The following is a 115,343-nucleotide window of genomic DNA, read 5'->3' on the forward strand; positions in this document are numbered from 1 at the left end:
TACAAACGTGTGCAATTTTCGTCTAGTTTGGAGTGCACACGTTCTTCTCTTATCCTATTAGGAGTGTAGGTTAAACTATTGAAATACCAACACTATCTATTTTCCGTCGCCCCGATGATGGATTGGACCGGGGCATCTTAAAAAACTAAAGCGCAATCAGTAGTTAAGCATGGTCACCGTAGCGCGTGCTGTACCAAATGCTGTACTGAGCTCGAGCAAAAGCCCCGCAAGCGAGCGATCTCGCGTCTTCGCGTTCGTCTATGCTGCTTTAATCGTGGCTCCGGCCGATAGGCCGCCGGCGTGCGCCATCATGCGAGCTGACGCGCCGCGCGGAAAGGTCGTGCGTCGCATCTACAAAAGACAGCACGGCAATCCAATCTCCCGCTGCCCCTGTCGCTATTCTCATGATCCGAAGAGGCGACGATGCAGCGAGCCTCAGCACGTCCCTGCCCGGATAGTGTCGTGTCTTGCGTTCGCATCGCCTCAACGGAGGCAAAGAGCTGGTCCATCCCTCACGCAGAGAAAATAGTTGGGCCCATAGCTTCCATGAGATCGACATAAAGCCCAATATCGAGGTGTCTAATGCTAAAGGGATTTTCCGTTCCTCTTACGCCACAGGGATTGTCGCCTCTCGTAAGCCTTCCCCCGTGGCACTATTCCAGCGACTGTATCGTCGTCGAGTACTGGGCTGATTCTGAAGCCGTGACGGCTCTTCTCCCGCCAGGTGTCTCGTCTGACGCGAAGTCGAATGGGCGTTCATTTGTCTGGTTTCTGGATTGGCAATTCACCGGCTCAAACGACGAACATACGGACCCCGCCCGGTATCAATACCGGGAAGCGTTTGTTCTGGTCGAAGCTGTCTTCGACGGCAAGCCGATCAATTATTGTCCCTACATCTTCGTCGACAATGACGCGGCGATCGCGCGCGGCTGGGCGCAGGGCTTTCCGAAGAAACTGGGGAGCGTCTTCCAGACCCGAAGTTTCTCCGCGCCGAGTGCTGCAGCTGCTCCGCTGGTGAAGGGCAGCCGCTTCGGTGGGAGCCTCGCCGCTCATGGCGAACGGTTGATAACGACACGTATTCAGCTCGAGGAAAAAGTCGAGAATCCGGCGGCCATATTCAATCGCCCAACGGTCATGCGCCGCTATTTTCCGCAGCTCTCGGCGGGCTTGCAGGAAAAGCCCGCGGTCGATGAACTGACGATGTCGCTCACCGATGATCTTGCGGTTGTAGACGTGTGGGCAGGTTCGGCCGAACTCAAGATCCCGGAAGTCAGGGGTGAGGACCTGCACTCGCTGGCGCCGAAACGCATCGGACGCGGCTACCGGCTTGGAATGTCGTATTCGGTAACGGATCTGCGCATCCTGAAGAACAACGTGCGCTAGCTTCCGGTCAGATCCCGAGTGACCGGGTCGAAGCGCCTTCGCTGAAACCCGTAAGGAAATCTCCCATGTCCGTCGATGCGAAGTACCACACGGCTGCGACAGCAAGCGGCGGCGGTCGCGACGGAAGGACCGCGCTGGCCGACGGCACGATGTCCTTTGACCTCGTCATTCCAAAAGAGCTGGGAGGCCCCGGCGGCGCCGGCGCCAATCCCGAAAAACTCTTCGCGCTGGGCTATTCCGCCTGTTTCCTCTCAGCCATGCGAACAGCATCGGCGAGGACGAAGATCAAACGTCCGGAAGGCTCGACTGTAACGGCGACCATCGGAATTGGCCCGCGATCCGAAGGCGGCTTTGGCATTACGGCTGCGCTTGATGTTTTTCTACCTGGCCTGCTGGAAGCGGATGCGAAGACGTTGGTCGAGGCCACTCACGAGATCTGCCCCTATTCGAACGCGATCAAGGCCAGTGTGGATGTCAAGATAACGACACGCTCCTGATCGCGATGCGGCAACCCTCAGCCGTCATGGCGCCATGAAAGAACATCCTCGATGTCCAGATTTGAAGATCGGTTCCGGGTTCCGTTTGACCGAACTGGGGATGAAGCGCTGCGGAAAATTCAAAAGCCGCACCGGCAGAATTGTCAGTGTCAGCCCCACGGGCTCCTCGGTTCGGGTTGTAATGGAAGGCCGGAAGCAGCCGCTGACGCTTCATGAGAGCTATGTCGAGCCGGTTTCAGAACAGACGTATTCGGCGCGATTTTAAAGTTGCTGGATTCTCATATCTTCAAATTCGTCGTGGCAGGCGGAACTGAAGCCACGTAATAAATCGATGGTGCCGTTGATGGCCATTTCCCGAAGTTCGAAGAAACTTTTGTCTGGCTCCAGGTAAGTATCCAGAATTTTTCGAGTGACATGTTCGGCGCTGTCGATGACTTGCGCGGACGACATAACCCTCATCCTGTTCAGCTTCGAGTAGAGGCCGACAAGACCGGGGATATCCGCTTCATTGCGTTGGAGCGCATCAATGTAGCACCTCGAAGCTTCTTCGATGAAGTCCTTGTAAAGGATCTGTCGGCGGTTCTTTTCATGATTGAGCCACTGGGCGCGGAGCTGGCTTCGGTGATTGACCCAATTGGCAATGCCGCTGGTTAGGCCGCCGACGGCTGCTCCGGTCAAGGCGGCGAGCGCGGAGATAATGGAGGCTTCCATTGGCGGTCTCTACCAGAAACGCGGCGCGGCAAATGGCGCCCGCACGCCACAGCGGCGTCGTGGTCAGTCCTTGAGCAACAAGTCAGGAGTCGCTCGGCTGACATCACTACACCCGGTCAGAATCATTGCGACCCTGAGCTCCTCTCTGAGGATGTCCAACATGTCTCGCACGCCTGCTTCGCCTGCCGCTCCCAATGCATAGGCCCACGCGCGTCCGACGAAGCAGGCCTTGGCACCAAGCGCCAGCGCTTTCAACACGTCCAGGCCCGAGCGAATGCCGCCATCCATAAACACAGGAACTTTGCCTTGAACCGCATCGACAATTTTCGGCAACGCGCGAATGGTGGATGTCACGCTATCGAGCTGCCTGCCACCGTGGTTTGACACCAAAATCCCGTCGATATTCGTCTGTACGGCGCGCCTGGCATCTTCAGGGTCTAGAATGCCTTTCAAAATAATCTTTCCAGGAAAGATCGACCGGATCCACTCGATGTCTTTCCAGGTGGTCGATGCATCGAAATTGTCGTGAACAAATTTTCCGTACGGGACGCCTTTGGGCATCGCTTCAGCCACCGTACCGAACTTCAACGGCCAGCCTTTAGTGACGATATCGAGGGCCCAGCGGGGATGCGTCGCGCCCTGGGCCACGAACCCCAGCATCCCTAGAAGCGTCGGGTCCTTCTCCATCCCGTCATGCACCTCGCTGTAACGCCGCCCGGGAGTCGCGAGATCGACCGTGAATACCAGCACCTTCGAGCCTGCGGAAACCGATCGTTCGATCACGCTCTTCACGAAGCCGCGGTCCTTGAGCATGTAGAGCTGAAACCAAGGCGGAACGCCGGTCGTTTTCGCGACCTCGTTCACGTCGCAAACGCCCATGGTCGACAGCGTAAACGGAATCCCAGCCGCCTTCGCCGCATTGGCCGCTTTGACTTCGCCGCGGCTTGAGTACATTCCGGCCATACCGACCGGCCCGAGGACGATTGGCAGCGACATTGCCTGACCCCACAAGTCGGTCGACAAGTTGAGATGCGATTCGTCCACCAGCACACGTTGGCGCAACAGCGTGGCCTGTAACTCCGCGATATTTGCGCGCAGCGTGTTTTCCTGGAAAGAGCCGCCGCTGATGTAGTCATACAAGAATGGCGGAAGCCTGGATTCGCATTTTTTGCGATAGTCTTCGATGTTCGCGATGATCATTCTGGTCCTCTCAAAGGCATCAATTGCGCTGGGCGGTCCAGTAACCCGAGCAGCGTGCGGTCCCCGAATATCCACGCCAAGTGCCGCGTCCCGTATTGTTAGAGAGCTTGCCGCTGCCGTTAGCGTACTTGTCCTGAACAGTGACGGAGGCGCGCACCGCGCCGGATGGCGCCACTTGGCCTTTGAACCTGATCAGATTCGGATGCGTGACGATTCCGTCGTTGATGTTGACGGTAAAGTCATAGCTCGCGTCGCACGTTCCGCGTTGCGTCACGAACCGAAGATCCCAGGACCCATCATAGAGCGGCCGCGCCTCGGCGATCGAGGCAAGACCAACGAGACTACCCGCGATAGCCAAGGGCATCAGAAATTTCAGCATCTTCGTTCCCCCAACTAGCTAGCGGATACGCCACCGATATACTGTGAAAGCTGATGCGGGAGCTTGTTCAAAACTGCTTCAATTGTTCCAGCCGTCGCGCTCCGAACGGGCGGGATAGTGGTTGCGCCAACGATCCGCCGGCCTGATCATTCGCTCGATCGCTTTTGTCGCAACCCGGACAGGCAGTATTCGCCAATCTGCGGCATGGAACGACAAGATCGGAATCCCGCCCGGCTTTAGTTTTTTTTCGGGGCAATTTCGGCGTCTTGTTCGGTGTCTTGGCGAATGGCCGCCGTTGCAGAGGGTTTTCTGATGCTCAAGGGTTTTACAGTCCCGCGGTCGCCTCGTGGGACCGCGGCCTTAACACCCCCGCCGCCGTGGCATTACGCAGCCGATGTCCTGGCCGTGGAGTTCTGGAGCGATCCGGAAGTGTCAGCCAGTATGCTTCCCAAGGAAGTTGAGCTGGATGCGCGAAGCAATGGACGCTCTGTCGCGATTTTCGCCGACTGCCAATTTACGGCAAGCGATGAAGAATACCTCGATCCCGTGCGCTACCAAAGCCGTGAGTTCCTCGTTCTCCTTGACGCCAGGTGGCGCGGTTCGCAGATAGCGTGGTGTCCATACGCTTACACCGACAACGACGCAGCGATTATGATGGGCTGGGTCCAGGGCTATCCAAGAAAGCTTGGCGCCGTCCATCAGACCCGGGCCTTTGCCGCGCAAAATGCGGCATCGCCACCTCTCGCGGACAACAGTCGATTTGCCGGCTGTGTATCGGCCCACGGGCAACGGCTGGCGGAGGGGCGTGTGACATTGCACGAAGAGGTGGATCGGATCGATGGTCTGTTCGACCGGCCTGTCGTGACGCGGCGATATTTCCCGCGGCTCAGCGCAGGCGCCCACGACAAGCCGGTCGTGGATGAACTGGTCCTGTGCATCATGGACAATATCCTGATCACCGACGGATGGATCGGTTCGGCGGAACTGATCTTCCCCGAAGTGCACGGCGAAGATCTCGACATGCTCGGCCCGATCAAGGTTGGACGCGGCTATCGATTCGCGTTCTCCTTTTCGGTTTCCAGCAACGAGATATTGGCGGATCTGGCGGTCTAGCTCCCCGCTGAACCTGGCCACGCGTCGCTCCCGGCCGGCACCGCATGAATAGACAAGCCGACGCAAGCCGGTGAAATCAATCGTTGCCGGTCTTGGTAGACTTTTCCGCAAATGAGCGAGATGCGCAGGAATTAAAAATGCTAAGGGGCTTTACCGTTCCCAAGTCGCCATTCGGCCAGGCAGCACTGGCCGCACCTCCGCCCTGGCACTATTCGGGCGATGTCGTGGGAGTCGAGTTCTGGACGGATCCGGATGTCGCCGCGGCGACGTTGCCGCGCGGCCTTTCGCCCGATCCAACGTCGAACGGTCACGCCGTGATGATGTTCCTGGATTGGCAATTCACCGGTCAAGATGACGAATTTCTCGATCCGGCCCGTTACCAATATCGCGAAGCATTCGTGCTGCTCGATGCGGTGTATCGCGGTACGTCCGTCATGTGGTGCCCTTACATCTATGTCGATAACGATGCCGCGTTGGCGCGCGGGTGGACACAAGGCTTCCCCAAGAAGATGGGCAGCATATTCCAGACGCGCAGCTTTGCTGCGGCGGGTGCTGCGGCGGCCCCGGTCGTGCCGGGCGGCCGATTTGGTGCGAGCCTTTCCGCGCACGGCGAGCGGCTCGCGGAAGCCCGCATCACCTTGCGAAAACCGCTCGACAATGGATTGTCGCTTCTCAGCCGGCCGACGGTTCTGTTGCGATACTTTCCGCGGCTCGCCACCGGATTCCAGGACAAGCCAGCAGTCGACGAACTGGTGATGTCGATCACCGACGATCTCACTGTCGTCAATGCCTGGGTGGGCGAGGGTGAGATTTATCTTCCCGAGGCGAAAGGTGAAGAGCTGCACGCGCTGGCACCTACACGCATCGAATCCGGCTTCCGCTGTTCGCTCGCTTATTCCGTCACCGATCTCAGGATCCTCGAGGATCACGCGCATAAATGACAAACGGCGTAGCCGCCTCCCCGCTGCGCCGGGGAGGGCCTCCGCGGACCCTCAGCCCCTCGGTCCGTGGAGGTCCTCTACGAGGGACATTTTCAAGGAGAATGATCGTGAGCAAAGGCGCTTCGGATTATCTTGTCGAGGCTCTCGAAAAAGCGGGAGTCAGGCGCGTCTACGGTGTCGTCGGCGATTCCCTCAACGGATTTACCGATGCGATGCGGCGCAGAAAATCGATCGACTGGATTCACATGCGGCACGAAGAGGCCGCGGCTTTCGCGGCTGGCGCAGAGGCTCATCTGACCGGTAACCTTGCGGTGTGCGCAGGCAGTTGCGGCCCCGGTAACCTGCATCTGATCAATGGTCTGTTCGATTGCCAGCGTAATGGCGTACCCGTGCTGGCGATCGCAGCTCACATTCCCAGCAGCGAAATCGGTATCGACTATTTTCAGGCGACGCATCCGGAAAGTCTCTTCAAGGATTGCAGTCACTACGTTGAGCTCGTCTCCAATCCCGGGCAACTGCCGCAGATTCTCAAACGCGCCATTCGTGTCGCCGTCGCCAAACGCGGCGTGGCCGTCGTCGTGTTACCGGGCGACGTCGCCCTTATGAAGATCGATGCCGAGGTGCCCGAGTGGATTTTGCCGGCCGCGCCTGTCTTGCGGCCGGACGCCGTCGACATGGATCGCCTGGCGCATTTCCTCAACGGAGCTTCGCGGGTGACCTTGTTCTGCGGAGCCGGATGCGCGGGCGCACATGACGAGGTCGTCGAGTTGGCGCGAAAGCTAAAGGCGCCGATTGTGCACGCTTTCCGCGGCAAGGAGTTCATCGAATACGACAACCCTTACGATGTCGGAATGACCGGTCTCGTCGGCTTTGCGTCAGGCTACGCGGCCATGAAGGACTGCGACGCCCTCCTGATGCTCGGTACGGATTTCCCCTATCGAGCATTTTATCCCGAAAAGGCAAAAATCGCCCAGATTGACGTGCGGCCTGAAGCGCTCGGCAATCGCTGTTCGCTCCATCTCGGCCTGCTCGGTACAGTAAAGGACACGATCGAGGCGGTTTTGCCCGCGATCAAGGAAAAGACTGATTCAAGCCACCTCAAACGCGCGCTGACCCACTACAAGGAAACCCGCAGCGAACTCGATGCGCTAGCGGAGAGCGGTCCGAACAGCAACGTCATCCATCCCCAATATGTCACGCGGCTTGTCAGTGAACTGGCGGCTGACGACGCGATATTCACGTGCGATGTGGGAACGCCGATCATATGGACCGCGCGCTACCTCAAGGTCAACGGCAGGAGGCGCATCGTCGGCTCGTTCAATCATGGATCGATGGCGAACGCCATGTTGCAGGCGATCGGTGCCCAAAGTGCTTTTCCGTATCGCCAGGTCATTTCGATGTCGGGTGACGGCGGATTCAGCATGATGATGGGAGATTTTATCACGCTGAGCCAGATGGGGCTTCCAGTGAAGGTTATCGTCCTCAACAACGGCACGCTCGGCTTTGTCGAAATGGAGATGAAGGCGAACGGCTTCCTCGACACCGGCTGCGATCTCAAGAATCCGAACTTCGCGCGAATGGCCGAGGCGATGGGTGTTCGTGGCATCCGTGTCGAGAAGCCCCAGGAGTTGAATGGAGCCATCAAGGCCGCGCTTGAACACAAGGGACCTGTATTGGTCGACGTCGTCAGCGCCCGTCAGGAACTCGCCATGCCGCCAAAGACAACTCTGGATCAGGCCTATCATTTCGGGATGTACATGATGAAGGCCGTTCTCGACGGCAGGGCGACACAATTGATCGACCTCGCAAAGGTCAATCTCACGCGCTAAGCGACGCCGGCGACGAATGAAGACATTACCCGGATTGTGCTTTTGCTCTTTCGGAGGCGAAGGCGAACGTCTGTTTTCGCCCATCCGCCCTTGCGGCGGCCGACATTCGCGTGCGCATTATCGCTCCGTTGATACGGCTCTCGCTGTGCGAGTGCCGCTCCGGTTGCATATAGCGTCGTCTGTAAGTGTTTGAAAATACTATTATTTGGATATTTTCTTACCCCGATTAATAATTCAGAACATAACTTAACAAGCCATAACGGGCGGTCTGGGGCATCCTTCGCTTGAGCGGAGGATGCGCTATGGACGAACCTCAAGCGATACCGGATACCTCGCCGAGCGGACTGCCGTTCGGCTATTTGGCGAACAGCCTGGCGCAGCTTCTTGAAGTGGCGAGGCGTGAGCTGGAGCATGATCGCGAGGCGGCGAAGGCATCGCTTGCCGCTGCTTCCACCATCCTGCAATCCGAAATTGAACGCCACTCAGGCGCGAAACAATCGGGAGCGGCCGGGCTTACGGGCTGGCAGATCGCCCGGGTGCGGGTCTTCATCGCCAAGAATTTGCATCGCACGATTCACACCCGTGATCTGAGCGCGGTTGCGCGGCGAAGCCCGGCTCATTTTTCAAGGTCGTTCAAGCTGACATTTGGCGAACCGCCGCACGCCTACGTGGTCAAGAGGCGCCTGGAGAAGGCTTGCAACCTTATGGTAACCACACAGGCTTCGCTCAGCGAAATAGCCCTCAGCGCCGGATTTTCCGATCAGGCGCACCTTTGCAAGTTGTTCAGGCATGCCTTTGGCCAAAGCCCGGCCAATTGGCGACGCGAACGAGAGATGCAATAAGATAGACTAAATCCGGAAAGCCGGCACGGGCCAGAAATATCGTATGGGTGACGAGAATCGGAAAGTTCTGAGCTTCGGTCCGTTCGAGCTTTCGATTGACAGCAGGCGTCTGACGAACGGCACGACGACCGTATCCCTCGGCGCGCGTGCCATGGACATCCTTATTTCTCTTGTCGAACAGCCAGGCGCGGTTGTCGGCAAACGCGATTTGCTCGAGCGTGTCTGGCCCAACCAAAGGGCCGACGAGGTTAGCCTTCGTGTCCACATCTCGGCGTTGCGAAGGGCGCTCGCTCAAGGCGATCCCTCGAGGCGTTATATCGCAAACGTGCCGGGGCGCGGCTACGGCTTTATCGTTCCGATCGCGACGTCTTTTCTGCAGACGGGCGAATCTGAGCCGGCGCGTCATGCGTTGTTGCCCGCCCGTCTGGAGCGCATGGTTGGTCGCAACGAGACCGTTGCGACGATCAAAGCAAAGCTTGCCGAGCAGAAGTTCGTTACGATCGTCGGGCCCGGAGGCATCGGGAAGACGACCGTGGCAGTCGCAGTCGCTCATGAGATGCGCTCCGTCTTTGACGGTGAAGTTCGTTTCGTGGATTTAAGTCCGCTGGATAACGACTCTCTCGTCGCGCCTGCCGTGGCGAGCGCATTCGGGCTTGCGATCCAAACGACTGACGTGCTTCCGCTTTTGATCGACCGTTTGGCTGGAACTTCCACGCTCCTTGTGCTCGACAGTTGCGAACATCTTATCGACGGCGCTTCCGCTCTCGCGGAAAAGCTGTTCGGCCAGGTTACGATGCTGAACCTGCTCGTAACCAGCCGGGAAGCATTGCGCGCCGAGGGGGAAAACGTTCACGAACTCTCAGCGCTCGCGTACCCTGCGGAAGATCAGACCATCCTGGCCTCGGATGCGCTGAAATACCCCGCCGTCCAATTGCTGGTCGACCGCGTCAAAGCCCTGCAACGGCAATTCGATTTGCGCGATGCAGATGCGCCGGTCGCCGCTGGAATCTGCCGGCGGCTGGACGGCGTTGCTCTGGCAATCGAATTGGCCGCGGGCAGGGTGGATGTTTATGGCCTCGACAAAACGGCAAGCTTGCTCGACGGCCACATGAATCTGTCGTGGGCTGGACGCCGGACGGCGATGCCGAGGCATCAGACGTTAAACGCGACGCTGGAATGGAGTTACGACCTTCTCGATAGGGACCAAAGGCGCGTCCTCAACAGGCTTAGTGTATTCTCGGGCGGGTTCACCTTCGAGGCGGCGATCGCCGTCGTTGCCGATGACGCGGTCGACGAAGCGAAGGTGGCCGATTGTCTTTGGGAACTGCGATCGAAATCGATGATTGCCGTCTACGGGCAAAACGCACGGCTGCGCCTGCTCGACACCACCCGCGCCTTTGCCGCGCAGCGGCTGGCCGAAGGGGGAGAGCAGGGCCTCTTCCGCCGCCGTCATGCGCTTTATTTCAGCGACCTGTTCAGACAGGGAGCCTCGATGGACGTGTCAGGCTGGCCGAAGGCGCTCGCGGTCGAGGTTGGCAATCTCAGGGCTGCCATGAACTGGGCATTTTCCAGCGAGGGCGACGCCAAAGTTGGCGTTGATCTTGCGGCGGCCTCGGCGAGCACGTGGACCGGGATGGCCTTGCTGACCGAATGCCGGCAGTGGATGGCAAAAGCCATTGGCTGCCTTGACGTCATGACCTCGCCTTCGCGGCAAGAGATGATCATTCAATCCGCGCTTGCCAGCAGCATGATGTTCACGCTTGGCATGACCGAGGAGTCATACGCGGGCTGGGCCAAGGCGAGGCTCATCGCCGAGGATCTCGGCGATGTCGAATATCAGCTTGCCTCATTGCTTGTCCTGTGGGCTCACAGGATCAGGCTTCCACGATATGCTGAAGCAATCGAATTGGCGGAAAGCTGCGGCGAAGTCGCCGAAGCGTCGGGTGATCGCGGCGCCATCGCGACCGCAAGCTATATGCGCGGAGTGACCTATCACCACACCGGACGACTATCGCAGGCCGAAACCATGTTTGAGGCCTCGCTCCATCACGATGTTGAAGCCGCGCGACATGCCATCATTGACCAATTCGGATACGATCGAAAAACGGACGCATTGGCTGTTTTGGCAAACGTGGTTTGGCTGCGAGGGGCGCCCGAGCAGGCGCAGCGGCTTGGCCGGATGTCGATCGCCGAGGCTCGCCAACTCGATCAGGCTGTGCCGCTTTGCGTGGCGCTCACCTGGGCGGCCTTCACTGCGTATCTGACGAATCCGGATGACGGCGAAACCGATGCTCTTGCCAACGAACTTGTCGAACATGCCGGAAAACATTCGGTAGATAGCTATTACGGCTTCGGCCTTGCGATGCAGGCGCTTCGTAGGGTCAGGCAAGGAGAGGTCGATGCGGCCAACGATTTACTTTACTCGGGATTGGAGAAACTGTCCGCGGCGCGTTACGGTGTTTTTCATCCGATTTTGCAGGCAGAGTTTGCGCGATGTTTGTCGGTTCTTGGCCATAGCCGGCGGGCGGCCAGCGTCTTCGAGCGCGCGGAAATCAACATCGAGGACGAAAAACAACTTTTTGTCCCCGAATTGATTAGGATCAGGGGCGAGTTGGCTTTGCGAGGCGCCGAAGGGCTGGAGGCTTGCAAGCCATACTTTCGCCGCACGCTCGAGATGTCGGAAAGGCGAGGAAGCCTGTCGTGGACGCTGAGAACGGCGACGAGCCTCGCCATCGCCGAGACGTCGGATGCCGGAAGGGAAGAGGCGAAGTCGATCCTGCGAGCCGCGCTTGCGAAGTTCCGCGACGAATCCGACACGTTCGACCTGAGACTGGCCCATCGCGTGCTGGATGGATCGTACTGGCGCGACCACGAGGCCGAGCATTGACAGACTCTTGTCGTTTCGACGGCGACGTCGGCGGAAGCACACTGTTTGCTCATTCCGTGATGACGAGGCCCAGAGTCTGCGCGCGCGAAACTGCCTGAGACCGCCGTTCGACACCGAGTTTGGCGAAGACGCTCTTGAGATGGGACTTGACTGTCTCCGGGCCGATGTCGAGGCGCCGGGCGATTTCCTTGTTTGATAATCCGTGCGCGATCAGTTGCAGAATGTCGGTTTCGCGGGGGCTCAAGGCGCCGAGAAGCTGTGGTCTTGAAGCCGGTGCAAGTCGATCCTGTCGCGCGCGATCGGCACCTGTCATAAGCCGGTCGACGTAGGACATCAGATCCGCTTCGAGATTCCCGCTGGCCTGGGTCGTCCGGAGCATTTGGTCAATGATGGGCCCTTCGTCCAGGACGGTCTGGTAAAGGCCGGCCGAAGCACATACGGTCAGAACGCGGCGAAAACGGCTCGTCGCCTCCGCTGCCTTGCCTGCACTGAACTGAAGTGCTGCGAGATGAATCGCGCTTCGAATCGAGAAGTAATGATGCTGCGCCGCTTCGGTTTCGCGTTGTAGAGCTTGCAAGATCGAGATGGCATCGCCGGGACGGTCCTGCTGCCCCAACAAATGAGCGCGCGACAACTTGTGATACCATTCAATTTCCGACCAGGCGCAAGGCCTCACGGCCGCATACCTTCGCGCAAGGCGGTCCAGCCGATCGACGCACGCGGCGGCCTCATCGAGCCGGCCATCGCTCAAGTGAAGGCGCGCTTGCTCGCTTATGGCGCTGGCTGACAGCCTGCCCCAACCTCGTGCGACGCCCTGATTTTCCGCTTGCTCCAGCACCGTACGGGCACGCTCGAAGTTCATCCGGGCGGCAGCGACCCTGGCGAGGACAAAATAAGCGCTTAGCACGCATTCATGCATCGTCCCGGAGATGATCAGCGGCACCCTGTCGATAATCCAGCTCTCCGCTTCATCGATCTGACCGTCCTCATACCTTAGTCTTGCGATCAGACTTGCCGGCAAAGCCGCCGCAACCGAATTCGGCCCGACGCCTTGTTCGGCGATACGCAAGCCCTCGCGGTACTGCGCGTCGGCCGCCGATAGACGTATCTGCCGTTCCTCGGCCAGCCCTTGAAGGCAGCGTCGATATACAGACGCAAATGCATTCCTGCGATCCTCTTCGACCGAATATGGGATCCATGGCGTCGCATAGAACTGCTTGAGGTCGCCCGCTTTCATATGGCAGTAACGAACGACATTCGAGGCGACGTTCGCCGCCCACGGATCGGAAGAGTTGTTCACGCAGTCCTGCGCCAAGGGTAGCGCGCGTTCGGTGTCGTCCATCAACCCGATGGTAAGGGCGCGAACAGCCCGGCATTCCGACAGCAGCTCACTTCGTCGCGGATCACTTGCGTCGACATCCTCCTGAATTTCGGTTGCGAGTTGCAGGGCCTCTTCAAAGCGCAGTGCCAGCGCGAGCCCCCAGGCGATCGCCATTCTCACTTCGGGTTGGCTTCGCATGAGTTCGCCGGGAAACAGACGCCGCCATTCGAGCAGGGTAAACAGATCGCCCCTCGTGATCAAAGCCATGGCGCAATTCTTGATCCAGCCGATCGCTCGATCGGAATCGCCGGCCGCGATCGCGTGTTGAACCGCTTCGGTCCACAATTCCTGCGAGGCGTACCAAAGGGAGGCGCGCCTGTGCAACTCCGGGATGTCGATATCGCCGTCCGCCTCCAGCCGTTGTCGCAAGTACTCGGCGAGCAGTGTGTGGCAACGATGCCAGACGCCGTCATTGCCGAGCGGCGTGAGCAGCATCTGGCGCTGCGCAAGCCCTGCCAGGATTGCGCGGCTCGAACTCGTGCCGGTTACGGCCTCGCATAATGGATCGGACAGCCGATCGAGAACGGCTGTTCGCAGCATGAAGTCGACCAATTCGGCCGGCAACGCATCCAGCATCTCCGACAGATAGGCGGCGATCGGACGCTGTGAACCCGAGAGGCTGTGCACATAGTCCTTCAGGCCGGGCCCGGACTCAGAGGCTATGGACACGATAATTCGCAGAGCCGCTGGCCATCCTTCGGTCTTGCGCTGCAAGAGCTGGACCTCGGGGAGTCCCAGCACCCCTGGTCTGGTGCGGTCGAGAAATGCCAGCGTCTCCTGCGTATCAAACCGCAGGGCCGCGGCATCGATTTCAATCAGCTGGTTCTGGGCTCGCAACGTCGCGAGCGGCAGGGGCGGTTCTGTACGCGTCGTCAGCACCACATGGCAGTGGGACGGCGCGTGCTTCAGAAAATACGCGACCGTTTGATGGATGCGCGGAGTGCTGAGCCAGTGGTAGTCCTCAAAAAAGAAGTATACGTCTTCTTCCACCTCTGTCAGGTCGTTGATCAGGCTGGATAGAACCGCCGGCGGGTCGATCAGGTTATTCTCAAGGATCAGCTCGATCGCGCCTGCACCGACATCCGGACAGGCGCGGTGCACGGCCTGCGATAAATAGAACAGAAACCGTGTGGCTTCGTCGTCATCCGAGTCGATCGTGAGCCATGCAACCGCACAGCCCTCTTGCTCGAGCTGTTCAGCCCAGGCAGCCGCCAGCGAGGTTTTGCCGAATCCCGCCGGCGCTTTGATGACCCCAAGCTGCTTGGCCGGGAGCCCGGATAGCATGGCCAGCAGCCGCGGACGAGGGACGAGGCCGCCAGGCCGTGCAGGCACGATCTTGGTCGCCAGGAACGGCAAGCGTCCTTCGCCGGCGAGAGCGCCTATTCCAGCTCCAGTCGCGTTGTGGCTTGAACTGGGCTCGATCAAGGCGACCCCCCTTCACGTGTCGGTCTTCCCCCCATTCGGGGGATACCCTCAATAGCCGAAGTGTACGATCACAGCTAGCGAGAAGGAAGGGTGGGGATCGGTGGAAACAGTCTCGCAGGGTGGAGTCATCGGGCGCCAAGCTCTGGTGGCGCAGTTGCACACGAGAACCACAACAGGCCAATATCGATCGTTGGGCGCGATCTCACCTTTCGTCCCGACGTGTGGGTATTGCGGGAAACAAAAAAAATCCGCGTTGGAAACCATGGCGGGCGATGACGTTCACAGAAAACTGAAGTTTGGCCCTTTCGAGCTTTCGAGCGGCGAGAGAGTCCTTCAGCGCGATGGTGCCATGCTTCCGCTTGGCAGCCGGGCGCTCGATATCTTGATCTATCTCGCTCAGCGGCCCGGCGAAGTCGTATCAAAAAAAGAGCTCATCGATCACGTCTGGCCCGACGTGGTGGTCGAGGAGGGAAGTCTCCGCGTCCATATTTCCGCGATCCGGAAAGCGCTTGGGGACGGCAAAATCGGAAACCGGTACATCGCGAATGTCCAGGGCAGGGGTTATTCGTTTGTCGGCTCCGTGAATGGGCATGTCGAGCGGAAGGCCGATAATCCGGACGGTCGTCACGAGGGCATCCTGCCCGCGCGTTCTCGCAGAATGGTCGGGCGCGATCTAGTACTGAACGACGTTCAAGAGAGCCTTCGCAAACATCGGTTCGTCACCCTGCTTGGTCCGGGCGGCATCGGGAAGACCACGATCGCCGTGGCCGCCGGCTACGCCCTCGCTACGGAATTCGGCGGAGCCGTCTATTTCGTCGACCTCGGAAGTCTTGCTGACCCCGACCTTGTCGTTCGCGCGATCGGGACGTCCGTGGGACTTACGCTCGAATCGAACGAAGCGAGCCTGGAACTCGTCGATCTCATTCGATCGAGAAAGCTTCTGATCATTCTCGATAACTGCGAGCATGTGATACAAGCAGCCGCGTCGATCGCCGAGCAGCTCTTTCAGGGGGTTGGACAAGTACATCTTCTCGCTACGAGCCGCGAGTTGCTGAAGGTCGAAGGCGAACATTGCAGTCGCGTCGAGCCGCTGGATTTTCCGCCGATCGAATCGGGGCAAACGGCTGAAGTCGTGGCCCGGTATCCTGCCGTGCAGCTCTTCGTCGAGCGCGTGGCGGCGAGAGGTGGCAATTTCGTTCTCACAGACCGTGAAGCGCCGTTTGTTGCCGATATGTGCCGCAGGCTGGACGGACTGCCGCTGGCGATCGAATTGGCTGCCGGCCCTGTGGCTGCGTTGGGCATGAGGAGCACGCTTGCGGATTTGGCCTCCCGGCTGGAGTGGCTGAAGCGTGGCCATCGCACAGCGATCCCAAGGCACCAGACGCTCAAGGCGACGCTGGACTGGAGCTACGATCTGCTGTCGGGTGTCGAGAGAATTGTGCTCAGACGAATTAGCCGATTTGTCGGACAATTCAGCCTCGAAGGAGCAAGACATGTCGCGGGCGATCCGGGCTCCGACGATGCAGCGATCTTTGACGCCATCGCAGGCCTGATCGAAAAGTCGTTGATTGCGACCCGGCTCGAACAGGGCGAGCCACAATACCGATTGCTGGACACGACGCGGGCATACGCGCTCGAAAAACTAGAGGAGGATGGTGAGCTTGATCCAATCTCCCTGCGGCACGCCGAATACGTGATGCAGCAGATCGACGGGCAAAGAGAGACACTATCGGCTCTGCCAATGGCCGATCGAGTTGCGACCTATTCCCGGCAGCTCAGCAATGTCCGCATGGCGTTGGAATGGAGCTTCGGATCAGGCGGCAATGACGAAATCGCGACGAGACTCGCAGCCGCGTCAACACCGCTGCTCTTCGAACTGTCACTGTTGGCGGAATGCCGGGTCTGGGCGGAACGAGCGCTGGCCCGTCTCGGGGAACAGCACCAAAACTCCCGCCGGAAGATGGAACTCTCGACATCGCTGTCCCTGGCGCTGATGCATTCTGAAGGAAGTAGCGAGCTGGTTCGCAACGCTTTGGCGCAAGCTCTGGACGTCGCGGTCATGCAAGGCGATCTTGCTTACGAGCTACAGCTCCTGAGTGGGCTCTTCATGCATTACCGCGGCAACATCGAGGTCGGCGCCGCGCTCGCTATCGCTGCTCGCAGCAAAGAGGTGGCGCTGAAAACCAGCGACCGCGATGATATGGCGCTCGCCGAATGGATGTTGGGCGCAAGCCATCATCTGGCTGGAAATCACCTTGTCGCATTGCGCCATTTCCAGGCCGGACTGTGTCACACGGAGGCAGGCGCAGGATTCCGCGCGGGCCGAGACCTGTTTCATCACAGTAGCCTTTTACTCGTCGGGATGGCTCGTTCCCTGTTGTTTAGGGGGCAGCTGGAAGAGTCGGCTGACTATGCGAAGCGTGCCATCGAAGAGGGAGAAAAATCCAATCATTCAGCGACGCTGTGTCGATCACTAAGCCTGGTCATTTCCGTCTATCTTGCGCTTGCGGACTCTCGCCGGTCGGAACAGTACATCGCGCAGCTGGCTGAGCTCGCTACCGCCTACGCACTGAAACCCTACCGGACCGTGGCGATGGGCTTGCGAGGTCAATGGCTGCTTCTTCAAAATAATTCTAGTGAAGGCGTTTCATTGTTAAAGCGCGCTTTGGAAGAGCTGTACAGTCAGCGCCACGAAGTGCTCAATATGGACTTTATCTGCGACCTCGGCGCCGGCCTTGTCGCCATGGGCGAGCACGAGGAGGCGCTGGCGCTCACCGTGGACGCGATTGAAGTGCAGCGTCGCGGTGAAAGGCTTCTCTACCTGCCTGCGTTGCTAAGGATGCGAGGGCTCATTCTGGCCTCCCGATCGGCCAGGGATTATTCCGATGCCGAAGAAAGCCTGCTGTCGGCAATCGATTGGGCGAGGCGCCAGTCAGCCACTCTGCTTGAACTGGCGGCTGCGGCCGATCTTGCGGAGCTTTTGCAAAAGCAGGGGCGCGCGCCCGAAGCATACGAATATTTAAACGCGGCGTTTAATCGAATGCCGGCTCGAATTGTATCTCCCGTTCACGCGCGAGCCCGGAAAATCCTCGATCGGCTCCAGGCCGACATGAAGCCTATCGGTTAGGCACATCGGCCGTGCGCCGTGTGCGCAACCGCGTACAAATCCTCGCATTCCCCTACAAGCCCGCTTCCGCGGCGTGGCGCATGTTGCGGCACAGCAGCTGAAAGAGGTCGCCGTCATGAGCAAGAAGGTCGCAGAGATCATCGTTGAGACGCTGCAGAGCGCTGGCGTCAAGCATTGTTATGGCGTCGTGGGCGATACTCTCAACCTGATTGCCCACAGCATCTCCAAAAGCGGCATCGAATGGGTGAGCATGCGCCACGAAGAGGCGGGCGCCTTCGCCGCCCATGGCGAAGCCCTGATAACCGGAAACCTCACCGCGTGCGCCGGAAGCTGCGGCCCCGGCAGTCTGCACTTCATCAACGGCATCGTCGAGGCAAACCGCAATCGCGCGCCCGTCATCTTGATCGCGAGCCAGATCGTTCGCGACGAATTGGGCTTCGAGTTTCCCCAGGAGGTCGACTTCAAGGCGATATATGGCAGCATCAGCGTCTATTGCGACATGATCCTGACGCCCGAACAGGCCCGACGCAAGACCGTCATGGCCTGCCAGTCGGCTATCGCAAAGCAGGGAGTGGCCGTCCTTATCGTTCCGGTCGATATCTCGCATTCCGACGTCAAGGATGACCTGCCATACGCCGTCCATACTAGCCAGCCGATCGTACGCCCCACCGATTCCGATCTGGATCAGATCGCGGCCATCATCAATACCGGTGAAAAGATCGCCATCTATGGGGGCGCAGGTTGCCGTGGCGCGCATGACGAGATTCTTCGTGCGGCCGAGATCCTCAAGGCGCCGATCGCCCATACCAGCCGGGGCAAGGACTCGCTCTCATACGACAATCCGTACAATGTCGGCATGACCGGGCTTATCGGAAACGAGGCCGCTTATCATGCCGTTCGGGAATGCGACACCCTGTTGCTGCTTGGTGCGAATTTCGCATGGCGGCAATTCTATCCCGACCATGCGAAGATCGTGCAGATCGACATCGAGCCCACTCATCTGGGTCGCCGCCATCCGATCACCCGGGGTGTGGTCGGCGACATCAAGGCTACTCTCGAAGCATTGATCCCCCGGCTGCACAAGAAAACCGATACTAGTTTCCGCGATCACTTCGTCCAGCGCTACCGCGACCTCATGGCCGACCAGATGGAGAAGGCCGCGCCGAAGCGACGCGATACCATTTCCGGCATCTACCTGACCGAAGTCATTGATCGCATGGCGGCCGACGATGCCCTCGTTGCGGGAGATGACGGAACGGCGACCGTCTGGATGCACCGTTATTTCAAGGCCACCGCCAAGCGGCGCTTCTACGCCAGCCTCCTGCACGGAACGATGGCGGCTGCGATGCCGACTGCGCTCGGTCTGCAAAAGGCTCAGCCCGGCCGCCAGGTTATCGCTCTCTCGGGCGATGGCGGGATCGGGATGCTGCTCGGAGATCTCTTGACGGCGGTTCAGCACAAGCTGCCGATCAAGGTGGCGGTGTTCAACAATGGCAAGCTCGGCTTCATCGATATCGAACAGAAATCGGAAGGGCTGGTGCCGCTCTACACTCATCTGCAGAATCCTGATTTCGGCGCGGTCGCAAAGGCGATGGGCCTGTGGGGCCGTACCGTCGCCAAGGCGGACGAACTCGAGGCAGCCGTCGGCGAGTGGCTCGCTCAGCCTGGCCCCGCTTTGCTCGATGTGAATGTTGAACCCATGACATTAGTGATGCCGCCGATGATCGAGCTTGGACCGGCCTACGGGATGGTGCTTTATTCGGCGCGGGCTGTACTCGGCGGACAGGCCCACGATCTGATCGAAATGATCAAGGAAAACATCTGACCGATCGTGCCGGGCGCAATCCCGGCACGGCTGGAGGTTCTTCCGTAACGACAGATGCGTTTTGTCGCGTCAGCAAACAGGCGACATAAAAAAGGGATCGGGCAACATGCCGCTTTATACGGTCACGACGCCGGATGGATTGCTTTCGGCCCAGCAACGAGACGCGATCGCGGCCGAACTCGTTCGGATCCATACGGCGGCAATGCACGTGCCCGCGTATTTCGTCCATTCGATATTCCCGACCTACCCTCGAAGCCATGCCTATGTCGCGGCGGAACGCTCACCCGTCAGTTCGATCGTGGGCGTGATCCGCGCCGGCCATACGCCGGAAGAGAAATCCCGGCTCGTTCAATCGCTCTGGACCATGTTCAAGGAAAAGACGGGGGTATCCGATCGCGATCTTTCCATCGCGCTACAGGAAGTATCCGCGAGCCAGGCGATGGAAAACGGAGTGATCATGCCGGAAGTCGGGCACGAGAAGTAAGCGCGAGGAGGTTGGCCCGTGCTCTCGGCCGGGCTGGTCCGCCAGTCGCGGGTTATCTTACGGGGGAGAGCCTTGATATAAATTCCATATTCAACTCGCCTTCATACGTTTCCGCGCCGACCTTCAAAGCTTCCGCGACGCGCGCTTGCGTCACCTCGCTGGCGACACTCAAATCCGACTCATGGGCTTCCACCAGAAGGCCTTCCGCCAGGGAACCGAACGCTCCCCGATCGACGGCGGTCTTGACGTGAGCGATGGTATGCGCAGGAAACGAGGCGATGCGGTGGGCCAGTCTCTCGACAAAAGGAGTCAACTCCTCCGCCGGCAAGGCTCGATTGATATAGCCGTAACGTTCTGCCAGTTCTGCCGAGAAATCATCGCAACCCAGGAGCACCTCCAGGGCACGTCCCCGCCCGATGAGCCGCGGCAATCTTTGCGTCGAGCCACCGCCGGGAACGAGCCCAACCGCGACCTCCGGTTGGCCGAAGATCGCTTTGCCCACGGCGGCAAAACACAGGTCCATGGCCAGCGCGATCTCATTGCCTCCGCCCCGGGCTCGCCCCTCGACCTTGGCGATGGTCACCTTGGGCATGTTCCGAAATCTTTCGCCGATCATCTGCGTAAGACGAAAGCCGCGCGTATGTGACACCGTTTTGGAGGCGGCTCCAACTCGACCCAATCCAGAGTGGGCTATAAAGAAATCCGGAAGCGCGCTCTGCAAGACCACAACACGGACGCTCTCGTCGGTCTCGAGTTCCTTGCTGAGCCTGTCAAACTCCGCCGATAGAATTTCATCAAGAAGGTTGATCGGCGGGTGATTGGTGCTGATAAATGCTATTCCGGAATCGAAATCGAACCGGAAACATTTGTAGTCAGAATATCGCATGGGCGTGGCTCCGTTTCAGGAATCGTTTCGGTGAGGCCCCGTTGCTGGATGATTCAGAGCCCCACCTCATGTCTCGCGCTGGACCGGGTTGCTCAAGACGCCGATCCCCTCGATCTCCACTTCGAAGACGTCGCCCGGCTTCATGAAAACCGGCGGCTTGCGCGCGGCCCCAACGCCACCGGGCGTTCCGGTGATGATCACATCACCCGGTTCCAGGCTGATCGCGACGCTGATCAATTCGACCAGGGTTGCGACATCGAAGATGAGCCGGTCGGTAGACGTATCTTGCATCACGCGGCCATTCAAACGGCCTTGAATGCGCAACCCGTGAGCCCCGGGCGGTAAGGCATCCGCCGTCACCAGCCAGGGGCCGAACGACCCCGTGCCATCGAAATTCTTGCCCATCGTCCATTGCGGTGTGCGTAGTTGAAAATCGCGGATCGTCGCATCGTTGAACAGGGAGTAGCCCGCAACATGATCGAGGGCCTTGTCGCGGCTGATGCGACGGCCTCCATTGCCGATCACCACGGCAAGCTCGGCCTCATAATCCAGTGTGGGCGATTCGGGTGGGAAAAGGATCGGTTCGCCATGAGCGATCAGGCTCGTTGCAAACCGCGCGAAAATTTCGGGATAGACCGGCTTCTTGAGCCCGCTTTCCTCGAGGTGATCATCGTAGTTGAGACCGACGCAGATGATTTTAGGTGGCTTGGGCACCGGAGGCAGTATCCGGACCGCGTTCAGGTCGATTACATGCGTGCGAAGAAGGTCCCTGCCGGCGCGCAGCAGATCTGTACCTTGCGCAATAAGATCGGGAAGAGTGCCCGGGAATCCGCGTTCGCCCTCGGTAAGGCCGTGCCAGCCTGAGCCGTCATCCGCCGCGATTCCGTGGACACTTCCCTTCTCGAATTGGACAATGCGCATTGGTTTCTCCTTCGATGGCCTCGGCGCGCGAGATCGTTCCAACCGTGCCGCGATTTCTTGCTCGCTTCAGTCGGATCGGACCCGCTTTCGCAGCTTCGTGACATCGGCAGCGGATATCGGCGCGCTGCGATTGCCCCAGCTGCTTCGGATGAAGTTCACGACGTCGGCGACCTCCTGGTCGTTCAGCCGCCACGCGAAGGACGGCATTGCGAATTGCGCCGGCGTGGCGTTTGTCTTTGGCGTGAGCGAGCCCTCGAGAACGATCGAAGCCAGCGATATCGGCTCGGGCGCTATCACCACGGGATTTCCGGCGAGTTGCGGAAACACGCGCTGGTACCCCAGCCCGTCGGGCCGATGGCAGGCCGCGCAATTGTCGAGATAGAGCAGCGCGCCTGGTTTGCTGGTGTCGCCCTCTTGCAATGCGTGGTGAGCAGTCCCGTCATACGTGAAAGTCTGCGTGCCGTTGTCGACGATCGATTTGAGGTACTTGGCCGCTGCAAACGCGTCGTCATCCGTCATAAATCGCGTGCTGTGGACGATGACGTCCGTCATGGAGCCGAATGCAATGCCGTGGTTATTGGCGCCGGTTTTGAGAAATTCGGCGACGTCCTGGACGCTCCAGTCGGCCAGTGAGCCGGGCCCACTCGTTCGCAGGCTGGGCGCAAAGTAATTTTCAATCACGGCGCCGGAAAGGTAGGCGGCTCCGTCCGTTCGGGTCTGCGCACGCACCTGCATAGTCAAGGTACGCGGCGTGTGGCACTCCCCGCAATGTCCGAGACCGTCGGCGAAATACGCTCCGCTCGCCTCGACCGGATCGAGGGAGCCAGGCTTGAACGGCGCGGGCGGCGACGAAAACAACAGCCGCCAGAACGTCAGCGGCCAGCGCATCGATAGCGGAAACGGAATCTCATTCTCGATGTTCGCCGTCGCCGATGGGGTGACGCCGGATTTGAAGTAGGCATAAAGCGCCGCGACATCTTCCGGCTTCGTGTTCGCATAGGAAGGATAGGGCATCGCCGGATAGAGGGTGTGACCCCTGGAAACGCCGAAACGCAGTGCGCGGTCGAAGTCAGTCAGCGTGAAACTGCCAATACCATATGTCGGGTCCGGCGTGATGTTGGTCGTGTAGATCGCGCCGATCGGCGTGACCATCCGCAATCCGCCCGTGAAGAGCGGGCGTCCGGGGACCGTATGGCAAGCCGCGCAATCGCCGAGCCTTGCAAGATATTCGCCTCGTGCAATGAGCGATGGTGTCGCCTCGGGCGCAGCGAGAGGTTTTTCGCCGGCCGCCTTGTCAAGGATCGTCGATATCGCAATGACACCAAGAAATCCGGCGACACCGCCGATCAAAACGATCCTGCCGAGAAGTTTCCAGCTCATGACGGAACCAGCGGTCCTGGCGATTTGAGATAGCTGTCGCGGATGGCGGCTGCCGAAAAATAGGCAAGACCCGCCAGAAGGCCTGTCGGGTTGTAACCGATGTTTTGCGGGAAGGCGGATGCGCCGAAGACGAAGAGGTTCGAGAGGTCCCAGCTCTGGGAATACCGGTTGATCACGCTGTTGCGCGGGTTCGAGCCCATGATCGCGCCGCCGGTCGTATGCGTAGACTGATAGATCCGCACATCGTAATGATTGCCGGGTTTGAAGCTAATCGTCGCATGCTTCTCAGGCTTCATGACGCGAGCGATCTCCTCCATCTTCGCAGCACTGTAGGCCGCCATCTTGTATTCGTTGTCGTGCCAGTCGAAGGTCAGACGGAGTAACGGCAGCCTGTGAGAATCCTTGTAAGTGGGATCCAGCGACAGGTAGCTGTCGCGATAGGACATGACCGAACCCTGCGTTCCGAGTGGTGCCGAATGACGATAGTGTTTTCGTATCGCTGACTTCCATCCGGATCCCCAGCGCGGCGCGTCGGGCGGAATCATCATCTGATCGATCGGGCGCCCGCCTGTGGCGCCAGCGTAAATCAGGGAGCCCCCGACGAAACCCAGCCCGCCATGGTCAAAATGATCGGAATTGAATTCATCGATGACACGCTGGCCCGCGGCACCGGCGCCAATGAAGGGATTGATCTCTACGTCTTCGCTGAAATACAAGGCCGTTTCGCTGCACATCTGGTAGGCGTAATTCTTTCCGACCACGCCGTTGCCCGTCGATGGGTCGTACGGTTCGCCAATGCCTGAGAGCAGGAGCAAACGGACATTGTGCATCTGGAAGGCGCTCAGGATCACGAGATCCGCGGGCTGTTCTACTTCCTGCCCCTCGCCGTCGACGTAGAAGACTCCCGTGGCCTTCTTGCCGGTGCTGTCGCGCAGGATGCGGGTCACATAAGCATTCGTCCTCACCTCGAGATTCGACCGCTCCGCGAGGATCGGCAGAATCGTCGTTTGCGGCGAGGCTTTTGAATAAAGGAAACAGCCGAAGCGCTCGCAGAAGCCACAGAGATTGCATGGCCCCAGGCGGACGCCATACGGATTTGTAAAAGGAATCGAGCTGTTGGCGGCCGGTGTCGGAAACGATTTGTAACCAAGCTTGGCCGTGGCGATTTCGAAACGTCGCGCCACTTCGATCGCCGGGAGAGGCGGCGTCGGAAATTCATCGCTTCGTTTTCCTTCGAAGGGATTTCCGCCACGCTTGATCTCTCCGCGCAAGTTGCCGGCGACGCCAGAGACGCCGCACACCTTTTCGAAATGATCGAAATGCGGTTCGAGTTCTTCGAACGAAACGGGATAGTCCTGGATCGTCATCTCGTCCGGGATGACGTCCTTGCCGTAACGCTCTTCGAGACGGCTTCTGAGGCGAAGATCCTCGGGCGATGCGCGCCACAACTGGCCGTTCCAGTGTACGCCCGCGCCGCCAACGCCGTTGCCAAGGACAAACGATCCGTAGCGTCGATAGGGAACGGCGACATCGTTGGTGTTGTGCCGAACGGTGACGGTCTCTTTTGCCAGAGGCTGCCATAGTTCACCGCGGATGGCGTGTTTGAGTTCATCGACGATCCGCGGATATTCGAAGTCCGGCGAGGTATCGCGGGCTGGCCCCCGTTCCAGCGCGACGACGGAAAGACCGGCGTCTGTCAGCGTTTTGGCCATGATGGCACCCGTCCAGCCGTAACCAATGATGACCGCGTCGACGGGGCGTGCTCGCTTTGCCATCAGCGCCTCGTGCCCTGGATGGCGACAGGGCCGAGCGGGTAGGGCGATCCCGGCCGGTTGATCCAGTCGGTGAAGTCGGCGCGGGCTCCTGGAAATCCGATCCATTTCCACGCGGCCATGCCGCGGTTTCCGCCGTACAAGGGATCGGCGAGATATCCTTCACGCGTATTTTCGAGCAACTGGGCGAAGAAATTCGCCGCCGGGATCCTCTCAAAAGAGATTTTTCCCTTTTCCATTTGCGCCAGAAATTCGTTCTGCTCGTCCGGTGTCAGGTCGGCAAATGACTTGCCGTGGATGCCAAGGCTGCTCTTGTTCGCATCCGCGATGCCGACACGGTAGATCTCGCGAGGTGCGTACTGAAGCTGGTATCCCAGCGTTGGCGCCACATCGGGATGGAAAGGCCCCTGCATGTAGAAATATGCGCCGTGGCCGTAAGGCGCTTCCATCTGCCGGTCGATGAATTCCGGCACGCCAGTCTCGATTCCACCGGGGCCATTCCCATCGCCTGGAATGAGGCGGGCCACAGCGGCATTGATGAATCGCCATTCGTCTGGAGAGAAGAACGACGGTGCGAAATCGACGTTCCTGGTCTCGGTCACCGCTGCGATCGACGTTGTGGAAGCCGCTGGGAGAATGGCGGCTGGCGCCAGCCCGAGGATCAGTTTTCGTCTGTTCAACATGAGCGAATTACTCGGTGCGAAATGCTGAGGAGCGTCACAGCTCGCATCGTTGCGAACTTCACTACGGCGGCGTGCCTGGTTGAAGATTACGCCGACATCAGAGATCTGATTGAATGAAGCTGCTTGGAGTTGTCTTGGTTTGCCGTCGCGCCGCGTCAGACGGCGCACCGTCGTTTCGTACAAGACTGCACCGGTTTATGTGGCCTAGAGCGACGAGGGGTTTGCACCAACCGGAGCGCGTTTGGCCGGCCCCCGGCGGCCGCAGCGGTCCACAACCGGGGATGGGTTGGCTGAACGACGCTTCGCTCAATGGAGGCGAAAATGCGAACGAGAGTTTTGACAATTGCTGCCGTTTTGCTTTCCGTTGGCTCCGCAGGCCGAACAGAGACAGCTGACGCGCGCAGCGTAAGGACGGCGACGCGTGCTCTTCATCCGATCAATCAACAGCTTCGGGACAGCGTTGGTTGGTCGCCTGGGCGTCAGCGAGCGTCCGCGCCCGTGGCCGCCGACAACAAATCCTGTGACAGATTCTGGTGCTACTGAAACCGACGTAACGGGCTTATCCAACCGGCGAAAAAAATGAATGTCGCATCCAAGTTGTGGCAGGTTCTTACAATCCATTTGAGCCCCTAATTGTCCAGAATTTCGCGAGCATGGACATGCCAGCCCCGGATACGCAAATCGAAAGCACGCCCAAGGCGCCAGAAACTGGCGGCAAGGAGAATACGGTGGCAAGCGCTCCCTCCGCACGCACTCCTTCTATCATCGTCGCTGTCGTTGTGGCGGTCGTCGCCGCGCTATCGGTTTTCTATCTGTTGCGGCCGGAACCCCTGCTGGTACAGGGCGAAGCGGATGCAACGCGGCTGGACATCGCCGCGCGGGTCGACGGACGGGTCAAGGACATACCTGTCGAGCGCGGCCAGAACGTCCCTGCAAACGCTGTTCTCGTCAGCATCGATAATCCGGAGACCGTCGCCAAGCTCGAGCAAATGAAAGCAGCAAAGGCTGTTGCCGAGGCACAGCTTGCCAACGTCCTCGTCGGGACACGGGCGGAAACCATTGCCGCGCGGAAGGCGGAGCTGGAGCGCGCGCAGGCCGCTCTGGTGCTCGCGCAGAAGACCTTCGAGCGAACCCGCATTTTGACCGAGCAGGGCAATTCGCCGCAATCCCGCCTCGACCAGATGACGGATTCGCTGCACGAAAACGAACGGGCCGTCGACCAGGCCAATTCGGCGTACGAGCAAGCTGTCAACGGTTACACGAAGGAAGAAAGGGCGATCGCAAAAGCCAACGTCGAAAAGGCGAACGCCGACGTCCAGAGCGTTCAGTCGATCATCGATCAGTTGGTGGTTTATGCTCCGGTCGCCTCGCAGATCTACCAGCGCAATGTAGAACCCGGCGAATACGTGTCTCCGGGCGTGCCGCTGATAACCCTGATCGATCTGGCCGACGTCTGGATCCACTTCGATCTTCGTGAAGATCTACTGAAGACCATCAAAGTCGGCGATCGATTCGACGTTCGCATTCCGGCTCTCGATGACCGCAGCATCACGGTCGAGGTCAAGCTCATTGCGACCAAGGGCGAATATGCGAGCTGGCGTGCCACGCGCGCGACCGGCGACTTCGACTTGCGGACATTTTCGATCCGCGCTTACCCGGTTCAGCCGGTACCGGACCTGAGGCCGGGGATGAGCGCCTATCTCGACTGGCGGTCCAGACAATGAGGCCGGCGCCACAGCCAGGATTTCTGGCGGTCGCACGGCGCGAATGCCAATGGCTGTTTCACGACCGGGTGGCGCTGCTTCTGATCTTCGCCGTGCCGCTGTTCGCGTTCGTGGTTCTGACAACCGTTTTCAGCCATCCGGTCATCCGCGGGCTCGGCGTGAGCATTGTGGACGAAGATCGATCCGATACGTCGCGCGCCCTGGTGGAATATGTTGCGGCGTCTCCGAGCCTGCATATCGTCGACCGTTCCGGCACGTTATCGACGGCCGCGCAGGATATCAGGTCCGGCAAGGCGATCTCGGCAATTTATATTCCGCCGGACTTCGAACGTGACCTGGAGGCCGGACGCCGCCCGCAGGTCGTAGGCTTCTACAACCAGCAATTCCTGACGGCGGCCGGCATTGCATCCTCAGGCCTTAGCGATACGCTTTCGGCGGCAGCCTCGGCCGTGGCTCCCGCGCATGCCGCCGCTCCCGCGGCCGTCTCCGTCGGAACGCTGACCGGGGAGACCATCGCGCTCGTCAATCCGCAGAAAAACTACGCGCAATTCCTGCTGCGCGCGCTGCTGCCGATGATCATTCACGTGGTGATCACGCTGGCCGCCGGTTATTCCGTCGGCTCCGAATTCCGCCGCCGCGACGCGCGGGCCTGGCTTCAAAGCGCCGGCGGCGATCCGGTCGTCGCACTGGTCGGCAAGCTTGCGCCATTGTTTGCGATCTTCTTCCTGATCATGCTGGCTGAGGCGCTGTTTCTTGAGGGTGTTCTGAAAATCCCCTTCAGGGGCGACCTGCCGTTGATGGTGGCCGCCGGCTCGCTGCTGATTGTTGCCCATCTGGCGCTGGGCGCGCTGCTACAGCTTCTGGCCGGCGACCTGGCATCGGGATTAGGACTTGCAGGCCTGTTCGTCTCGCCTGCATTCGGCTACGCCGGCGTCGGCTTTCCAACCATCGGCATGAACGCGTTTGCGCAAGGCTGGAGCGCTATACTGCCGCTGCGCTGGTACATGGCGGTGTTGCTGGGACAAGCGGCGCGGGGATTGCCGGTCTCCGAATCCGCCGTTCCCTTCGCGGCGCTCGCAGGCCTGACTGTGCTCTTTACCGGGCTTGCGCTGCTGCGGATGGCAAGCCTCAAGCGTAAAGGCCGGTTTGAAATCGTCCCATCTCCCGAGCAAGCCGAGATCACCGGAACATCGCGAGGCATCGGCGGCGCGTTCAAAGCGGAGTGGCGGCGTGTGCTCGGGACAAGAAGCGCCTTCTCGCTGCTGATCCTGGCTCCCCTGATTTACGGTATTTATTATCCGCAACCTTACCTGAACCAGATCCTTCGCAAGCTCCCCGTCGCCGTCGTCGATAACGATCTGAGCGAGATCAGCCGGCAGATCGTCGAGGCGCTGGATGCAAGTGGAGCATTGAACGTCGTGGTTCGCGCCCATACACTTGCCGAGGCGCGCACCGCAATCGATCGCGGAAAGGTTTTTGCCGCCGTCGAAATACCGCCCGACACCGAACGCGACGTGCTCAAGGGTATTACCGCTCACATTCCGATCCATGCGGATGCCACCTATCTTTTCATATTCCGCTCGACCGCAAGCGGTGTGGCCGCTGCCGTCGGCGCGTTGACGTCCGACCTCGTTTCGCGAGGTGCGCGTTCGGACGGGAGCCTCGTCAAGGCGAAATTGGCGAGCTTGAGCCCGGCCGATGTCCTGCTGCAGCCGATCTTCAATCCGGTGGGCGGCTATGCGAGCTATGTCGTGCCTGCCGCGTTTTTGCTGATCCTCCAGCAAACACTGCTGATTGGTGCTGCGATGCTGACCGGTGGCGCGCTGGCCAAGGCCGACGGCGCGTTTGCCAGCGTATTGGGCCGAGGCGTCGCCCACCTCACGATCTATCTTCCGGCGCTCGCGCTTTATCTCATCGTATTGCCGCGCATCTACGGTTTCTCGACGCTCGGCCATCTTCCGCAAGTCTTCGCACTCGGAACGGTCTTTTTGCTGGCGACGAGCTTTATGGGACAGGCGATTGGCGCCTGGTTCAAGCATCCGGAGAACGCGACCATTCTCCTGCTTGCGACCAGCCTGCCTCAGTTCTTTACCGCCGGCTTCGCATGGCCGCGCGAGGCAATCCCGGACGCGGCCACAGCGTTCGGCCGGATATTTCCCGCGGACTCCGCGATCGATGGCCTCGTGCGCATCAACCAGCTGGGTGCCGGCATCTGGGAGGTTGCGCATGACTGGTTCGCACTCTGGTGTCTGACATTGGCCTATTTCGCGCTTGCCGTGATCTCGGCAATCGTCGTCAAGAGAGGCCAGGTAAATGCCCATGGCTAGACGTGCCGCCATCATTGCGATCGCGCTTGTGTTGGTCGCGGGCGTCTTTATCTATTCCACGCGTCATTCCGGATCGGCGGCCGCGATCGTTGGCGTCGTACGCTCCACCGAAGTGAGGGTCGAGCCGGAAGTGAACGGCCAGCTCGTGTCGATGGCGGTCAAGAAGGGCGCGCATGTGCGAACCGGCGATATCCTGGCGAGGCTTTCCGCGGTCGAGTTGACTGCGGAAGCGGATCAGGCGAGCGCCGCCCTTGGATCCGCAACCGCTAACCGCAACAACGTCTATGTAGGCGTCCGTCGCGAGCAGGTCGACTCGCTGAAAGCCCAGATAGCAAAGGCGAACGCCCGCCTTGAATATGTCCAGGCACAGTTGACAAGGACCAGCACGCTGGCGCGTCAGAGCTTCGAGTCCCAGCAAGCGCTTGATCAGGCCGAAAATGATGCTGCAAGCGCGCGTGCGGATGTCGCGGAAGCCCAGGCGAACTATGATGCGGCTGTGGCGGGCCCAACCCGGGAGGAGCGCGCAATCGCGGATGCGCAAGTGCAGGCCGCGGCCGCGTCGGTGGCCGTGCTGGAGCGCCGTCTTGAAAAGATGACCTTGCGTGCGCCGACCGACGGCGTGATCAGCGTCGTTGCCGCGGAGGTCGGCGAAAATGTTCGTGCCGGCCAACCGATTTTGATGGTCGAAGCGACGGGCAAGCAATGGCTGTCGTTCAATGTACGTGAGGACCGTCTCGACGGTCTCACGGTTGGAAAAACCGTGGACGTGGTGCGAAGCACGGGTGGGGCGATCAAAAGCGCCGTCACCGGATTGCGCCCGCTCGGAACGTTCGCAACCTGGCAGGCCGAGCGCGTGATTGGGGACCATGACCGCAATACGTTGCGGATACGCCTCGACCCGCTGGCGCAATCGGCAGACCTCGAGCCCGGCATGACTGTTTGGGTTGAGCGTTAGCGAAAAAGCTCTGCGCGCGCGTTGCCTGCGTTGCCGGCAAAATTGCGCGGCGCGAACGTGACTGCGATCGTCGTTTGCTGTCGGCGGTTTTTAGCAGGAATCACCCAAGGCGAGCAGCCGCATTCAAGCGTTTCCAGAGCCAAGAGGGCACTACGAGATATGCGCGCCGACGGACGGTCTGGCGCGCGCACGGTTGGTACTTTCTTGATGAAGCCGGAGCATCGCCATGGACGCCAAAACCGTTGATAGCCGGTTTATCGAAAGCCCCGCCGACCGCGCCGCGACGTCTTCGGTTGCACAAGGCCGACGCGCCTTTGAATTTTTGGCGCTGGCGAAGCCGCGCATCATGGCCCTTGCCGTCTTCACCGCGATCGTCGGAATGAGCCTCGCTCCCGATCGGCTAGATCCGCTCGCAGCTCTTGCGGCGGTTCTTGCGATTGCCGCGGGGGCAGCTAGTGCCGGCACGCTCAACATGTGGTACGACGCCGATATCGATGCTGTCATGAGCCGCACCGCGGTGCGGCCGATTCCTCGCGGCCTGGTGTCCCCCCTCGAGGCGTTTGTGTTTGGGCTCGTGCTCGGCGCTTTCGCAGTCACCGTGTTGGCTTTGGCGACCAACCGCACGGCAGCCGCGTTGTTGGCAGGCACGATCTTCTTTTACGTCGTCGTATATACGGCGTGGCTGAAGCGAACGACGCCACAGAACATCGTCATCGGTGGGGCTGCCGGAGCGCTGCCGCCTGTGATCGGATGGACCGCGGCGACGGGAGACGTCGGGCTCGCGCCGCTGACGCTGTTTCTCATGATCTTCCTTTGGACGCCGCCTCACTTCTGGGCTCTCGCGCTGAATCGCGCCAGCGACTACGCGCGCGCAGGCGTGCCGATGTTGCCGGTTGTCGCAGGGCGTGCCGCGACAGCGCGTCAGATCCTGATCTATAGCGCCCTGCTGGTTCTCGCTTCGGAGCTGCCCTGGGCGCTGGGTTTCGCCGGCACGATATATGGTGCGACCGCCGTGGTCTGCGGCGCGGTTTTCCTGCTGCTCGCAGGCCGGATCAAGAGAAGCTCCGGGGTCGATCGCAAGGCCGCGCACAGGCTGTTCGTGTTTTCAATTTTCTATTTGTTCGCGCTGTTTGCGGCCCTTCTGATTGGCCATGGAAATGGTCCGTCCGCGACGACGCGTTCGTCGCATGTCGGCCGGACCGTCGGATCGGCGCTTGCCGAATTCCCGCCCGGCGCCGTTCGCACCGCGAGCAACTTCACCAACCTCAGCACAAGCGAGGTCTGACATGCGATATGTTTGGCTGACTGTCGTTTTGGCCTGCGCCGCGATACTCGGCGGCTGCAACGAAGGCGTACTCGACCCGAAGGGCCCTATCGCCATCGCCAACCGGCAAATTCTGCTCAACTCGCTCGGCATCATGCTGGCGATCGTGATCCCGGTGATCGTGGCCACACTTGGCGTTGCTTTCTGGTTCCGGGCATCGAATGTTCGGGCGCGCTATCGGCCGGATTTCGAATATTCAGGCCGTCTCGAGATGCTCGTCTGGTCGATCCCCGCCATGACGGTGTTCCTGGTTGGCGGCGTCGCGTGGGTGGGCTCGCACGATGTGAGCCCTCGCAAACCGATCGATTCCTCTGTCAAGCCACTGCGAGTCCAGGTCACCTCGCTCGATTGGAAGTGGCTCTTCATCTATCCCGATCAGGGTATCGCGAGCGTTAACCGGCTCACCATTCCAGTCGGCACTCCGATCAGTCTGGAACTGACCTCCTCAAGCGTGATGAACAGCTTCTTCGTGCCGCAACTCGGCAGCCAGATCTACACGATGGCCGGAATGGTCACCCGTCTTAACCTGCTGGCCGACGAGCCTGGCACGTATCGTGGGTTTTCCGCTCAGTTCAGCGGCGATGGCTTCGCCGATATGCATTTCAATGCCGAGGCCGTCACCAGCGAGACGTTTTCCCAATGGGTGAATATGGCACGCAGCGCCGGTCCAGAGCTCAATGCGACGACATACGCGGACCTCGTCAAACCGAGCGAAGCCGTGGCGCCGTTCACCTATCGCTCGGTCGCGCCCGGCCTGTTCGACACTATCACTATCTCCCAAATGCAGGCGGCCGACGCTATGTACCGCAGATCTTTGACATTCATGAGGGCAGAAAGATGAGCCTGCTTGGTAAGCTGGACTGGAGCGCGATTCCCTTCGACCAGCCGATCATCATGGGTGCATCCGGCGGCATGGTGCTGGGCATCGGGGGTGTGCTCGCGTGGGTCGTACTCAAGGGACACGTGCCCTATCTCTGGCGAGAGTGGATCACCTCCGTCGACCATAAGCGTATCGGCATCATGTACATCATACTGGCGCTGCTCATGTTGCTGCGCGGATTTGCGGATGCCATCATGATGCGGAGCCAGCAGGCAATAGCGGCAGGCGGCTCACACGGTTACCTGCCGCCCGAGCATTTCGACCAGGTCTTTTCGGCGCATGGCACGATCATGATCTTTTTCATGGCGATGCCGTTTGTGATCGGAATGATGAATTTCGTCGTGCCGTTGCAACTCGGCGTTCGCGACATGGCGTTTCCAACCTTGAACTCGGTTGCTCTCGGGCTGACCGCGTCGGGAATTCTCCTGACCAATATCTCGTTGGCCGTCGGCGAGTTCTCGAAAGCCGGCTGGGTTGCCTACCCGCCGTTGAGCGAGCTGCAATACTCGCCTGGCGTCGGCGTCGACTACTATCTCTGGGCGCTTCAGATCTCCGGCGTCGGTACGTTGATGACCGGAATAAATTTCGTGGCGACGATCCTGAAAACTCGCGCGCCGGGAATGACCTATATGCGCATGCCGGTTTTTTGCTGGACCTCGCTTGCCGCAAACCTTCTCATCGTCGCGGCCTTCCCGGTCCTGACCGCGACCATGTCGATGCTGCTGCTCGATCGCTACCTCGGTTTTCATTTCTTCACGACCGACGGCCAGGGCAACGCGATGATGTACGTCAACCTGTTCTGGGTTTGGGGGCATCCGGAGGTCTACATCCTCGTGTTGCCAGCGTTCGGCGTCTTCTCTGAGGTTGTCTCGACCTTCTCCGGAAAGCCGCTGTTCGGCTATCGCTCCATGGTCGCCGCCACGATGGTGATTTGCGTGCTGTCGTTCGTCGTCTGGCTGCATCACTTTTTCACCATGGGCGCCAGCGCCAACGTCAACGGTTTCTTCGGGGTAATGACGATGATCATCGCAGTGCCGACGGGCGTCAAAGTCTTCAACTGGCTGTTCACGATGTATGGCGGTCGCATCCGCTTCACCGTTCCGATCCTGTGGTCGATAGGCTTCATGGTTACGTTCGTGATCGGCGGCATGACCGGCGTGTTGATGGCCGTGCCTCCAGCCGACTTCGCCCTGCACAACAGCCTGTTCCTGATCGCGCATTTCCATAACGTTATCATCGGCGGCACTGTGTTCGGCCTGATGGCGGGTTACAATTACTGGTTCCCGAAGGCCTTCGGCTTCAAGCTCGACGAAAGCTGGGGCAGGTTGTCGTTCTGGTGTTGGTTGATCGGCTTCTACATCGCCTTCATGCCGCTCTACTTGCTGGGCCTGATGGGCATGACGCGCCGCATGCAGCATTACGATGTTGCCAGTTGGCAGCCGTGGTTGGTGGTGGCGGCGATTGGCGTCGTCGTCATTCTCGTGGGCATCGTCAGCCAAATCATCCAGCTCGTCGTCTCAATCCGCGATCGCGAGAAACTGAGAGTCACGGCGGACCCATGGAACGGCCGTACGCTGGAATGGGCGGCCGCGTCGCCGCCGCCACCCTGGAATTTTGCCGTGCTGCCCCAGGTCACAAGCATCGACGCATTTTGGAGCTCCAAGCAAGAGCGCCGCGGGCAACAGGCCGCGTCACCGAAGGAGAAAAAATTCGAGCCGATCGAAATACCTAAGAGCAGCGCAACCGGATTCGTCACGGCGTTTTTCGCGGTCATATTCGGCTTCGCGATGATCTGGCACATCTGGTGGATGGCCGGCGTGGCAATCGTCGGCGCTTTCCTGACCATGCTTGTCTTTGCGTTTCGCGGCGAAGAGGAGATCGAAATTCCGGTGGAGCAGATCGCCCGGCTTGAGATGGTCAACCCGTCTGAGGTCGCATGATGAGCACCATTGTCGTTGACGGCCATACTTACCGGGAAGATACGTACGAGAGCGTTCCCGCTACGAAGAGAGTCGTCGTTGGCTACGGCTTCTGGATCTTCCTCTTAAGCGACATCGTGATGTTTTCGGCGTTCTTTGCCGCCTACGCGGTGCTATCGCACGCGACGGCGGGCGGGCCAACCGGCATGCAATTGTTCAGTCAGCGTAGCGTCGCAATTGAAACCGCCTGCCTCCTGGCTTCGAGCTACACATGCGGGTTGATGCAGTTGGCCGTCACGGCGCGCCGGTACGCCATCACTTACGGGATGGCTATCCTGACGTTCGTGCTCGGGGCGATGTTCCTGGCGCTGGAGCTGCGGGAATTTTCCAGCATGATTGCGCTGGGAGCAGGGCCGCAGCGCAGCGCGTTTCTTTCGTCATTTTTCACCCTCGTTGGCTGTCATGGGTTGCATGTGACAGCCGGCCTGATCTGGCTGGCGGTCATGATGGCGCAGGTCGCGATCAGGGGCCTTTATGACGCAACCGTCGAGCGTCGCCTGCTTTGCTTTTCCCTGTTCTGGCATGCGCTCGATATTGTCTGGGTGTGGCTGTTCACAGTCGTTTACCTGAAGGGAGTCCTTTCATGAGCGACACGTATGATGATTACGATCGCGCACCCGGGGACGCATCGGCGCTTCCCGATATCGAACAGGGCAGGACGTCCGGCGCGCTGGTCTACACGATCGGATTCGCTCTCGCGGTCGGCCTCACGGCGTTATCGTTCTGGGTCGCCAACACATCATTGCTTTGGGTGGGCGGCGTCACGATCGGTTTGACAGTTCTCGCGATCGCGCAAATGGGTATACACTTGGTGTTTTTCCTGCACGTCACTTCGGGGCCCGACAACACCAACAACGTGATGGCGCTCGCGTTCGGCGTACTGATCGTCTTCCTGGTCGTCGTCGGATCGCTTTTGATCATGGCGGATTTGAACGACAGCATGATGCCGGGTCCGGAGTTGATGAATCTGCACATGCAGCGCTGAGAATTCGACGCGGAACGGCATCGTATCCGTTCAGGGGGTTGCACCAGAACACCACGGTACAAGACGTTGCCAGCGGCTCCGGCGGAGGTCGGATCCTGTATTACGTGGCCGATTTGACCTCGTCGGCCCCTGATGTATTATCCTCCAAAGGCCAAACCATGAAATTTGCAGTGGTAAATTTTAGGTGGTCCTATGGAGTGGTCGACAAAAGCGATCGAGACGGACCGTCCGTTCGGAAGTTGGGCTGAGGATTTAGCCGACGCTTTCGTTCCGCTCGAACCTCGGAAAATCGCCGAGCAATCGTTCCGAGGGACGATTTCGCGAACAGACGTCGCGTCGATCCAGATTTCCCGCGTCGAAGCAACAAAGCACGTGGTTCTCCGTTTGCGCTCGCACATCGCGCGAAGCACCGGTGATGTGTACTTTGTCAATCTCCAACTCGAAGGTGTTGGCCGCTACACTCAGCGCGGCCACGAACAAATCTGCGGTCCCGGAGATTTGGCGATCGTCGACACAACCGAGCCATTCGAAATCGAAAATTGCCGGAATTTTGGTCTATTTTGTTTTGCTGTGCCGAGACAACTCTTGCCGGGTGCCCTCGCGGAGCGGCCACGGCTGAGGCTCTCCGCGACCGAGGCTGGCTGCGCGCTATCTCGAACACTGGCGGGGCATGCAGAACTATGCCTCCGCGCGAAGCAGGACTCGGGAATCTCCACCTTCGGCGCTCAACATGTCGTCGATCTAATAGCTCACGCACCTGGTATTTTGGAAGAACGAGCGTCGGAGCGCGCTGGTCCATCCATTTTGCTGTCGATGATGCTTGATCATATCGATCGCCACAGTGACGATCCCGAACTCGCGGCGGCTGCGCTGGCTGCCAGATTTCGCTGCTCCGAACGCTACGTGCACCGTCTATTTTCAACGACGGGTCGTTCGGTCGGCGAACACGTCAACGAGAAGCGGATCGCGGCGTGCACCAGCAAGCTTCTCGATCGCAATGCCGCGCGTAAAACCATTGCTGAAATCGCATTTGCGGCGGGATTCCGCGACATCTCGCACTTCAACCGCCTGTTCAAGCGCAGCAACGGCTTGGCCCCGCGGGAGTTTCGCCGCGTCGCCGCCACGCGCTAGCTGGTCAGTCTGTTCACTCCACGCCAAGAAAGCGGGCGCTGCCGTCCAAGATTCTCTCCCTTGATTCAGGTAGCCGTTGGTTGAACGGACTTAAATCAAGGGCAGCTTGATGGCGATCGATTTCACGCTCACGGCGCAACAGCGCGACCTGCAACTTACTTCCCGCAAATTCGCGAAAGAGGTGCTCAACGAGGCCAGGGCGGCCGAGTTGTTGCCGACACCGGAAGAGCGCTTCCGTGCGACCAGGCCAACCTATGAGGCGATGGTGGCCGCCGGTTATTTGCGCAAGTGTATCCCCGCGCCTGCCGGTGGCGACAATGCCGGCATGATCGATATGGCGATCCTCGCCGAAGAATTTTACAGCGTGAACCCGAGCGTGACGCTCACAATGCTCGGGACGGTACTGGGCCTGTTGCCGCTCCTGCTTGGCGGTACTCCCGACCAGTGCATGAGGCTGCTCGGGCCATTTCTGAAAACCAGCGGCGCGCCGCTTGCCGGCTTCTGCTTCAGCGAACCGGGCGGTAGCGCCAACGCTGCCTCGCCTCCGCCCGGCGAGGGCGTTCGCACCACGGCCAGACGGGAACGCGACAACTGGGTGCTCAACGGGCGCAAGAAATGGGTGTCGTCAGCCACCGGCTGGAACCGCGAAGGCGCTGCCCTTCTCTGCGTCGTGTGTCGAACCGATCCCGCCGCACCGCCTGATGCCGGAATCTCGATCATTGCGGTCGAAGGACCGGTAACGGGTCTTGTATTCGAACGCGCGATCGACACGATCGGCCATCGCGCGCATCTCGTGCCGCAATTTGGCTTCCAGAATGTCGCGACCCCACACAACAACCTGCTCGGCCAGCAAGGCATGGGGCTCGCGCTGACGGCTGGGGCGTTCACCGCGACCGCGGCCCTCGTCGGTATCTTCGGCGTCGCTCTCATGCGGGCTGCGTTCGAGTATTCGCTTCATTTTGCCCGCACCGAAAAACGAGGTGGCGTTCACGCGATCATCGAACATCAGGCCGTCGGGTACGCTCTCGCCGATGCAAAGACCACGATCGAAGCGGCCCGCTATCTCAGCTGGCGTGCCTGCCACGCGCTCGACACTCAGTCTCCATCGGCCGAGGAGCTCGCGGTCCAGGCCAAGATTTTCGGTTCCGAGGCCGCGGTGCGCGTGATCACGGACCTGATGCGCGTGGTCGGGATCGACAGTTATGATCACGAGGCGCCGCTTGGTCGCCTGTTGCAGGATGCACTCGCGCTGCCGATCTTCGACGGCGGCAATATGGGCATCAGACGGCGGCAGCTGCACACGCTGCTTAAACGAAGCGACTACGATCCGCTTTCTGCGAGCGGAGCGGCTTAGCGCTGTCGACGACGTCGCGGTGAGAGGAAGATCGATGGCCATTGATTTTCGACTGACCGCACGCCAAAGCGAGCTGCAGCTGCAATCCCGCAGGTTCGCAAAAGAGGTGCTTTCGCCGGTGTTGGAGGCGGAGGCTTTGCCCACTCCGGAAGAGCGATTTGCCGCAACGCGGCCGGCTTACGAGGCGGTGATTGCGGCTGGATTTTTGCGGAAATGCATTCCGCTTTCCGCCGGCGGCGAGAGTGCTGGTCTGATCGAGACCGCGATTATCGCTGAAGAACTTTACGCCGTGAACGCCAGCGTTGCGCTCACGTTGATCGGAACCCTCCTTGGGCTGTTGCCGCTCTTGATCGGCGGCACAGAGGAACAGCGAAGGCGGCTGCTGCACCCGTTCCTCAAACAGGCCGGGGCGCCGTTGGCGGGCTTTTGTGCGACCGAACCAGGTGGTAGCGCCAATGCCGCATCGCCGCCGCCGGGCGAGGGCGTCCGCACCACGGCTACGCTTCGCGGTGACCGCTGGATTCTCGAGGGTCGAAAAAGCTGGGTATCTTCGGCGACAGGTTGGGATCGCAAGGGCGCTGACATTCTAACGGTGCTTTGCCGGACCGATCCCCGAGCGCCGCCTGAACGGGGTATTTCGGTCCTGATCATGGAGCGCCCCGTATCGGGTTTGATCTTCGAGCGTGCAATCGACTCGGTTGGGCATCGTGCACACTCGTTGCCCCAGTTCAGATTCGAAGAAGCCCGCGTGCCGAGTGACAATGTCGTGGGGACCGTCGGCGGCGGTCTGGCTCTCACCGCGGCTTGCTTCACCGGCGCGGCCGCGCTGGTTGGAATCTTTGCGGTGGCGCTGATGCGGGCGGCGTTCAAGTTCACGCTCGGCTTCGCGCGCACCGAACGGCGAGGCGGCATTCTCCCGATCCTCGAGCATCAAGCGGTCGGATACGCGTTGGCCGACGCAAAGACAGCTATCGAGGCGATCCGTTCGTTGTGCTGGCGGGCGTGTCAGGCGGTCGACGCGCAGTCGCCCAGCGCGCAAGAACTGGCGATCCAGGCAAAAGTCCTTGGTTCCGAGACTGCTGTGCGGGTCCTGACGGATCTGATGCGAGTCGTCGGCATAGAGAGCTACGATCATGCTTTGCCGCTGGGACGTCTGCTGCAGGATGCGCTGGCGCTTCCCCTCTTTGGCGGCGGCAACCTCGGTGTCCGTCGCCGGCAACTCCACGCGATCTTGAAGATGCTGGAATACGATCCGCTGGCTTCTGTCAGCGAGGTCGAAGTCTGATCGTCATTGTAAGCACGCGCTGGCGTGCGAAGTTTTCAATTGAAAGGATGAGACCATGAGCACGGAGCAGAAAGTAGCCATCGTAACCGGAGCATCTCAGGGGATCGGTGCGGGTATCGTCCAGGCCTTCAGGGATCGCAATTACCGAATTGTCGCGACATCGCGGTCGATCAAGCCGGTCGCCGGTTCGGACGTCGTGACCGTACAAGGCGACATCGGGGCCGCGGACACCGCCGAGAGAGTGTTCAAAACGGCCTTTCAGCGTTTCGGCCGTGTCGACACGCTGGTGAACAACGTCGGCATGTTCATGGCAAAACCATTCACGATGTATTCGCCGGATGACTATGCGCTCTATATGTCGACGAATGTGACGAGTTTCTTTCACATGACCCAGCGCGCGCTGGAGTTCATGGGCAAACAGGGACGCGGTCACGTCGTCACGATCACGACAAGCCTTGTCGACCAGCCGATGAGCAGCATTCCGGCCGGGTTGGCCTCGCTCACCAAGGGAGCACTGAGCGCCGCAACGAAAGCGCTTGCCATCGAATATGCAAAGACCGGCGTTCGCGTCAACGCGGTGTCCCCGGGAATCATCAAGACGCCGATGCACCCGCCACAAGCCCATCAAGCGTTGGCGGCGCTCCATCCGATGGGCCGGATGGGAGAAATCTCGGACATTGTGGAGGCGGTGCTCTACCTCGACGGCGCCGCGTTTGTCACCGGAGAGATTCTTCACGTCGATGGCGGACAGGCTGCCGGGCACCATATGGTGCCTGACGCGCTCCGATAGAGGTCCAGCGGAATGCTGAAAGCTCTTGCAGATGGCGCTTCTTCGCATCGTCTCTTCAGACTGGATCAGAGAGTTCTTCACCTCGGATCTCGCTGGGCGACTTGTTGGTCCAGCGGCGAAAGGCGCGGCGAAAATTGGCGGCATCACTGAAACCGAGCGCCAGCGCGATATCTTCGTTGGCGAGCCGTGTCGTGCGCAGGTATTTCAACGCGATCTGCATGCGTAATTCATCGAGCAGGCCGCGGAACGAAATGCCCTGTTCCTGTAGCTGACGCCGCAGCGAGCGATCGCTCACGTCAAGCAGCTTGGCTATGGCGGCAAGCGTCGGAGGATTGGCGATATTCCGGATCAGGAGGGCGCGAAGCTCTCCGGCTACGCCAACACGGGACTTCAGCTCCTGGAGCAAATCGTCGCAAAGGGCCACGACCATCGGGTAGGTGGTCCTGTTGCCGAGATTTGCCGACCGGTCCAGCCACTTTGATTGAAAGATGATCTGGTTGGTTCGGTTTGAGAAGCTGAGCGGGCATCCGATCTCGTCTGCGGGCAAGCTGAAGTCGCGGGCTTCCGGATAAGCCAGGTTGATCCGATCCGGCGTGAAAGCGGGTCCCATGACGTCGCGCATCAGTGATAGGTGAATGCCGATCTGCATTTCGGCGATGAAGCGATAGAGCTGCGGATCGGTGACCGCATCCGGATTGGGTTCGATGAACCAGCTAGCGAAACCGTCTTGCTCGGCGAATTTGATTGTCGCCAGCGGCGTTGCGAGCGCGTGGTACAGTTCGGCAAAGGCCATCGTCTTGCGAAAGTCGGGGCAGCAGAGAATCGCGAACCCGTACATTCCGTAAGCGGAGATGTGGATCGACGTGCCGATACGGTAGGGCAGGTGCGCCTCGCTTGAGAGCCGAATGGCGTTCTTGCCCGCCGTCAATAAATCCGCGAGCGAAATTTTCGACTTCGGAGAATGCACCTCATCCGGGGTCAGGTTGATGCTTTTCAGGATTTCGCGCGGTGGATAACCTTGCTCGACAAGAATGTCGAACAGCGCGGCAAGTTTGGTGGGTTCGTAAACACGTTCACGCAATCCAACGATCGGTGTTTCCTTCGCGCCGTTCGAAATCGAGCGTAAAGCCTTTGCGGAGGGTTTGGAGCCGGGCAACTGAACCTACCTTTGAGCACCCACGGTTCGAAGCTTCTGTCACGTGTCGTTCGGGCAGGATAGCAGCTTTTCCAATTCTCCGTGGCTTGGCCGGTTGAGTTGCCGGCTTCCCGGGAACGGCAGAATTTAGCAGGTTTGTTCAAGACGCCGCTGCCGAAGACGGAAAACGTGTCCGGCTGGGACCTGCTCGTTGTCCGTTTCGGACCTTCACAAACAGGGGCCTGCGCGCGACGCTTGCGCTGGCGTTGTGCAGAGCGATCGGAACCAGAACGACAGGCCAGGCGATCCGCTCGTTAGAATGGCGGACGTCAGGACCGCCGAGGGAAACAAGTCGAGGGAGAGGCCGCGATGGTGGGGAGACTGATTCAGTCCGCCAAATCAGCTTATCAGTATCCGCTGATCTTCAAGCAATTGTGGCACACGCCGTGCGTGCAGGCGCGGGATCAGGAGATCGTTTATCGCGATCTAAAGCGCTTCACCTATCTCCAGATCAGAGAGCGGATTGGGCGTCTGGCGTCGGCCTTGAGCAAAGCAGGCATGGCGGGCGGCGACACCGTGGGCGTCCTCGACTGGGACAGCAACCGGTTTCTCGAAGCCTTCTTCGCGATCCCGATGATGGGCGCCGTGTTGCAGACGGTGAATGTCCGTCTTTCACCGGAGCAGATTGCCTACACCATCGATCACGCCGGCGCCTCGACGCTTCTCGTCAACGACGAATTCGTCGGATTGCTGGAGGGGATCCGGTCGCGGCTGCCGAAGGTCAAACGGCTGATCGTGATGTCGGACCGGCCTGTACCGCAGACCGGGAGCCTGTCCTTTATCGGCGAATATGAAAACCTGCTGGCGGCGGCGTCACCTGACTATGACTTTCCCGATTTCGACGAGAATACGCAGGCGACCACTTTCTACACCACGGGTACGACTGGCCAGCCCAAGGGGGTTTATTACAGCCACCGGCAACTGGTGTTGCACTCGATCTGCGGGTTGGCGCTGTTCGGGATGGCGGGGATGCATGGACGTTTTTCGCGCGACGACGTCTACATGCCGATCACGCCGATGTTTCACGTCCATGCCTGGGGCTTTCCGTGGTCTGCGACGCTGGCCGGCGTCAAGCAGGTCTATCCCGGGCGCTACGAACCGGCGATGCTGGTGAAGCTGATCAAGAGCGAGGGTGTCACCTTCACCCATGGCGTGCCGACCATTCTTCAGATGTTGCTCGACGCCGCCGCCGCGGCAAAAGCGGATCTTCAGGGTCTGAAGATGGTGATTGGCGGTTCGGCGTTGCCGAAGGCGCTTGCCAAGCGGGCGCTTGAGGCCGGCATCGACATCTTCGCAGGCTACGGGATGTCGGAGACGGGTCCGCTCGCCGCTGTGTCCCACGTTCGAACGAAGGACCTGACCGGCGATCCGGACGGCGAGGTCGAGTTTCGGGCCAAAGCCGGCATTGCCGGGCCGCTGGTGGATCTGCGCATCGTCGACCCCGACATGAACAGCGTGCCCCATGACGGCAAGTCGGCCGGCGAGATCGTGCTGCGGGCGCCATGGCTCACCCAGGGCTATTTCAACAATCCCGAAGGCTCCGAGCAACTCTGGGCCGGCGGCTACCTGCACACCAGCGATATCGCGACAGTTGACGCGAAAGGCTACGTACACATCACCGACCGCATCAAGGACGTGATCAAGACCGGTGGCGAGTGGGTGTCGTCGTTGCAGATCGAGGACCTGATCTCGCAATGTGCTGGGGTTGCCGAGGTAGCCGTGATCGGCGTCAAGGACGATCGATGGGGCGAACGGCCGCTCGCGCTCGTGGTCAAGCGAAACTCCGATGCGAATGGCGCGAGCGACGCAACCATCAAGAGCCATCTCAAGACCTTCGCCGACCAGGGCATTATCTCGAAATACGGGATTCCGGAAAAGATCCTGTTCATCGACAGCATTCCCAAAACGAGCGTCGGCAAGATCAACAAAAAGGAACTGCGCGAGCAGTACGGCGACATGTAGCCGTTCGGCCGCCCGCGAAAACATCGAGGAGGATACGTGAGCAACTTAACCCTTGCTGGTTTGAGCGATCGGGTCGGGCAGGAACTCGGCGTTTCCGAGTGGGTCACGATAGATCAGCCGTGCATCGACACGTTTGCGTCGTGCACAGGCGATCGCCAATGGATTCATATCGACGTTGAAAGAGCGAAACGGGAAAGTCCTTTTCGCGGCCCGATCGCGCATGGGTACCTGACGCTTGCGATGGTGGCGCCGTTGGCGATGCAGGTCGGCGTCATCCCAAAGGACGCCGCCGCGGGCCTCAACTACGGGATCGACAAGGTCCGCTTTCTGGCGCCGGTGCCGGCCGGCGCGCGCGTGAGGTTGCGTGTCGTGATCAGCGGGGTAGAGCCGAGAGAAAAAGGACAGGTGGTCATGAAGACCCTGAACACGATGGAAGTCGAGGGATCGGAAAAGCCTGCATTGATCGCCGAAACGCTAGCGCTGCTGATCCCCGCATCGGGAGCAAATCGGCCATGAACTCCGAACAGCGTGAACCGCCACCATTCTCGGAAGGGATCTCCGAAGCTGCATCCCGAAATACGTTGGCGCTCAATCCACTTGTCGGGATCCGAGGTCAGGATCTGATCGATAGCGCCAACACCTTGTTCAAGGCGGTCGTCAACGAACCGAAAGTGGCTACCGAGCAATGGTTCTCTTTTCTCGGAGAACTCGGCTCCATCGCCGCCGGCAAGTCGGAGCGTGTGCCGAAGGCGGGTGACAAGCGATTTAACGACGCCACCTGGAAGGAGAGCGCGCTTCACAACGGATTGCTCAAGGTATATCTCGCATGGGGCGATGCCGTCAGCGGTCTGGTCGACAAATCGAGCTTGACCGAGATCGACAAGGCAAGGGCGCATCTGGTCACTGAAATCCTGATCGATGCCGTGGCTCCGACCAATTCGATGCTGACCAACCCTGCGGCGGTGCGCAAGTTTGTCGACACTGGCGGCCGCAGCCTGTGGTCAGGCATGAAGAACTATCTCGATGATCTCACCAAAAACGGCGGCATGCCGTCGATGGTGGATCAGAGCGCCTTCAAGGTCGGCGAGACGCTCGCGATCACGCCGGGCGCAGTGGTCGTTCGCAACGAATTGCTGGAGCTCATACAATATATGCCGGCGACGCCGAACGTGCGAAAGCGTCCGCTCGTTATCACCCCGCCGCAGATCAACAAATATTACGCACTTGATCTGTCGCCCGACAAGAGCATGGTCCGCTTCCTGCTCGACAGTGGCATTCAGGTGTTTTGCGTGAGCTGGCGCAATCCCACGGCGGCACATCGTGAATGGGGCCTCGACACCTACGTCGCCGCGCTTGACGAAGCCGTCGATGTCGCGCGGGACCTCACCGGTAGCGACGACATCTCGATGATGGGCTCCTGTTCCGGAGGCATTACTTCGACGGCCTATCTCGCGACGCTCGGGAGTGCGGCGCAAGAGAAGATCAAGAACATGGTGCTCGCGGTCTGCCTGCTGGATCCGAACACCGCCGATGAAAGCGCTTTCGGCTGCCTGATGACGCCGGAGACGATGCGCGCGGCCAAGGAAACCTCGCGGCTGCGCGGCCTCGTGGACGGCCACGAGCTGGCGCGCATGTTCGCGTGGATGAGGCCGAACGACCTGGTCTGGAACTACTGGGTCAACAATTACCTGCTCGGTAATCAGCCGCCGGCCTTCGACATTTTGTATTGGAATGCCGACACCACCCGGCTTCCCGCTGGCCTGCATGGCGACTATCTCGATCTCTATTTCACCAATCCGTTCGTCAATGCCGGAAAGCTCGCGCTCAACGGCGAGACGATCGACATGAGCAGGATCAAGGTCGACAGCTACGTCGTCGCTGGCGTGACCGACCACATCACGCCCTGGAAGGGCGTGCACAAGACTGCTCAGATCATGGGTGAGGGGACGACCTTCGTGCTGTCGAACAGCGGACACCTCCAGAGCCTTCTCAATCCACCGACCAATCAGAAGGCCTCGTTCATGATCGGGACGGTCAACCCATCCGGTCCGGATGCTTTCGTCGCCGCAGCCGAAAAGCGCAAGGGAAGCTGGTGGCTCGACTGGCGCGATTGGCTGCTGCCGCGATCAGGCGACGAGGTTACAGCGCCCACCTCGCTTGGCAGCGAACGCCATCCCGTTCTTGCCGCGGCTCCGGGGACTTACGTCTTTGAGTGACGAGCACGAGGAAACGAACCAGGCGGCATTCGCGGAGATCGAGACGCGGCAAGTCACGATCAACGGTCAGCTGCTTCAACTTGCCATCAAGCACGGTCGCGGCAGCGGTCCGCCGCTGTTGCTGTTCAACGGGATCGGCGCAAACTGGGAGTTGGCGAGGCCGTTCCTGGAAGCACTGACGCACACGACGGCAATCATCTTTGACGTTCCGGGCGTCGGTGGTTCGCCGAGATCGCTGTTGCCGTATCGGCCATCGACACTGGCACGGCTGGCCGCCGCCCTTGTTGCGGAGCTAGGCTTTGCTGAGATCGATGTCGCCGGCGTGTCGTGGGGCGGCGGTATCGCGCAGCAGTTTGCGCATCAATATCCTAAACTGTGCCGGAGGCTCGTACTTGCCGCGACGGCGCCCGGTGTCACCATGGTGCCGGGAGGCCCCTCTGTGCTGTGGAAGATGATGACGCCGCGCCGCTACACCGACAAGGACTACATGAACCGGATTGCCGCGGACCTCTACGGAGGCGCCTTTCGCGGCGACCCGTCACTGATCGGCCGGCATGCGGCAACAATGCACGGCGCACGCAATCTCGGCTATTTCTATCAGCTTCTTGCTATTGCGGGCTGGACCAGCCTGCCGTGGCTGTGGTCGCTGCCGCAGCCAACGCTCGTTCTGATGGGACGCGACGATCCCCTGGTGCCTCCGATCAACGGTCACATTCTGAAGGCTCTGATCCCGAACGCCGAGCTTCAGATGATCGATGACGGTCACCTGTTTATTGTGACCAAGCCTGGGGAAACCGCTGGCTTGATCGAGGCATTCCTGGCTGACGCGAGTAAACAGGTCGAGCCATCGTCTCCGCTCTCGCGGATGACTGGCTGGGTCAGAGGGTTCGTTCCGACGTTGGGACGGCGCGATGCGCAGGCGCAGCAAGGAAATGGTGACGCAGGCCGCGTGGCCTAGCGCAAGGAGGAGCCGATGGCGGCCGAGCAGAAAAAGACGACCGGCAAACCGGATTACGCACCGCCTCCGGTCGATGGCGACTTCTACCGGATTGCTGCGGTCATGAGCGACAGTGAGCGGACGCTGCTCAAACGTGTTCGCGAGTTCACGGAAGGCGTCGTCGCGCCTGTGATCGAGGATTATTGGAACCGGGATGCGTTTCCCTTCGAGATCATCCCGAAGATGGCCGAAGTCGGCATCGGCGGGGTGGGCTACGAGGGATATGGCGCTGCCGGCGGCAGTTGGCTGCTAAACGGCCTTGTCGCGATGGAATTGGCGCGTGTCGATTCATCAGTGGCGACATTCTGGGGCGTGCATACCGGCCTTTCCGCCGGATCGATCTATCTGTGCGGTGACGAGCAGCAGAAGCAACGCTGGCTGCCGCCGATGATGCGTTTTGAGAAAATCGGCTCGTTCGGTCTGACAGAACCGCTGGTGGGGTCTGCGACATCGGGCGGAATGACGACGACATGTCGTCGCGACGGCGACGGCTGGATTCTCAACGGCCAGAAGAAATGGATCGGCAACGCGACCTTCGCCGACATCAACGTCATCTGGGCGCGCGACGAAGGCTCGAACCAGGTCAAAGGCTTTGTGGTGGGCAAGGACAATCCCGGTTTTTCCGTCGAGAAGATCAAAACCAAGATGGCCTTGAGAGTTGTACAGAACGGCCTGATCACCTTGAGCGACTGCCACGTACCGGAGGCCGACCGTCTGCAAAACGCGAACTCGTTTAAGGACACCGCCAAGGTTTTGCGGATGACACGGACGGGCGTGGCATGGTTTGCCGTCGGCTGCCAGATGGGTGCCTACGAGCATGCGTTGCGCTATGCGACGGAGCGGACACAGTTCGGGAGGCCTATCGGCGGATTCCAGCTCGTGCAAGACCTGCTGGTTCGCATGTTAGGCAACGTGACGTCGACCCAGGCGATGATGCTCCGTCTCGCCCAGCTTCAGGACGAAGGTGTGATGCGCGATCAGCATGCCTCGCTCGCGAAGGCGTTCTGCACGGTCAAATGCCGTGAAACCGTCGGCTACGCGCGCGAGCTTCTTGGGGGCAACGGCATTCTGCTCGAGAACCACATTGGACGGTTCGTGGCGGACGCCGAGGCGATCTATTCCTACGAAGGCACCAGAGAAATGAACACGCTGATTGTCGGCAAATCGATCACCGGATTGAGTGCCTTCGTATAATGCCATTCATTGCTGTGAGTCACCATCGCCCGTGTGCCTGGACGTTTCGACGTGAGGCGTTGGGCCTTAGTCGCTCTGCATTCCGCAAACGTCAACACAAGCCAAGTGTGTGGGAACGCGTCTCCGCACGGGTCCTTTGGTCGGCCTCGCCCAACGGCCGGCTTCCGCCCATCGGCGAACACCGTCCTGCAAGGGGCCGTCAATGCCGCACTCGAGGCGCTGGTGCGCGGCGTGGCTCTTGAACTTGCTCCGATCAGAGTGAACGCAGTCTCGCCCGGACTGATCGAAACCCCATTGTGGGCCGGCATAGCAGAAGCCGAACGCGAGGCAATGTTTGCCAGCGCTGTTGAGCGCTTGCCGCTCCGGCGCATCGGACAGTCGTCCGATGTTGCGAACGCGGTCTTGTTCTTGGCATCCACCCCGTTCTCGACAGGTTCGACGGTGGTGGTGGATGGTGGTGGCACCATCTCGGGATAAGACGGTCTTCGAGGATCCGGTTTCTCTGAAGCGGAAATCGGGGAAAGTCCGCCAAGCCGATGGAGTGCTCTAAAGACGGCGGTGGCTGAAGCGCTCGCAACACGCAAGCATTCTTATTCCATCGTCGCCGAAACTACGATCACGCCCTTTCCTCTCTTGGCGTGGGGAGCGGCAGCGCGGTAGTTTGCTTCCGAACCTAACGAGGATCGGCGAGGAGGCTCCAAAAACGTGCGGCCGGATCGTGGTACTGCACGAGCCCATTCGGTACTGCAGCGCTGTACCAGGCAAGGCACGGCATCATGAAGGACGAACAGGCGATCGACTTAAGCACTTCAAACGAAAGGAGAATGCCCCAATAATCAGCTCTGAATTTTTGTCGGCCCGAAAATCAGCTATTCCAGACGAGACCAGAAAGCGTTATAACATCAATATGTTATCGCATCTATTTTGCATTGCACCCATGATGGATTGGACCGACTGAGCGGGAAAAGCGAAACGTGGTCAGCAGTTAAGTGTGGTCGCTCTTAGACATGCTGGACTAAATGCTGTACCGCCGGTCTCGAAGGCTTCGACGAGAAGGCAATTTCGCGGTCGTGCGTTTGTTTGGCGACAGAAGCATAGTGCGGCGTAGGATTTCGGCTTCCGTGATTGCAGCTTCGCCGCCGATTGCGAGGTGTGGGAGCTCCATCACTTTCGTAGTTGCTTCGAAGGTAAGTAGGGGGATACGCCGCAGCGCTGAGCCGCGCGAGCGCGTTGTTCCTGCGCCTACCAGAGGTCGCCGATAAGAAGCTCGTTTAAGGTGTTCGTCGGTCCCCAAGCGACGTTGAAACCCAATTGCGTAAGCCAGCTGGTGATCAGCCTTTCGAAGTTCGCCTCGATCGCAGCACTCCTGATACAGGTGGTGCCGACGATGTTGAGCAGGTTGCAATAGGGAAGGTTCGATAGGCGCTCTATGGCGCCAATGCTGCTTGTAGGGTGGCGCTAGTTTAGCGCTGGGGGTCGTGGGGCTGCGTAAGCCAGCGCGAGGAGGTGTTTGTTCAATAAAAAAGCCGGACCAGTCAGCGCTTGCGCGCAGGGCGGTCCGGCTCCGATCTCTTGAAATCGCTGAACCGTATCAAGCCGCGGCCACTATCTTCTTCGCGATGGCGAAGCGCACGCGCCTTGATGTGTCTCAGCCTTGATGGGTCTTCGCTAAAATTGCGGCGAGACTACTTCTTTTTCTTCTTGGCGGTCTTCTTCTTTGCCTTCGCCTTCTTCGCTTTCTTGGCCATGTTGCCCTCCAATGTCCCACAGTTGGTTCAATGCAAGCCGAACATCGACTTGCATGAATGTCAGCGTACACCACAAATGAAAAATTGGTACGCAGGTTTGCGAATAAGGTAAACGGCGAACGCCCTCTCCCTTCTCTTGAGCGAGAGAGACGGCGGCGATGCGTGCCTGTGCTCCTCGCATCTCCATCGGAAGGAATTTTTACGTCGCGACCAACCCCATACTACGCACTAAATCTCGAAGGCCTGCTTTCCACTCGACGTCGACTTAAGGACAGCCGGTAAGCAACAGCTGCCGCCCGGGAGCGCTAGGTCGCGATCGACTAGCGTTCGTCAATAGCCATAGATGATAAGGCGACGTTCAACTTGTAAGAGCGGTCATTTCGCGCCTTGCGGCCTCGACGCGCGCGTCGAGGTATGAAGCCAAGTCAGTGAGATGCACTCCTTTCGCGCATTTCTGGCTGGTTTCGATCCGAACGAGGGGAATGGCGATCTCGCCAGCTGAAATCTTCTGCACCAATTTGGGTGGCGTGAGATGTGAGAAATAGTCCCTGCAAACTTGGTCGATTGGAATGATGGCCTTTCCATCATACTGCGCCATCAAGAGAAACGCGGTGTTCATTTTGGCGACCCGTCCATATTTCGCAGAGGAGACAACCGGCTCCGGTGGTCCTTCGTTTGCACCGATCACCGCGATGGAAGAAAGAGAGGATGCGCATCTATGCTGCACAAGGCCGCCATGGCGTAGAAATAGGACGGTGGGCGCTTGCCGGCTGCAAAACCCCAGTCTCTTCATGGGATCGGGGAAGGCCTTTCTGAATTCGCCCCTGCCGACAAAAACTGTATATTCATCAGCCGAATTCGCTTGGAATTCATAAGGCGCTCGGTGTGCCGGATGGTCCCGTGCGCAAGGAATTGGCGGAAGGAAGGCCGGTAACACTAGCAGATGGCAGGACGATCGACGCCGATGACGTTCTCGGACCTCCAGAGGGACGCAAGAAGCTTGTCGTGATCGGCGACACGGAAACCACCGAAGGCTTGGATGAGCACGTCCGCGACGCCGACGTTCTGGTGATCGAGGCGACCTTTCTGGATCGCGATGCGGCCATCGCGCGCGACTACGGCCATCTTACTGCAGGGGAGGCCGCGGCGCTCGCGGCCAAAAGCGCTGTCAAGCAACTGGTGCTTACTCGCATTTCGGGACGCTATCCAGACGAGGACATCCTAGCAGAGGCGTCGAAGATGTTCCCGGACAGCCGGGTCGCGACCGATTTCGATCACATTTCGATCTGAGCGACCGCGCAGGAGAACACCGATCACGCTGGACAAGTTTCTTGATCGCATGCTGGAAGTCAGCTGACGTCGTCAGCCGTCTGGAAGACATTCGGGGCAGGTGTCGCCGATGCCCTGGGGCGTTGACGCTCCTGAGAGCAGCCAACTATGCCGAGGTGCGGACTGCAACCTGTATCGTTGTGGCGCGAAGGCAGCGAATGATCTCGACACTTTCATTGCGCGGCGGCCCGTCAATTGTATGCCGGTCGCCGAAGATCATTATGGGCGGACTGTAGCAACCTGTTCTGTCGGCGGTGCCGATCTCGGAGAATGGCTTGTGCGTAATGGTCTCGCGCTGGATTGACCGCAATATTCGAAAGGCAAGTACGGCCCCGCCCAGCGCGAGGCCGTTCGTTCGGGTCGCGGGATGTGGCCGGGCAGCTATGTGGAGCCGTGGTTGTTTCGCGGCTGCATCAGGGCGGGCGGCACCCCGACCAGCTGCTCGGATGATGCAAACGCACATCCTTGAACGCGCCGTCATGCGGCGACTCGGAGCTTCGTTAGTTGAGAGGGCTAAATCAACGTCGGAGTGAGCTGGCGCGATCTGTGCGACTCGCGCTAAGCAGTCGCTGTCAACCTCCTCACTGCGCAAAGGGAATAGGATGGTTGCTGCTACCCGTGACTTGCCGGCTTCAGGTTATGCGCTCGAAGTCGACGGCCGACTCAAGGACGAATTTGCGACGAGGGACGGTGCCAAGACGGGCGCGGAAGAGCTGAAGAAGCGTTTTCCCATGCTCCAGATCAGAATCTATGACGCGCAGACACAGACTCGCGAGAACGTCGATCTGTCGTGAGTCCGGCACAAGCATGGTCATAGCGTGCTTTTCGCGAGCGTAGGGCCGTCTCCCTTCGGGACCGGGCTGTCGGCTGCCGCTGAAACCCCGGCTTCGTCGGGTTTTCACCCTTCGGGCTTTGCCGCGGAAACCCATTTCTCGTATCTGCGGCACTTGTCCGTTTTGCCTATTCCGTGGCGCTGCCCTCTTGGAGCAAGAGGGCAGCGCTTCGCTCCGTGAGCGGCTTGGAGGCCGAGAGAGAGGCTTTCGGCCGGCCGTTCCGGAGAAACTGACATGGCAAAAGCCGTTCAGAAGATCAAGCTATCGCCATCGCGCGACATTCCCTTCAACAAGCTCGTGCTGGCTCAATCCAACGTCCGCCGCACCAAGGCCGGCATTTCGATCGAGGACCTCGCCGAGGACATCGCGCGGCGGTCCCTGCTGCAAAGTCTCAACGTCCGGCCAATCTCCGACGCCGAAGGCCAGGAAACCGGCATGTTCGAGGTGCCGGCAGGCGGTAGGCGTTATCGTGCCCTTGAGCTTCTGGTGAAGCAGAAGCGCCTGGCGAAGACCGCACCGGTCCCGTGCATCGTCAGCGAGGCCGGTGGCGAAATTTCTGCGGAAGAAGACTCGCTTGCCGAAAACGTGCATCGCGTCGCGCTTCATCCCCTCGACCAGTTTCGGGCATTTCAGACGTTGCGCGAGCAAGGTCGTCCCGAGGAGGATATCGCGGCCATCTTCTTCGTCTCCATCAATGTGGTGAAGCAGCGGCTCCGGCTAGCGGCCGTCTCCCCGACTTTGCTCGACGTCTATGCTGATGACGGCATGTCGCTTGAGCAGTTAATGGCATTTTCCGTCACAGCAGAGCACATTCGACAGGAACAGGTCTGGGAGAGCGTCAACAAATCAGGCTACGACGAGCCGTACCAGATCAGGCGCCTTCTGACCGAGCGCGCGGTGCGTGCCTCCGACAAACGCGCGCGCTTTGTCGGCCTCGCGGCCTATGAGGCGGCTGGCGGTAGCGTGCTGCGCGACCTCTTCGAAGAGGATGGCGGTGGTTGGCTTGAGGATGTCGCCTTGCTCGAACGTCTTGTCGCCGAGAAGCTGCGGACGGAAGCCGAAACGGTCGCTGCCGAAGGTTGGAAGTGGCTGGATGTCGCCGCCAGCTTTCCCTACGGTCACGATCACGGGCACCGCCGGCTCGAGGGAATACCGGCTGATCTGACCTCCGAGGAGCAGGCGAGCTTCGATACCCTCCAGGCCGAATACGACGCACTTCAGGCCAAATATGAAGACGCCGTAGAACTGCCCGATGAGGTGGATGCGCGTCTTGGCGAACTCGAGGAAGCGCTCGAAGCCTTCGCGAACCGGCCGGACGTCTTCAAGCCTGCCGAGATCGTCCATGCCGGCGCCTTCGTCAGCATCGATGGCGAGGGCAGCCTGCAGGTCGAACGGGGCTACGTCCGCCGCGAGGACGAGACCGCGTTCGTTGCGGCGACGATCGAGCCTGATTCCGAAGCCGGCGCAACAGTGCCTGACGCCGACGGCGGCGACCACCGAGTGCCGCCGGTGCAGCGCGCCACGATCACGGTCGCAGGGCAGTCAGGTGCCGATGAGGACGAGGACGATGATGCCGTCCGCCCGTTGCCCGACCGGCTTGTGGCGGAGCTGACCGCGCATCGCACGCTGGCGCTACGCGATGCCGTCGCTTGCCATCCGCAGGTCGCGATGACAGCGCTTCTGCACAAGCTCTGTGTGGACGCTTTCTACCAGACCTATGCGCCGGGCTGCCTTGAAGCCGGGGTGCGCCACGTCCAGCTTCCCGGCCAGACGCCGGATCTGAACGAGAGTGCGTCTGCGAAGTCCATCGCGGACCGGCATGCAGCCTGGAAGGCCGATATGCCGACCGATGAGCAGGCGCTGTGGGACTGGCTCGCCACCCTTGACGATGCCAGCCGGCTGGCGCTGCTCGCCCATTGTACTTCGTTCGGCGTCAACGCGTTGTTTGAGAAGGTCGATCGCTATGGCGGCTCAGGTATGACCGCCCATGGCTTGCAGCATCGCCTCGATCAGGCCGATCGCCTGGCGCGGGCGGTCAATCTCGACATGGCGGAGGTTGGCTGGCGACCGACAGTCGACAACTATCTCGGCCGTGTCACCAAGAGCCGGATCCTCGAAGCGGTTCGTGAGGCCAAGGGCGAAAGCGCTGTGCAGCTCGTCGACCACCTCAAGAAGAGCGAGATGGCCAAGGAAGCCGAGCGTCTGCTCGGGGATACGCATTGGCTCCCCGAGCCGCTGCGGCTCGCCGAAGTGGCGCCGCCGTCGGACGTCAAAGAAGCACTGCCGGAGTTTCTCTCCGACGAGGAGGGGCAGGCAGGCGAGGTCGTCGAGATTGAGCGGACACAGGACGTCGCCGCTGAATAACCGACCACTGCGGAGCGGCAAACCCGCTCCGCAGCCTTCACCGCATCCTCTCTGATCGCATGAGGAGAATGGCAGGGAGAGGCAGAGCCGGGCCGGGAAGGGTTTGAGCTGCCGCGGTCTTAAGAGAGCGCCGGGCGGCTCGGCCCAGTCCCGCTCTCCGAGAAATCCCTCCCATGACCGAATCTCTCATCGACGGCGCCGCCGTGCCGCTCCCGATCCGTGCCACCGCAGTTGTCGCTTCGGCCGTCGTTAAGGCCGCGCGCCAGCTTTTGACCGATCTCGAACGGGGTCGGCGCGTCGACGCTGCTGTTCTGCGCAATGCCATGCAGGCAGCGTTTACCGCCTCCGATGCGACCGGCGCCTGGAACTGGAAGACGGCCTATGACGCCTGCGAGGCGGCGACTGTCCTGTTCTTGCGACGGTATGGCGCCGCCATGCGCGCCAAGGCGGCGTCGCCGGCCGCCATGCTGCCGATGCTGCTGAGGATTGCGAGCCTTCTTCCGACACAGACCCGGCGGTCCGAGGAAAGTGAAGCCCTCCAGCAGTTCTCCACGCCGATTGGACTGGCATACGTCGCCAGTGTCGCTGCCGCGATCACCCCCGCCGACGTCGTTCTGGAACCGTCGGCCGGCACCGGCCTTCTTGCCATCCTCGCTGAACTCGCCGGCGCCTCGCTCATTCTCAACGAATTTGCCGAGAGCCGTGCCGACATCCTTAGCGACCTTTTTCCCGCCGTCTCCACGACCAGGTTTGATGCCGCGTACATCAACGACCACCTCGATGCCGGCATCGTTCCGAGTGTCGTGCTGATGAATCCACCGTTCTCGGCAGCGGTTCATGTCGATCGCCAGATGGCAGATGCAGCGTTACGGCACGTGGGATCCGCCTTGGCCCGTCTTCCCGAGGGCGGACGGCTCGTCACCATCACAGGCGCGAGCGTCGCGCCCGACAATCCCGCATGGACGGAATCGTTCATCCGGCTCCAGGAAGAAGGCCGCATCGTTTTCTCGGCGGCGATTGACGGCGCCGTCTATGCCAAGCACGGCACCCACATCGACACCCGCCTGACCATCATCGATCGAGTGCCGGCTAACGACAGCGCCTCCTTCCCGGCTTCCCCCGGCATTGCTCCCGACCTGCCGACTTTACTCGGTTGGGTGATGCAGCATGTGCCGCCGCGTGGCCCGATCGCGGGCACTCCGACGACGGCGGTGCCAGCAATTGCTGGCATTTCAAAACCTCGAACCGTCCGCGCTTACGTCAGCCAGCGTTCGCCGGCAGCGGTCGCGCCGGCCATCGATCTCGTGGCGACCGAAGTCGCCTACGAGCCAGTCGACTGGATCCCCACGGATGCCAGCAAGATCACCGATGCGCTTTATGAGGCTTACACACTGCAGTCGATCCGCATCGCCGGCGCGCAGGCGCATCCGACCAAGCTCGTGCAGTCGGCAGCCATGGCCTCCGTCGCACCGCCAAAGCCGTCCTACCGACCGCATCTGCCGGCCAACGTCGTATCGGACGGCCTCCTCTCGGACGCCCAGCTCGAGAGCATCATCTATGCTGGCGAGGCGCATTCGGCATTTCTCGCGGGTTCCTGGACGGTCGATGCGACGTTTGACGTCGTCGCCGCGGCGCCCGACGATGCTTCGAATGCCGTTCGCTTTCGCCGAGGCTGGTTTCTGGGCGACGGCACCGGGGCGGGCAAGGGGCGGCAGGTCGCCGGCATCTTGCTCGACAACTGGCTCAAGGGCCGCCGGCGCGCGGTCTGGATCAGCAAATCTGACAAGCTGATCGAGGATGCGCAACGCGACTGGTCGGCGCTCGGGATGGAGCGGCTGCTGGTCACGCCGCTTTCTCGCTTCCGGCAGGGCACTCCGATCCGGCTGTCGGAAGGTATCCTTTTTGCGACCTACGCTACGCTGCGTACCGATGAGCGCGGCGAGAAGCTTTCGCGCGTCCGGCAGATCGTCGAATGGTTGGGCTCGGACTTCGACGGAGTGATCGTCTTCGACGAGAGCCACGCCATGCAGAACGCGGTCGGCGGCAAGGGCGAGCGGGGCGACCAGGCAGCGTCGCAGCAGGGACGCGCGGGGCTTAGGCTCCAGCATGCCTTGCCGAACGCTCGCGTGGTCTACGTCTCTGCGACCGGTGCGACCACGGTGCACAATCTTGCCTATGCTCAGCGGTTGGGGCTGTGGGGCGGTGACGACTTCCCGTTTGCTACGCGCGCCGAGTTCGTCGAGGCGATCGAGGAGGGCGGCGTCGCGGCAATGGAGGTGCTGGCGCGTGACCTAAAGGCCCTCGGCCTCTACGCCGCCCGCTCGCTGTCCTACGAAGGCGTCGAATACGAACTGCTCGAACACCAGCTCACGCCCGAGCAGATCCGCATCTACGACGCCTACGCCGGCGCGTTCTCGATCATCCACAACAACCTCGACGCCGCGATGCGGGCGGCGAACATCACTGGCGCGACCGGCACGCTGAACGCGCAGGCGAAGTCCGCCGCGCGTTCCGCCTTCGAGAGCGCCAAACAGCGCTTCTTCGGTCATCTCTTGACCTCGATGAAGACGCCCTCGCTGGTCCGCTCGATCGAGCGCGATCTTGATGCCGGCCACGCTACCGTGATCCAGATCGTCTCGACCGGCGAGGCCCTCATGGAGCGCCGGCTCGCCGAGATTCCAACTGAGGACTGGGGCGACATCCAGGTCGACATCACCCCACGCGAATACGTGCTAGACTATCTCGCCCATTCCTTCCCGGTGCAGCTTTACGAGCCCTTCACGGATTCCGAGGGCAATCTCTGTTCCCGGCCAGTCTACCGTGACGGCCAATCGGTCGAAAGCCGTGAAGCCGTTGCGCGCCGTGACCGACTGATCGAAAAGCTGGCCTCGCTTCCGCCCGTGCCGGGTGCGCTCGACCAGATCGTCCAGCGCTTCGGCACGGACATGGTCGCCGAGGTTACCGGCCGCTCGCGCCGCGTCATTCGCAAGCGTGATCGGCTGATAGTCGAGACCCGCGCGGCGTCAGCCAATCTCGCCGAGACCGCTGCTTTCATGGATGACGCCAAGCGCATCCTCGTCTTCAGCGATGCCGGCGGCACGGGGAGGAGCTACCACGCCGAACTCTCTGCGCGGAATCGCAGGCTGAGGGTTCACTACCTGCTTGAGCCCGGCTGGAAGGCGGACGCCGCCATTCAGGGCCTGGGTCGTACGAACCGCACTAACCAGGCGCAGCCGCCGCTGTTCCGGCCCATTGCGACCGACGTGAAGGCGGAAAAGCGCTTTCTCTCTACCATCGCCCGCCGTCTTGACACGTTGGGCGCGATTACGCGCGGCCAGCGCCAGACCGGTGGTCAAGGCCTGTTCAAGCCCGAGGATAATCTCGAAAGCCATTACGGCCGCGACGCGCTGCGTCAGCTCTACCATCTCCTTGTTCGCGGCAAGGTCGAGGGTTGCTCGCTCGAAAGGTTCGAGGACGCGACCGGCCTCAAGCTTATGGACGCCAACGGCATCAAGGACGAACTGCCGCCGATCACCACCTTCTTGAACAGGCTGTTGGCGCTCACCATCGATCTGCAGAACGTCCTGTTCACGGCGTTCGAGCAGTTGCTCGCAGCCCGTATCGAAGGCGCCATCGCATCCGGCACCTATGATGCCGGCTTGGAGACGCTTCGGGCCGAGAGCTTTATCGTTGCGGACCGGCGCGTCATTTACACCCATCCCGGGACTGGGGCGGAGACCCTGCTGCTCAGCATCACCGAGCGCCGGCGCAATCGTCCAGTTACGCTAGAGGAGGCGCTGGATCGGCTCTCCGATTCCTACGCCGTCCTGCTGATCAACGAGCGGTCCGGTCGGGCCGCCGTTCAGGTGTCGGCGCCGAGCCTTATGCTGGACGACGGCGAGATCGAGCGGCGCGTCCGGCTGATCCGGCCGATGGAGCATAGCAGCCTTCCGCTGAAGATGATGGCCGAAAGCCATTGGGCGGAAGCCGACCGCGAATGCTTCGCCACGGCCTGGCAAGCCGAGCTCAGCGAGGTGCCCGAGTTCACCGACAGCACCATCCATGTGGTAGCGGGTCTGCTTCTGCCGATCTGGAAGCGGCTGCCAAACGAGTCGACCCGCGTCTACCGGCTTCAGACGGATACCGGCGAGCGTCTCATCGGCCGGAAAGTATCGCCCGCCTGGATGACGACTGCGCTGGCTGGCGACGCACCGGCGCTGACGCCCGACGCGGCCTTCGCCGCGCTACTGGAAGGTCGCACGGTTCTCGAACTCACCGAAGGCCTGAAACTTCGCCGCGTACGCGTGATGGGCGCACATCGCATCGAACTATCCGGCTTCAGCGACACCATGCGGGATCGTCTGCGTGCCTATGGGCTCTTCGGGGAGATCATCTCCTGGAAGCTGCGCATGTTCGTGCCATCAGACGCCACTGGCGTCGACGTTCTGGCCAAGTTGCTCGAACGTTACCCGGTCGAGCGAGTAGGTGAACGGGAGGCCGCGTGATGGTGCGCGACGCTTCCGAACTGGCACGCCGCCTCGCGCGCGAGGCGGAGGCGGTGTGCCGTCATTATCTCTCCAACGGCAAGCGCGAGGGGCGGTATTGGCTGGTTGGCGATGTCCACAACACACCAGGCCGTTCGTTATTTGTGAGGCTCCAGGACTCGCCGAAAGGGCCCGCCGGCAAGTGGATGGACGCCGCGACCTCTGAGCACGGCGATTTGCTCGACGTCATCAGAGAAAGCCTTGGGCTTCGCGATTTCCACGATGTCGCGGAGGAAGCGCGGCGATTTCTGAACTTGCCTCGCGCTGAACCGCGACCGGTCTTGAAATCGATGCATCCACCGGCCTTAGCTGGCCCCAAGGAGGCGGCAAGACGCCTCTTTGCGATGTCGCAACCGATCGAAGGCACGGTGGTCGAGGCCTATTTGCATGGTCGGGGAATTGCCCACGTGTACCACGGTGGCAGCCTGCGCTTCCATCCGCGCTGCTACTATCGACCTGACGAGCACCTGCCCACCGAGACCTGGCCGGCGATGATTGCCTGTGTCACAGATCTCGATGGCCGCATCACCGGTGTGCATCGCACCTGGCTCGATCCGAACGGATTTGACCGGATTCGGCTCGGCAAGGCTCCAATCGACACGCCGCGACGGGCCATGGGCGACCTGCTTGGCAATGCGGTGCGTTTCGGTGCAGCGGACGACGACGTACTTGTCGCCGGCGAAGGCATCGAGACCATGCTGTCGCTACGCTGTGTGCTTCCAACATTGCCGATGGCCGCAGCGCTGTCGGCCAATCACCTCGCAGCCATGGTGCTGTCGTCGAGCTTGCGTCGACTCTATATCGCCCGCGACGCCGACGCCGCTGGAGACACGGTGCAAGCTGTTCTGTTGCAGCGCGCGCAAACGGTCGGCATCGAAGCGATCCCGTTATCGCCTCGGCTCGGCGACTTCAACGAGGATCTGCACGTCTTCGGTCTCGATGCCCTTCGGACAGCGTTACGGATGCAACTGGCACCGGAGGACGTCTCCCGCTTTTTGCTCTTATCGGCCTCTGTCGTTTAGGCGACGCTTAGCTCCCATCGACGTCGACAGTTCGGTCGCGGCGGATCCAATGCCGGCAAGGCCCGCGACCACGGCCTTCTAGAGGGCGATCGGACGGCAAGCGGCTCGGGCCGGCAATGGCAGAGGGGCGGCTATTTTCCGCCGCGCGCCGCCGAAAGGCTCACATTATATATGGGGCGACGGCGCGCTTTGCATCGCGAAGCAAAATAGCCGCACCTCTGCCATCCTCCGCTGCCGCTGCGGCCCTTCGCTGCCGCTTCGGGTTCTGGCCCGTCCCGCCCGCCGTCTGAGTGATCGCCACGAAGGCCGCGATGGGCGCGGCCGAACCGGCAAAAGGACTTAACCCGTGACCGACCATGACGACATCGAGTCAGCACACGGAGCATCTCCGACCGAGCACGTCCTCGGCGAACTGCAGCTCTTTGGCTATCGTCCCTTCGACGACCAGCCTGATCCCAGGCCTATGCCCGAAGGCAAGGTGATCGCTGGCGCCGTGTCCGATATTTTCGACGCCCTGGTCGCCACGTTGACCGACACCCGGCTCGAGCCTGACCTGGAGGACCTGCTCTGGTCGACCGTCAATCTCTTCCATCGTGCCACCGACCGCATCGAACGCCAACTCGACGACAACGAACAGGCGCAACGCAAGAGCCAGCGCGAGCAGAACGGTTCAGAGGTGCGGTCGGTCGAACTTGAGCGCCTGACGGCCGAAGGCATCACGCTGATCGAACGTCGCAACTGCCTGGAACTCTTCCGCGACCAGGCCATCGAACGCTTTGAAGTCCACACCGGCTCGTCATGGCGCCCCCGGTCGGGGTCACTCGTCAACCATCGCACCCTGACTGCGGCCATGATCGACTCTCGGCAGTTCATCACAGCCAAGCGGCGCGCCGAAACCGAGGTCATGTTGCCGGCAGGACCGAAGGTCGCTCTTACCGGTGGCCTCGACTTCAATGACCACCATTTGATCTGGGATCGCCTCGACAAGGTCCACGCCAAGCATCCCGACATGGTCCTCATCCACGGCGGTTCGCCAAAAGGCGCCGAGCTGATCGCCTCCAAATGGGCTGTTAACCGCAAGGTATCGCAGATCGCTTTCAAGCCGGACTGGACGAAGCACGCCAAAGCGGCCCCCTTCAAGCGCAATGACGCCATGCTCGAACATTTGCCGATTGGCGTCATGCATTTCCCGGGCACGGGAATCCAGGACAACCTTGCCGACAAGGCGAAACGCCTCGGCATCTCCGTTTGGAAATTCGGCGCTTCGTGAGCGCCGACCTGCCATCTTCCACACCACCGAGAGGCGGAGTTGCATCGCCGCAACTCCGCCTCGTTTCGATTGCACGTTTGGACTTGCGCCGTGGTGGTGGTGGAAGGCGCAACCATATCCCCTTTGCATATGGAGCCACCACCATGCTCGCCCTTGGACTTCCCTTGGACTTCCCTTGAACTTCGCTGGCATTGGCTTGTTCTGCTGGCTGATTTTCACGCTGGCGGTTCACGCCTTGCCATTTTTTGTCGCCCTCAATGTCTTCATGATGGCCTTACACAGCGGCGCCGGCGTCCTCGGTGCGCCACTTGTCGCCATTGCCGCCGGCGGGATGATGCTTGCGATCGGCCAAACCGCCTTCGCAATGATCCGCTCTGTGATCATCCGTGCCATCATTGCCGCCCTGTTTGCTGCGCCGGCGACACTCGCTGGCTATCAGGTCGTATTTGCGATGTCGCAAATCGGCGTGCCGTCATCAGTGCGGTCTTTGTTGGCGGCACGGCGTGGACGCGGTTGACCATCTTTACCGAGACCCGCCCGCTCAATTCGGGCAGGGCAGTCGGGAGCGATCCTCAACCGGTTCTCTCAGCCGCAGCCCATCAGAAATGATCCTGCGCCATCTGTATCTCTGACCGGTTGGCTAAAGCGGCGCATTGAGCCGATCAGCGGAGTGAGAGGTAATCGCGACCTTCCTTGGAACACGTCGATGACATGGCAGTGATCGCGTCCGGTGCACATAGATGCGGCGCTAGAGCCGTTCGTTCGCGGTTGGCTTTGTGCTGACGATATCGGCTTTTGCCCTCCTTCGTTTCTTTTCCTACGCTGAATCGTTCGACCTCTTGCCTGACCGGACAGAGACCCGCCATCTTCTCCCGGACTTGTGGTTCAGCACGCGGACGCACGTGGCCTCTGTGATGGCTCGATCTGGCCGAAGACCGGCTGCGCCTCGATCGTCTGAGCCGCAACGCTGTCGACACGACTTTCTTCCCCTGGGCTAACGCCCATTCCTCGCGAGGCAAGAAAGTCGCGTCGACAGCATCCTCCGCTGCGCTGCGGCCCGAGCGGGTGCGTCGCCGATCGTCTTCGGCCTGTAGATCGCCATCGAGGCCGCGGTGGTCGCGGGCTCGAAACACAACAGGAGAAGTGACATGGCAACCATCGGTTCGTTCAAGAAGGTCGGAAACGATTTCCAGGGCGCGATCATCACCCTCAATCTGCAGGCCAAGAGCGTGCGCATCGTCGCAGAAACCAACCGCACCAACGAGAACGCCCCCAGCCACCGCATCTACGTGGGCCGCGCCGAGATCGGTGCCGCCTGGTCGAAGCGCTCCGAGGAAGGCCGCGACTACCTCTCGCTCAAGCTCGACGACCCCTCCTTCATCGCACCGATCTACGCCAACTTGTTCGATGACGAGGGCGGCGAAGGCTTCACCCTGCTGTGGTCGCGGCCGAGAAAGAACGGGGAGTAAGGCGCCGTACGCCCCGACCCCGCCCGGTTTCCGGGCGGGGTTTTCGCATCGTCAAAACATCGATCATTTCTTTGTCGCCCGATCAAGCGCCACCTCATTTGCGCTTGTTATTCTTCGCCCGTTCGCTGCGAGCTTCGTCATCGGGAACAACGAGGTCGACGTGGCTAACTCCGAGTGCGCTCGCGAGTTCGAATAGCGTTACAATGGTCGGATTGCGTCGGCCTCTTTCAAGGCCGCTGATATATTGTTGGGTAAAGCCGGAAGCCTCGGCGAAGCGCTCCTGGGTAAACCCCTTCGCCTTTCTCAGCTTTTCGAAGTTTCGACCGACCAGCTTGCGCATGTCCATATGCGCAAGTTGCGTCTTTACATACTATCGGGTTTATCTCCTATAATATGTATTAGCCGAATTTGTCCCGAGTGCCGACCGCCTCAAAGCGCGCATTTCTGAAGTGGTTCCATTACGGGCTGTGCTTCACGATTGCTTTGGGTGTGAACCCTTCGGCTTCAACGAAATTTATTAATCTTTGTTGTCCACAAACCTGTAGACCCGTGCAAAGGCTCGCGAGAAGATGGCGTCGAGCATTTGCGAGGTCGAAGCTTCTAGAGCCGATAGGAGTTTCCTGTAATGCCGCCGCTCAATGCCAAAGTGGCAGACACAGCGCCAGACGAGCCAACGCTCACACCGTATGACGAGCAGCACGCAGTCACCTATGTGCGTCTGCTCGACGCCGAAAAAGCCAATGCTGATTGGCAAGAGGTCGCGCGTGTTGTTCTCCAAATGGATCCGACCGCGGAACCGGCGCGCGCGCGTCGTGCCTACGACAGTCATTTGGCTCGAGCGAAGTGGGTGGCGCGCCACGGTTATCGTCAGCTTCTCAGCCGTGGATGGCCGAAGGCGGAAGGATGAAGTTTATTTGACGCAACCGTGACGCGTTGCTGAAGCCTGCCGAAAAAGCAAATCAGCTTATCGATTGATAAATTGCTCGCAACTAGAAATGGTCACATTTGTCGTGCTGCAATTCCCCATCGTTTTGTGCGTTGGGGAGCAGGCATGTTGGTTGTAGATTGGAGATCCGAGCAAGATTACGCAAATTTCGAGAAGGCAGAAACAGCCGACGTTGCCTGGGAATGGCTGCGCCGCGATAGCGAATACGAACAAGAATTTAAGGATCTGACTGCCGCGGCGCGATCAAGTGGGTCGCCTCACCAATTCCGAAAAAAATGGGGGCTCTCTTTTCGCAGCTGATCCTGAACAGGCGTTCGACCGGCAATCGATTTTCTGGGCCCCCGAGGCTCTCTCGACGGTTCTGTCGCTGCGGGAATCCGTCCGAGCCACCGGTGACGGGCAATATCAGCTCGATTGGACCGCGCTTGCCGGTGGTGAACTTCGCCATGCGCCAGATGGCTGGCATGGAGTTATAGTGCTGGCGGGCGTAACCCATCGGCTCTACCTGTCAGCCATACCAGCCAAAGGGGCGCCGCTTTCGATCGAATTGCCGCTTGACGCCACTTCCGGCATCCGACTGCAAGCGGCGCACCGATTCTGGTGCGCCATCGAAGGCCGCCGCCTCGGTGCATCTCCTCTTGCGCTTCCTTTTGAGCGTCGCCGGCGCTTCGTTCTGACGATGCGAGCCCTCGATGCCTCGTTGGCGGGACATAGTTATCGTGAAATCGCCGAGGGGTTGTTCGGCACGGAGCGGGTTCGTGGCCGCCCCTGGAAGGACCATGATCTGCGCAGTCTAACCATCCGCCTGGTCAAGAACGGCATCGCTCTGATGCGGGGCGGTTACCGCGCATTGTTGCGTCCGCCATCGCGGAAGAAATAGCGCTTCTCCTTGAGGGTGTCGAAAATAGACCCCCTCATCTTCGGCATCCCCCTTCGAGGCCCTTCTCCGTCATTGTCGCCGTCAACGCGCCACTGAACTCGCTGGCGCTCTTTCAGATGACGGAGCCTTCCAATGCCCGATCCAAACGCCGGCTTGCCGCCGCGCTACCTGCGCACGCCCGAGGCCGCGCGATTCCTGAGTCTGTCCGGACGCACCCTTGAAAAGCATCGGACCTATGGCACGGGTCCCGCTTACCGCAAACTCGGCGGCCGCGTCGTCTACGCGCTGGAGGATCTGCAAGCCTGGGCCGACCGTGGCGCCAAGACCTCGACCTCCGATCCTGGCGCCGGGACGGTTTTGCCTGCCAAGCGTCATGCTTCCGCTCTGCGTCCCTACGCCGGCCAAGGGCGCCGCTGATCGGGGGGAGGCAGGTAGATGCGGCGCAGGCATACCTCAGAGCGTGAGCAGCTTGAACTGTTTCGAGCGCTTCCCGGCGATCTCGCGGCCCGCGATGCGCAGGACCTGATGGCCTATCCGTTCTTCTCGCTCGCAAAATCGAAGCGTGTCGTCCCGATCGACTTTCACGCCGGCAAAATCAGCATTCGTGTCGAGGCCGTGCCTGAACACGGTATGGCAACCATCTGGGACGCCGACGTGCTGATCTGGGCGGCCAGCCAGATCGTCGAAGCCCGCGACGCCGGGTTGAAGACGTCGCGTTTGATGGCGGCGACACCTTACGAAATCCTGACCTTTGTTGGCCGCGGCACCAGCGCGCGCGATTACGACCGGCTCAAAGCAGCACTCGATCGGCTGCAGGCAACAACCGTCATGACCTCGATCCGCCAGCCGGCCGAACGCCGTCGGCATCGCTTTTCCTGGATCAACGAATGGAAGGAAAGCGCGGACGCGCATGGCCGGCCGCTAGGGCTCGAGCTGGTCCTGCCGGATTGGTTCTACGCCGGCGTTCTGGATGAAGCACTCGTGCTCACCATCGACCGAGCGTATTTCGGTCTGACAGGTGGCCTGGAACGATGGCTCTATCGGCTGGTGCGTAAACATGGCGGCCGTCAGGAGGGCGGCTGGAGTTTTGACTTCAAATACCTGCACGCCAAATCAGGCAGCCTCTCGCCTTTGAAGCACTTTGCCTACGACTTGCGCGAGATCGTGCGCCGAGAACGGCTGCCCGGCTATCGCCTCGTCATCGAGCACGCCCGTGGCATCGATCGTCTCAGCTTCATGCCAGTTGCTGTCGATCCGCTGGCGACGACGCTACGCCGTCGAGCAACCGCGGGGGAAAAGCTGTGAATCATCTCGTGCTATCGGGGACGGCAGGTCTCGTGCTATCGGGGACACGATCCTCGTGCTATCGGGGACGTCGATCAGTCGAAACGCCTTGGCGTTCAACGACATGCCGCGCCCGTAACTTTCCTAAACCTGAATCCTTCGGATTCTTTCTAACGGACCGCGCGTTTTCTCTGTTGGGGATCACCCATGATGAATGATCTCACGCATGTCGAACTGTTGTGGCTGGAGAAACGCATCGAGAACCGCGTCCGGTTTGGTCGGCCGGTTACAGAAAAGGTCCTGGACTGCAATCGGCGCGTCCTGTCGTTCGCTCCTGGCAGCATCTTTGCGTTCGTCCGTTGGACGTCCAACGACTTTGGGACGGTTCTATCCCGCATCGATATCCTGAGAGCGGCGACACCAGGGCAGAGCTATTCGACCGTGCCGTGGATCAGGCCCGGCGGTGAAAGCTTGTTGCGGCTTTCCGGCTGGCCGAAGGTCGAACGGGTCCTGCAATTGATCGATGCCGTCGAGGCGCTCGACATTGATCCCGCCGACGCAGCACCCGACTACTGGCACCACGTTCATAACCGCGTGTCGGTCAACGAAACACCCCGACCATATACCCGATCCCGTCACCAAGCCTGGCTGCATCGACGGAGGGTTACGTCATGAATGCGCGCTGTGCGACAATTTTCGTGACATTTGCAGTGGCCGTTCTTCTCCTCTCGACAGTCGGAGGCGCGACGCCGCACTACATCTGGAACGCATCGAACAGCGTTCCGATCGGCCTTTATCGCCTTCGGCCAGTGACAACGTTGACCGTCACCGAACTTGTTGCCGTTCAGCCTCCTGATCCTTTGGCGACGTTCCTTGATCTCTACGGCTATCTGCCGATCGGCGTCCCCATGTTGAAGCGCCTGCTGGCGCTGCCCGGGCAAACCGTCTGCAGAGACGGCCTTACGATCACCGTCGACAACATCGCCGTGGGTCAGGCACACGAGCGCGACGGGCGAGGCCGTCCGCTTCCGGTGTGGCAGGGATGCCGTGTCATCGCTGATGGCGATGTCTTTGTCATGAACTGGCAGTCGACCGACTCGCTCGACAGTCGGTACTTTGGACCGCTACCCGCATCTGCGGTGATCGGAAGGGCAATACCCGTGTGGACTGAGGAGGAGTGATTATGCGCGAACTCCCCTGCAACTCGACTGACCACGGTTTCTCCGAACCGCCTGCGATCTTTCCTTACCGGCCTCGTCCAAAAAACGGACGGCGATCGCCTGGCCTGCAACGGAATAGTCATGTCCCTGACGTAGCGAGCTCAAATGTATGGCTCTGCTCGCTCCGACCCATCGCGCGCGTCGCAGTGGCGGCCGCGCTGTTAACGTGCTTGATCGTGGCCCCAATACCCGTCGCAGCAAGTGCGCGCGCGCAGACCGTGGCGCGTCCTCCATCGATCGACCGCTTTGCCTGCTTCATCGCGGAAGCTTCCGCTCGCTTTACGGTACCGGCGCGCTGGATCCGTGCTGTGATACAGGTTGAGAGTGCAGGAGACGAGCATGCGATCTCGCCTCGTGGCGCGCTGGGCCTGATGCAGCTCATGCCCGGCACCTGGGTCGAGCTCAGCGCTCGCTATGAGCTCGGTCTCGACCCGTTTGATCCGCGCGACAACATTTTGGCAGGCACCGGGTATCTCAGGGAACTGCACGACCGCTTCGGATCGTCAGGCTTCCTTGCCGCCTACCACGCTGGTCCCTCGCGTTTTGAGCAGCACCTCGCAACAGGCCGACCACTTCCAGCGGATACGGTAGCTTACGTCACGGCGGTCACGGCCTTGCTCGGCGACGGGCAGGGTGAACATGCGGCAGTTGACGGCAGGCGTGCACTTCCTTGGCGGGAGGCTCCCCTGTTTGTTGAGCGGGCGGGCGCACCGTGACGGACATTCGGTTTGCATTCGAAAGTGCGATATTAACGTGCTGATGGCATTTGGGCGATGCCTTCGGCCCGCGCTCTACTCGTCGCTTCGCTCCTCACCGAGCCACCCTACGGGTGTCTCGGCCCTTCGGGTAACGATCGCTATCGCAAGCGCTCGCTTCGCTCGCAAACAGTGGGGGGCGCCGCATGTCAACTGCCAAGTCGCGGCGCCTCTTTCGCAATGAATCGGCCGCCAGCCGACGTGGCAATGACTGAAACTCTATCTTGTCACAATCGCCTTCGCGCTTTTGGAACCCTACAACTCTGGAATTGGGCGCTGTGGACGAGCGACCGAGCAGGGCAGGATAAAAGCCGCAAGGTGCGGTCGGTCGGTTGTGGGAGAAACTGCGCCAAATTCAAGCTTGTCCGAAACATTGCGAGCGTCTTTCGCAACTTGCGCTTTTCGGCAACGCATGATCGACCCACGACTTTTGACACCCTGCGGAGCGAACGATGAGCGCCAACGACGATTTTCGCGTTCGCCCAGGCAAAATTCGCTCGACACGCGGACCGCAAACAAAGTCATTTCTGGCGCAGGCGCTCCAGGCCGCGCAGAAGGCCGGCGGTCTCTCACGTGGCCCTGCTAGCCGCGGCAGCAGGTTCGGACGCGGACGCGCCGCGAGCCTTGCCGCGTCGCGAATGCTGCAAGCCCGCGGCCGTGGCGCCATGATCAAGGCGCGCGTCGTCCGACAGATGCGCTCGCCCGGCGCGTTGCGTGCCCATATCGGGTATCTCAAGCGCGACGGCGTCACCCGCGATGGATCGCCAGGGAAACTGTTCGATGCCGCCGGAGACGACGCGGACGGCCGCGACTTTGCGGAACGGTGCGAAGGAGATCGTCATCATTTCCGGTTCATCGTCTCGCCAGACGATGCCGGAGAGCTATCAAGTTTGCGAAGCTTTACCCGGGATCTGATGGACCAGGCCTCGCGTGATCTCGGTACCCGGCTCGACTGGGTCGCCGTCGACCACTGGAACACCGAGCATCCACATATTCATATCCTTGTGAGGGGCCGGGCGGACGATGGTTCCGACCTCGTCATCAGCCGCGACTATATCGGCTCGGGATTGCGCGCGCGAGCCGGCGACCTTGTCACACGCGAACTCGGTCCGCGATCCGAACTGGAGGTTCGACGCGGGCTTGAAGCGGAGGTGACAGCAGAACGCTGGACGCGACTCGATCGGTCGCTTGCCCGGGAAGCGGGAAGGGCGGAGGGGGTGGTTGATCTCCGTCCTGAACGCGATGCCGGAGCCGACCCCTTGCGGGAGGTCCGGATCGGACGGATGCGAACGCTTGAGCGGATGAGGCTCGCCGAGCCCGCTGGGCCCGCGCGTTGGATTTTGGCCCCTGATGCGGAACAGCGCTTGCGCTCGCTTGGGGAGCGCGGCGACATCATCAAGCGACTGCATAAGACACTCACCAAAGACGGTGTCTCTCGCGCACCATCGTCCTGGGCGCTTGAAGGCGAGTCCCACGGAGAGCCAATCGTCGGTCGTCTCATGGCCCGCGGCCTTGACGATGAGCTAAGGGGAACGGCGTTTGCCGTCGTCGACGGGATTGATGGGCGCGTTCATCATCTAAAACTTTCCGACATCGAATCGGCCGGTGATGGGCCGATCGGCGGTATTGTGGAGCTACGTCGTTTCGAGGATGCGAAGGGCCGTCAGCGCGTCGCATTGGCGGTCCGCTCTGACCTCAATCTCGACCATCAGGTGGCCGCGGACGGGGCAACGTGGCTTGACCGGCGGTTGGTCGCCCGAGAAGGTGGCGAGCTTTCGCGCGCCGGCTTCGGTGCCGAGGTTCGCGCTGCGCTTGATCGGCGGATCGATATCCTGGCAGAGCAGGGGCTTGCCCGACGTGACGGAGATAAGGTCACAATCGGACGTAACCTGATCGGAACGCTGCGCGATCGGGAGGTCGCTGCGGTGGGGCGGCGTCTCGGCTCGGAAACGGGGCTCGCGCATTTGCCCGTGGAGGCGGGAGAGCGCGTCGCGGGGGTTTACCGCCGACGGCTGTCGCTTGCATCCGGCCGCTTTGCGATGATCGACAACGGCTTGGGCTTCCAGCTCGTCCCCTGGATCCCGTCTCTTGAACGCGAACTCGGCAGACAAGTGAACGGCATTGCCGGTCCTGGTGGCGTCGAATGGAGTTTTGGACGCAAGCGCGACCTCTCGCTCTAACCGGCCGATCTCTACGCCATCGCGCGCTTTACCGCGACGGCGAGCGGATTGCGGTTGAACGTTGGCTTAGGGTGCGCATCACCTCTGGGCATGTCTGCAACCAAAATCCTCTGGGGCCAACTCCTCCTGGTTTTGGCAGTCGTGCTCGCCTTCCTCTGGGCGGCGACCGAGTGGACGGCCTGGCGTCTGGGGTTTCAGCCACAGCTTGGACCAGCCTGGTTCATGATCGAACGCTGGCCAATCTATCAACCATTCGCTTTCTTTATCTGGTGGTTCAAGTTCGACGCCTACGCACCAAGGATTTTTGTCGAGGGTGGATGCATTGCCGCGAGCGGCGGTATCGCCGCCATGGCTGTCGCCATCAGCCTCTCGGTCTGGCGTGCGAAAGAAGCCCAGCACGTTACGACGTACGGGTCAGCGCGGTGGGCAAATATAAAGGAGGTGCGGCGTGCGGGCCTTCTGGGACCCGACGGCGTCGTGCTTGGCCGTCTGGGCGGCCGCTACCTGCGGCATGACGGTCCCGAACACGTCCTGTGCTTTGCGCCGACCAGGTCGGGAAAGGGTGTCGGCCTCGTCATCCCGACCCTCCTGACATGGCCCTCTTCCACGATCGTCCATGACATCAAGGGTGAGAATTTCCAGCTGACCTCCGGCTGGCGTGCGCGGTTTGGGTCCGTGCTCCTGTTCGATCCGACCAATTCCGCGAGCGCGGCCTACAATCCTTTGCTCGAGATCCGTAAAGGCGACAACGAGGTCCGCGATGCACAGAATATCGCCGACATCCTGGTTGATCCCGAAGGCGCGCTCGAGCGTCGGAATCACTGGGAGAAAACGAGCCATTCGTTACTGGTCGGCGCGATTCTGCATGTCCTTTACGCCGAGGCCGACAAGACGCTTGCGGGGGTCGCCAACTTTCTGTCGGATCCGGCGCGCCGAATTGAGACGACTCTGGACGCAATGTTGGCAACCCCGCACCTCGGCGAGCGGGTTCATCCGGTGGTGGCCTCGGCGGCGCGCGAACTGCTGAACAAAAGCGAGAACGAGCGTTCGGGCGTGCTGTCGACGACAATGAGTTTTCTGGGGCTCTATCGGGACCCCGTGGTTGCAAAGGTCACGGGTCGGAGCGACTGGCGCATTCGTGATCTGGTCGATGGAGCTCAACCCATTTCTCTGTACCTGGTGGTCCCGCCATCCGACATCGCTCGCACCAAGCCTTTGATGCGCCTCGTGCTCAATCAGATTGGACGTCGGCTGACCGAGAGCCTAAATACCGATCGACGGCGGCAAAAACTACTGCTGATGCTCGATGAGTTCGCGGCGCTCGGGCGCCTGGACTTCTTCGAGAGCCAGCTCGCGTTTATGGCGGGCTACGGCATCCGCAGCTTCCTGATCACACAAAGCCTGAATCAGCTCGAACGAGCCTATGGGCCAAATCACGCCATCCTCGACAATTGTCATATCCGGATTGCGTTTTCGACGAATGACGAGCGCACCGCCAAGCGGGTGTCGGATGCACTTGGGACTGCGACGGAGATGCGCGCCATGAAGAACTATGCTGGACATCGCCTCTCACCATGGCTTGGTCATCTCATGGTCAGCCGCCAGGAGACATCGCGTCCACTGTTGACGCCGGGTGAAGTCATGCAGCTCTCGCCGAACGAGGCGATTGTGATGGTCTCCGGTGTGCATCCGGTGCGCGCCCGCAAAGCCCGGTACTATGAGGACCCGCAGTTCCAGCGTCGGATATTAAAGCCGTCGCGTGCTGTACCGATCGACCTGGTCATGCAACCAGACGAATGGTCCGGCCATGCGCCCATCGCTCCTTCGGCCACACTGCTTGCTGCGCTCACAAAAAAGAGACGCGATCAGAATGGCGGCATTCGTCGCGAGCCGGAATTGTCCCAACAAGAGGAAGTCGTTGTCAGGGCACCAATGGTTGAGAACGAATTTGATGCTGCCACGGACGACGGAGACGCCGATGCCGTACAAGCAGCAAGCCTGAATCGATCGATGCAGGGCCTCGCACGCGCTGTCAGCCTCGACCCCGACGACAAGATGGGCCTATGAGCGGGCGGGATGAAAAAGGTCCAGCTCAGCATCTACCTCGATCCAGAGATATTCGGAAGCCTGGAGGCCTATGCTCAGCGCCAGGGCAAGCCCAAGTCGTTGGTTGCCGAGGCCGCGATTGGGTCGTTTCTTTCTCCTGACGATTCCGATCGCCGGGAGGCCGCGATCGCCAAGCGGCTCGACCGCATCGTGCGAGTACTCGAGCGGCTTGAGCGCAACGACGGAATTACGCTTGAGACCGTTGCCCTGTTCATCCGCTTCTGGCTGACGTCGACGCCGGCTCTCCCGGAACAATCGAGCCCTGCGGCGCGAGCGAAGGGAGCAGAGCGTTACGATCGGTTTGTCGGCGCGCTCGGCCGGCGGCTCTCCAGTGGATCGACGGTTCTCAAAGAAGTCAGTATCGAATTGCCTGAAGCTGAAAGCGTAAGCCAAGTTAAAGGTCAACGCAGCTCCACTTGAGCCTGACAGCATTTCATGTTGTGAGGAAAGCCCACTTGTGAAGACGAATACTCACCTATTATGAGAAACGATCTTTCTTCGGGCTTTGGCCTTTTTTGCTGGCAGTCCGCCAAACAGACCTTCCCTTTGCTGATGTCTATATTGCCGGTCAGCACGATTCCGCATCTCCTTTCTTTTTCTACGCCAGAGCATGGTTGAGCGTTCTGCTCTGTTGAAGCCAAGCTCGGCCTGTCCTTTCTGTAACTCCCATCAGATTGGGGCACCTCATCAATTGTATCGCGAAGCGGCGGTCTCAATCGTGGGGCATTGGGGGACATCAGAGATATGCAACAGCTTGCCGAACTGGATGCGCAAATTGATCGCGTTGACGTTCGACCGTCGCGCAACCGCAAAGCCGCTGCGCGTCGCAAAGTGACGGTTCGTCTGAGTGAAGGCGTCTGCGGTCGGCTTGACCGTGCAACCGACCGACCGGGCGTCGGTAAGAGCATACTTGTGGAAGCCGCCCTCGATCATTTTCTGAACCCCGCTCCATCGGTCGAAGATCTGCTGCGCGAGCATCTCGACGGTTTGCACGCCAAGTTTGACCACCTCGACCGCGATATGCGGATGATCGCTGAGACCGTCGCCCTGCATGCGCGCTATCATCTGACCGTTGTCCCACCGCGTCCGGAATCGCAGCAACGCGAGGCGATTCTTCTCGGCGATGAGCGCTTCAAGATCCTTGCCGAGCAAGTTGATCGACGTGTTCGCCAAGGTCGGCCACTCATGCAGGAGACGATCGACCGCTTAAGCTCCGCAGAACAGAAGGAGTCCGAGCCGGCGACAGGTGGGGGGCCGATGCATAGTTCGGAGCTAGCTCCCGAGGATTCGCGTGCTGACGCTGAAGGCGTTGGTGTCGAGCAAGCACCGCCCGCAGCAGCCAAGACAGATATTGGCGATCCAAGCTTTGCCCGACATCTGAAGACTCCTGCGAGCCGAATCAGATCCGTCTCTGATGGAGGGCCAAACCCGCCCGCTGCAGAGAATTCCGGTCCAGAATCATCAACAGGAAAGCTAGGGGCTTCGCCCGTGAAGTCGCTGTCAAAGTGGCGACTCATCCTCTCCGTTTTTCTGCCCTTTGCTGCGGGCTACTACCTTGCCTACCTGTTTCGGACGATCAATGCAGCGATCTCACCGGCATTGGCCTCCGATTTTGCGCTCGATGCCGCCGAGACCGGGCTGCTCGCGTCAATCTACTTCCTAGTGTTCGGATTGACCCAGATTCCAATAGGGGTGTTTCTAGACCGATTTGGCCCGCGTCGTGTCCAAGGCGTGCTGTTGGTGATTGCGGCTGGCGGCGCAACGCTGTTCGGTACCGCCTCGAGCTTTCCGGAGCTTCTTGTTGCGCGCGGCATGATCGGACTTGGCGTTGCCGGCTCATTGATGGCCGGGCTCAAGGCAATCGTCACCTGGTTTCCGAGAGAGCGCGTCGCGCTCGCCAACGGCTGGATGATCATGTTGGGATCGTTTGGGGCGGTCACGGCAACCGCCCCAACCGATTGGTTACTGAACTATCTCGGTTGGCGCACACTGTTTGAAATTCTGACGATCGGCACGGTCACAGTGGGTGGACTCATTTATATGGTCGTACCGGAGCCTATCGCGGACCCGGAGATCGCCACCTCCGCTCGAAAGCCACTTACGTTGTGGTCCATCTATTCAGATCCACGTTTCCTGAGGGTCGCTCCGCTCTCGGCCGCCTGTATTGGCTCGTCCTGGGCGCTACAGTCATTGTGGGCTGCAGCGTGGCTTACCGACGTGGAAGGATTCGACCGCCACAGCCGGGCCGCTCAAATGTTCCTGATGGCTGTTGGCCTGAGTCTCGGAGCCCTCCTGCTTGGTGCCATGGCCGATCGCCTGCGTAAACTTAATATAAGAACGGAAGTCATGTTCGCGGGAGTAGGGGCGCTGTTCATTGTAGCCGAACTCGCCCTGGTTTTACGCATTCCCCTGCCATCTCTTCTGCCTTGGTCCATCGTAGCGATCGCTGGCGCCGCAACAGTGCTAAGCTTTTCGGTCATAGCCGATTACTTCCCGAAAGAATTTGCCGCGCGCGCCAATGGCGCTTTGAACCTCTTGCACTTTGCCTGGGCGTTCACGATGCAATACGGCATTGGGCTCGTGGTCGAGCAATGGCCGTCTCAAGACGGACATTATCCGGTCGCGGCCTATCAGGTCGCATTCGGTCTTAGCCTTGCGCTTCAGGCGACCACGCTGGTGTGGTTTGCGATCCCCTGGCTTGGGATGTTCGGTAAACACTTCTTCTTTTTGTTCGCACCGCCGTCTGCGGAGCGTGACAGCCAAATCGCACTGGTCACGGCGCCGCTCGACGGAGCTGTCCTTGAGGCGAGTGAGAGAATGGAATGGTGACAAGGCGTGGCCCATAAATTCAGAGTAGTTGGCGAACGACGGCTGTTGCGCAAAGCGGCCGTTCGCGGGCATGTCTGCTTCTCTAATCGGCCATTTGGGGTCAAGCACTTTCAGACTTTCCACCACCGCCACAGTGTCGATGTCGCTCGCGGGCTCGTGCTTCTCTTCGGAATCGGCACTAGGGCCCTTCCATCATGGGATTCGAGGACGAGGCGGAACAATCTCTTGGGCGGCCTTGCCGTCAGAAGAACGGCAGGTCCAAGCGGACATGCGAGCTCACCTCATCCATCGTCCCGCGAGGGACATCTTTCCACCGCGCGGTGGAGCTCTAGTGTTCTCCTATCGGGTTTGATCCTGAACGGTTTTCATGCTGCTGCCGCGGCTTGCTCCCGGGTCCACCGGAACTCGGTGCCGTCAACCCAGATGCGGTGCATGATCACGGCCAGCCGGCGAGCCAGGGCCACGATCGCCCTTTTCATCCCGCGGCGCCTGGCGATCTGCATGGCCCACGCCTTGAGCCAGGACCATTTTTTTGAATGCATCATGCTCTGAGCTGCTTCGTAGAGCATCGTCCGCATCATCTCATCGCCACAGCGCGATATTTTGCCGCTCCAATCGATCTCTCCCGACTGATATCTGGAGCACGTCAGCCCAAACACCGCTCCGACTGACTTGGATTTCCGGAACCGGGCAGGCACATCGACAGTAGCGCGATAGGTCAGCGCCACCACTGGGCCGACACCGGGGGTCGTCATCAGGCGCCGGCAAACCTCATCATCCCGGACAATCGCCAGCAAACGGCGATGCAGGATGACGATTTGTTCGCGGAGCACCCGCCGAACGATGAGCAACGGTTCGACCAGAACGGCTAGATCGGGCTGGTTCTCGACAAGCTCCTGGATGCGGGCCTCGAACCTAACCTTGCCAACCATTCCGACCTTGAGGCCGAAGTTGCGTAAAGTACCGCGCAGGTCGTTCTCGATGGCAATGGCCTTGGACTGTAGCAGTTTGCGATGGGTCAACAGCATCCGCAGTTTCTGACTGCGAAGCGTCTTCACATGCACCGGGCGATAAAGGCCCGCCCGCATCATCTGCGTGATGCCCCGCGCATCATTGCGATCCGTCTTGTTGATCTGCGCCTTCAGCACCGCCTGCATGTGCCGCGTCTCGACACAGACCACTGGCAAGCCTGCTTCCGCAAGCCCATTGAAAAGCCATTGCGATAGCGGCCCAGCTTCCAGTCCGATCCGCTTGAAGCGGTAGGCGGGGTTCCCCAGAACCTTCAGTAGGGTTTGAGGCTCGCTCGCTACCTTCACTTCCTTCACGATCCTGCCCGTGTCATCCACAATGCAGACACTGGTCTCCTTGACCGATACGTCCAATCCAGCAAAATGGTCCATGCTGCGCTTCTCCTTCTGATGCTTGAGGCCGTAGCCACGGACCTCGTTTCACCATCAGCCTGAAGCGCAGCACCCAAAATCTTCAGCTATCCACAAGCTGGGCCGGCCGATTACTCCATCTCCTGGAGGCGGAACGGACATGCCGCGACGGCGGGCAAATGTCGCAGTTAGACCCAAAGCGGAACCGCATTCTCTGGAGGTAAGCCCGACTTGTTTGTGCTGTCCGTTTCATTCCCAGAACGTCACGATCAACCCGCCGATCACGATCAGCGTGCCGCCGAGCCAAACCGGCGTGTTCGGCAAGCTGCCGAACATGACAAAGCTTGTGATCTGCCAGACGATGAAAAGCGTGGCGATATACAATCCGACGATGCGTCCAAACTCAACGGGCGGAAGGTTAAGGCAAAAGCCATAGCCGAAGAGAAGCCCAGCCCCGGCAAGGAAGAGCCCACCGCGCAGTGGCCACGCGGTCTGACTCATCCCCATTCGGACAATAGCGTCTCCTGCGGTTTCCAGTGATGTTGCAACGATTAGGAAGAGAAAGATTTTGATGTCCATAAATTCATTTCTCTCGGCGATGCATCGTGCTGTCGGGCAACCGGCAGTCGAGGTGAACCCTCGCTGTTGACGGAAGCTGGTTGAGAGCTTCCGCAACGATTTTCGTCGCCACCGTCCACGCCGCATCGCGAGCGACCCATCCAATGGGTGCACGACGCCGCTCTAGAAATATTGTGAGTGTCCAGTCGCCACCGTCAGCGCGGTGGTGAATACCATTCGGCTCGATTGAGGAAGGGCTCTTCTTAGTCATCGGCGCACGTTATCCGCGTGGCGGCCCGACCATCGCTTGACCTGTCACTGCACTCTGCAGCGAGCACCCGAAACAGTTCTACACGTTAGCCGTGTGAAGGCAAGGCGTGAACGCAGGCAGTGCTGGAGGTTCACAGATTAGGGCGCGGGAGCACGCAGCATATAGCCTAACTTGCGCACATTCGCGATCCGTGAGGGCAAGCCATGGTCGTCGATCTTCCTCCGCAAATTGCTGATGTGGGTATCGACAACATTGGTCTCAATTCCAAGATCATGCTGCCAAACATCCTTTAGCAACATTTCCCGTGTGACAACCTGGCCGTGGTGGCGAAGGAAATATTCCAGAAGCTTGAGCTCGCGTGGAAGCAGATCGATTTTTTTGCCTCCGCGAAAGACTGTCTGTTCGATCAGGTCCATTTCGAGATCGTCAACGCTTAGTTTCGTTGTGCGAGTTCCACCATATAGAACGGCTTCGCGAGATAGCCGTCTGCTCCTGCCTTCAGGCCTTGGGCGATTTCATCAACGGATGACCGCACCGAGGTCACGAGCACCGGAATTTTGATGCCCTGCTTGCGCAGATCCTCCAGAGCGCGCAGCCTGTCCACGCCGTAGAGGAGCCGGTCAAGGATCAACATCGCGGCGCCATTCGTCCGGGCGATATCCACCGCATCGGCCATGGAAACCAGGCGCACGACATAGCCGTGTCGCTCCAGTTCGACCTTGATCTCGGTCGCCAGTTCTATCTCGTCCTCGACGAGCAATATGGTCCAGCCGGGGACTGAAGGCCCCTTGCTCAAATGACTTCCTCCCTCCTCTTAGGGCAAGCCGCGCCGGAAAGGATGGGGCTTCGCTCACATAACTAAAACTTAAGAATTGTTTAGAACCGTGCAGGTTTAAGCCTACTCGCGCGCCCCGCGCTTGACGCCGAAGGCGCGCGAGGTCGTCGTCAAGGGACTGGGCCGCAAGCCGAAGCTAATGCACCACCCGCGCTTGGAAGCGATTGCGCGACGGGAAAGCGGGCGAGTCCTAGGTTGACATCGGCCGCAGCTACACCGAACTGCCTTTGATCTGAGCGCGGGTAAAAAAGAAAGAGGCCGTCCACTAGGACGGCCTCCTTGAGACATGCCTTAACAACGGAGTTTAAAAAGCGCTTCCATCAAACATGGGATTACGAGCACAAGCATCGTCGCCACGGCTGTCCCAGCCTCCTCTGGCTCGCCAGCCGCTCCAGGCTACGTAATCATACACCGGCGAATAAGGATTTCCCGGTTCAATCGTCGCACAATAGGTGCTCTCGTTTTGTCGTACCTGGTGGGTTACTACGTGCCGAGCCATCGCGGGTCCTACGAGCACAGCAGAAATGACTGCGGCCGCGCCAAACAGTCTGAGATTCGTCATGCGTACCTCCTTTTGATTGTGGTAACGCGAATGACCAAGCTGCGTCGCGAACAGACGTTCCGATCTGGGCTTCTAAAAGATAATTCATTGTCTTCGGTCTGTCTGGAAAGCAAAATTGTGCTTCTGACGGCCAATCGAATTCCGTCAGACACAGTCGCGCTTTCGTAAGGCGAATATGTCGGTCTGCCCCATCTGATTTAATTATGATATAACCACTTCACCTTAATCCCCACTGAAACGACTGGCGCCCCAACCGCCGTTACGCCAACTGGCGAAGCCGCGGATGCCAGAAAAATTACGATCCCGCCTACTCACATCAGTTTCGCGGAAGCTGCTGTAGTCAGAATGGAGGCCGCCAGGGTACCTGCCATTCAAGCTGCTGACGCGGTCGAAGGCCGCCGCGCTGGTCGTTATTCCAACTGCTAGCGCCAGGGCTATTGCTGCCGCCTGAAGCGTATTTCTCATGATGGTCTTCTCTGTGTTGAGCGGTAAACGGCCGCGACGTTGAAATGGTTGCTTCGAAGGAAGCGCTGAAGGGCTAAAATTTCTATTATGAGAGAGATGTGAGCACCGTTCAAAGTTGTCCGTGCACAATCTTGTTCTTTGGAGCGCACGTTACGTAATCTGTCGATGGCGTTTCCGGGTGAAGAGGTTCAGTCGGCAGCAGCGTCGTTACCGTGGTCCGATTTCCAAAGGCTATCCACCACCGCTCCGTATTTGACCCCCGGTGTCCTAAATTATTTTTTAGAGTGTCCTAATTCGGTTTAAACCCTTCTCCGAATGCGCGATCTTTTGATCATGAATCGGGAAGAGGAAAAACGCGCGATCCAGATCAAGTTAGACCGATGTCAGCGCTTGTCTAAGGAATACCCCGATGGGCCGACCGCTCACCACATCCGAGAGATGGAGATCGAATTGCGTGAACAGCTTAACGCTCTGGAGAAACAGTAAGGGCGACTTCGTTGCGGCATCTTTCAGCCGACGGCCCCCTTTATTTCCAAAAACATCGCCTTCCCGCGGACATGCTCGGCGCGCCGGTACAAGTGCAGGTGCAATGAAGTTCGTGAGGCATCAGGCGCGTGGAGAATAGTTTGCACGCCAATCAGTGCGTTGTGAGGCAAGCGCCTATTGGCAGTAAAAAGCCGTTATCAAGTCTAAGCGACGCACAGCGGACCAAAATGCAAGTGCATGTCAGAGAAGTTCGGGGCGGGAGCACGGCCGGTTCATCCCATTTTCGGAAGTGTCGTGATGTCCGATTTGGATCCGAAATGCGCATCAAAGCGGAAGTGCGCCGACCAATCTGAATTTTATGGATTCACGCCCTAAGGACTCCGCCGCTACCTGGACATTGGTCGGCGGACTGAGCCACGCTCATGATCGCGAATTTCCGCGACGTTTTTCGATAAAGGCTGATCGCCGGTAGTCGACCAACGTGCTTTGGTCATACCGCGGAGCTGTTGTGTCAGAGGCCCGCTCGGCCTTTATCTTTCTTTTCGTACTCCATGGCACGATCGGGGTCAGCCGCGTGTTGCGCCAAGCTAGTTTCTGCCTCTTCTAATCATCCCCATCCGAGGGCGCCTGAAGCGACCACGGCAGGTCGGGGGCAGCCGTGTCAGTCCATTCCTTTCAATCGGAAGCCCTCTCCCGCGGTGCGCGCATGCTGCGCACGGCATTCGGTCCCGCGATTACGCGGTTTCTCGAAGATCCGGCGATCATTGAGGTGATGCTTAATCCCGATGGACGGTTGTGGGTTGATAGGCTGTCGGGAGGTTTGACGGAGACAACCGAACGCCTGTCCGCTCCTGACGGCGAACGCATCGTTCGGTTGGTCGCTCATCACGTTGGCGCTGAGGTTCACGCAGGCAGCCCGCGGGTCTCGGCTGAGTTACCCGAGACGGGTGAACGCTTCGAGGGACTGTTGCCGCCGGTAGTCGCGGCCCCGGCCTTCGCAATCCGAAAGCCGGCGGTCGCCGTTTTCACGCTGGACGACTACGTGGCTGCCGGGATCATGACCTCGGGCCAAGCCAGCGCTTTGAAGGTCGCGGTCGAAGGACGCAAGAACATACTTGTGGCTGGCGGTACGTCCAGCGGCAAGACGACGCTCACCAATGCGCTGTTGGCCGAGGTCGCCAAGACGTCGGATCGGGTTGTTCTTATCGAAGACACGCGTGAGCTTCAGTGCAAGGCCCCGAATCTTGTGGCGCTACGCACCAAGGACGGCGTGATCTCGCTATCGGACCTGGTCCGATCATCGCTGCGCCTGCGACCCGATCGCATTCCGATTGGTGAGGTAAGGGGTGCAGAGGCTCTCGATCTGCTCAAGGCCTGGGGCACGGGTCATCCCGGCGGTATCGGCACTATTCACGCGGGCACCGCGCTCGGAGCGTTGCGCCGACTGGAGCAACTGATCCAGGAAGCCGTCGTCACGATCCCCCGCGCCCTGATCGCGGAAACCATCAACGTCGTCGCCGTTCTTTCCGGCCGTGGCGCCGATCGCCGCCTGGTGGAACTCGCCAGCGTTACTGGGATCGGCCCTTCCGGTGACTACAGCCTCACAGCAATAGGGGACCGCTTATGAGTGTTATTTCTTCCTTCGAGCGAGGGGTCGTTTCGGCCGGTGTGTTGGTGACCACCTGTCTTGCCGTCAATCCAGTGTTCGCTGCTGGATCGAACATGCCGTGGGAACAGCCGCTCAACCAGATCCTGCAATCGGTCGAAGGACCTGTCGCGAAGATCATCGCCGTCATCATCATCATTGTCACAGGGTTATCGCTGGCGTTCGGCGATACCTCGGGCGGTTTCCGCAGGCTCATCCAGATCGTGTTCGGCCTATCGATCGCGTTCGCAGCGTCTAGCTTCTTTCTATCGTTCTTCTCGTTCGGCGGGGGAGTGTTGATCTGATGGATGCAGAAATCCCAGGCTTCGTCACGCCCGTGCATCGCGCGCTGACCGAACCGATCCTGATGGGTGGTGCGCCGCGCTCCATCGCTATTCTCAACGGCACGCTCGCGGCCGCACTCGGAATCGGTCTGCGCCTTTGGATCGCGGGCCTCCTGCTTTGGTTCGTCGGCCACATGGCTGCTGTCTGGGCCGCCAAGCGCGACCCCGACTTCGTCGAGGTCGTCCGCCGACACCTGCGTATCCCCGGTCACCTCAACCCGTGAGTTTTCGATGATGAACCTTGCTGAATACCGCCGCTCAAACACGCGCCTAGCCGACTTCTTGCCCTGGACTGCGCTGGTTGATGAAGGAATCATCCTTAACAAAGACGGATCCTTTCAACGGACTGCAAGATTTAGAGGTCCAGACCTCGACAGCGCCGTGCCGGCCGAGCTGGTCGCCATTGCCGGCCGTCTGAACAACGCGCTGCGCCGGCTCGAATCCGGTTGGACGATTTTTGTCGAAGCGCAGCGCCATTCCGCAGGTAGCTATCCACCCAACACATTTCCGGATACGGCGTCCGCCCTGGTCGATGCTGAGCGGAGGGCACAGTTCGAAGAAGCCGGCATCCACTACGAGTCGAGCTATTTCCTGACGCTTCTCTATCTCCCACCGGCGGAGGGCACCGCGAAAGCGGAACGACTACTTTATGAGGGCAGCAACCGCACCGTCGACGCCGATGCGCGTGAGGTCCTCCGAGGGTTTGTCGACCGAACCAGCCGCGTGCTGCAGCTCGTCGAAGGCTTCATGCCGGAGTGCGCCTGGTTGGACGATCAGGAAACCCTGACTTACCTGCATTCGACGGTCTCGACCAAGCGGCATCGCGTCAGGGTGCCCGAGATCCCGATGTATCTTGACGCGTTGCTCGCCGATCAACCATTGACGGGCGGGCTCGAGCCGATGCTGGGCGAAGCGCATCTGCGCGTCCTGACGGTCGTCGGGTTCCCGACGGCGACCACGCCCGGGATTCTCGACGACCTGAACCGACTCGCCTTTGCCTATCGCTGGTCGACCCGCGCGATCATGCTGGACAAGACCGATGCCACAAAACTCCTCACCAGGATCCGGCGGCAATGGTTTGCCAAGCGCAAGTCGGTGGCCGCGATCCTGAAGGAGGTGATGACCAACGAGGCCTCGGCCCTTCTCGATACCGACGCTCATAACAAGGCCATGGATGCCGACGCTGCCTTGCAGGAACTGGGCTCCGACCAGATTGGAGAGGCCTTTGTTACAGCGACGATCACGGTATGGGACGCCGATCCCGCTACGTCAGACGAAAAACTTCGCCTCGTCGAAAAGGTGATCCAGGGTCGGGATTTCACATGCATGATCGAGACAGTGAATGCGATCGAGGCCTGGCTCGGCAGCCTGCCGGGGCATGTTTATGCCAATGTGCGGCAGCCGCCAATCTCGACTTTGAACCTGGCGCACATGATCCCGCTGTCGGCGGTATGGGCAGGCGAAGCGAGGGACCATCATCTCAAGGCGCCGCCTCTGTTTCTGGCGAGGACGGAGGGATCCACTCCATTTCGCTTTTCGCTCCACGTCGGTGATGTCGGTCATACCCTTGTGGTGGGGCCGACCGGCGCCGGCAAATCGGTGCTGCTGGCGCTGATGGCACTCCAGTTCCGCCGATATCCTGAGTCGCAGATCTTCGCCTTCGACTTCGGCGGTTCGATCCGTGCGGCCGCGATTGCCATGGGCGGCGATTGGCATGATCTCGGCGGCGCTCTCGCCGGAGAGGCCTCTGAATTCGTTTCCCTCCAGCCGCTCGCCGGAATTGATGATGTCGCCGAACGCGGATGGGCGGCCGATTGGATCAGCTCGATTTTGAGCCGCGAGCGGATCGAGGTTACCCCGGAAGCCAAGGAGCACATTTGGTCGGCGTTGAGTTCGCTGGCCTCCGCTCCCATCGAGGAGCGTACGCTTACGGGCCTTTCCGTTCTGCTTCAATCGAATGTCCTCAAGCGAGCCCTGCAACCCTATTGCCTCGGGGGTCCCTATGATCGTTTGCTCGATTCCGAAAGCGAGCGTCTGGGAGAGTCATCGGTGCAGGTCTTCGAGACCGATGGCCTAATTGGGACCGCGGTCGCGCCTGCTGTTCTTGCTTATCTGTTTCACCGTATTGAGGCCCGCTTTGATGGGCGGCCGACCCTGCTCATCATCGACGAGGGATGGCTCGCGCTCGATGATGAAGATTTCGCAGGACGGCTACGCGAATGGCTGAAAACACTGCGCAAGAAGAATGCTTCCGTCATCTTTGCTACCCAATCGCTCGCGGATATCGACGGCTCGGCGATCGCGCCGGCGATCATCGAGAGTTGTCTAACACGCGTTATGTTGCCGAACGACCGCGCCATCGAGCCACAGATCATGGCGATCTATCGGCGCTTTGGGCTGAACGACCGCCAGATCGAAATCCTGGCTCGGGCCACACCGAAGCGCGACTACTACTGCCAGTCACGTCGCGGCAATCGGCTGTTCGAACTCGGTCTCGGCGAGGTCGCGCTCGCCTTCGCCGCCGCTTCCTCCAAGGCCGACCAGGCCCTAATCGAGCAGGTTCTTGCCGAACATGGCCGCGACAATTTTGTGTCCGGATGGCTGAAGGCGCGCGATGTCGCCTGGGCGACAGATCTCATCCCGCATCTCGCTGAACTGGAGGCATCCAAATGAATCGTCTCCGTCGTATCGTTGCCGCAGGCGTAGTCGCGATTGTCATTGGGGTCGGCCCCAAACCGGCCACTGCGCAGTTGGCAGTGTTTGATCCTAACAACTATGCACAGAATGTGCTGACCGCTGCTCGATCTCTGCAACAGATCAACAACCAAATCGTGTCTCTGCAGAATCAAGCGCAGATGCTGATCAACCAGGCGAGAAATTTGGCGACGTTGCCGTTCTCGTCGTTGTTGCAACTGGAACAGTCGATCCTGCGTACCCAGCAGCTTCTCAGCCAAGCCCAGCGCATCGCCTACGATATCCAGCAGATCGATCGTGCCTTCTCGACCACCTATGCGTCGGCGTCGTCTTCCAGTCTCTCGAACCAAGCGTTGTTCGCGAACGCGCAAACGCGTTGGCAGAATGCGCTTGTCAGCATGCAGGACGCCATGCGGACGCAGGCCACGGTCGTCGCCAATCTCAACACCAACCATACGCAGATGTCGGCCCTTGTCACCGCGAGCCAGGGGGCATCCGGTGCGTTGCAGGCGAGCCAGGCCGGCAATCAGCTCTTGGCGCTGGCGTCACAGCAACTTGCCGATCTCACGGCCGTCGTTGCAGCCCAGGGGCGCGCACAAAACCTGGAGTCCGCCCAGCACTCGGCCGCTCAGGATCAGGGCAGGGAGCAACTGCGTCGCTTCCTGACCCAAGGCGCCGGCTATCAACCCACAACCGTGCAGATGTTTCACTGATGAGCGCGAAAAAACTGAAACGCCTCCCGACCGTGGCAGCAGTGGTGCTCGTCGTCCTCGTGGTTGCCGCTTGCGCAATCCAGTTACGTGACGACGAAGGCCAAACCCTGTCCGCTAAATCGGCTGATCAGGCATCCGATGCGCTGACAGCAAAGCTCGCGGAGTGTCGCTCTGTCACCTACGAGCAGAAAGATGCTCTGTCCGAGTGCCGCAAGGCGTGGGCCGAGAAGCGCCGTCAATTCCTCGGAGGGGATAAGGCTCCATCAGCATCGTCCGACAACGAGGCCGCCAAAGAGGGCTCCTCGTTGTTTATGCCGCCCAAGGACGGGAGCCGCCTGTCACCTGGTTACCCCTCAAGTCAGCAGTCCGGGAAGGAGTAACCCATGGGCGGCACGGGCATTATCGATCAGTTCCTGGCGACGTTCACCCAGTACATCGATTCCGGGTTCGGTCTACTCGGAGGCGAAGTCGGATATCTCGCCACCACGCTAGCAGCGATCGATGTCACGCTGGCCGGCCTGTTCTGGTCATGGGGAGCCGACGAGGACATCTTAATTCGTCTCGTCAAGAAGACTTTGTTTGTCGGTGTCTTTGCTTTTCTGATCGGCAACTGGAACAGCTTGGCTCGCATCATCTTCGAGAGCTTTGCAGGTTTGGGTCTGAAAGCCTCCGGCACCGGGCTTTCCTCAGCCGACTTCTTGAGACCCGGAAAGATCGCCCAAGTCGGACTTGATGCTGGACGACCGATCCTTGATTCGATCTCGGGGCTTATGGGCTATGTCAGCTTCTTCGAAAATTTCATCCAGATTACGGTTCTATTGTTCGCCTGGATCGTGGTGCTGCTCGCCTTCTTTATTCTGGCCATCCAGCTCTTTATCACCCTGATCGAGTTCAAGCTGACGACGCTTGCGGGGTTCGTGCTGATCCCGTTCGGTCTGTTCGGTAAGACCGCCTTTGCTGCCGAGCGCGTCCTCGGCAACGTGATTTCATCTGGCGTCAAGGTCCTGGTGCTGGCCGTTATCGTTGGCATCGGCTCGACGCTGTTCTCACAATTCACGGCAGGATTCGGTGGCAACCAGCCGACGATCGATAACGCCATGGCGCTCATGCTTGGCGCGCTCTCCCTGCTTGGCCTAGGCATCTTCGGGCCCGGCATCGCCAACGGCATCGTATCCGGTGGACCGCAGCTCGGCGCTGGGGCCGCTGTTGGTACGGGCTTGGCGGCAGGCGGCGTCATCGTGGCTGGCGCAGGTCTCGCAGCCGGCGGTGCCGGGCTGGCGGGTGGCGCACTCGCAGGAGGCGCCCGCGGTGCGGCCACGATTGCAGGCGGAACCGCAAGCGCCTACCGCGCGGGAGGATTGAGTGGCGTCGCCAAGGCAGGTGGCTCGGCGATAACAAGCCCGCTGCGCCGCATGGCTGCCGGGCTTGGTGGCGGCTCGTCGACGGCAGACGCGCCACCGGCCTGGGCGCGTCGGATGAAGCGCGCGCAGACTGTGAACCAAGGCGTGTCCGCTGCCACCCACGCGGTTCGCAGTGGTGATAGTGCCGGTGGCGGATCCTCCGTCGATCTGTCCGAGGGAGGGAACTGATGTTCACGCGACCATCCGTGCATTACGGCCGCATGCCGGAGCCGGTTACTCCATATCAGAAGGCGGCGCAGGTCTGGGACGAACGTATCGGTTCGGCGCGGGTCCAGGCCAGGAACTGGCGGCTGATGGCATTCGGATGCCTGTTCCTGTCGGGAGGCCTCGCCGCAAGCCTCGTCTGGCAGTCCACCCAGGGCACGATCACGCCGTGGGTGGTGCAAGTCGATCATCTCGGCCAGGCCCAGGCAGTCGCTCCGGCGAGTGCTTTCTATCAGCCGACCGATCCGCAGATCGCGTTTCATCTCGCGAGATTTATCGAGGACGTGCGGGGACTTCCGGCCGACGCCATTGTGCTACGCCAGAATTGGTTGCGCGCCTACGACTTCACGACCGATCGTGGTGCCGCAGCGCTGAACGACTACGCACGCCACGACGATCCTTTCGCCAAGCTCGGCACCACGCAAATCTCCATCGACGTCTCAAGCGTCATCCGTGCGTCGCCGGAGAGTTTTCGGGTCGCATGGACCGAACGCCACTACGACAGCGGCCAGCTCGCCGCCACCGAACGTTGGACCGCGATCCTTTCCGTCGTCATCGAAACCCCGCGCGACGCCGACCGCCTGCGCAAGAATCCGCTCGGCGTCTATGTCCATTCCATCAACTGGTCGAAGGAGCTCGGCTAGTGAGAAATCCTGTACCAAGGTCGATTGGTCCAAAATGCAATGGGACGCCTTCAAGTCTGGCCCTGCTTTTTGTTCTCGCGCTCTCCGGCTGCACGACCTTCAAGCCGCCGCAGATCAGTTATGATGATGACGTGCCGCCGTCTCCTGAGCTACCGATGCCGGCGGACGACCATGCACGTCCGCTGCATGTCCCGCCATCCTGGACGCCAGCCAGCGGCGGCAAGAAAGGTGAAGTAGAGGCTAAGGACCCGACCGATCGCATCGAGATTGCCAACGATGTAGCGCGGGTCCAGCCACGGCGCGCAGGGTATTTCAATGCTGTTCAGGTCTTTCCTTACAGTCCCGGCGCGCTCTATCAGATCTACGCTTCACCAGGGCAGATCACGGATATGGCGCTCGAGCCGGGCGAGCAGCTAACCGGATCGGGGCCGCTCGCCGCCGGCGACACCGTGCGCTGGATCGTCGGTGACACCGAAAGCGGCAACGGCGATACCAGGCGCGTCCACATCATGGTGAAGCCGACACGGCCTGCCATCGAGACCAACCTCGTCGTCAACACCGATCGACGGACCTACCTGATCGAACTGCGCTCCCGTGAAAAGCCATACATGCCGTCAGTTGCCTGGTTCTACCCGGAGGACCGGTCCAGCCGCTCCAAGGCTTTGCCATCGACACCGATCATCCCGGAAGTGGATCAGCGCCGCTACCGTTACGTCATCGAGGGCGACAGCCCGCCGTGGCGTCCGGTCAATGCCTACGATGATGGCCGCAAGGTCTATATCGAGTTCTCGGCCGGCATTGCCCAAGGAGAAATGCCGCCGCTGTTCGTCATCGGCCAGGATGGCAAGCCCGAACTCGTCAACTATCGCGCCTACAAAAATATATTGATTGTCGACCGTTTGTTCGCTGCGGCTGAGCTGCGCCTCGGGGGAGACAAGCAGCAGAAGGTTCGTATCGCGAGAGCCGACGGGAAGCGATCATGACGAGCAACGGGTCAAACGAGAGCGCCAGTCCAGCATCGGGGCCACCATCTGACGATAACACGCAGACTCTGCGTCTGCGTGCAGAACGCCCAAGGATCACAAGACTCTCCCGCAAGGTCCTTGCGGGTGGCAGCGCATTGGCTTTGATGCTCATCTCTGGCGCGGTACTGTGGGCGCTGAGGAGCAACCGCCCACATAGCCCCGCGCCGGACGAGCTTTACAGCACGGATCATCACAACCTTGCAGATGGTCTGACAACGCTGCCGCAGGACTATGCTGGGATTCCCCGCGACGTCCCCCGGCTTGGGCCAGCATCGCCCGGAGACCTGGGACGTCCTATCGCAACACTGGAAGGCCAAACAGCAGCGATCGGCCTTGACGCCGAACAACAGCGTGCCAATCAGGAAACCGAGGCGGCTCGGACGAGCAAAGTGTTTGCGTCGACCACTGCGCCCGTTGCGCCACCGCATGCCTCATCACAGGAAACGGCGGCCAAGACTTCGGCATCTTCCGATGAAACCTTCACTCAGAATGGGCAGGATAGCAAACTCCTCTTCGTCAATGCCCCCGTTGATCGACGGACGACGGCACCGGATCGACTGACACGTCCAGCATCGCCCTTTGTCGTGCAGGCGGGAACGGTCATTCCTGCAGCTCTTATTACGGGCATTCGGTCAGATCTTCCCGGGCAGATCACCGCGCAAGTAACCGAGAACATTTTTGATACGCCGACCGGTCGTGCCCGGCTAATTCCGCAAGGAGCGAAACTGATAGGCATTTATGATAGCCAGGTCGCGTTCGGACAATCGCGGGTGCTGTTGGTGTGGACCCGGCTCATCATGCCGAACGGACGTTCGATAGTTCTCGAACGGCAACAGGGGGCGGACGCAGGCGGCCACTCCGGGCTCGAGGATGAAGTCGATAATCACTGGGCCGAACTGTTCAAGGCGGCGCTGCTCTCGACGGTCCTTGGCGTAGGAGCGGAGCTTGGCTCTGGGGCGGATAGTGGCAGCAATACCGATATTATTCAGGCGCTTCGCTTGAGCGCGGCCAATTCGCTGAATCAAACAGGACAACAGGTGGTTCGGCGGAGTCTCAATATTCAACCGACATTGACCATCCGGCCAGGATTTCCGGTACGCGTGGTTGTCAATCGCGATTTGGTACTTGAGCCTTACAAAGGGTAGGGGACGAACATGGCAAAGCTCAAGCTCGTTGGAATCACCGACGATAAGCCGGTGAAGTTGACTGTCGAACTCTCCGCAAGCGTCTATCGCGATTTGCTCGCTTACGCAGAGGTGCTAGCTCGCGAAACCGGGCAGAGTGTTACTGAACCAACAAAGCTGATTGCGCCCATGTTGGCGCGGTTTATGGCAACGGATCGCGTCTTTGCAAAAATACGTCGGGAACAAGCCCGATCCACTGGCAGGGGATAGCGCTCCCCCAACAGCTTCAGAAAATATGCAAGTGCCGGATCGTGGTCTGATTCGCGGAATAGGCGGTTTTGGAATGGCCGCTATTGGTGGAACGGCCATTCATAAGCAAACATTGCATCTTCGAACTCTCGGTAGGCGGGTCCGGCCAAGTCTTGCTCACCATAAAGATTCGCTGCGTCGGAATGCAACCTGCGTTTCAGTTAGAAGTGTAAACGTAGGAGGCGGGTTAAATCTTCGGCTTGCAACCCGTCCCCGGTCCCCTACTTCCCCGCCTCCGCGATCTTCTCGTCCGGGTTTATCTTGACCTTGCCGCCTTCCTGCAGGTTGGTCGGCGGGTTGAGCACGATGGCTTCGCCGCCGCGCAGGCCGTCGCTGATTTCCACGGTGGAACCGAAGTCGCGGTAGATGGTCACGGGCTGCAGATGGATGGTCTTGTTGGCGTTGACGACCGCGACCCGCAGGCCCTGCTGGTTGAAGATCAGGGCTTCGGCGGGCACCACGACGTCGGGATGCTCGCGGGGAACGGCAAAGGATACGTTGACGAACATTCCGGCGCGCAAGGCATGCGCGGAGTTATCGACATCGACCTCGACGCTAAGCGTGCGCGAGGCCGACAACAGCGCGCCGGAAGAGCGCGCGACCTTGCCGGCGAAGGTGCGTCCGGGAAGCTCGAACACCTGGATCTTGGCGTCGAGGCCGTCGCGCATCGCGATTGCGAGGGATTGCGGCACGCTGACGGCCACGCGCAGGATGTCGTCGCGAACCATGGTGAACATCGGCGTGCCGCCGCCGGTGTCGGCGTTGACGAGGTCGCCGATGTCGACGTTGCGCACGGTGACGACGCCGTCGAACGGGGCCGTCACCTTCTCGAACTCGGCCAGCGTGCGCAGGCGATTGACGGTGGCCTGCTGGGCCTCGATATTGGCCTGCGCGACCTTGACGCCGGCCGTGGCGTTCTCGACATTGGCTTGCTGGCTCGAAACGTTGGCCTGCTGGGTGTCATGGTTCTGGTAGGTATCAAAACCCTTCTTCACGAGATCGTCGGAGCGGGCGTAATTGAGGTTACCAAGCCTCAAATTGGCTTCCGACAGGGTGACCTGGGCCTGGGCCTGGGCCAGCGCGGCCTGGACCTGGCTGAGCTGCGCCACCGCCTGGTCGAGCTGGCGGTCGAGATCGGGTGCTGCGATCTTGACCAGCAAATCGCCCTTTTTCACGGTGCTGCCGATATCGACCTTGCGCTCGGCAATGTAGCCGGTGGCGCGGGCAAAAATGTTGGCGCGGTCGAACGCGTCGGTCTGGCCCGGCAGCGTGGTCAGAATCGGGTCGGAGAGCAGTTTTGTCACGGCGGTGCGCACCGCCGGGACGAAGTCGATCGCCTCGCGCTGGGTTGCTTCGGCGGCGGCCTTGGTCTGCCAATGCCCGTAGGCGCCGAACGCCAGCACGCAAGCTACGACCACCAGCACCACCACCAATATCCATTTCGAAGGCGGCGGCACCGCCGCAGGCTTGCCGTTTCGGTCGTCATTGGCGCCAGCTCCGCCCGCTTGCGGCACGGGTTCTCCACGCACGGGTTCTTTTTCGATTTTGTTCATACGTAATCTTTCAGGGCTTCGGTCTTGCCGGTGCGCAGCACGGAATACAGAAACGGAACGAACAACAGCGTCGAACAGGTCCCGACCAAAATGCCGCCAAGCACGGCGCGTGCCAGCGCTGCGTTCTGCTCGCTGCCTTCGCCGAGGCCGAGCGCCATCGGAAGCAGGCCGACGAACATCGCCGCCGCGGTCATCAGCACCGGCCGCAGCCGGGTCTCGCCGGCCTTGATCGCGGCCTCCGCGGCGCTGCAGCCGGTCTGCTCGCGGTGCTCGCGCGCGAAGGTCACCAGCAGGATGGAATTGGCGCTGGCGACGCCCACGCTCATGATCGCGCCGAACAGCGAGGGAATCGAAAACGTGGTCTGCGTCACGAACAGGCTCATGACGATGCCGCAAAACGCCAGCGGCAGCGCTGCCAGCACCACGAACGGATCGCCCCAGCTCTGGAAATTCACCGACATCAAGAGGTAGACCGCGATCATCGCGATCGCCAGACCAATGCCAAGGTTGGTGAAGGCGCTGTGCATGTCCGCGATCTGCCCCAATACCGAGATGCGATCGGGCACGGGGAGGTTTTTCTGCTCGTCCTGCATGATGGTCTCGATCTCGCGGCTCACCGAGCCCAAATCGCGGTCCTGCACGCTCGCCAGCACGTCATATTTCGGCTGGGTGTTGAGATGGTTCACCACGGTCTGTTCCGACTGCCGGCGCAATTTGGCGACGTTGTTGAACAAGGTGACCACGCCGCCGGTGGTCGGGCCGGGGGCCGAGACGAAGAGCGGGGTGTTGCCGACGTCGGTCAGCGAATCGTTGCGGTATTCGGGGGTCTGCACCCAGAGCTGATAGGGGATGCCGGTCTTGGGATCGGCCCAGAAATTCGGGGTGACCTGAAAGCTGCCGGCCAGCGAGACATTCAGGGTGTTGGCGATCTGCTGTTCGGTGAGACCGATCTCTCCCGCCATCTGGCGGTCGACGTCGGCAAAGAACTCCGGCGAGTCGGTGATTTGCTGGATATGCACATCGACCGCGCCGCGGACCTTGCGCAGCCGCGCCTCGATGTGTTTGGCGACTTCGAGATCCTTGTCGGCGTTGCGGCCGTTCACCTGAATATCGATCGGCGTCAACGTGCCGAAGTCCAGGATCTGGGTGATGATGTCGGAAGGCTGAAAATAGAAGATGGTGTCCGGGTATTTTTCCGCCAAGACCTTGCGCAGGGTCTTGCGGTAGCCGTTGGTCGGCGCGTGGCCTTGCTTGAGCGAAATCAGGATCTGGCCATCATTGTTAGCAACAAAGGAGCCGTCGCCGAACGCGAAATTATAGTTGCTGGCTGGCAGGCCGATATTGTCCAGGATCAGTCCAAGATCGTCAGGCTTGATCACTTGGCGGATGGTATTCTCGACGGCGGAAAATTGCTGCTCGGCGGTTTCGATCCGCATCCCCGAGCGGGTCCGCACATGCAGCGTCAATTCGCCGGCATCGATCTGCGGAAAGTAATCCTGACCGACAAATATAAAGAGCACGGCGGCGAAGGCGAAGACCACACCAACCACCGCGACCGTCACGATCCGATGCCCGATCACGACATGCAGCAATCCGAGATAGCCGGTGTGGAAACGGGCGAAGCGGCGTTCGAAGCCGGCGTGAAAGCGGCGGAAGAAGCCGGGCCGGGATTGCGCCGCCGCGGTGGGCTCGGCGTTATGTTCGCCATGCTCGCTGTGCCCGCTATGCTCACCGTGTTCGCCAAAGCGGGAATCGTATTCCTTCTTGACCAGCACATCGATCAGGATCGGAACCAGGGTTCGCGACAGCAAATACGATGTCAGCATCGCGAATACCACCGCGAGTGCCTGCGGCGTGAACAGAAATTTTGGCGTATCGGTCAAAAACAACACTGAGACAAAGGCGGCGCAGATTGCCAATGTCGAAATCAGCGCTGGCTTGGCAATGCCGGCCGCGCCCTCGGCAACCGACTCCCGGAACGGGTGGCCTTCCTCCATTAGGCGATAGGTGTTCTCGATGGCAACGGTGGCGTCATCGACCAGGATACCGACCGCTAGGGCGAGTCCACCCAGCGTCATGATGTTGATGGTTTCACCGAGCAGCGCCAGCACCGCGAGCGAAGTCAGAATCGAGAGCGGAATGGAAACCAGCACCACCAAAGTGGATCGCCACGAACCGAGGAACAAAAGGATCATCAAGCCGGTCAGGCCGGCGGCGATCACAGCTTCGCGGACCACGTCGGCGATGGCGCCGGAGACAAACACAGATTGATCGAACAGCAGGTCGATCTTGGCGCCGTCGGGCGCGGCGGCGCGGATTTGTCCCAAAAAGCCCTTGACGTTGTTGACGACCGTCAAGGTCGAGGCCTCGCCGTTCTTCAGGATCGTCAGCAAAATCGAACGGCGGCCGTCGGCGCGAACGATGTTCTGCTGCGGTGGCGAGCCATCGCGCACAAAGGCGACGTCCCGCACCAATACCGGCGAGCCCGCCACCACCTTGATCGGCAATACGTTGAGCGCCGAGATCGCCTCTGGCGCGGAGTTCAGCCGGATCGGATACTGGAAGTCGCCGATTTTGGCCTGGCCGGACGGCACGGTGAGATTTTGCGCCGAAATCGCGTTGGTGACGTCGAGCGGGGTGAGGCCGTAACCCTGCAGCGCATGCATGTCGAGGTCGACCATGATCTGGCGCGGCGCGCCGCCATAGGGCGATGGCAAGGTCGAACCCGGCACCTGGGTCAGGGTCTGGCGGATGCGGTATTGTGCATAATCGTAGAGCTGGGCCTCGCTCTGTTTTTGCGACGACAGCGCCAATTGCACCACTGGCACGGAGGAGGCCGAAAAGCGCATCACCACCGGGGGCTGGATCCCCGGCGGCATCACCGCACGGATCGAATTCATTGCCGAGACGACTTGCGCGATAGCGAGATCGATCGACACCCGCTGTTCGAAATAGATCCTCTCTATCGCCACACCCTGCAGCGTCGTGCTTTCCATCCTTCGGATGCTGTTGACGTTGTTGGAGAGCGAAAATTCGCTATAGGTCGTGATCCGCTGCGCCATGTCGGTGGTGTCGAGACCGGTATAGGTCCAGACCACGACGACGACGGGAATATCCACTGTCGGCAGTACGTCCTTGGGCATAACAATGATGGCACCGACACCGCCCAGCATCATCAGCAGCGCCAATACGTAGAAGCTGACTCGGAACTTGAGCGCGTATTTGACGAGCCCCATGTAAATCCTTCAAGCAAACGGTACGAAGAGAATAGCTATGGCTTCGGTCCGAGCTTGATCGCCTTCCATGCAGGATCGGGCCGCGCAAAATTGTCGTGGAGGCCGTTAGTTAACGCGGATAGCGTCGGCTCGTTCCATCACCCGCTTGAGGGAATGCACGTTAGCCAGGATACCCCGCCATTCGCGCAGATGGGTGGCGGAAACGCTGCCGGCGCAGAAGTTCCAGAAAATTCTGGCACGGCAGTCAATGGTGGCGGCGCTGCCGTGGGCACCGTGAATAACGGCAGGATGCCCCCGAATCGTTCTCCCGAGGAGACCACCGGCATGTCCCGACCGGAGCCATCAGGACCGCGCACCGATGCCGGCGGTCCCGATGCGTCGCGGCCGGGTGGCCAGGGCGTTTCCAGGAAACCTGCAGACTAAAGGCGGCGTCTAACCCAAGCTGGCCGCAGTTGAGAAGAGAAATCATATCGGTGCTTCTTGAATCAAACGATTCGTGGACGGCAGATGTTGCTCGACACACCTTGGCTTAGATAAGACGCAAAAATTTCGCGTGGCGCTCAGCGGCAGGTCAACATCGCAGTCTGCTGCTGGCCAATCTAGCGACTTTGTGCGGCTCACATGATGAGCATGTGGTGGTATTCAATGCCTAAGTCGGTTCTCAAATCGTATTTCGAAAAGCTCTGTGAACAATTCACTTATCGCGAAGAACTCCGGCGATGCCGGAGCCCTTCTTCGATACATTCACCATTTACTTGTCAGTGACCGGCTATCCCCGACGTCATCGCGCTTTCAAGTTCGTCCAACCAGGCTGGCGACCTTACTGCAAAAAGGCGGACAAGGCGATAGTCTTACGCGCCGTTCGTTGTAACAACGATTGACGATGAAAAATCTCGTACCACATGAAATCACAAAAACGGCGAGCAAGGGTTTTTGATCAAACTCGCCTCCAGCCTAGATGTTGGGCAAATAAGAATTGGCGCAGTGGGCGTGGTCTGGACCTTATGTCCTGATAGCAGGCTGCTGTGGCTTCGTCTGTCCCGGAACTTGCAACTCTTACGGTCCGTCGACGTCGAGAAGCGTCGGCATCATTCGAACATTGCCTCACGTCGATTTGTCGCTTCCAATATTGCGGTCTGGGAACTCGGATCCTCCGGGCCGCTTTAAAATAAAAGAGTGGTGTTGGATCCGATGATGCCCGGCGAACCAAAGAGACGGGACGATAGCGGTTGCAAGATTTTGCAATTCCCGCCGCGTGACGATGGCCACCGTAAGCGCGACGCGTGCGATGCCGGACGCGATATAGGCCAATTGCTCGATCTGTCTCGATACGAGAATCCGCGCGGATATACGGAGGATTACAAGGCCCGCATGGTCGAGAACGTGGCTGCTGTCGTTTTGCTTTTCGCGTTGGTCGCAATCGCAGCATTCGGCTTCATCAGCCTTGAGCAATCCAACACTGTGCATCTGCGGGAAGTTGCGGTTCTTAAGCCCAAATAGCTCGTCTGACCTTCTACGAAGCAGGCCATCAGTTTCTTCCCATTTCAGATTCGTTACGTTCTCCACGGATGTTCACCCGGTGCGCCAGGCCATAGAGCTGGTGCCTTCTAGGCGGCTACGTGATTGAGTGCTTGGCCGGTCTGGTGAGTGAAATAGAAGCTGAAAAAGCCTGTCGATCCGGCCTTAAGAGTAGAGGAGAGTTCTGCAACGAACGAGGCTTCGCTGGCGGTCCGAACTGGATGACAAGGTTCCCCCAGAATAAATGTTCAGCCGTTCGGATAACAGCGGTGCAACGAAGGACTATCATCGTGCGACGGATGCCCGTTTAGGGCCGGTTAAGCCCAGCGGTACGACCGGTAAGTCGTTGATTGTTCTTAACCCGGGCCTGTCTCTTAATCAGCGGGTCCCAGGTTCGAGCCCTGGTGCGCCCACGGCCGGGGATGCTGGAACCGCAACCTCAAGACATCCAACAGTTCAAACCGACGATTCTTCGGGCCTAGGCTAGAAAATTCGATATTGTTTTGAAAATGGGCGCTGAGTTCGCTTGCGATTTCCCAAGTTGGCTGCCCTTCCTGTAGCCGGCCGTCGTCGTCGATCACCTCACCGGCAGGACTAAAAAAGAAAAACTTGAGCGCACCCGCGCAGCCGCGCCCGTCGGGCGGAGACGGCTTGGCCGGCCTGACGATACCGCCTCTTTATGACGGCCAATGGTCCGCTTTTTGCCGAACCGACGTGCGCCCACTCTGCACCACCCAATGGCGGCCCGGAACGCGCCGCGCTCGTGTGCTAGGCTGTATGGCGCCTGTGAACTCCCTTCCGGGCGTGGAAAGCGCCGGCCCTTCACTCGCAAGCACCAAAGGGGCCGGCGCACCTCCTTGTTCCGCCTTTCTTAGGAACTCACGCCGCGCAGTTGCCTTGTTTTTTTGGGCCGCGCCCGGCCTCACATCGCCGCGGCTTGCACGGTCGGCCCCTGCCATCTTCCCCAGCCAAGCCGGCGGTGCCCCGCGTGGCGCGGCTCTAATTCGGCTGCGCTTCGCCAAGCTATGTACCGGTCACATATCCTTCGAAGATTGGGTGAGATTGTAGGCGCCGGGGGTTTTGCGCTTTGTCAACCGGAAGTTCTGCCCGCACCGACGCCGACAATGAAGAGCATCGCACTAAAAATATCGACAACAGCACAAAGTCGGACATGCGACAGCACCGGGATACGCAAAAAGAGCGCCGTCGGGCTCGAAATATAGCGTCCCGCCGACGCCTGCTACTGGGCCCCTTAGATCCCCAGCGCTGCCAGACTAGCGGGCGCTTCCCCGGGTATTTGTGAGCTAATTCACAATCACGCAAATTCTTGTCGAGCTTAAACGATCGCGTCGTACAATCGCTGCAACCGTTCGACGATAATATTGAAAAACTGTTTTAGCTCGGCCCTGTTGCGGACTGGACCAGCGGCGGCGTCAAACATGAGCAGCGCGTTCCACGGAATGCCGTAGACGTACACGGTAACGCCGGTCTTCGGACAGCCCTCGACCTGCCGCAGGTCGGCGAGAATCATCGCCGCTAACTCTTCGGCCGTCTTTGTCTGCCTGGGTGGTTTTATGGTCGCTTCGAAAGGGTCCTCCATGGCCCTAACTTAGACAGGCTGCACTGCCCGCATGCGACGATTCGCGCGGCAACCTTAATTTCCGCACCCGAATTATTTCAGGACGGCCGCGCGATGCGTGCTGAACCGAAGAATTTACATCAACGATTCATCGGCTTGTCGCACTGAAATTATTTCACGAATATTCCGAAATAGGCTCATGTTTCCAAATGGTTTTTTTGTGTGCTGGATTGCTGCGGCCTCCCGAGCCGTGCGAGCAGATCGGGAGTAACATATCCAACGCTACGCCCTGGACGCCCGGCGGCCGACCGGCCGCGGAGGCCTGGCGCAGCGTTCTGCGCTCTGCGATGATGCCGGCTGAGCCTCTCCGCGATGACAAACGGCAAGATCATTCCTCACGATCACGATGAAATCCTAGATGGCGACTACGTGTTGAGGCACATTGTGCCTCCTCACGGAGCAGCGGTGTCGGTCACTACGAATTCTTCTACCTGCGAGCCCCAAGTACGCCCCCAGCAGGGTTCTGCACGGATGCGTCCCTTCTGGGCAGGGTCGCTGCCGGGCCGGTGTTTCTCCACGTCGGGACTACATTCGATGACCCGACCGGGGTTTGGTAGGAACCCACTGAAGGCTGCACGACTGACCCGTATCCTTCCGTGCCGGGGATTTGCGTTCCGTTGGTCTGCGCAAGTGCGACTGTACTTGTGAGCGTGAGCGCTTTTCCAAGCGCGATTGCTGTAATTTTCATGGCTGTCTCCTTTGTCTCTAGATAGGGAGATAACGTACGTCGTGTCCAACCTTTCCGCTCAATTCTTCTTTAGCGCGATAGAAGCCACAAGCCGTTCACATCTCGCAGAGCCTCGATGCTCCGGCAATCGTCCATAGCGTGCCGTTCACGTTGATGGATTGATGATCTTCGCTGACCGAGGGCCTTAGCTGCTGCGGCTCAGGTTGGCGCAGCGGTTCCTGAGAACTTGGGGCCATGGGTCTCGGGCGCAACGTCTTTGTGTGGGCGAAAGCCTAAACAGCAGTATTTATGCTCGTTTTGATATGAAAGAAACGATCTTAGAAGAAAGCGACACAATGCGATGGTTGATATTCGCTATTTTCCGCTGCGCGACAATTCAGACTGAATTTGAATTTAATAGTGCCCGCAGATAGAGAACCTACATCAGATTCACGCATTCGGCGTTCTGATGAAAGCCCGACGATGGATTGTCACGACCCCAATCTCGACGATGCTAATGGCACGCAGGATTGGCCTGATCATCTTCGCGTGCACGCAACTATATATCGTGAAATTTCCGAGCGGACCGACGATACGTTCATCAAAAATGAGCTGCTTGATCTGGCGTCCGTCTGCGAGGAGGTTGCCGACAAGATCGAACATCATCAAACACAAACGCGCCACTAGGAAGATGCAGCGCGGTGGGTCACTTTCGTGCGTAGTGACCAATGGCACGCAACGTCCGTGAGGAACATGATGGCTCAGGTTACTCTCGAGGTTACTCGCCTGCTGGCTTGGGTATCAATCTCCCATTCTTGACCTCGTGGGAAACGGCAGGGCCACGACCTAGCTCGCCGGATAGCCAGCCAGCGGCCTTCGACTTGAACGGGTCGGATGCCACCACGATGGTCTTAGTTTGTTTGCACTTAGGACATTCGAATAGTCGATGTTCAAACCCGACTGGCCCTGGTGAAACACCCTCAATGATCATGCGCCGCTGGCAATGGGAACAGCGGGGACGCTCGTTGTCGGTCGAAAATAGAACGGAATAGGTCATGACGCTTCCCTGATTGGGCGGGAGCGTTACCGAACTCTCTGTCACCGGGTGGATGCCGTTATAAGGCCGATGATGCAACCAGCTTGCGCGGAATGAAACTCGACGGCTGTTCCATTTTGCTCAGTTCATCAATCATTAATAAAAAATTAACGAGTGAGGCAACGGAAGCGGCTTTACCTTTTGTCTTCAGACCAAGTTTGCTCCCCGCACCCGCACTTGAACATGCGGACCGTGCGGCCATTTTGCGGATTGAGCATTTTCAAAACGAGTGCGGGCTTCTCGCCACAATGGCTACACGCAGCCATCGGATTGAGTTCGAATTTCGAAAAAACTTCATTTTTAAATTCGTCGTTCATCACGTCCCCGCCCACTCAGAGCCGGGATACTAAGTTACAAAGTGATTTGTTCCCGGAAGAAAATTCAGCCCCGCGTTTCGACATGGAACGACTTGTAAATCAGAATTCAAATGGGCCACGATAGATCAAGGTTGTAGCTCTATTTTCGAAATTGGGAGTGCGGCCGTGGCGGCAGGTACAGTGAAGTGGTTTAACGCGGCAAAGGGTTTTGGCTTCATCCAACCAGACGGTGGCGGCAAGGACGTGTTTGTTCATATCTCGGCCGTCGAGAAGGCCGGCCTAAGCGGCCTCAATGAGGGCGCTAAGGTTGCGTACGACATCATCAGCGACCGCGGCAAGGAATCTGCGGGGAATTTGAAGGTGAAGTGAGGCGTGCGCCAAGCGCACCTCAGTCGGCGGCAATCCGCCCCTTGCCGAGACATTTATTGCACCGCTCCGGGTAAATCCTGACCCCCGGGCGGTGCGGCTGCTTTACTATCGCAAAGCCGGTTCCCTTGCATTGCGGGCATTCACGTTCCGGCGGTTTGATGATCGGCTTTTTCATCTACGTCTTTCGAGGGCGACTCCATGGGGTATCTTCAACCGATCATGCAATTCATCTCGACGAACATCTGTTTGACATCTGAGAGCCTTGTTGTCTTCTCGCGCGGCCACCGGTGCTCTTTGAGCGCGTGCAGTTGACGCAACGCGATCTCGTCCTGCTTGTATCGGTTTTCCTCGGCGGAGAACGCCTTCCTGTCTTTCACGAAGGCGCGGGCGACGGTGGGAGGGAGGTCGAGTTGCTTGCGAGCGATCAAGCGAACATCGCGGCGCCGCTTGAGTGAATTTCAGATAGGTCTGACTTTCGTGCATCCACAGAAGGCCACGGGCGATGGCGAGCTTCATGCCAGTCGTATATTCGGCCCGCTTACCGCTGTGCTCGAATAGAAACGGGCCGTTGATCTTCTCGATATGGATGCGTCCGTCTTGGACCGGCTCGACGGTGCTGGCAATCTCTAGGACTTTTTGCATCGCGGCTTCTAGGTCGGCGTAAGGTCTAGGCTGGGCAAACTTCACCAATGGATTCCTTGTTGCTCGGCTGCATAGATGTGGCCGCGGTGATCATAGCTTTCTTCCGGCTTCCAGCTGTCGAACCGTACGCCGCAGACGCATCGCATAATCGAGCTAAAAGCCTCGGATGGCAACTTCTCGCCGCGCGCCTGAATGGCTCTCATCTTCGCGCGTGCTTCGCGATCGCGTCGATACTCCTCGAATGCGCCGTCGGGGATCTCAGGCAGGAGGTCTTTCCAATCGGCCTCGAAGCCGGCGCGAGCCTCTTCGAACGTTGACGCCGTCCCGTAGCGATGCTGACCCCGATGTAGGCCGGGATAGAAGCCGCATGATCAGTGCCATTGGTCAACGTCGACCGGAACGCCGGCACGTTCGCCGATCGTGCCGACACGGACGTCATCGAAGTAGACGTGTCAGGTGACCTGGTGCGGATTGTCGGAGTGACGGCGGAAGAGGGCGGACATGCCCCATGATTCCGCTGATTTACGATCTGGGAAAGCCGCTAGGGCTTGTGGCTGGGGACTGGCGATCTACCGTGCGTCGTCGTTCCAACCGGCGGAGCCGTTTTCATTGACGCTCGAAAATACGAGTTTAGGCGGCCAAACTGCCTGCGTGTTCGAAGAATATTCGACCAAAGAGATTTTAGCGTGGATCGCCTGCATGTTGGTTGTCGCGGGATCGCCATTGTGGGGGTGATCTATGTTGTCGATCACTTCCTGGTCCTTACGACCCGACCGACCCGCTGGCGATGCAAGGTGGCCTCAAGCCTCAACAGGGTGTTCAGGTGAAGTGACTAGCGACAGAACCGGGGCGACCTTGAACCTCGAATTTCTTCTGCGCCGGAATAATATGGCGAACAAAGCTGCAAAACATCCTTTTTACAAAAGGCGATATCGTGAAACGAGGCGAGGCCGCGGAAAAGAAAGCCGACTAGGCCGATGAGGTATATTTTGTCGGTTATCTTGCCAGCCGGAAATGAAGGCTCGATCGCTACCCTTTGGGAATTCGCTGGAGAATGTTGGCTGTTTATTGAGTCCGCGATTTGCGAGGTTTCAGTGCCGCCGTGCAATGTCGAAAAATGTAAGCCAGCGTTACAGCGTTCGGCGTGATGACCGTCGCTATCTAAATACTTCTATGCTGGCTTAGAATAAACTGCCACCCTGGAAATTTCATCTATATCTGAGTTCAGAATAGAAATGTGCAGCTTTGGATCGACCGCTGGCTTGTCCAGAGAGACGCCTATCGCCATCACTTTCGCCTTTTCGATCGCGGCGTCATCGTTGTCGCAGTCGAACCTGGACGAGTCCGCAAGTCTATGCCCATCTTTGATATTAAAAAATGGCGTGGCATTGACCACCTCCAGCTTACCAATGTTAGACACTCTGAAGCGTTCCTCACGGAGTAAGGGGCCTCCATCATCGCGCCGCGTCAAATCGTCGAGAGTGAGCAATATTGACCGTTAGATCGGAGGCCTATGGCTTATGCTTGTCTCGTCATTGCACTGCAACGGCAATTATCGATGACGGCGCTGGCATGCTCAGCCTGTTGAGAGAGCAGCTATGGCCGCACTACTGAGCGTAAATTATTGGCCGTGACGGGTATTACATCAGGGCTTTCGATTTCAACTGCAACGACGACAATGATGCAAAGGAACGGACTGCGGGAATGATCGATGGTCAAGAGGTCGAACTTTGGGACTATGCCCGCAGGATCTCTAAAGTTGACTGTAAGGGTCCATAGCCGGTCGTCCCAGGCCGATTTCTCGGTAGTTTTCGATTCTTCAAATGGCGCTGGCGTTTCTTCAAATGGCGCTGGCGCTAAAGATCTGGCGTTAAAGATAAGGTGATCTGCAGGTTTCCTGCACCGGTTTTTCAACGTCTGATAGGAAAAATCCATGCCGGGTGAGACCAGCTCGCCGCACTATTCCGAAATCCGGATGTGGTCGATGCGGATATTCGGTTTTATAATTCTTATCTTCGGCGCCTTGCTCGGCATCGGAGGGGTCAAGCTCGTCTCGCTCGCAGGCAGTCCGTATTACCTCTTGGTTGGCATAGCGCTGATATTTTCTGGAGCCTTGACTATCGCGGGTCGCGTAGCTGGCCTCTATGTCTACTTTGTTGCCTTTTTGGCTACGATTGTTTGGTCTCTTTTTGAAGCAGGTCTCGACGGATGGGCCCTGGTTCCTCGCCTCGTCGGTCCTTTCATACTCCTCGTTCTCGCCGTGCTGGTGATGCCCGCGCGCCTATTGAACGGGAAGCCGACGCGACGAGCGTATGCCGCCGGTCTGACAGTCATTTTGGCGCTCGGCCTTTTAATTGCTGTTCCGCTGGCCAAGGCACCCCTGACGACCTTGCCGGTCCCGATCGTGCCGGACGGGACTGTCTACTTCGATCAGGCAACTGCTCCGGCGGCAGCGGATTGGCCTACCTATGGTGGAGGTCCTGGCGCTCAACGGTATTCGGATCTTTCGCAGATTACCCCGGAAAATGTGAACCAGCTCAAGCAAGCCTGGGTTTTTCGAACGGGCGACATTCCGAAGAATTTCGGAGTTGAAATGACCCCGCTCAAGATCGGCGACGTGCTTTACGGCTGCACCTCGCGCCACAAGATTTTTGCGCTGGATGCCGCCACGGGCAAGCAAAAATGGATGTTCGATCCGATGACGCCGGCGGAATTTGCGCCACCCAACTCAGCCTGTCGGGGGGTCGCATACTACAAGCAGGCGGATGCACCGCCGGGCGGCGTGTGCGCCGAGCGCATCATTGCCGGAACCCTTGATGCCAAGCTCATTGCAGTTGACGCCGCCACCGGGCAACCCTGCAAAGGTTTTGGCACCAACGGCGTTGCGGATCTGAACGAGGGAATGGGAGAAGTCCCGCCGGGTATGGTATCGGTGACTTCCGCGCCAACCATCGTGCATGGCGTCGTCGTGACGGGACAGCAGATCATCGACGGCCAACGCCGGTGGGCGCCTTCGGGCGTCATGCGCGGCTACGATGCCGCGACGGGTGTGCTGAGGTTCGCATGGGATATGGGACAGCCCGACATTACCAAGCTCCCTCCGGCCGGAAAAACCTATACGCTGGGGACCGCGAACATGTGGTCGACCGCGGTCGCCGATGAGTCATTGGGCCTGATCTATCTGCCGATGGCCAATCCATCGGGCGACTATTACAGCTCAACCCGCAGCCCCGAAGAGCGGAAATACGGTTCCTCCGTAACTGCGCTGGATGTTGAGACAGGAAAGCCGCGCTGGGTGTATCAGCTCGTCAAAAACGATGTGTGGGATTACGATACGCCGTCCCAACCCAGTCTCGTGGATTTTCCGACGCCGAGCGGGAATGTGCCCGCGCTGGTTCAGACAACGAAAGTTGGAGATATCTTCATTCTCGACCGCCGTACCGGACAGCCGCTGACCAAGGTCGAAGAGGTCAAGGCGCCGCAGGGCGGAGTTGAGCCAGCTGAACGCGCTCCGACCCAGTTACGCTCGCTCTACAACACCACGCAGCAGCCCGACATTACAGAGAGCCAGATGTGGGGTATTTCTCCAATCGACCAGATGCTGTGCCGCATCCAGTTCAGATCGGCGCATTATGAAGGCATATTCACGCCCCCAAGCGTCGACAAACCCTGGATCGAGTACCCCGGAAACAATGGTGGCTCTGACTGGGGCAGTCTTTCGGTCGATGTGCGACGCGGCGTGATCGTGCTCAATTACAATGAATACCCGAGCTATTCGACGCTCGTGCCCCGCGCGGAGGACGACAAACTCGGCGTGTTCTACATGGGCGACCCGCGGTACAAGGGCCCTGGCCCCGGCGACAATCGCCCACAGGCCGATTTGCCGTACGGGATTTCCGCCAACCAAGGGTGGCTGATGCCGACCGGCGTTCTTTGCAAGCAGCCGCCCTACGGCGGCATTCGCGCTATCGCGTTGGCGACGGGTCAAACCTTGTGGGATCACCCGTTCGGCACGGCGCAGCGCAACGGACCATGGGGAATTCCCTCCATGCTGCCGTTCGAAATCGGAGTGCCCAGCAATGGTGGCCCAGTCACCACGGCGAGCGGCTTGATCTTCGTCGCGGCCACGACGGACGACTTCATTCGCGCCATCGATCTGAAGACCGGAAAAACGATTTGGTCGGATCAGCTCCCCGCGGGCGGGCAGGCGACGCCGATGGTTTATGAGGCCGGCGGCAAGCAGTACGTCGTGATCATGGCCGGTGGTCACCACAGCATGCTGACTCCAGCCGGCGATTATCTGGTTGCTTATGCACTGCCCGATAGAAGGTGATCGAAAATCGGTGGCAAAGCTGTACGCCATGGACACTAAGCTCGGCATCTCTAACAAGTATCTCAATGACCGAGAGACAAGACGGCGGGGCCCGAACAGCCGAAGGTAACCGTTCTATTTATCCTTCGAGGAAATGCCCGAGAGCTTTGAGCGGGCGCAGCCGATCGCAGATGATCTTCAAGACGGCCAGCATCGGAACCGCCAAGATCGCTCCGGGCACGCCCCACATCCAGAACCAGAACACCAGGGACAAGATGACCAGCACGGGGTTCAACGTGAAACGCCGCGCAACCAGCATTGGCGTCAGTGCTTCGCCCTCGACGAGATGAATGCCGAAATAGAGCGCTGGAGGCAGCAAGGCCCATCCCAAGCTGTCGAAAGTTAGCATCCCCGGCGAGCAAGAAGACGACAGTACCGAGCAACGGTCCTAAAATGGGGATGTAGTTAAGTAGAAAGGCTGCTGCTCCCCACAACAAGGGATCGCCAAGTCTGCAGAGATACATCGCCGCTGCCGTCGCGACGCCCACCGCGGCATTCATGACTGTGATGGTCACCAGATAGGCGGATATGTCCTGCTCGATCTGCTGAGAAATATTTGGCTCGGGCGTGTCGTCACCGTCGAGTTTCTCGACTACCGGGCTCCGCGAGGGCTGCCTCGTTTGCTGGCGTGGCGTACGTGACAAATCACATTCCGATCACCCGACAGGCCGTTCCCAGCCTCGTGCATGTCACGATGGCGAACGCGGCTTCCCTGCCCACCATGAACTCAAATACCATCGTCGGAGAGACTTCTCCCACATCCAGCCACGAAGAATATGGATTCGAAAACCTCACAACATTTAAGGAATCACAGATGACATCTGCGAACGCCAATGTATCCCGTGCAGATACGACGGACGGCATATTGGCCATGGCAAGGCAAAATGCCAGCCGCGGCAACGACATCGCCAAGGCTACGACGAAGATCATAGCCAAGCGCGTGGCGCTCGGGCTGGCGGTCGTCTTGGATCCTGTGCACGCCGATCACGTCGAGTTCGCGCGCATGATCCCGGAGAAGGTGCAGGCATTCTCGGCCGCCGGCATGGTCATGCTCACCCAGTCGGGCGAAGCCAGCCGGCAGATGATGCGCTTGGCGTCTGAGGAAGTGATGACGACCGCTTGCGCCACGATAGAGATGACCGGCTGCTCCAGCCCGCTCGCCTGGGCAGAGGCGCAAAGCACATTCGCGCATGCGTGGCTCAGTCGGGCGACTTCCAGCCTCAATACGATGTGAATGCTGATGCTAACCGCCCATACCGCTGCTATGGCGCCAATTCGTCAGACGGTCGCCTCCGATGCTGAGCGGCTCGGTGCATAACACGCCGCGCGCCTCACCACGCCAAATTCTGTCGAGAGCGAGTGCAGCGCCGCTCGCATCTCGCGTTGATTAATACCGCGCGCAATCTGGCAGACCCGACCCACGAAACCATGATGGTGGGCCTGCTCGCGGGCCACACGTCGATGACCGTGCTTCAGGCGACGGACGGAATGCCAATCAAGCGAGACTGCCTCTATATCATCCCGCCCGGAAAATATCTCTTCGTTGAAGAGGGTGCTCTACGCCTTTCAGAGCCCCACGCACGATGCGGCGCGCGCTTGCCGTTTGATTTCTTACTGAACTCTCTGGCGGCCGACCGCGGATCGCGCGCAATCTGCATCTTCTTGCTTGATAGATGTAATCTGACACTTGTGCCTCAATGGTTCAATCGTCCCATCGGAACAGAGAGTTCGACGGCAAGACCCCTTCAGCTCCCATTTTTGAAAAGAGTGCCCCAGAACAGCGCGCGAACACTGTGATTTGAAATCATGATCCCAAAGCTATCGGATTTCATCGGCCCGCTAAGTGCCGGGCCATCTGTTTCTTTCCATTTCAGAGCTTCGGCCCGTGGTCCGCGCATGCTTACGGGATACGTCAGGCCATAGAGCGGATGCATTCCAAGCTGCTAGGTGAGCGCTTGGCTGGTTTGGTGGGATGAAATGGTAGTTGAAAAGGTCTATCGATCCGACCTTATGAGCAGAGGAGAGTTCCGCCACGAACGAGGCTTTGCAATGTGCAAGGATAAAATACTCTTTAGACACGGTGTGCTCCTCTCATACTAAAATGAAGGATGGGGTTGGATTGTGGAGGAGACGCGTCGTGAATTCGATCGGAACAATCTTTTCACCCGAGCTCATCGACTTAATGAAGATGGTTCTCGACAATGCCATTGCAACGCTTCCCGAGGTGAAGCGAACGTCGGCTACCAAGGCTGAAATAGCTTCTAAAATCCTCGCATGTGCTGCAAGGGGTGAGAGGAACCCAGCAATGCTACAGCTGGCTGCTCTGTCAGCGGTCGAACATCATACACACTATTCGCACAGCTTATCTTCAGAACGACGAACGGTTTGAGGTTGTTTCCTGCAGTGGAGACCGATCGCGAGTAGAGGAATGTGAGCACGTTGTTGACGAGCCATTCTTCGGCCGACCCGCGCCCCATACTAGCCCCGCCGTTGAGGATCTATGCCCCGCATTGAGGATTATGCCGCCATCGGCAATTGCGAAAGCTTGGCTTTGGTTTGTAACAATGGGTCGATTGATTGGCTCGGTCTGCCGCGGTTCGATAGCGCCGCCTGCTTTTCGGCGTTGCTCGGCACTAATAACCACGGCCGATGGTTGGTGGCCCCGATTGCAGACGCAGTGCGTGTGACGCGATGCTATCGCGGCGACACCATGATTTTGGAAACGGCGTTCGAGACCGAGACCGGAGCGGTCTGCGTCGTCGATTTTATGACGCGACGCGATGGGGTTTCCGATGTGGTGCGGATTGTGAGAGGCCTGCGCGGTAGGGTGGCCATGCATACCGAACTGGTCGTCCGCTTTGAATTTGGCTCCATCGTGCCATGGGTTTCGCGCCGAGACGACGGCCGCCACGAAATCCTGGCAGGTCCGGATCGGCTTTTGCTCGATACGGGCATCACGCTTCGCGGCCAGGATCTAAAAACCGTGGGAGAGTTTGAGGTATCGGCCAACCACGAAATCGGATTTACCCTGACTTGGTCGCCGTCTTACCGGCTGGCACCCGACCCACTCCGTCGGAGCGATGCCTTGGCCAACGTCGAAGCATTCTGGAAGAATTGGTCTGCACGACATAAAGCGGATGGAGAATGGTCCCGGGCCGTGAGGCGCTCGCTATTGACGTTGAAAGCTCTGTCCCATCGAGAAACGGGGGGAATCGTGGCCGCCGGCACCACTTCGTTGCCAGAAAAGATCGGCGGCAAGCGTAATTGGGACTACCGCTTCTGCTGGCTGCGTGATGCGACCTTCACGCTATACGCGCTGCTTGAGGCCGGGTACATCGAAGAGGCGAAAGAATGGCGTCGATGGTTGTTACGAGCCGTGGCTGGTAGTCCTGATGATGTGCAGATCATGTATGGCGTCGCAGGAGAGCGGCGGCTTGTAGAATACGAGGTGGCTTGGCTGCCCGGTTATGAAAATTCTGCGCCGGTTCGAGTTGGCAACGCCGCCGCGGGCCAGGTGCAACTCGACGTCTATGGTGAAGTTCTCGATGCTCTTTATGTCGCGCGTAAAGCTGGCTTGGCGCCTAATGCCGCGAGTTGGGCACTCGAATGCGCGCTTGTCGAGCAGTTGGAGACCATTTGGGATAAGCCGGATGACGGGATCTGGGAAGTCCGTGGCGGTCGCAAGCACTTTACCCACTCAAAAGTCATGGCATGGGTCGCTTTCGATCGCATCGTTCGTTCTGTCGAGGAGTTCGGTCTGGAAGGTCCAGTCGAACGCTGGCGCAGTATTCGCGATACCATTCATAAGCAGGTTTGCGACAAGGGGTTTGATCCCGCACAGAATTCTTTCGTGCAATCCTACGATTCCAAAGCGCTTGATGCCAGTCTTCTACTGATCGCTATGGTTGGATTTCTGCCGGCTTATGACCGCCGTATTCGCGGCACATTGGCCGCCATTGAACACGGCCTCCTCCGCGACGGGTTTGTGTTGAGGTATCAAACCAACGCGGGAGCGGATGGCCTACCGCCGGGGGAGGGCGTATTTCTGGCCTGCAGCTTTTGGCTCGCAGACAATTACATTCTGCAGGAACGATATGACGAAGCGCGAGAGCTGTTCGAACGACTTCTGTCATTGCGCAACGACGTTGGCCTTTTAGCTGAGGAATATGACCCATCCTCCAAGCGACAATTGGGAAACTTTCCGCAGGCCTTCTCGCATCTCGCGCTGATCAACACAGCTCGTAATCTTGCAAACACCGGTGGTCCGGTGCACCAACGTTCTGCGAGAAGTCGCGCGACGGCGAAAGGTGTTTGATCGCTCGCACGTGAGAGGAGCAACCTCCATTGGGACCATACGCCAAAGAGATCAGACCAACCGGCAGATAAATGACCTTCGATCGCAGGATCGACAGTATTTTGCCGTGGTTGCTCAACTTCGTCGGCGCGCTCTTGAGATGGGGCTTGCGCACACCGTCATGGGTTTGGTCAGTCTTTTTCCCGATATTCGATGCGATGGCGAAGCATGAGCGCAAAACTGGAGCCGCGGCAGACCGACGAGCGCCGGACTGGCTGACCATAGCGACCGCCGACATCACCACTCTCCGGGCCCGCTAACGCTTTGGCCACGTCATCGCGTTGCGCTTTGTGGTCCTCGGCAGGTTACCCGAAGCTTAGCCGCGTCGGCACATGGGCTCTTGTTCAGCAAAAAGGCCAAACTGCTATGTTGGTGTAGAACGAATAGCGTCCGTCCTGGAGTTTGTGTCGGCGCGCGATGCGCGAATGGATGGCCATTGAGGCCGCCTCGCGGAAGAATTAGCGATGTTCTAAAGTTTGCACGCTTCCTCGCCTTCCTTCGAGTAGGAGAGTAAGAAAGTGATGCGCTCAAAAGCTGACTGGTTAGGGGGCTTTTTATTTCACACAAACACATTCTGCGAACGTATGTTCAACAAGAGCCTTCTCATCGAGCAACATGGCGGCTAGATTTTTTCTGTTGAATCATCCCGCTTTATCTCGGGCTTTTCATGCAAAACGGCGTTCAGCATCGAATTATGAACTTCTATTTTTCCGTTATAGCTGATGAGTCCAAGCTTTCGGAATTTGTTCATGAAGTAGCTCACGCGAGATCGGGTCGTTCCAATCATCTCTGCCAATGTCTCCTGGCTGATATCCAGTAAAATGGGCTGCGGTACGCCTTCCTTTCCGAAATGCGCGAGCAGAAGAAGGAGGCGCGCGAGTCGCTTCTCGCTTGAATTGAAAAGCTGGTCGATCAGGTCCTCTTCAACTCGGCTGTTCCGTTTCAAGAGATAGGCTATGAACAGCTCGGAGAATTTCGGCTCGGCATGAAGGGCGGCAATCATCGCTTCTTTGGTTATTGAGGTGATCACACACTCTTCCATCGCCGTCGTAGTCGCGATGCGCAATGGATGGCCGTTGAGGCATCCTTCGCCGAAGAACTGGCCCGGCTCCAAAATCCCGACTATCGCTTCCTTGCCTTGCTCAGATAGGACAGTGAGTTTGACACTACCTTTCTGAAGGTAAAAAACCGTATCCGCCACGTCTCCTTGCTTGAAGACGTGTTGGGTTTTCTTGAATTTCAAGATCTCTTTGCCGAGCCCGACCTTGGCGAGAAAGGCATTGGGATCGAACCCGTCATCGTCGGCCTTCGCCACAGGACCCCCTCCTGCGATTAATGTGCGCGCCTCCAACCATAGCGCTTGTAGCACCAGCACCCATTCACGTCTTAGGGAGAATCAGCCGGCCAAAGTGAGTCCTGCAGGGGGGGACAGGACTCCCTCTTAAACCAGACGAGGGACTGGCGGCAATTTGGCTCGTCTGGTTGGCGCTGTAAATCGTCTCAGTGCTATCGCAGATGGCGCATTCACAGGTCCGTCTCTTCCTCGTTGCGCCTACCAACAGCCAAGCACATCTTCGATCGTCACGTCCGAAACCTCTGTTCGATTTTGACCGTGCGATTAAATTTTTCTTTAGAAACTGAGCAATATTGACCTGCGGCTCCGGAACTGAGGAGACCATGCAATCCTGCTGCTCGCAATTGAACGACTTCGCTGCCCGCAACGCCGAACGCGAATGATGCAAATGCAGGCCGGAGATGATGGGTTAGCTCGTCGGCGAACCGGGCAAATCGGTTTGGCTATTGAAGGGAACTTGACCGGATGGAACAGGACCGCGGTCGCGATGCGGATGCCCCTTGGCAGATACCGGTGCGCGGTTGGGCAGCTATACTGCGTCGAGCATGGAAAGGGACAGCCGAAAGAAATCTGTCACTCGTTGCGGGCGGCGTGACCTATTACCTGCTGCTGGCGCTGTTCCCCGGCTTAGCGGCGCTGGCTTCGGTCTACGGCTTAGTCGCAAGCCCCGCCGGTGCGGCAAAAGGCGTCCAGTCCCTGTCGGGCATGCTTCCGCCATCGACCGTGGAAATGATCGGCAATGAACTTGCCGAGCTCGCCTCCGCGTCGAGCCCGAGCCTAGGCCTTGGTGCCATCATTGGGATCGCGATCGCGCTTTGGAGCGGCGTTCGCGGGATGACCGGCATGATGACGGCACTCAACATCGCCTATGATCAACCGGAACGACGTGGAATCATCAGGTTCTACTTAACGGCCCTTGCGTTGACCATCGTGGTAATCATCGGTGGATTGATCGCCTTCGTACTCATTGCCGGCCTGCCGGTGGCACTAAGCTGGGGTGGTGCGCACGGATCGGGACGTTGGATCGGCCTGGTCGTCGAATGGCCGCTCCTGATCGTGTTCGTCATGGGAATGGTGGCGCTGATCTACCGCTACGGACCGGACCGGAGCGAGCCGAATTGGAAATGGGCCTCCCTCGGAGTGATCGTGGCCACAATCCTATGGGTCCTCGGATCAGTCCTGTTCAGTGCTTATATTTATTACTTCGGCAGCTACAATAAGACTTACGGTTCGTTGGGCCTACCGTTGATTTTGCTGACCTGGATGTGGCTGTCGGTGTTCGTCGTAATGTTCGGAGCCGAGATCAACGGAGAAGCCGAGCGGCAGACGCATCACTGAAGCGGCATTTTCCGACGTCGGGTTAGAGAGATGCGTGAAACCCTCTTTTACGGAGGGCCGATGGCATCTTCGCCATCAAGCTGGCAGATCCTGTTGCGGAGCTTGAGCAATGGAACGTCATTTTTGGAATCTGCGAACATCCAAGCGCGACGCCGGGGCGTAAGGCGCGGGAATTGGAGGACCAAAATATCCAGGATCATGAGAATCGCACCAGGTAGATTCCGGGACTGGTGACCTGGCGGCCAAGACTCACATGAAGAAGGTCGGGTCGAACTGCGTCGAAGGAACCTATGACGACTATCCTGATTATCGTAATGCTTTTCCTAGTCCTCGGTGGCGCTGATTGTTGCGGATTTCGCCGGCGATGACAATGCAGATCGAAGTTCTTTGCGAAAGCATTTGACCCTATCATCGATTTCTTCAACGGCCGTCACTGGAGAGGAACAATTGTGGATACACTGGTTACGGCCCGCTTCGAGATGGAAAGTATCGGTATCGTCGACAAGGGATGCCATCCTGATGAACGGGCTCTCGCCTTTTCGGCCTTCGCAGCGCAGGTAGTGCCCGGAGAGTCGCCACGCGATGATATGAAAGAAGCTGAGCCGTGCGATGGCATCCTGCCCGACCTCGCCGGAGTCTCAGAAACGATGCTCTGGTCGCTGCACAATCGCGCAAGCGAGGCCAGACGACCCGACGGCGTACTCGTCGATCCCGAGAGCGTGCACATCCGATCGGCGATCAATTATGACTTCGCGCGCCATTTCGGTGATCCTCTGGGCTCGCTCGCGGCCCGCGCGGTCGAAATCGATCGGGCGCTACGGTCGTGGCTCGATCGCCATCCGGAGGGGATCGTCGTATCCCTTGGGGAGGGTCTAGAAACGCAGGGGCGGCGCGTTGACAACGGCCGGATGCGCTGGCTGTCTGTGGACCTGCCCGACGCAATCCGGCTCCGGGAGCGCTTTCTTGCACCAACCCATCGTTTTCGTCATATCGCAGCGAGTGCGCTCGACCCTGCTTGGATGGACGCGGTCGATCCCTCGTCCGGCGTTTTCATCGTCGCTCAGGGGCTGCTGATGTATCTCGCGCCGGGGAGAGTACGTCAGCTCTTCGCGAGCATCGCCGATCGATTTCCAGGCTCGGAACTCGTGTTCGACGCTATCCCACGCTGGTTTTCGCATTTGACGCTGCTGGGGTTGAACCAAACCGCAAGTTACCGCCTCCCGTCTATGCCGTGGGGGATCGACCGCGACGAGATTGAGCCGACCTTGCGGCGCTGGCACCCCCGTGTGGCTACCGTCGCGTTCCTTTCCTACCAAAGCCCGCGAGGTCTACCGCGCCTGTTCGCAGAGATGACAAACCAGATTCCGATTGCTCGCCACGGAGTTCCCAGCCTTGTGCATGTCGCGATAGCAAACGCTGTTGGCCAATCGAATATGACGACGGCCATTGCCGGCGAGATTGCATCGGAACTTGGCATTGCGGAAGAGAGCCCGCATTTCAGAACATGTAGAAAGCCAAACATGACCGCTATGAATGACCATGACTCCACCGTGGACGGGATGGGCGGTTTCTTGGCCGCGGCCACACAAAACGCCACGTGCAGCGGCGACATCGCTATTGCCACGACTCAAGTCATTGCCAAACGCGTAAAGCTGGGGATGGCTGCAGCCTTCAATCCCCTTCGGGCGGATCGCGCCGAATTCTCGCGTATGGTTCCGGAGAAGGTCGAGGCGTTCTCGACCGCCGGCATGATCATGCTGAAGCAGTCCGGCCAAGCCAGCCGGCAAATGATGCGCTTCGCATCCGACGAAGTCATGACGACCGCCCTTGGCACGATAGAGATGACCGGTTGTTCCAGCCCGATCGCCCTAGCGGAGGCGCAAAGCAGGTTCGCGCGCGCGTGGTTCGATCGGGCGACCTCGATCTGGATTGCAATGGGAAGCTGGGCCTTCGGAGCGCAGTCCGCTGCGATGGCGCCCATTAGGCAGACGGTCGTCGCCAATGCCGAGAGGCTCGGTCGGTGATAGGTCAAGCCACCATGCTACCTTTCGGCCGGAACGAGTCTTGCGTCGTTGCCCGCGCCATGTCCTCTGATCAGCACTCCTCGCGACGCCTAAACCTGCTCAACTCGACGAACAGCCCGGCAGCTTTGGAGTTGCCGGGTAAAGTCTTAACCCGTAGATTCCACGTCAGTCCGTCGCTAATCCATGCAATCAATTGTATTTGAACTCCGGCATGGCCTTAAGTTGATCCTTAGTCGCGTTATACAAAGCATGGTCTGGGTACCACTTCTCGTCGACGGCCCGGACAGGTCGGTTTTCTTGATTGACTTCATCCGTCGCCGCACCTCGTTTGGTAGTGCCGACCGTTGTTGTGCTGCTCTTGGCAGGAACCGTCGACGACGTGCGAACCGGCTCATTCTCCCATTTCAACTTGTCGAACGCGACCGCAACATAGTGCTCGTCCAGACCGAGAAAACCGCCTACGCCCAGGATGACGTTTTCGATCTTGCCGGACCTGTCGATAGTCATTTCTGAGATGTCGCCAAGTTTTTCACGAGCGTCGTTGTAAACATCAAGACCAACAAGTTTAGAAGCGCGCCACTCGCCATCTTTATGCATCACTACATTTGGCTTGGCACGATCAGCCGTATTCGTGGTGGAGGTTTGCGCCGATGCGATGCCCGTCATCAAGGACATGCTCAATAGCGCTGCGACTAAAAATTTCGATGTCATGATTTTCTCCGTTGTTGTGAAATTTTGATTTCGAGGGAGAGCGGAATTGCCGCTCTCTTCGCCTCATCTAATTCTTGTTTGGTAACTGTGCAGAGGTAGCGGGGTTGTTGTCAGAATGAACCTGACCCGTCGTCTGCCTAGATTTCGACATTTCCATAGCACTCACGCCATTCGGCCCAATAGTCATGATTATGGGATTACCGTCTTTGGTCTTGGCTTGTACCAAGAAAGCACCTTCCAGAAGCTTCACGTCGGTGAAACCGGCTTTTTGTAGGTCCTGTGTGACCTGATCGATTGTCAGAGGAGACCTCTGACCCGAACTTTGCTGTTTGGTGGTATCTGGCGAAGATGTGTTGGTTGCGCTGGACGTTGACTGCGCGAAGGCAGCTCCCGAAACAACGAGCGCGAACGCGAGCGTAGACGCGAACAAGGTATTGCGCATGTTAGACTCCTTTGTTTTGAAAATTCGTCTCTGAGACGAACCTAATTCAAAGAAAGCATCCCATTCGATCGTTCCATCACAAGCTGCTTCGAATCGATAATTCGAGTCCCAATTCCGCTCTCTTCAGAAAGGTAAACCGAAGCCAACACCCCCGCACAGGAAGGGGGTTCCGATGCAGGGTTGAGGAGTCGTGGATTGTGCCTCCCTGGCACACATGCAATCTAGCGACGCGCGTTGAGTTGTCTGGTCAAAACGGCTCACCAAGGGCACGGTGGGAGCCGGGATCGCA

Annotated in this window: 97 protein-coding genes and 4 pseudogenes (1 of these 101 running past the window's edge); 72 read left to right on the forward strand and 29 right to left on the reverse strand. The window is 59.5% G+C overall.

The annotated features are described in order from the left end of the window. Positions 1-582 precede the first annotated feature (582 nt). From ABSE61_RS23500 to ABSE61_RS23510, 3 genes are all read left to right on the forward strand, one after another. Positions 583-1,383, forward strand: a complete 801-nt coding sequence (locus ABSE61_RS23500; protein ID WP_423873534.1) for an acetoacetate decarboxylase family protein — start codon at positions 583-585, stop codon at positions 1,381-1,383. Between the two features lie 65 nt (positions 1,384-1,448). Beyond that, on the forward strand, positions 1,449-1,880 hold the full coding sequence (locus tag ABSE61_RS23505; RefSeq protein ID WP_423873535.1) for an Ohr family peroxiredoxin: 432 nt from the start codon (positions 1,449-1,451) through the stop codon (positions 1,878-1,880). Positions 1,881-1,941: 61 nt separating this feature from the next. Continuing rightward, the gene (locus ABSE61_RS23510; protein WP_423873536.1) at positions 1,942-2,145 is read left to right on the forward strand and encodes a hypothetical protein; all 204 of its coding nucleotides are present in this window, start codon (positions 1,942-1,944) and stop codon (positions 2,143-2,145) included. Here ABSE61_RS23510 and ABSE61_RS23515 read toward each other — a convergent pair. The 3 genes from ABSE61_RS23515 to ABSE61_RS23525 all read right to left on the reverse strand — a co-directional run bounded on the left by ABSE61_RS23515 (position 2,142) and on the right by ABSE61_RS23525 (position 4,170). Next, entirely contained in the window at positions 2,142-2,591 is a 450-nt protein-coding gene (locus tag ABSE61_RS23515; RefSeq protein ID WP_423873537.1) for a hypothetical protein, read from the reverse strand. The genes ABSE61_RS23510 and ABSE61_RS23515 overlap by 4 nt on opposite strands. Positions 2,592-2,654: 63 nt before the next feature. Further along, positions 2,655-3,791, reverse strand: a complete 1,137-nt coding sequence (locus tag ABSE61_RS23520) for an L-lactate dehydrogenase (protein WP_423873538.1) — start codon at positions 3,789-3,791, stop codon at positions 2,655-2,657. A gap of 19 nt (positions 3,792-3,810) precedes the next feature. Beyond that, the gene (locus tag ABSE61_RS23525) at positions 3,811-4,170 is read right to left on the reverse strand and encodes a hypothetical protein (RefSeq protein WP_423873539.1); all 360 of its coding nucleotides are present in this window, start codon (positions 4,168-4,170) and stop codon (positions 3,811-3,813) included. Positions 4,171-4,455: 285 nt separating this feature from the next. Here ABSE61_RS23525 and ABSE61_RS23530 point away from each other — a divergent pair, with 285 nt between their 5' ends. From ABSE61_RS23530 to ABSE61_RS23550, 5 genes are all read left to right on the forward strand, one after another. Continuing rightward, complete coding sequence (locus ABSE61_RS23530; protein ID WP_423873540.1) at positions 4,456-5,283, forward strand: acetoacetate decarboxylase family protein; 828 nt, start codon at positions 4,456-4,458, stop codon at positions 5,281-5,283. 137 nt (positions 5,284-5,420) lie between these two features. Then, positions 5,421-6,224, forward strand: a complete 804-nt coding sequence (locus tag ABSE61_RS23535; protein ID WP_423873541.1) for an acetoacetate decarboxylase family protein — start codon at positions 5,421-5,423, stop codon at positions 6,222-6,224. A 104-nt stretch (positions 6,225-6,328) separates the two neighbouring features. Further along, the gene (poxB, locus tag ABSE61_RS23540; protein WP_423873645.1) at positions 6,329-8,053 is read left to right on the forward strand and encodes a ubiquinone-dependent pyruvate dehydrogenase; all 1,725 of its coding nucleotides are present in this window, start codon (positions 6,329-6,331) and stop codon (positions 8,051-8,053) included. Between the two features lie 302 nt (positions 8,054-8,355). Further along, a complete protein-coding gene (locus tag ABSE61_RS23545; protein ID WP_423873542.1) occupies positions 8,356-8,895 on the forward strand; it encodes a helix-turn-helix domain-containing protein in 540 nt (179 codons plus the stop codon). 43 nt (positions 8,896-8,938) lie between these two features. Beyond that, positions 8,939-11,782 (forward strand): ATP-binding protein, encoded by a 2,844-nt coding sequence (locus ABSE61_RS23550; RefSeq protein ID WP_423873543.1) that lies wholly within the window; start codon positions 8,939-8,941, stop codon positions 11,780-11,782. 49 nt (positions 11,783-11,831) lie between these two features. Here ABSE61_RS23550 and ABSE61_RS23555 read toward each other — a convergent pair whose 3' ends face one another. Next, positions 11,832-14,588, reverse strand: a complete 2,757-nt coding sequence (locus ABSE61_RS23555) for a winged helix-turn-helix domain-containing protein (protein WP_423873544.1) — start codon at positions 14,586-14,588, stop codon at positions 11,832-11,834. Between the two features lie 262 nt (positions 14,589-14,850). Between ABSE61_RS23555 and ABSE61_RS23560 the strand changes: the two genes are divergently transcribed. The 3 genes from ABSE61_RS23560 to ABSE61_RS23570 all read left to right on the forward strand — a co-directional run bounded on the left by ABSE61_RS23560 (position 14,851) and on the right by ABSE61_RS23570 (position 20,024). Next, entirely contained in the window at positions 14,851-17,715 is a 2,865-nt protein-coding gene (locus ABSE61_RS23560) for an ATP-binding protein (RefSeq protein ID WP_423873545.1), read from the forward strand. A gap of 115 nt (positions 17,716-17,830) precedes the next feature. Continuing rightward, a complete protein-coding gene (locus ABSE61_RS23565) occupies positions 17,831-19,540 on the forward strand; it encodes a thiamine pyrophosphate-dependent enzyme (protein ID WP_423873546.1) in 1,710 nt (569 codons plus the stop codon). A gap of 106 nt (positions 19,541-19,646) precedes the next feature. Further along, complete coding sequence (locus tag ABSE61_RS23570; RefSeq protein ID WP_423873547.1) at positions 19,647-20,024, forward strand: tautomerase family protein; 378 nt, start codon at positions 19,647-19,649, stop codon at positions 20,022-20,024. Positions 20,025-20,076: 52 nt separating this feature from the next. Here ABSE61_RS23570 and ABSE61_RS23575 read toward each other — a convergent pair whose 3' ends face one another. From ABSE61_RS23575 to ABSE61_RS23595, 5 genes are all read right to left on the reverse strand, one after another. Beyond that, positions 20,077-20,910, reverse strand: a complete 834-nt coding sequence (locus ABSE61_RS23575; protein WP_423873548.1) for an enoyl-CoA hydratase/isomerase family protein — start codon at positions 20,908-20,910, stop codon at positions 20,077-20,079. A 66-nt stretch (positions 20,911-20,976) separates the two neighbouring features. Continuing rightward, positions 20,977-21,831 (reverse strand): fumarylacetoacetate hydrolase family protein, encoded by an 855-nt coding sequence (locus ABSE61_RS23580; protein WP_423873549.1) that lies wholly within the window; start codon positions 21,829-21,831, stop codon positions 20,977-20,979. A gap of 66 nt (positions 21,832-21,897) precedes the next feature. Then, the gene (locus tag ABSE61_RS23585) at positions 21,898-23,211 is read right to left on the reverse strand and encodes a c-type cytochrome (protein ID WP_423873550.1); all 1,314 of its coding nucleotides are present in this window, start codon (positions 23,209-23,211) and stop codon (positions 21,898-21,900) included. Continuing rightward, positions 23,208-24,986 (reverse strand): GMC family oxidoreductase, encoded by a 1,779-nt coding sequence (locus ABSE61_RS23590; RefSeq protein ID WP_423873551.1) that lies wholly within the window; start codon positions 24,984-24,986, stop codon positions 23,208-23,210. Before ABSE61_RS23590 ends, ABSE61_RS23585 begins: the two co-directional genes overlap by 4 nt. Next, the gene (locus tag ABSE61_RS23595) at positions 24,986-25,666 is read right to left on the reverse strand and encodes a gluconate 2-dehydrogenase subunit 3 family protein (protein WP_423873552.1); all 681 of its coding nucleotides are present in this window, start codon (positions 25,664-25,666) and stop codon (positions 24,986-24,988) included. The genes ABSE61_RS23590 and ABSE61_RS23595 overlap by 1 nt, the downstream gene beginning before the upstream one ends. A gap of 653 nt (positions 25,667-26,319) precedes the next feature. Between ABSE61_RS23595 and ABSE61_RS23600 the strand changes: the two genes are divergently transcribed. From ABSE61_RS23600 to ABSE61_RS23655, 12 genes are all read left to right on the forward strand, one after another. Next, a complete protein-coding gene (locus ABSE61_RS23600; RefSeq protein ID WP_423873553.1) occupies positions 26,320-27,390 on the forward strand; it encodes an HlyD family secretion protein in 1,071 nt (356 codons plus the stop codon). Beyond that, positions 27,387-29,717, forward strand: coding sequence for an ABC transporter permease (locus tag ABSE61_RS23605; RefSeq protein ID WP_423873554.1), 2,331 nt, complete (start codon positions 27,387-27,389; stop codon positions 29,715-29,717). Before ABSE61_RS23600 ends, ABSE61_RS23605 begins: the two co-directional genes overlap by 4 nt. After that, positions 29,710-30,672 (forward strand): HlyD family secretion protein, encoded by a 963-nt coding sequence (locus ABSE61_RS23610; RefSeq protein ID WP_423873555.1) that lies wholly within the window; start codon positions 29,710-29,712, stop codon positions 30,670-30,672. Before ABSE61_RS23605 ends, ABSE61_RS23610 begins: the two co-directional genes overlap by 8 nt. 226 nt (positions 30,673-30,898) lie before the next feature. Next, positions 30,899-31,957 carry a heme o synthase gene (locus ABSE61_RS23615; protein ID WP_423873556.1) on the forward strand — a complete coding sequence of 353 codons (1,059 nt, stop codon included), beginning with the start codon at positions 30,899-30,901 and terminating at the stop codon, positions 31,955-31,957. Between the two features lie 28 nt (positions 31,958-31,985). Further along, positions 31,986-32,837, forward strand: a complete 852-nt coding sequence (gene cyoA, locus ABSE61_RS23620; protein ID WP_423873557.1) for a ubiquinol oxidase subunit II — start codon at positions 31,986-31,988, stop codon at positions 32,835-32,837. A 2-nt stretch (positions 32,838-32,839) separates the two neighbouring features. After that, entirely contained in the window at positions 32,840-34,816 is a 1,977-nt protein-coding gene (gene cyoB / locus ABSE61_RS23625) for a cytochrome o ubiquinol oxidase subunit I (RefSeq protein WP_423873646.1), read from the forward strand. Then, entirely contained in the window at positions 34,816-35,442 is a 627-nt protein-coding gene (locus ABSE61_RS23630) for a cytochrome (ubi)quinol oxidase subunit III (RefSeq protein ID WP_423873647.1), read from the forward strand. Before cyoB ends, ABSE61_RS23630 begins: the two co-directional genes overlap by 1 nt. Beyond that, positions 35,439-35,840: a cytochrome o ubiquinol oxidase subunit IV gene (gene cyoD / locus ABSE61_RS23635; protein ID WP_423873558.1), complete on the forward strand. Its 402-nt coding sequence runs from the start codon at positions 35,439-35,441 to the stop codon at positions 35,838-35,840. The genes ABSE61_RS23630 and cyoD overlap by 4 nt, the downstream gene beginning before the upstream one ends. Before the next feature lie 192 nt (positions 35,841-36,032). Continuing rightward, positions 36,033-36,971, forward strand: a complete 939-nt coding sequence (locus ABSE61_RS23640; protein WP_423873559.1) for a helix-turn-helix domain-containing protein — start codon at positions 36,033-36,035, stop codon at positions 36,969-36,971. 109 nt (positions 36,972-37,080) lie between these two features. Further along, positions 37,081-38,325, forward strand: a complete 1,245-nt coding sequence (locus ABSE61_RS23645; RefSeq protein ID WP_423873560.1) for an acyl-CoA dehydrogenase family protein — start codon at positions 37,081-37,083, stop codon at positions 38,323-38,325. Positions 38,326-38,359: 34 nt separating this feature from the next. Continuing rightward, positions 38,360-39,610: an acyl-CoA dehydrogenase family protein gene (locus ABSE61_RS23650; RefSeq protein WP_423873561.1), complete on the forward strand. Its 1,251-nt coding sequence runs from the start codon at positions 38,360-38,362 to the stop codon at positions 39,608-39,610. Positions 39,611-39,665: 55 nt separating this feature from the next. Continuing rightward, positions 39,666-40,400 carry an SDR family NAD(P)-dependent oxidoreductase gene (locus tag ABSE61_RS23655; RefSeq protein ID WP_423873562.1) on the forward strand — a complete coding sequence of 245 codons (735 nt, stop codon included), beginning with the start codon at positions 39,666-39,668 and terminating at the stop codon, positions 40,398-40,400. A 55-nt stretch (positions 40,401-40,455) separates the two neighbouring features. On the opposite strand, the gene ABSE61_RS23660 is transcribed toward ABSE61_RS23655, so the two are convergent. After that, positions 40,456-41,481 carry an AraC family transcriptional regulator gene (locus ABSE61_RS23660; RefSeq protein WP_423873563.1) on the reverse strand — a complete coding sequence of 342 codons (1,026 nt, stop codon included), beginning with the start codon at positions 41,479-41,481 and terminating at the stop codon, positions 40,456-40,458. Between the two features lie 423 nt (positions 41,482-41,904). Here ABSE61_RS23660 and ABSE61_RS23665 point away from each other — a divergent pair, with 423 nt between their 5' ends. The 6 genes and pseudogenes from ABSE61_RS23665 to ABSE61_RS23690 all read left to right on the forward strand — a co-directional run. After that, entirely contained in the window at positions 41,905-43,557 is a 1,653-nt protein-coding gene (locus ABSE61_RS23665) for a fatty acid--CoA ligase (RefSeq protein WP_423873564.1), read from the forward strand. Positions 43,558-43,593: 36 nt separating this feature from the next. After that, entirely contained in the window at positions 43,594-44,073 is a 480-nt protein-coding gene (locus ABSE61_RS23670; RefSeq protein ID WP_423873565.1) for a MaoC family dehydratase, read from the forward strand. Next, on the forward strand, positions 44,070-45,773 hold the full coding sequence (locus ABSE61_RS23675) for an alpha/beta fold hydrolase (RefSeq protein WP_423873566.1): 1,704 nt from the start codon (positions 44,070-44,072) through the stop codon (positions 45,771-45,773). The genes ABSE61_RS23670 and ABSE61_RS23675 overlap by 4 nt, the downstream gene beginning before the upstream one ends. After that, entirely contained in the window at positions 45,766-46,731 is a 966-nt protein-coding gene (gene phaZ / locus ABSE61_RS23680) for a poly(3-hydroxyalkanoate) depolymerase (RefSeq protein ID WP_423873567.1), read from the forward strand. Before ABSE61_RS23675 ends, phaZ begins: the two co-directional genes overlap by 8 nt. A 15-nt stretch (positions 46,732-46,746) precedes the next feature. Further along, positions 46,747-47,964, forward strand: a complete 1,218-nt coding sequence (locus tag ABSE61_RS23685; RefSeq protein ID WP_423873568.1) for an acyl-CoA dehydrogenase family protein — start codon at positions 46,747-46,749, stop codon at positions 47,962-47,964. 165 nt (positions 47,965-48,129) lie between these two features. Continuing rightward, positions 48,130-48,441, forward strand: a pseudogene (locus tag ABSE61_RS23690) (SDR family oxidoreductase); the annotation flags it as partial. 1,191 nt (positions 48,442-49,632) lie between these two features. Here the strand turns inward: ABSE61_RS23690 and ABSE61_RS23695 are convergent. Further along, the gene (locus ABSE61_RS23695; RefSeq protein WP_423873569.1) at positions 49,633-49,899 is read right to left on the reverse strand and encodes a hypothetical protein; all 267 of its coding nucleotides are present in this window, start codon (positions 49,897-49,899) and stop codon (positions 49,633-49,635) included. Positions 49,900-50,070: 171 nt separating this feature from the next. Further along, positions 50,071-50,331, reverse strand: coding sequence for a pyocin activator PrtN family protein (locus tag ABSE61_RS23700; RefSeq protein ID WP_423873570.1), 261 nt, complete (start codon positions 50,329-50,331; stop codon positions 50,071-50,073). Positions 50,332-50,588: 257 nt separating this feature from the next. On the opposite strand from ABSE61_RS23700, the pseudogene ABSE61_RS23705 reads away from it, so the two are divergent. From ABSE61_RS23705 to ABSE61_RS23745, 9 genes and pseudogenes are all read left to right on the forward strand, one after another. After that, positions 50,589-51,002: pseudogene (locus tag ABSE61_RS23705) on the forward strand (MBL fold metallo-hydrolase); the annotation flags it as partial. Between the two features lie 109 nt (positions 51,003-51,111). Next, the gene (locus ABSE61_RS23710; RefSeq protein ID WP_423873571.1) at positions 51,112-51,345 is read left to right on the forward strand and encodes a thermonuclease family protein; all 234 of its coding nucleotides are present in this window, start codon (positions 51,112-51,114) and stop codon (positions 51,343-51,345) included. Positions 51,346-51,643: 298 nt separating this feature from the next. Continuing rightward, on the forward strand, positions 51,644-51,835 hold the full coding sequence (locus ABSE61_RS23715) for a hypothetical protein (RefSeq protein ID WP_423873572.1): 192 nt from the start codon (positions 51,644-51,646) through the stop codon (positions 51,833-51,835). 273 nt (positions 51,836-52,108) lie between these two features. Continuing rightward, positions 52,109-54,238, forward strand: a complete 2,130-nt coding sequence (locus ABSE61_RS23720) for a ParB/RepB/Spo0J family partition protein (protein WP_423873573.1) — start codon at positions 52,109-52,111, stop codon at positions 54,236-54,238. Between the two features lie 173 nt (positions 54,239-54,411). After that, positions 54,412-58,743: a strawberry notch-like NTP hydrolase domain-containing protein gene (locus ABSE61_RS23725; RefSeq protein WP_423873574.1), complete on the forward strand. Its 4,332-nt coding sequence runs from the start codon at positions 54,412-54,414 to the stop codon at positions 58,741-58,743. Further along, positions 58,743-59,804, forward strand: a complete 1,062-nt coding sequence (locus ABSE61_RS23730; protein ID WP_423873648.1) for a DUF7146 domain-containing protein — start codon at positions 58,743-58,745, stop codon at positions 59,802-59,804. The genes ABSE61_RS23725 and ABSE61_RS23730 overlap by 1 nt, the downstream gene beginning before the upstream one ends. A 346-nt stretch (positions 59,805-60,150) precedes the next feature. Continuing rightward, positions 60,151-61,074 carry a DUF2493 domain-containing protein gene (locus ABSE61_RS23735; protein WP_423873575.1) on the forward strand — a complete coding sequence of 308 codons (924 nt, stop codon included), beginning with the start codon at positions 60,151-60,153 and terminating at the stop codon, positions 61,072-61,074. Between the two features lie 175 nt (positions 61,075-61,249). After that, positions 61,250-61,591, forward strand: coding sequence for a hypothetical protein (locus ABSE61_RS23740; RefSeq protein WP_423873576.1), 342 nt, complete (start codon positions 61,250-61,252; stop codon positions 61,589-61,591). Positions 61,592-62,222: 631 nt separating this feature from the next. Then, entirely contained in the window at positions 62,223-62,543 is a 321-nt protein-coding gene (locus ABSE61_RS23745) for a DUF736 domain-containing protein (RefSeq protein WP_423873577.1), read from the forward strand. Positions 62,544-62,637: 94 nt separating this feature from the next. On the opposite strand, the gene ABSE61_RS23750 is transcribed toward ABSE61_RS23745, so the two are convergent. Beyond that, positions 62,638-62,889 carry a helix-turn-helix domain-containing protein gene (locus ABSE61_RS23750; RefSeq protein WP_423873578.1) on the reverse strand — a complete coding sequence of 84 codons (252 nt, stop codon included), beginning with the start codon at positions 62,887-62,889 and terminating at the stop codon, positions 62,638-62,640. A 279-nt stretch (positions 62,890-63,168) separates the two neighbouring features. Here ABSE61_RS23750 and ABSE61_RS23755 point away from each other — a divergent pair, with 279 nt between their 5' ends. From ABSE61_RS23755 to ABSE61_RS23810, 12 genes are all read left to right on the forward strand, one after another. Next, a complete protein-coding gene (locus ABSE61_RS23755) occupies positions 63,169-63,450 on the forward strand; it encodes a DNA -binding domain-containing protein (RefSeq protein WP_423873579.1) in 282 nt (93 codons plus the stop codon). Positions 63,451-63,594: 144 nt separating this feature from the next. Then, a complete protein-coding gene (locus ABSE61_RS23760) occupies positions 63,595-63,789 on the forward strand; it encodes a transcriptional regulator domain-containing protein (protein ID WP_423873580.1) in 195 nt (64 codons plus the stop codon). Then, positions 63,737-64,369, forward strand: coding sequence for a DUF2285 domain-containing protein (locus tag ABSE61_RS23765; protein WP_423873581.1), 633 nt, complete (start codon positions 63,737-63,739; stop codon positions 64,367-64,369). The genes ABSE61_RS23760 and ABSE61_RS23765 overlap by 53 nt, the downstream gene beginning before the upstream one ends. 132 nt (positions 64,370-64,501) lie before the next feature. Then, positions 64,502-64,786 carry a helix-turn-helix transcriptional regulator gene (locus ABSE61_RS23770; RefSeq protein WP_423873582.1) on the forward strand — a complete coding sequence of 95 codons (285 nt, stop codon included), beginning with the start codon at positions 64,502-64,504 and terminating at the stop codon, positions 64,784-64,786. Between the two features lie 18 nt (positions 64,787-64,804). Then, on the forward strand, positions 64,805-65,674 hold the full coding sequence (locus ABSE61_RS23775; RefSeq protein WP_423873583.1) for a replication initiator protein A: 870 nt from the start codon (positions 64,805-64,807) through the stop codon (positions 65,672-65,674). Between the two features lie 189 nt (positions 65,675-65,863). Beyond that, complete coding sequence (locus ABSE61_RS23780) at positions 65,864-66,328, forward strand: DUF2840 domain-containing protein (protein ID WP_423873649.1); 465 nt, start codon at positions 65,864-65,866, stop codon at positions 66,326-66,328. Beyond that, complete coding sequence (locus ABSE61_RS23785) at positions 66,325-66,834, forward strand: S26 family signal peptidase (protein ID WP_423873584.1); 510 nt, start codon at positions 66,325-66,327, stop codon at positions 66,832-66,834. The genes ABSE61_RS23780 and ABSE61_RS23785 overlap by 4 nt, the downstream gene beginning before the upstream one ends. A gap of 215 nt (positions 66,835-67,049) precedes the next feature. Beyond that, on the forward strand, positions 67,050-67,589 hold the full coding sequence (locus ABSE61_RS23790) for a lytic transglycosylase domain-containing protein (protein ID WP_423873585.1): 540 nt from the start codon (positions 67,050-67,052) through the stop codon (positions 67,587-67,589). A 491-nt stretch (positions 67,590-68,080) separates the two neighbouring features. Continuing rightward, positions 68,081-69,808 (forward strand): relaxase/mobilization nuclease domain-containing protein, encoded by a 1,728-nt coding sequence (locus ABSE61_RS23795; RefSeq protein ID WP_423873586.1) that lies wholly within the window; start codon positions 68,081-68,083, stop codon positions 69,806-69,808. Positions 69,809-69,898: 90 nt separating this feature from the next. Beyond that, the gene (locus tag ABSE61_RS23800; protein ID WP_423873587.1) at positions 69,899-71,875 is read left to right on the forward strand and encodes a conjugal transfer protein TraG; all 1,977 of its coding nucleotides are present in this window, start codon (positions 69,899-69,901) and stop codon (positions 71,873-71,875) included. Positions 71,876-71,884: 9 nt separating this feature from the next. Further along, positions 71,885-72,334, forward strand: a complete 450-nt coding sequence (locus ABSE61_RS23805; protein ID WP_423873588.1) for a CopG family transcriptional regulator — start codon at positions 71,885-71,887, stop codon at positions 72,332-72,334. A gap of 324 nt (positions 72,335-72,658) precedes the next feature. Continuing rightward, positions 72,659-74,743, forward strand: a complete 2,085-nt coding sequence (locus tag ABSE61_RS23810) for an MFS transporter (RefSeq protein ID WP_423873589.1) — start codon at positions 72,659-72,661, stop codon at positions 74,741-74,743. 365 nt (positions 74,744-75,108) lie between these two features. Here ABSE61_RS23810 and ABSE61_RS23815 read toward each other — a convergent pair whose 3' ends face one another. From ABSE61_RS23815 to ABSE61_RS23830, 4 genes are all read right to left on the reverse strand, one after another. Continuing rightward, positions 75,109-76,143 (reverse strand): IS110 family RNA-guided transposase, encoded by a 1,035-nt coding sequence (locus ABSE61_RS23815; RefSeq protein WP_423873590.1) that lies wholly within the window; start codon positions 76,141-76,143, stop codon positions 75,109-75,111. A gap of 228 nt (positions 76,144-76,371) precedes the next feature. Further along, positions 76,372-76,701, reverse strand: coding sequence for a hypothetical protein (locus ABSE61_RS23820; protein WP_423873591.1), 330 nt, complete (start codon positions 76,699-76,701; stop codon positions 76,372-76,374). Between the two features lie 387 nt (positions 76,702-77,088). Continuing rightward, positions 77,089-77,367, reverse strand: coding sequence for a winged helix-turn-helix domain-containing protein (locus ABSE61_RS23825; protein ID WP_423873592.1), 279 nt, complete (start codon positions 77,365-77,367; stop codon positions 77,089-77,091). 17 nt (positions 77,368-77,384) lie between these two features. Further along, a complete protein-coding gene (locus tag ABSE61_RS23830; RefSeq protein ID WP_423873593.1) occupies positions 77,385-77,747 on the reverse strand; it encodes a response regulator transcription factor in 363 nt (120 codons plus the stop codon). Between the two features lie 2,258 nt (positions 77,748-80,005). Between ABSE61_RS23830 and trbB the strand changes: the two genes are divergently transcribed. The 11 genes from trbB to ABSE61_RS23885 are packed head-to-tail and all read left to right on the forward strand — an operon-like array spanning position 80,006 to position 89,383. Beyond that, positions 80,006-80,926, forward strand: a complete 921-nt coding sequence (gene trbB / locus ABSE61_RS23835; protein ID WP_423873650.1) for a P-type conjugative transfer ATPase TrbB — start codon at positions 80,006-80,008, stop codon at positions 80,924-80,926. Beyond that, positions 80,923-81,249: a TrbC/VirB2 family type IV secretion system protein gene (locus ABSE61_RS23840; RefSeq protein ID WP_423873594.1), complete on the forward strand. Its 327-nt coding sequence runs from the start codon at positions 80,923-80,925 to the stop codon at positions 81,247-81,249. Before trbB ends, ABSE61_RS23840 begins: the two co-directional genes overlap by 4 nt. Further along, a complete protein-coding gene (locus ABSE61_RS23845) occupies positions 81,249-81,512 on the forward strand; it encodes a VirB3 family type IV secretion system protein (protein WP_423873595.1) in 264 nt (87 codons plus the stop codon). Before ABSE61_RS23840 ends, ABSE61_RS23845 begins: the two co-directional genes overlap by 1 nt. 7 nt (positions 81,513-81,519) lie before the next feature. Continuing rightward, positions 81,520-83,961, forward strand: coding sequence for a conjugal transfer protein TrbE (trbE, locus tag ABSE61_RS23850; RefSeq protein ID WP_423873596.1), 2,442 nt, complete (start codon positions 81,520-81,522; stop codon positions 83,959-83,961). Beyond that, positions 83,958-84,695 (forward strand): P-type conjugative transfer protein TrbJ, encoded by a 738-nt coding sequence (gene trbJ, locus ABSE61_RS23855; RefSeq protein WP_423873597.1) that lies wholly within the window; start codon positions 83,958-83,960, stop codon positions 84,693-84,695. The genes trbE and trbJ overlap by 4 nt, the downstream gene beginning before the upstream one ends. After that, a complete protein-coding gene (gene trbK-alt, locus ABSE61_RS23860; protein ID WP_423873598.1) occupies positions 84,695-85,075 on the forward strand; it encodes a putative entry exclusion protein TrbK-alt in 381 nt (126 codons plus the stop codon). Before trbJ ends, trbK-alt begins: the two co-directional genes overlap by 1 nt. 3 nt (positions 85,076-85,078) lie before the next feature. Beyond that, complete coding sequence (trbL, locus tag ABSE61_RS23865) at positions 85,079-86,284, forward strand: P-type conjugative transfer protein TrbL (RefSeq protein ID WP_423873599.1); 1,206 nt, start codon at positions 85,079-85,081, stop codon at positions 86,282-86,284. Continuing rightward, a complete protein-coding gene (trbF, locus tag ABSE61_RS23870) occupies positions 86,284-86,964 on the forward strand; it encodes a conjugal transfer protein TrbF (protein WP_423873600.1) in 681 nt (226 codons plus the stop codon). Before trbL ends, trbF begins: the two co-directional genes overlap by 1 nt. Further along, a complete protein-coding gene (trbG, locus tag ABSE61_RS23875; RefSeq protein ID WP_423873601.1) occupies positions 86,964-87,947 on the forward strand; it encodes a P-type conjugative transfer protein TrbG in 984 nt (327 codons plus the stop codon). Before trbF ends, trbG begins: the two co-directional genes overlap by 1 nt. After that, on the forward strand, positions 87,944-89,134 hold the full coding sequence (locus ABSE61_RS23880; RefSeq protein ID WP_423873602.1) for a TraB/TrbI/VirB10 family type IV secretion system protein: 1,191 nt from the start codon (positions 87,944-87,946) through the stop codon (positions 89,132-89,134). The genes trbG and ABSE61_RS23880 overlap by 4 nt, the downstream gene beginning before the upstream one ends. Before the next feature lie 9 nt (positions 89,135-89,143). Beyond that, on the forward strand, positions 89,144-89,383 hold the full coding sequence (locus tag ABSE61_RS23885; protein ID WP_423873603.1) for a DUF2274 domain-containing protein: 240 nt from the start codon (positions 89,144-89,146) through the stop codon (positions 89,381-89,383). A gap of 260 nt (positions 89,384-89,643) precedes the next feature. Here ABSE61_RS23885 and ABSE61_RS23890 read toward each other — a convergent pair whose 3' ends face one another. From ABSE61_RS23890 to ABSE61_RS23905, 4 genes are all read right to left on the reverse strand, one after another. Further along, positions 89,644-90,975 (reverse strand): efflux RND transporter periplasmic adaptor subunit, encoded by a 1,332-nt coding sequence (locus ABSE61_RS23890; protein WP_423873604.1) that lies wholly within the window; start codon positions 90,973-90,975, stop codon positions 89,644-89,646. After that, entirely contained in the window at positions 90,972-94,211 is a 3,240-nt protein-coding gene (locus ABSE61_RS23895) for an efflux RND transporter permease subunit (RefSeq protein ID WP_423873605.1), read from the reverse strand. The genes ABSE61_RS23890 and ABSE61_RS23895 overlap by 4 nt, the downstream gene beginning before the upstream one ends. 1,104 nt (positions 94,212-95,315) lie before the next feature. After that, positions 95,316-95,777, reverse strand: a complete 462-nt coding sequence (locus tag ABSE61_RS23900) for a hypothetical protein (protein ID WP_423873606.1) — start codon at positions 95,775-95,777, stop codon at positions 95,316-95,318. Positions 95,778-97,065: 1,288 nt separating this feature from the next. After that, positions 97,066-97,329, reverse strand: a complete 264-nt coding sequence (locus ABSE61_RS23905; RefSeq protein ID WP_423873607.1) for a hypothetical protein — start codon at positions 97,327-97,329, stop codon at positions 97,066-97,068. Between the two features lie 1,189 nt (positions 97,330-98,518). Here ABSE61_RS23905 and ABSE61_RS23910 point away from each other — a divergent pair. Next, on the forward strand, positions 98,519-98,722 hold the full coding sequence (locus ABSE61_RS23910; RefSeq protein WP_423873608.1) for a hypothetical protein: 204 nt from the start codon (positions 98,519-98,521) through the stop codon (positions 98,720-98,722). Between the two features lie 543 nt (positions 98,723-99,265). Here ABSE61_RS23910 and ABSE61_RS23915 read toward each other — a convergent pair. Then, entirely contained in the window at positions 99,266-99,448 is a 183-nt protein-coding gene (locus ABSE61_RS23915) for a hypothetical protein (RefSeq protein ID WP_423873609.1), read from the reverse strand. Positions 99,449-99,613: 165 nt separating this feature from the next. Here ABSE61_RS23915 and ABSE61_RS23920 point away from each other — a divergent pair, with 165 nt between their 5' ends. Continuing rightward, positions 99,614-99,817, forward strand: a complete 204-nt coding sequence (locus ABSE61_RS23920) for a cold-shock protein (RefSeq protein WP_423873610.1) — start codon at positions 99,614-99,616, stop codon at positions 99,815-99,817. A 209-nt stretch (positions 99,818-100,026) separates the two neighbouring features. Here the strand turns inward: ABSE61_RS23920 and ABSE61_RS23930 are convergent, their stop codons facing one another. Further along, positions 100,027-100,245 (reverse strand): hypothetical protein, encoded by a 219-nt coding sequence (locus ABSE61_RS23930; protein ID WP_423873612.1) that lies wholly within the window; start codon positions 100,243-100,245, stop codon positions 100,027-100,029. 261 nt (positions 100,246-100,506) lie between these two features. Here ABSE61_RS23930 and ABSE61_RS23935 point away from each other — a divergent pair, with 261 nt between their 5' ends. Together ABSE61_RS23935 and ABSE61_RS23940 are read left to right on the forward strand one after the other, a co-directional pair. Next, on the forward strand, positions 100,507-100,776 hold the full coding sequence (locus ABSE61_RS23935; protein ID WP_423873613.1) for a hypothetical protein: 270 nt from the start codon (positions 100,507-100,509) through the stop codon (positions 100,774-100,776). Positions 100,777-100,960: 184 nt separating this feature from the next. Beyond that, positions 100,961-101,194, forward strand: a complete 234-nt coding sequence (locus ABSE61_RS23940) for a hypothetical protein (protein ID WP_423873614.1) — start codon at positions 100,961-100,963, stop codon at positions 101,192-101,194. A gap of 436 nt (positions 101,195-101,630) precedes the next feature. Here ABSE61_RS23940 and ABSE61_RS23945 read toward each other — a convergent pair whose 3' ends face one another. Continuing rightward, complete coding sequence (locus ABSE61_RS23945; RefSeq protein WP_423873615.1) at positions 101,631-101,879, reverse strand: DUF6894 family protein; 249 nt, start codon at positions 101,877-101,879, stop codon at positions 101,631-101,633. Positions 101,880-102,392: 513 nt separating this feature from the next. Here ABSE61_RS23945 and ABSE61_RS23950 point away from each other — a divergent pair. Continuing rightward, entirely contained in the window at positions 102,393-104,792 is a 2,400-nt protein-coding gene (locus ABSE61_RS23950; RefSeq protein ID WP_423873616.1) for a membrane-bound PQQ-dependent dehydrogenase, glucose/quinate/shikimate family, read from the forward strand. A gap of 118 nt (positions 104,793-104,910) precedes the next feature. Here ABSE61_RS23950 and ABSE61_RS23955 read toward each other — a convergent pair. Further along, positions 104,911-105,388, reverse strand: a pseudogene (locus ABSE61_RS23955) (AI-2E family transporter); the annotation flags it as partial. Positions 105,389-105,525: 137 nt separating this feature from the next. On the opposite strand from ABSE61_RS23955, the gene ABSE61_RS23960 reads away from it, so the two are divergent. The 4 genes from ABSE61_RS23960 (at position 105,526) to ABSE61_RS23975 (ending at position 109,445) form a co-directional block, all read left to right on the forward strand. Beyond that, complete coding sequence (locus ABSE61_RS23960; protein ID WP_423873617.1) at positions 105,526-106,065, forward strand: hypothetical protein; 540 nt, start codon at positions 105,526-105,528, stop codon at positions 106,063-106,065. A gap of 125 nt (positions 106,066-106,190) precedes the next feature. Beyond that, positions 106,191-106,628 (forward strand): chemotaxis protein CheB, encoded by a 438-nt coding sequence (locus ABSE61_RS23965; protein WP_423873618.1) that lies wholly within the window; start codon positions 106,191-106,193, stop codon positions 106,626-106,628. Positions 106,629-107,331: 703 nt separating this feature from the next. Further along, a complete protein-coding gene (locus tag ABSE61_RS23970) occupies positions 107,332-109,146 on the forward strand; it encodes a glycoside hydrolase family 15 protein (protein ID WP_423873619.1) in 1,815 nt (604 codons plus the stop codon). Positions 109,147-109,217: 71 nt separating this feature from the next. Continuing rightward, on the forward strand, positions 109,218-109,445 hold the full coding sequence (locus ABSE61_RS23975) for a hypothetical protein (RefSeq protein ID WP_423873620.1): 228 nt from the start codon (positions 109,218-109,220) through the stop codon (positions 109,443-109,445). A gap of 362 nt (positions 109,446-109,807) precedes the next feature. Here ABSE61_RS23975 and ABSE61_RS23980 read toward each other — a convergent pair whose 3' ends face one another. Beyond that, positions 109,808-110,500 (reverse strand): Crp/Fnr family transcriptional regulator, encoded by a 693-nt coding sequence (locus ABSE61_RS23980; protein ID WP_423873621.1) that lies wholly within the window; start codon positions 110,498-110,500, stop codon positions 109,808-109,810. Positions 110,501-111,004: 504 nt separating this feature from the next. On the opposite strand from ABSE61_RS23980, the gene ABSE61_RS23985 reads away from it, so the two are divergent. After that, positions 111,005-111,877: a YihY/virulence factor BrkB family protein gene (locus ABSE61_RS23985; protein ID WP_423873622.1), complete on the forward strand. Its 873-nt coding sequence runs from the start codon at positions 111,005-111,007 to the stop codon at positions 111,875-111,877. Positions 111,878-112,326: 449 nt separating this feature from the next. Further along, complete coding sequence (locus tag ABSE61_RS23990) at positions 112,327-113,901, forward strand: class I SAM-dependent methyltransferase (protein ID WP_423873624.1); 1,575 nt, start codon at positions 112,327-112,329, stop codon at positions 113,899-113,901. A 189-nt stretch (positions 113,902-114,090) separates the two neighbouring features. On the opposite strand, the gene ABSE61_RS23995 is transcribed toward ABSE61_RS23990, so the two are convergent. The 3 genes and pseudogenes from ABSE61_RS23995 to ABSE61_RS24005 form a co-directional block, all read right to left on the reverse strand. Beyond that, the gene (locus tag ABSE61_RS23995) at positions 114,091-114,612 is read right to left on the reverse strand and encodes a PRC-barrel domain-containing protein (protein WP_423873625.1); all 522 of its coding nucleotides are present in this window, start codon (positions 114,610-114,612) and stop codon (positions 114,091-114,093) included. A 67-nt stretch (positions 114,613-114,679) separates the two neighbouring features. Further along, the gene (locus ABSE61_RS24000) at positions 114,680-115,054 is read right to left on the reverse strand and encodes a hypothetical protein (protein WP_423873626.1); all 375 of its coding nucleotides are present in this window, start codon (positions 115,052-115,054) and stop codon (positions 114,680-114,682) included. A gap of 258 nt (positions 115,055-115,312) precedes the next feature. Then, positions 115,313-115,343, reverse strand: a pseudogene (locus ABSE61_RS24005) (S1C family serine protease) (its annotated part continues 134 nt past the right edge of the window); the annotation flags it as partial.

The organism is Bradyrhizobium sp., assembly GCF_049519115.1.
GTDB lineage: Bacteria > Pseudomonadota > Alphaproteobacteria > Rhizobiales > Xanthobacteraceae > Bradyrhizobium.

Coding starts and splice junctions, on each gene's coding strand:
- ABSE61_RS23700 (WP_423873570.1), bottom strand. CDS start 50,331: ATGAACACCGCGTTTCTCTTGATGGCGCAGTATGATGGAAAGGCCATC.
- ABSE61_RS23685 (WP_423873568.1), top strand. CDS start 46,747: ATGGCGGCCGAGCAGAAAAAGACGACCGGCAAACCGGATTACGCACCG.
- ABSE61_RS23605 (WP_423873554.1), top strand. CDS start 27,387: ATGAGGCCGGCGCCACAGCCAGGATTTCTGGCGGTCGCACGGCGCGAA.
- ABSE61_RS23950 (WP_423873616.1), top strand. CDS start 102,393: ATGCCGGGTGAGACCAGCTCGCCGCACTATTCCGAAATCCGGATGTGG.
- ABSE61_RS23995 (WP_423873625.1), bottom strand. CDS start 114,612: ATGACATCGAAATTTTTAGTCGCAGCGCTATTGAGCATGTCCTTGATG.
- ABSE61_RS23845 (WP_423873595.1), top strand. CDS start 81,249: ATGGATGCAGAAATCCCAGGCTTCGTCACGCCCGTGCATCGCGCGCTG.
- ABSE61_RS23985 (WP_423873622.1), top strand. CDS start 111,005: ATGGAACAGGACCGCGGTCGCGATGCGGATGCCCCTTGGCAGATACCG.
- ABSE61_RS23775 (WP_423873583.1), top strand. CDS start 64,805: ATGCGGCGCAGGCATACCTCAGAGCGTGAGCAGCTTGAACTGTTTCGA.
- trbF (WP_423873600.1), top strand. CDS start 86,284: ATGTTCACGCGACCATCCGTGCATTACGGCCGCATGCCGGAGCCGGTT.
- ABSE61_RS23590 (WP_423873551.1), bottom strand. CDS start 24,986: ATGGCAAAGCGAGCACGCCCCGTCGACGCGGTCATCATTGGTTACGGC.
- ABSE61_RS23640 (WP_423873559.1), top strand. CDS start 36,033: ATGGAGTGGTCGACAAAAGCGATCGAGACGGACCGTCCGTTCGGAAGT.
- ABSE61_RS23600 (WP_423873553.1), top strand. CDS start 26,320: ATGGACATGCCAGCCCCGGATACGCAAATCGAAAGCACGCCCAAGGCG.
- ABSE61_RS23910 (WP_423873608.1), top strand. CDS start 98,519: ATGGATTGTCACGACCCCAATCTCGACGATGCTAATGGCACGCAGGAT.
- ABSE61_RS23750 (WP_423873578.1), bottom strand. CDS start 62,889: ATGGACATGCGCAAGCTGGTCGGTCGAAACTTCGAAAAGCTGAGAAAG.
- ABSE61_RS23885 (WP_423873603.1), top strand. CDS start 89,144: ATGGCAAAGCTCAAGCTCGTTGGAATCACCGACGATAAGCCGGTGAAG.
- ABSE61_RS23710 (WP_423873571.1), top strand. CDS start 51,112: ATGCCCTGGGGCGTTGACGCTCCTGAGAGCAGCCAACTATGCCGAGGT.
- ABSE61_RS23525 (WP_423873539.1), bottom strand. CDS start 4,170: ATGCTGAAATTTCTGATGCCCTTGGCTATCGCGGGTAGTCTCGTTGGT.
- ABSE61_RS23880 (WP_423873602.1), top strand. CDS start 87,944: ATGACGAGCAACGGGTCAAACGAGAGCGCCAGTCCAGCATCGGGGCCA.
- ABSE61_RS23535 (WP_423873541.1), top strand. CDS start 5,421: ATGCTAAGGGGCTTTACCGTTCCCAAGTCGCCATTCGGCCAGGCAGCA.
- ABSE61_RS23595 (WP_423873552.1), bottom strand. CDS start 25,666: ATGTTGAACAGACGAAAACTGATCCTCGGGCTGGCGCCAGCCGCCATT.
- ABSE61_RS23960 (WP_423873617.1), top strand. CDS start 105,526: ATGGCGAACGCGGCTTCCCTGCCCACCATGAACTCAAATACCATCGTC.
- ABSE61_RS23610 (WP_423873555.1), top strand. CDS start 29,710: ATGGCTAGACGTGCCGCCATCATTGCGATCGCGCTTGTGTTGGTCGCG.
- trbL (WP_423873599.1), top strand. CDS start 85,079: ATGGGCGGCACGGGCATTATCGATCAGTTCCTGGCGACGTTCACCCAG.
- ABSE61_RS23805 (WP_423873588.1), top strand. CDS start 71,885: ATGAAAAAGGTCCAGCTCAGCATCTACCTCGATCCAGAGATATTCGGA.
- ABSE61_RS23615 (WP_423873556.1), top strand. CDS start 30,899: ATGGACGCCAAAACCGTTGATAGCCGGTTTATCGAAAGCCCCGCCGAC.
- ABSE61_RS23520 (WP_423873538.1), bottom strand. CDS start 3,791: ATGATCATCGCGAACATCGAAGACTATCGCAAAAAATGCGAATCCAGG.
- ABSE61_RS23935 (WP_423873613.1), top strand. CDS start 100,507: ATGGATTCCTTGTTGCTCGGCTGCATAGATGTGGCCGCGGTGATCATA.
- ABSE61_RS23795 (WP_423873586.1), top strand. CDS start 68,081: ATGAGCGCCAACGACGATTTTCGCGTTCGCCCAGGCAAAATTCGCTCG.
- cyoD (WP_423873558.1), top strand. CDS start 35,439: ATGAGCGACACGTATGATGATTACGATCGCGCACCCGGGGACGCATCG.
- ABSE61_RS23970 (WP_423873619.1), top strand. CDS start 107,332: ATGCCCCGCATTGAGGATTATGCCGCCATCGGCAATTGCGAAAGCTTG.
- ABSE61_RS23755 (WP_423873579.1), top strand. CDS start 63,169: ATGCCGCCGCTCAATGCCAAAGTGGCAGACACAGCGCCAGACGAGCCA.
- ABSE61_RS23575 (WP_423873548.1), bottom strand. CDS start 20,910: ATGCGATATTCTGACTACAAATGTTTCCGGTTCGATTTCGATTCCGGA.
- ABSE61_RS23665 (WP_423873564.1), top strand. CDS start 41,905: ATGGTGGGGAGACTGATTCAGTCCGCCAAATCAGCTTATCAGTATCCG.
- trbJ (WP_423873597.1), top strand. CDS start 83,958: ATGAATCGTCTCCGTCGTATCGTTGCCGCAGGCGTAGTCGCGATTGTC.
- ABSE61_RS23815 (WP_423873590.1), bottom strand. CDS start 76,143: ATGGACCATTTTGCTGGATTGGACGTATCGGTCAAGGAGACCAGTGTC.
- ABSE61_RS23905 (WP_423873607.1), bottom strand. CDS start 97,329: ATGGAGGACCCTTTCGAAGCGACCATAAAACCACCCAGGCAGACAAAG.
- ABSE61_RS23730 (WP_423873648.1), top strand. CDS start 58,743: ATGGTGCGCGACGCTTCCGAACTGGCACGCCGCCTCGCGCGCGAGGCG.
- ABSE61_RS23760 (WP_423873580.1), top strand. CDS start 63,595: ATGTTGGTTGTAGATTGGAGATCCGAGCAAGATTACGCAAATTTCGAG.
- trbE (WP_423873596.1), top strand. CDS start 81,520: ATGATGAACCTTGCTGAATACCGCCGCTCAAACACGCGCCTAGCCGAC.
- ABSE61_RS23565 (WP_423873546.1), top strand. CDS start 17,831: ATGAGCAAGAAGGTCGCAGAGATCATCGTTGAGACGCTGCAGAGCGCT.
- ABSE61_RS23630 (WP_423873647.1), top strand. CDS start 34,816: ATGAGCACCATTGTCGTTGACGGCCATACTTACCGGGAAGATACGTAC.
- trbK-alt (WP_423873598.1), top strand. CDS start 84,695: ATGAGCGCGAAAAAACTGAAACGCCTCCCGACCGTGGCAGCAGTGGTG.
- ABSE61_RS23840 (WP_423873594.1), top strand. CDS start 80,923: ATGAGTGTTATTTCTTCCTTCGAGCGAGGGGTCGTTTCGGCCGGTGTG.
- ABSE61_RS23580 (WP_423873549.1), bottom strand. CDS start 21,831: ATGCGCATTGTCCAATTCGAGAAGGGAAGTGTCCACGGAATCGCGGCG.
- ABSE61_RS23570 (WP_423873547.1), top strand. CDS start 19,647: ATGCCGCTTTATACGGTCACGACGCCGGATGGATTGCTTTCGGCCCAG.
- ABSE61_RS23770 (WP_423873582.1), top strand. CDS start 64,502: ATGCCCGATCCAAACGCCGGCTTGCCGCCGCGCTACCTGCGCACGCCC.
- ABSE61_RS23675 (WP_423873566.1), top strand. CDS start 44,070: ATGAACTCCGAACAGCGTGAACCGCCACCATTCTCGGAAGGGATCTCC.
- ABSE61_RS23800 (WP_423873587.1), top strand. CDS start 69,899: ATGTCTGCAACCAAAATCCTCTGGGGCCAACTCCTCCTGGTTTTGGCA.
- ABSE61_RS23825 (WP_423873592.1), bottom strand. CDS start 77,367: ATGGACCTGATCGAACAGACAGTCTTTCGCGGAGGCAAAAAAATCGAT.
- ABSE61_RS23915 (WP_423873609.1), bottom strand. CDS start 99,448: ATGAACGACGAATTTAAAAATGAAGTTTTTTCGAAATTCGAACTCAAT.
- ABSE61_RS23810 (WP_423873589.1), top strand. CDS start 72,659: ATGCAACAGCTTGCCGAACTGGATGCGCAAATTGATCGCGTTGACGTT.
- ABSE61_RS23530 (WP_423873540.1), top strand. CDS start 4,456: ATGGCCGCCGTTGCAGAGGGTTTTCTGATGCTCAAGGGTTTTACAGTC.
- ABSE61_RS23500 (WP_423873534.1), top strand. CDS start 583: ATGCTAAAGGGATTTTCCGTTCCTCTTACGCCACAGGGATTGTCGCCT.
- ABSE61_RS23780 (WP_423873649.1), top strand. CDS start 65,864: ATGAATGATCTCACGCATGTCGAACTGTTGTGGCTGGAGAAACGCATC.
- ABSE61_RS23650 (WP_423873561.1), top strand. CDS start 38,360: ATGGCCATTGATTTTCGACTGACCGCACGCCAAAGCGAGCTGCAGCTG.
- ABSE61_RS23695 (WP_423873569.1), bottom strand. CDS start 49,899: ATGGAGATGCGAGGAGCACAGGCACGCATCGCCGCCGTCTCTCTCGCT.
- ABSE61_RS23820 (WP_423873591.1), bottom strand. CDS start 76,701: ATGGACATCAAAATCTTTCTCTTCCTAATCGTTGCAACATCACTGGAA.
- ABSE61_RS23975 (WP_423873620.1), top strand. CDS start 109,218: ATGACCTTCGATCGCAGGATCGACAGTATTTTGCCGTGGTTGCTCAAC.
- ABSE61_RS23560 (WP_423873545.1), top strand. CDS start 14,851: ATGGCGGGCGATGACGTTCACAGAAAACTGAAGTTTGGCCCTTTCGAG.
- ABSE61_RS23505 (WP_423873535.1), top strand. CDS start 1,449: ATGTCCGTCGATGCGAAGTACCACACGGCTGCGACAGCAAGCGGCGGC.
- ABSE61_RS23645 (WP_423873560.1), top strand. CDS start 37,081: ATGGCGATCGATTTCACGCTCACGGCGCAACAGCGCGACCTGCAACTT.
- ABSE61_RS23515 (WP_423873537.1), bottom strand. CDS start 2,591: ATGGAAGCCTCCATTATCTCCGCGCTCGCCGCCTTGACCGGAGCAGCC.
- ABSE61_RS23655 (WP_423873562.1), top strand. CDS start 39,666: ATGAGCACGGAGCAGAAAGTAGCCATCGTAACCGGAGCATCTCAGGGG.
- ABSE61_RS23725 (WP_423873574.1), top strand. CDS start 54,412: ATGACCGAATCTCTCATCGACGGCGCCGCCGTGCCGCTCCCGATCCGT.
- ABSE61_RS23895 (WP_423873605.1), bottom strand. CDS start 94,211: ATGGGGCTCGTCAAATACGCGCTCAAGTTCCGAGTCAGCTTCTACGTA.
- ABSE61_RS23940 (WP_423873614.1), top strand. CDS start 100,961: ATGCCCCATGATTCCGCTGATTTACGATCTGGGAAAGCCGCTAGGGCT.
- ABSE61_RS23745 (WP_423873577.1), top strand. CDS start 62,223: ATGGCAACCATCGGTTCGTTCAAGAAGGTCGGAAACGATTTCCAGGGC.
- ABSE61_RS23715 (WP_423873572.1), top strand. CDS start 51,644: ATGGTTGCTGCTACCCGTGACTTGCCGGCTTCAGGTTATGCGCTCGAA.
- ABSE61_RS23785 (WP_423873584.1), top strand. CDS start 66,325: ATGAATGCGCGCTGTGCGACAATTTTCGTGACATTTGCAGTGGCCGTT.
- ABSE61_RS23550 (WP_423873543.1), top strand. CDS start 8,939: ATGGGTGACGAGAATCGGAAAGTTCTGAGCTTCGGTCCGTTCGAGCTT.
- ABSE61_RS23890 (WP_423873604.1), bottom strand. CDS start 90,975: ATGAACAAAATCGAAAAAGAACCCGTGCGTGGAGAACCCGTGCCGCAA.
- ABSE61_RS24000 (WP_423873626.1), bottom strand. CDS start 115,054: ATGCGCAATACCTTGTTCGCGTCTACGCTCGCGTTCGCGCTCGTTGTT.
- trbB (WP_423873650.1), top strand. CDS start 80,006: ATGCTGCGCACGGCATTCGGTCCCGCGATTACGCGGTTTCTCGAAGAT.
- ABSE61_RS23545 (WP_423873542.1), top strand. CDS start 8,356: ATGGACGAACCTCAAGCGATACCGGATACCTCGCCGAGCGGACTGCCG.
- ABSE61_RS23720 (WP_423873573.1), top strand. CDS start 52,109: ATGGCAAAAGCCGTTCAGAAGATCAAGCTATCGCCATCGCGCGACATT.
- ABSE61_RS23585 (WP_423873550.1), bottom strand. CDS start 23,211: ATGAGCTGGAAACTTCTCGGCAGGATCGTTTTGATCGGCGGTGTCGCC.